This is a genomic window from Chlorobiota bacterium (assembly GCA_016700335.1).
Taxonomy (GTDB): Bacteria; Bacteroidota; Ignavibacteria; order OLB7; family OLB7.
Genome location: CP065014.1, coordinates 2418846 through 2534188, shown reverse-complemented (window position 1 = coordinate 2534188; position 115343 = coordinate 2418846). Strand labels below are relative to the sequence as shown.

The 115343-nt window shown below is 28.5% G+C and carries 89 protein-coding genes, 1 tRNA gene and 1 other RNA gene (2 of these 91 cut by a window edge); 54 read left to right on the top strand and 37 right to left on the bottom strand.

Annotated features, from left to right (window positions below):
* Positions 1-86 carry the start of a YicC family protein gene (locus tag IPP08_10300; protein ID QQS66146.1) on the bottom strand. The gene continues 784 nt to the left of window position 1, outside the view, so only the first 86 of its 870 coding nucleotides appear in the window; the start codon lies at positions 84-86; the stop codon falls past the left edge of the window.
* A gap of 357 nt (positions 87-443) precedes the next feature.
* Here IPP08_10300 and IPP08_10295 point away from each other — a divergent pair, with 357 nt between their 5' ends.
* A complete protein-coding gene (locus tag IPP08_10295; GenBank protein ID QQS66145.1) occupies positions 444-1493 on the top strand; it encodes a T9SS type A sorting domain-containing protein in 1050 nt (349 codons plus the stop codon).
* Positions 1494-1597: 104 nt separating this feature from the next.
* Here the strand turns inward: IPP08_10295 and IPP08_10290 are convergent, their stop codons facing one another.
* Positions 1598-2782 (bottom strand): pyridoxal phosphate-dependent aminotransferase, encoded by a 1185-nt coding sequence (locus IPP08_10290; GenBank protein QQS66144.1) that lies wholly within the window; start codon positions 2780-2782, stop codon positions 1598-1600.
* Positions 2783-3105: 323 nt separating this feature from the next.
* Between IPP08_10290 and IPP08_10285 the strand changes: the two genes are divergently transcribed.
* The 8 genes from IPP08_10285 to IPP08_10250 all read left to right on the top strand — a co-directional run bounded on the left by IPP08_10285 (position 3106) and on the right by IPP08_10250 (position 12939).
* A complete protein-coding gene (locus tag IPP08_10285; protein ID QQS66143.1) occupies positions 3106-4080 on the top strand; it encodes a glycosyltransferase family 9 protein in 975 nt (324 codons plus the stop codon).
* Between the two features lie 269 nt (positions 4081-4349).
* Complete coding sequence (locus IPP08_10280) at positions 4350-5057, top strand: response regulator transcription factor (GenBank protein QQS66142.1); 708 nt, start codon at positions 4350-4352, stop codon at positions 5055-5057.
* 120 nt (positions 5058-5177) lie between these two features.
* Positions 5178-6704, top strand: coding sequence for a HAMP domain-containing histidine kinase (locus IPP08_10275; protein QQS66141.1), 1527 nt, complete (start codon positions 5178-5180; stop codon positions 6702-6704).
* A 146-nt stretch (positions 6705-6850) separates the two neighbouring features.
* Positions 6851-8158, top strand: coding sequence for an SPOR domain-containing protein (locus IPP08_10270; protein QQS66140.1), 1308 nt, complete (start codon positions 6851-6853; stop codon positions 8156-8158).
* Between the two features lie 306 nt (positions 8159-8464).
* Positions 8465-9265 (top strand): hypothetical protein, encoded by an 801-nt coding sequence (locus IPP08_10265; GenBank protein QQS66139.1) that lies wholly within the window; start codon positions 8465-8467, stop codon positions 9263-9265.
* A gap of 138 nt (positions 9266-9403) precedes the next feature.
* Positions 9404-10723 carry a TolC family protein gene (locus tag IPP08_10260; GenBank protein ID QQS66138.1) on the top strand — a complete coding sequence of 440 codons (1320 nt, stop codon included), beginning with the start codon at positions 9404-9406 and terminating at the stop codon, positions 10721-10723.
* A gap of 124 nt (positions 10724-10847) precedes the next feature.
* On the top strand, positions 10848-12215 hold the full coding sequence (locus tag IPP08_10255) for an efflux RND transporter periplasmic adaptor subunit (GenBank protein QQS66137.1): 1368 nt from the start codon (positions 10848-10850) through the stop codon (positions 12213-12215).
* Positions 12216-12222: 7 nt separating this feature from the next.
* Positions 12223-12939: an ABC transporter ATP-binding protein gene (locus tag IPP08_10250; GenBank protein QQS66136.1), complete on the top strand. Its 717-nt coding sequence runs from the start codon at positions 12223-12225 to the stop codon at positions 12937-12939.
* On the opposite strand, the gene IPP08_10245 is transcribed toward IPP08_10250, so the two are convergent.
* The 3 genes from IPP08_10245 to IPP08_10235 all read right to left on the bottom strand — a co-directional run bounded on the left by IPP08_10245 (position 12932) and on the right by IPP08_10235 (position 18780).
* Positions 12932-14821, bottom strand: coding sequence for a T9SS type A sorting domain-containing protein (locus IPP08_10245; protein ID QQS66135.1), 1890 nt, complete (start codon positions 14819-14821; stop codon positions 12932-12934). The genes IPP08_10250 and IPP08_10245 overlap by 8 nt on opposite strands.
* Before the next feature lie 90 nt (positions 14822-14911).
* The gene (locus IPP08_10240; GenBank protein QQS66134.1) at positions 14912-15661 is read right to left on the bottom strand and encodes a response regulator transcription factor; all 750 of its coding nucleotides are present in this window, start codon (positions 15659-15661) and stop codon (positions 14912-14914) included.
* The gene (locus IPP08_10235; GenBank protein QQS66133.1) at positions 15658-18780 is read right to left on the bottom strand and encodes a histidine kinase; all 3123 of its coding nucleotides are present in this window, start codon (positions 18778-18780) and stop codon (positions 15658-15660) included. Before IPP08_10235 ends, IPP08_10240 begins: the two co-directional genes overlap by 4 nt.
* A 344-nt stretch (positions 18781-19124) precedes the next feature.
* Here IPP08_10235 and IPP08_10230 point away from each other — a divergent pair, with 344 nt between their 5' ends.
* The 4 genes from IPP08_10230 to IPP08_10215 all read left to right on the top strand — a co-directional run bounded on the left by IPP08_10230 (position 19125) and on the right by IPP08_10215 (position 24086).
* The gene (locus IPP08_10230) at positions 19125-19691 is read left to right on the top strand and encodes a hypothetical protein (GenBank protein QQS66132.1); all 567 of its coding nucleotides are present in this window, start codon (positions 19125-19127) and stop codon (positions 19689-19691) included.
* A gap of 60 nt (positions 19692-19751) precedes the next feature.
* The gene (locus tag IPP08_10225; GenBank protein ID QQS66131.1) at positions 19752-21329 is read left to right on the top strand and encodes a hypothetical protein; all 1578 of its coding nucleotides are present in this window, start codon (positions 19752-19754) and stop codon (positions 21327-21329) included.
* A gap of 83 nt (positions 21330-21412) precedes the next feature.
* Positions 21413-23023 (top strand): hypothetical protein, encoded by a 1611-nt coding sequence (locus IPP08_10220; GenBank protein QQS66130.1) that lies wholly within the window; start codon positions 21413-21415, stop codon positions 23021-23023.
* Between the two features lie 334 nt (positions 23024-23357).
* Positions 23358-24086 carry a DUF547 domain-containing protein gene (locus tag IPP08_10215; GenBank protein QQS66129.1) on the top strand — a complete coding sequence of 243 codons (729 nt, stop codon included), beginning with the start codon at positions 23358-23360 and terminating at the stop codon, positions 24084-24086.
* A 567-nt stretch (positions 24087-24653) separates the two neighbouring features.
* On the opposite strand, the gene IPP08_10210 is transcribed toward IPP08_10215, so the two are convergent.
* From IPP08_10210 to IPP08_10195, 4 genes are all read right to left on the bottom strand, one after another.
* Entirely contained in the window at positions 24654-25085 is a 432-nt protein-coding gene (locus tag IPP08_10210; protein ID QQS66128.1) for a hypothetical protein, read from the bottom strand.
* A gap of 14 nt (positions 25086-25099) precedes the next feature.
* Complete coding sequence (locus IPP08_10205; GenBank protein QQS66127.1) at positions 25100-26491, bottom strand: peptidoglycan DD-metalloendopeptidase family protein; 1392 nt, start codon at positions 26489-26491, stop codon at positions 25100-25102.
* Positions 26492-26772: 281 nt separating this feature from the next.
* Positions 26773-27165: an NAD(P)H-dependent oxidoreductase subunit E gene (locus IPP08_10200; GenBank protein ID QQS67875.1), complete on the bottom strand. Its 393-nt coding sequence runs from the start codon at positions 27163-27165 to the stop codon at positions 26773-26775.
* Between the two features lie 178 nt (positions 27166-27343).
* Entirely contained in the window at positions 27344-28471 is a 1128-nt protein-coding gene (locus IPP08_10195) for a citrate synthase (protein QQS66126.1), read from the bottom strand.
* Positions 28472-28797: 326 nt separating this feature from the next.
* Here IPP08_10195 and queA point away from each other — a divergent pair, with 326 nt between their 5' ends.
* The 3 genes from queA (at position 28798) to IPP08_10180 (ending at position 32053) form a co-directional block, all read left to right on the top strand.
* A complete protein-coding gene (gene queA, locus IPP08_10190) occupies positions 28798-29841 on the top strand; it encodes a tRNA preQ1(34) S-adenosylmethionine ribosyltransferase-isomerase QueA (GenBank protein QQS66125.1) in 1044 nt (347 codons plus the stop codon).
* Between the two features lie 472 nt (positions 29842-30313).
* Positions 30314-30484 (top strand): hypothetical protein, encoded by a 171-nt coding sequence (locus IPP08_10185; protein QQS66124.1) that lies wholly within the window; start codon positions 30314-30316, stop codon positions 30482-30484.
* 12 nt (positions 30485-30496) lie between these two features.
* The gene (locus IPP08_10180) at positions 30497-32053 is read left to right on the top strand and encodes a T9SS type A sorting domain-containing protein (protein ID QQS66123.1); all 1557 of its coding nucleotides are present in this window, start codon (positions 30497-30499) and stop codon (positions 32051-32053) included.
* Between the two features lie 101 nt (positions 32054-32154).
* Here the strand turns inward: IPP08_10180 and accC are convergent, their stop codons facing one another.
* The 4 genes from accC to IPP08_10160 form a co-directional block, all read right to left on the bottom strand.
* On the bottom strand, positions 32155-33516 hold the full coding sequence (gene accC, locus IPP08_10175) for an acetyl-CoA carboxylase biotin carboxylase subunit (protein ID QQS66122.1): 1362 nt from the start codon (positions 33514-33516) through the stop codon (positions 32155-32157).
* 39 nt (positions 33517-33555) lie between these two features.
* Positions 33556-34056: an acetyl-CoA carboxylase biotin carboxyl carrier protein gene (accB, locus tag IPP08_10170; protein QQS66121.1), complete on the bottom strand. Its 501-nt coding sequence runs from the start codon at positions 34054-34056 to the stop codon at positions 33556-33558.
* Between the two features lie 105 nt (positions 34057-34161).
* Positions 34162-34725, bottom strand: coding sequence for an elongation factor P (efp, locus tag IPP08_10165; GenBank protein QQS66120.1), 564 nt, complete (start codon positions 34723-34725; stop codon positions 34162-34164).
* A 192-nt stretch (positions 34726-34917) separates the two neighbouring features.
* Positions 34918-34988 (bottom strand) — tRNA-Cys (locus IPP08_10160).
* A 145-nt stretch (positions 34989-35133) separates the two neighbouring features.
* On the opposite strand from IPP08_10160, the gene IPP08_10155 reads away from it, so the two are divergent.
* From IPP08_10155 to ruvA, 3 genes are all read left to right on the top strand, one after another.
* Positions 35134-36564 (top strand): T9SS type A sorting domain-containing protein, encoded by a 1431-nt coding sequence (locus tag IPP08_10155; protein QQS66119.1) that lies wholly within the window; start codon positions 35134-35136, stop codon positions 36562-36564.
* Between the two features lie 81 nt (positions 36565-36645).
* Complete coding sequence (locus IPP08_10150) at positions 36646-37746, top strand: hypothetical protein (GenBank protein QQS66118.1); 1101 nt, start codon at positions 36646-36648, stop codon at positions 37744-37746.
* A 61-nt stretch (positions 37747-37807) separates the two neighbouring features.
* A complete protein-coding gene (gene ruvA, locus IPP08_10145) occupies positions 37808-38401 on the top strand; it encodes a Holliday junction branch migration protein RuvA (protein ID QQS66117.1) in 594 nt (197 codons plus the stop codon).
* 69 nt (positions 38402-38470) lie between these two features.
* Here the strand turns inward: ruvA and IPP08_10140 are convergent, their stop codons facing one another.
* From IPP08_10140 to IPP08_10115, 6 genes are all read right to left on the bottom strand, one after another.
* A complete protein-coding gene (locus tag IPP08_10140) occupies positions 38471-40411 on the bottom strand; it encodes a 1-deoxy-D-xylulose-5-phosphate synthase (protein QQS67874.1) in 1941 nt (646 codons plus the stop codon).
* A 234-nt stretch (positions 40412-40645) separates the two neighbouring features.
* The gene (locus tag IPP08_10135) at positions 40646-43750 is read right to left on the bottom strand and encodes a PD40 domain-containing protein (GenBank protein ID QQS66116.1); all 3105 of its coding nucleotides are present in this window, start codon (positions 43748-43750) and stop codon (positions 40646-40648) included.
* Between the two features lie 8 nt (positions 43751-43758).
* On the bottom strand, positions 43759-44499 hold the full coding sequence (locus IPP08_10130) for a TSUP family transporter (protein ID QQS66115.1): 741 nt from the start codon (positions 44497-44499) through the stop codon (positions 43759-43761).
* Between the two features lie 425 nt (positions 44500-44924).
* Complete coding sequence (locus IPP08_10125; GenBank protein ID QQS66114.1) at positions 44925-46154, bottom strand: ABC transporter permease; 1230 nt, start codon at positions 46152-46154, stop codon at positions 44925-44927.
* A gap of 135 nt (positions 46155-46289) precedes the next feature.
* On the bottom strand, positions 46290-47903 hold the full coding sequence (locus IPP08_10120; protein ID QQS66113.1) for a S41 family peptidase: 1614 nt from the start codon (positions 47901-47903) through the stop codon (positions 46290-46292).
* A gap of 140 nt (positions 47904-48043) precedes the next feature.
* A complete protein-coding gene (locus tag IPP08_10115; GenBank protein QQS66112.1) occupies positions 48044-49318 on the bottom strand; it encodes a glycosyltransferase family 1 protein in 1275 nt (424 codons plus the stop codon).
* A gap of 328 nt (positions 49319-49646) precedes the next feature.
* On the opposite strand from IPP08_10115, the gene IPP08_10110 reads away from it, so the two are divergent.
* Complete coding sequence (locus IPP08_10110; GenBank protein ID QQS66111.1) at positions 49647-50993, top strand: aspartate kinase; 1347 nt, start codon at positions 49647-49649, stop codon at positions 50991-50993.
* A 56-nt stretch (positions 50994-51049) separates the two neighbouring features.
* On the opposite strand, the gene IPP08_10105 is transcribed toward IPP08_10110, so the two are convergent.
* A complete protein-coding gene (locus tag IPP08_10105) occupies positions 51050-51478 on the bottom strand; it encodes an HNH endonuclease (protein QQS67873.1) in 429 nt (142 codons plus the stop codon).
* A 258-nt stretch (positions 51479-51736) separates the two neighbouring features.
* Positions 51737-52681, bottom strand: a complete 945-nt coding sequence (locus IPP08_10100) for a dihydroorotate dehydrogenase (GenBank protein QQS66110.1) — start codon at positions 52679-52681, stop codon at positions 51737-51739.
* 237 nt (positions 52682-52918) lie between these two features.
* Between IPP08_10100 and IPP08_10095 the strand changes: the two genes are divergently transcribed.
* The 6 genes from IPP08_10095 to IPP08_10070 all read left to right on the top strand — a co-directional run bounded on the left by IPP08_10095 (position 52919) and on the right by IPP08_10070 (position 57838).
* On the top strand, positions 52919-53449 hold the full coding sequence (locus IPP08_10095; GenBank protein ID QQS66109.1) for an SLBB domain-containing protein: 531 nt from the start codon (positions 52919-52921) through the stop codon (positions 53447-53449).
* 140 nt (positions 53450-53589) lie between these two features.
* Positions 53590-54834 carry an extracellular solute-binding protein gene (locus IPP08_10090; GenBank protein ID QQS66108.1) on the top strand — a complete coding sequence of 415 codons (1245 nt, stop codon included), beginning with the start codon at positions 53590-53592 and terminating at the stop codon, positions 54832-54834.
* A gap of 136 nt (positions 54835-54970) precedes the next feature.
* Positions 54971-55180 (top strand): hypothetical protein, encoded by a 210-nt coding sequence (locus IPP08_10085; GenBank protein QQS66107.1) that lies wholly within the window; start codon positions 54971-54973, stop codon positions 55178-55180.
* Entirely contained in the window at positions 55177-55812 is a 636-nt protein-coding gene (gene purN / locus IPP08_10080; protein QQS66106.1) for a phosphoribosylglycinamide formyltransferase, read from the top strand. Before IPP08_10085 ends, purN begins: the two co-directional genes overlap by 4 nt.
* On the top strand, positions 55813-56988 hold the full coding sequence (locus IPP08_10075) for a cysteine desulfurase (GenBank protein ID QQS66105.1): 1176 nt from the start codon (positions 55813-55815) through the stop codon (positions 56986-56988).
* Positions 56989-57304: 316 nt separating this feature from the next.
* Positions 57305-57838: a transposase gene (locus IPP08_10070; GenBank protein ID QQS66104.1), complete on the top strand. Its 534-nt coding sequence runs from the start codon at positions 57305-57307 to the stop codon at positions 57836-57838.
* 172 nt (positions 57839-58010) lie between these two features.
* Here IPP08_10070 and IPP08_10065 read toward each other — a convergent pair whose 3' ends face one another.
* The 9 genes from IPP08_10065 to IPP08_10025 all read right to left on the bottom strand — a co-directional run bounded on the left by IPP08_10065 (position 58011) and on the right by IPP08_10025 (position 71423).
* A complete protein-coding gene (locus tag IPP08_10065) occupies positions 58011-62018 on the bottom strand; it encodes a T9SS type A sorting domain-containing protein (protein QQS66103.1) in 4008 nt (1335 codons plus the stop codon).
* A 202-nt stretch (positions 62019-62220) separates the two neighbouring features.
* The gene (locus IPP08_10060; GenBank protein ID QQS66102.1) at positions 62221-63417 is read right to left on the bottom strand and encodes a tetratricopeptide repeat protein; all 1197 of its coding nucleotides are present in this window, start codon (positions 63415-63417) and stop codon (positions 62221-62223) included.
* Positions 63418-63479: 62 nt separating this feature from the next.
* The gene (locus IPP08_10055; protein QQS66101.1) at positions 63480-64013 is read right to left on the bottom strand and encodes an NAD(P)H-dependent oxidoreductase; all 534 of its coding nucleotides are present in this window, start codon (positions 64011-64013) and stop codon (positions 63480-63482) included.
* A gap of 87 nt (positions 64014-64100) precedes the next feature.
* Positions 64101-64841, bottom strand: coding sequence for a CPBP family intramembrane metalloprotease (locus IPP08_10050; GenBank protein ID QQS66100.1), 741 nt, complete (start codon positions 64839-64841; stop codon positions 64101-64103).
* Between the two features lie 205 nt (positions 64842-65046).
* Positions 65047-66321: a phosphoribosylamine--glycine ligase gene (purD, locus tag IPP08_10045; GenBank protein ID QQS67872.1), complete on the bottom strand. Its 1275-nt coding sequence runs from the start codon at positions 66319-66321 to the stop codon at positions 65047-65049.
* Positions 66322-66423: 102 nt separating this feature from the next.
* The gene (locus IPP08_10040; GenBank protein ID QQS66099.1) at positions 66424-66867 is read right to left on the bottom strand and encodes a D-tyrosyl-tRNA(Tyr) deacylase; all 444 of its coding nucleotides are present in this window, start codon (positions 66865-66867) and stop codon (positions 66424-66426) included.
* A gap of 2 nt (positions 66868-66869) precedes the next feature.
* Positions 66870-68624 (bottom strand): SLBB domain-containing protein, encoded by a 1755-nt coding sequence (locus IPP08_10035; GenBank protein ID QQS66098.1) that lies wholly within the window; start codon positions 68622-68624, stop codon positions 66870-66872.
* A 130-nt stretch (positions 68625-68754) separates the two neighbouring features.
* Complete coding sequence (locus tag IPP08_10030) at positions 68755-70929, bottom strand: ATP-binding protein (protein ID QQS66097.1); 2175 nt, start codon at positions 70927-70929, stop codon at positions 68755-68757.
* 17 nt (positions 70930-70946) lie between these two features.
* Positions 70947-71423, bottom strand: coding sequence for a 2-C-methyl-D-erythritol 2,4-cyclodiphosphate synthase (locus IPP08_10025; GenBank protein QQS66096.1), 477 nt, complete (start codon positions 71421-71423; stop codon positions 70947-70949).
* 338 nt (positions 71424-71761) lie between these two features.
* Here IPP08_10025 and IPP08_10020 point away from each other — a divergent pair, with 338 nt between their 5' ends.
* The 14 genes from IPP08_10020 to IPP08_09955 all read left to right on the top strand — a co-directional run bounded on the left by IPP08_10020 (position 71762) and on the right by IPP08_09955 (position 81717).
* Positions 71762-72157 carry an aspartate 1-decarboxylase gene (locus IPP08_10020; GenBank protein ID QQS66095.1) on the top strand — a complete coding sequence of 132 codons (396 nt, stop codon included), beginning with the start codon at positions 71762-71764 and terminating at the stop codon, positions 72155-72157.
* Positions 72147-72908 carry an NTP transferase domain-containing protein gene (locus IPP08_10015; protein QQS67871.1) on the top strand — a complete coding sequence of 254 codons (762 nt, stop codon included), beginning with the start codon at positions 72147-72149 and terminating at the stop codon, positions 72906-72908. Before IPP08_10020 ends, IPP08_10015 begins: the two co-directional genes overlap by 11 nt.
* Before the next feature lie 90 nt (positions 72909-72998).
* A complete protein-coding gene (locus tag IPP08_10010) occupies positions 72999-74078 on the top strand; it encodes an acyltransferase family protein (protein ID QQS66094.1) in 1080 nt (359 codons plus the stop codon).
* Positions 74079-74122: 44 nt separating this feature from the next.
* Positions 74123-74488, top strand: a complete 366-nt coding sequence (gene queF / locus IPP08_10005) for an NADPH-dependent 7-cyano-7-deazaguanine reductase QueF (GenBank protein ID QQS66093.1) — start codon at positions 74123-74125, stop codon at positions 74486-74488.
* Positions 74489-74917 (top strand): 6-carboxytetrahydropterin synthase, encoded by a 429-nt coding sequence (locus tag IPP08_10000; GenBank protein QQS66092.1) that lies wholly within the window; start codon positions 74489-74491, stop codon positions 74915-74917.
* Positions 74918-75035: 118 nt separating this feature from the next.
* Positions 75036-76157: an Mrp/NBP35 family ATP-binding protein gene (locus IPP08_09995; protein QQS66091.1), complete on the top strand. Its 1122-nt coding sequence runs from the start codon at positions 75036-75038 to the stop codon at positions 76155-76157.
* A gap of 5 nt (positions 76158-76162) precedes the next feature.
* Complete coding sequence (locus IPP08_09990) at positions 76163-76396, top strand: NifU family protein (protein QQS66090.1); 234 nt, start codon at positions 76163-76165, stop codon at positions 76394-76396.
* A 47-nt stretch (positions 76397-76443) separates the two neighbouring features.
* Entirely contained in the window at positions 76444-76818 is a 375-nt protein-coding gene (locus IPP08_09985) for a hypothetical protein (protein QQS66089.1), read from the top strand.
* Positions 76819-76863: 45 nt separating this feature from the next.
* Positions 76864-77493, top strand: a complete 630-nt coding sequence (locus IPP08_09980) for a 2,3-diphosphoglycerate-dependent phosphoglycerate mutase (GenBank protein QQS66088.1) — start codon at positions 76864-76866, stop codon at positions 77491-77493.
* Between the two features lie 86 nt (positions 77494-77579).
* Positions 77580-77987: a hypothetical protein gene (locus tag IPP08_09975; protein ID QQS66087.1), complete on the top strand. Its 408-nt coding sequence runs from the start codon at positions 77580-77582 to the stop codon at positions 77985-77987.
* Positions 77988-78073: 86 nt separating this feature from the next.
* On the top strand, positions 78074-79360 hold the full coding sequence (gene hemL / locus IPP08_09970) for a glutamate-1-semialdehyde 2,1-aminomutase (GenBank protein QQS67870.1): 1287 nt from the start codon (positions 78074-78076) through the stop codon (positions 79358-79360).
* 117 nt (positions 79361-79477) lie between these two features.
* Positions 79478-80155 (top strand): alpha/beta fold hydrolase, encoded by a 678-nt coding sequence (locus tag IPP08_09965; protein QQS66086.1) that lies wholly within the window; start codon positions 79478-79480, stop codon positions 80153-80155.
* Positions 80156-80165: 10 nt separating this feature from the next.
* Positions 80166-81221: a DNA polymerase III subunit delta gene (gene holA, locus IPP08_09960; protein QQS66085.1), complete on the top strand. Its 1056-nt coding sequence runs from the start codon at positions 80166-80168 to the stop codon at positions 81219-81221.
* Positions 81222-81279: 58 nt separating this feature from the next.
* Entirely contained in the window at positions 81280-81717 is a 438-nt protein-coding gene (locus IPP08_09955; protein ID QQS66084.1) for a hypothetical protein, read from the top strand.
* 36 nt (positions 81718-81753) lie between these two features.
* Here the strand turns inward: IPP08_09955 and thiD are convergent, their stop codons facing one another.
* The gene (gene thiD, locus IPP08_09950) at positions 81754-82560 is read right to left on the bottom strand and encodes a bifunctional hydroxymethylpyrimidine kinase/phosphomethylpyrimidine kinase (GenBank protein QQS66083.1); all 807 of its coding nucleotides are present in this window, start codon (positions 82558-82560) and stop codon (positions 81754-81756) included.
* Between the two features lie 141 nt (positions 82561-82701).
* Here thiD and acs point away from each other — a divergent pair, with 141 nt between their 5' ends.
* The 3 genes from acs (at position 82702) to nfo (ending at position 86946) form a co-directional block, all read left to right on the top strand.
* On the top strand, positions 82702-84693 hold the full coding sequence (gene acs / locus IPP08_09945; protein QQS66082.1) for an acetate--CoA ligase: 1992 nt from the start codon (positions 82702-82704) through the stop codon (positions 84691-84693).
* Between the two features lie 146 nt (positions 84694-84839).
* Positions 84840-86051, top strand: coding sequence for a glycosyltransferase (locus tag IPP08_09940; GenBank protein ID QQS66081.1), 1212 nt, complete (start codon positions 84840-84842; stop codon positions 86049-86051).
* Between the two features lie 19 nt (positions 86052-86070).
* Entirely contained in the window at positions 86071-86946 is an 876-nt protein-coding gene (gene nfo / locus IPP08_09935) for a deoxyribonuclease IV (GenBank protein ID QQS66080.1), read from the top strand.
* Between the two features lie 160 nt (positions 86947-87106).
* On the opposite strand, the gene IPP08_09930 is transcribed toward nfo, so the two are convergent.
* Entirely contained in the window at positions 87107-88207 is a 1101-nt protein-coding gene (locus tag IPP08_09930) for a VIT1/CCC1 transporter family protein (protein QQS66079.1), read from the bottom strand.
* A gap of 392 nt (positions 88208-88599) precedes the next feature.
* Between IPP08_09930 and IPP08_09925 the strand changes: the two genes are divergently transcribed.
* Together IPP08_09925 and IPP08_09920 are read left to right on the top strand one after the other, a co-directional pair.
* On the top strand, positions 88600-88794 hold the full coding sequence (locus IPP08_09925; GenBank protein QQS66078.1) for a hypothetical protein: 195 nt from the start codon (positions 88600-88602) through the stop codon (positions 88792-88794).
* Between the two features lie 141 nt (positions 88795-88935).
* Complete coding sequence (locus IPP08_09920) at positions 88936-89082, top strand: hypothetical protein (GenBank protein QQS66077.1); 147 nt, start codon at positions 88936-88938, stop codon at positions 89080-89082.
* Between the two features lie 131 nt (positions 89083-89213).
* Here the strand turns inward: IPP08_09920 and IPP08_09915 are convergent, their stop codons facing one another.
* The 3 genes from IPP08_09915 to IPP08_09905 form a co-directional block, all read right to left on the bottom strand.
* The gene (locus tag IPP08_09915) at positions 89214-90449 is read right to left on the bottom strand and encodes a hypothetical protein (protein ID QQS66076.1); all 1236 of its coding nucleotides are present in this window, start codon (positions 90447-90449) and stop codon (positions 89214-89216) included.
* A 440-nt stretch (positions 90450-90889) separates the two neighbouring features.
* Entirely contained in the window at positions 90890-91258 is a 369-nt protein-coding gene (locus tag IPP08_09910; protein QQS66075.1) for a DoxX family protein, read from the bottom strand.
* Positions 91259-91409: 151 nt separating this feature from the next.
* Complete coding sequence (locus IPP08_09905; protein ID QQS66074.1) at positions 91410-94967, bottom strand: hypothetical protein; 3558 nt, start codon at positions 94965-94967, stop codon at positions 91410-91412.
* A 330-nt stretch (positions 94968-95297) separates the two neighbouring features.
* Here IPP08_09905 and IPP08_09900 point away from each other — a divergent pair, with 330 nt between their 5' ends.
* From IPP08_09900 to typA, 7 genes are all read left to right on the top strand, one after another.
* The gene (locus IPP08_09900) at positions 95298-99821 is read left to right on the top strand and encodes a choice-of-anchor D domain-containing protein (protein QQS66073.1); all 4524 of its coding nucleotides are present in this window, start codon (positions 95298-95300) and stop codon (positions 99819-99821) included.
* A gap of 151 nt (positions 99822-99972) precedes the next feature.
* Positions 99973-104385 carry an IgGFc-binding protein gene (locus IPP08_09895; GenBank protein ID QQS66072.1) on the top strand — a complete coding sequence of 1471 codons (4413 nt, stop codon included), beginning with the start codon at positions 99973-99975 and terminating at the stop codon, positions 104383-104385.
* A 384-nt stretch (positions 104386-104769) separates the two neighbouring features.
* Entirely contained in the window at positions 104770-104919 is a 150-nt protein-coding gene (locus tag IPP08_09890; protein QQS66071.1) for a hypothetical protein, read from the top strand.
* Between the two features lie 123 nt (positions 104920-105042).
* Positions 105043-105142: signal recognition particle sRNA small type (gene ffs / locus IPP08_09885), an RNA gene on the top strand.
* Positions 105143-105223: 81 nt separating this feature from the next.
* Positions 105224-107860 carry an Rne/Rng family ribonuclease gene (locus IPP08_09880; protein ID QQS66070.1) on the top strand — a complete coding sequence of 879 codons (2637 nt, stop codon included), beginning with the start codon at positions 105224-105226 and terminating at the stop codon, positions 107858-107860.
* 83 nt (positions 107861-107943) lie between these two features.
* A complete protein-coding gene (gene guaB / locus IPP08_09875; protein ID QQS66069.1) occupies positions 107944-109407 on the top strand; it encodes an IMP dehydrogenase in 1464 nt (487 codons plus the stop codon).
* A gap of 193 nt (positions 109408-109600) precedes the next feature.
* Positions 109601-111436 carry a translational GTPase TypA gene (gene typA / locus IPP08_09870; protein ID QQS66068.1) on the top strand — a complete coding sequence of 612 codons (1836 nt, stop codon included), beginning with the start codon at positions 109601-109603 and terminating at the stop codon, positions 111434-111436.
* A gap of 76 nt (positions 111437-111512) precedes the next feature.
* Here the strand turns inward: typA and IPP08_09865 are convergent, their stop codons facing one another.
* Both IPP08_09865 and IPP08_09860 read right to left on the bottom strand, forming a co-directional pair.
* Entirely contained in the window at positions 111513-112946 is a 1434-nt protein-coding gene (locus IPP08_09865; GenBank protein ID QQS66067.1) for a GWxTD domain-containing protein, read from the bottom strand.
* The gene (locus IPP08_09860) at positions 112927-113658 is read right to left on the bottom strand and encodes a hypothetical protein (GenBank protein ID QQS66066.1); all 732 of its coding nucleotides are present in this window, start codon (positions 113656-113658) and stop codon (positions 112927-112929) included. Before IPP08_09860 ends, IPP08_09865 begins: the two co-directional genes overlap by 20 nt.
* A gap of 270 nt (positions 113659-113928) precedes the next feature.
* Between IPP08_09860 and clpX the strand changes: the two genes are divergently transcribed.
* Both clpX and IPP08_09850 read left to right on the top strand, forming a co-directional pair.
* On the top strand, positions 113929-115203 hold the full coding sequence (clpX, locus tag IPP08_09855) for an ATP-dependent Clp protease ATP-binding subunit ClpX (protein ID QQS66065.1): 1275 nt from the start codon (positions 113929-113931) through the stop codon (positions 115201-115203).
* 130 nt (positions 115204-115333) lie between these two features.
* On the top strand, positions 115334-115343 hold the 5' portion of the coding sequence (locus tag IPP08_09850) for a segregation/condensation protein A (protein ID QQS67869.1). It continues 722 nt past the right edge of the window; 10 of the gene's 732 nt are visible here — the first part of the coding sequence; it begins with the start codon at positions 115334-115336; its stop codon lies beyond the right edge, outside the window.

The window sequence follows — 115343 nt, the reverse complement described above, 5'->3', positions numbered from 1 at the left end:
CTACTATTCACACTTCTTAACTCTATTGAAATGGTCACACCTTTACCTGTTACGGAACTTTGCCCATAACCGGTCATACTTATCATCATAAAACTTGCTATTAAAAATTTATGTTAACGTCATTATATTTAATACCTAAATATTAAATATAATGACCATCATATTACTAAAGTAGTTAATTTACAAAAATAACTAATTAGATTTATTTATAAGAGAATATTATTTTTTAGAAAGAAATATGGGAATTATAAAATATGATATTATTCATTGTTATCTAGTCAATATCAAAACAGAATTGAAATAAATTTAAATATTGAACAATTTAAGTCAATTTTCAAAATTGTATTATTATTAATTAATTCCTTAATTTTGTAAAATATGTTTAAACAATATTAGTCAACAATTTTAAACACCAATAATATCAAATTAACTTAAAAAATACTATGTACAAAATTCTCATTTTGATTTCAATTTTTTGTTTGTATTGTAAAGTAACTGCACAAACTATAACTGCAGCTGACTTTATAAATATGAACAATACAACTCGCGGTAATGGAATGCAAACATCAGATATAACAGGTTTTAATTTAAATCCACCTGGAGGCAATAACACTTGGGATTTCTCAAAATTAAAGTATACTCCATTGGATGGAGAATCTTTCTCATCATCAGCTAAGTTAGGTTCTAATTGTGATAATTTACCTGAATTTAAAGATGCTAATATTTATACAAAATCTACAACAAATGTAAATGGAGTAAAATATATTAGTTTCAGTTATGGTAAATTAAGCCAAGAAGGTTATTGGATTTATGGAGCTTGTACGGATACTTTTAAAACTTTTTATAATCCTGGGAATCAAATATATAAATTCCCAATGAGTAAAGGTTCAAAATGGACTAGTACCTATAAAATTCCTAATGCTTATGGAGAATCTAATGTAACAGTTGAAAACGAAATTGATGCTTCTGGAACAGCAATATTACCTAATGGTAATAATACTGGAGTTATAACAAAAAATGTAATTAGATTAAAGTCTCATACAGTTTCAATTGCCAATTATAGTGGGTTTATGATTACTTCTAAAAGTTATTCCTATTCATGGCTAACTAATTATTCTGATGGAATGACTATTGTTGCTGGGGCTGGAGCTGATTCAAATAATGTTTTAAATTCAGTTTCTTTGCCAGGCAAATCTTCTGGTGGAAAAGGAGTTTATGAATCTGATAATAATGATTTTTCTTTAAAAGGAAATTTCCCTAATCCTTCAGTTAATTCTACTTCGATAAATTTTGAAATGAAAAATAATGCTAGAGCAATTATTTCTTTATATAACTTTGAAGGAAAATTAATAACAATATTAGCTGACAAAACTTTTAATAAAGGTGACCAAACATTAAAAGTAAATATTAGTGATTTATCATCAGGGTTATATTATTATACTTTAAACTGTAATAATTCAATAGCAAAAGGAGTTATGACATTTACTAAATAATAAGGATTTTTACTTAAAAAATTCCCAAAGATTTTAATTCTAATCATATTTATAACATGATTAATTTAAAATATCTTTGGGAATTTTTTTATAATATTAAAAGTTTATGCTTCAATAGGTTGAAGCTTTGAAACAGCAGTTCTAATTCTTTCAATTGCAAGTTGAATTTTGTCTAGAGAATTAGCATAACTAAATCTAATAAATCCTTCACCATAACCTCCGAAAGCAGTACCAGATAAGCAAGCAACCCCAGCTTCATTTAAAAGATAATCAGCCAATTTTTGGGATGCAATTCCAGTTCCAACAATATTTGGAAATACATAAAAGGCACCTTGAGGACGTAAACAACTGAAACCTGGAATTGAATTTAGTCCATCAACTATTGCATCTCGCCTAAGTTTGAATTCTGCTAACATAATGTCAACTGATTCCTGTGGACCGCTCAGAGCCTCAATTCCAGCCATTTGTGAAAAACTTGATGTGCAACTAGTACAATTTGTTTGAAGTTTTGCAACTAGCTTAGCAATATTCTCAGGCATAATTCCATAACCTAATCTCCAACCGGTCATTGCATATGTTTTACTAAACCCATCTAACATAATTGTTCTTTCTTTCATTTCTGGAATTTCTAGAAAAGAGAAATGCTTAAATCCATCATAAGTAATTCTAGAATAAATTTCATCACTAAAAACAATAAAATCATGTTTGATAGCTAATGCAGCAATTCCTTCAATATCTTCTTTAGTTAGAATGCCACCTGTAGGATTCTGAGGAGTATTTACAATAACCATTCTAGTTTTGGAAGTAATTCTTGACTCTAGATCTGATAAGTCAAATCTAAAATCTTTTTCTTCTCTTAATGGTAAAGGAACAGGTTTTGCATTAAGAAAATTTATTACCGATTCATAAATAGGAAATCCTGGATTAGGATAAATAACTTCATCACCTTCGTCAACTGTTGCCATTATTGCATAAAACATTATAGGTTTGGCACCAGGTGTAACAACTACTTCATCTGGAGTACATTTAAAACCATTTCTAGTTTTCATAACATACTCGGCTATTGCTTCGCGAGCTTGTAATAGACCAGAACTTGGACCATAATGAGTAAAACCATTATCTAATGCGTCTTTTGCAGCATTAATAATATTGCTTGGAGTATCAAAATCTGGCTCACCAATTTCTAAGTGTACAATATCTCTACCTTGAGCTTCTAAAGCTTTAGCCTTAACAAGCACTTCAAATGCTGTTTCAGTTCCCAAGCGAGACATTCTGTTTGCTATATGCATATTAATCTATAAAGTTTAAAAAATAGTTTGAATAAATAACTAATTTAAAGTCAAATGATAAAAATTTAGATGATAGAAAATCAACTAAACTTTTTTAACTGAAAAAAATTAAATATAATTAACAAATAATTCTAAAAAAAGAATCTAAATAATTCTTAATTGATAAATTTCTAAACTGAGAATTAAGTTATTATCAAAAATTCTCTACAAAAATATACAACCAGTTTAATATACAATTCTTTGATTTGTTAAAAAAAGATTTAAACCGTATTTTGGTGTGAAAGTCAATGCTCAAATTCGATAAATTTTTCTGTTAAATAATAATGACCTTAATACCACCTAAAATAAAATCCATTGCAGTATTACAATTAGGTAAGTTAGGTGATATGATTCTAACTACCCCATTGTTTAATTCTATTAAGGAGTTGTATCCCGAATCTAACTTAACAGTTATTGCAGATTATAATAGTGGTATAATTGCAAAAGTACATCCATCTGTAGATCACGTTATAAGCATTCAAAATGGGATAATGAGAATTCCTAATATTATATCTGCTTTAAGATATAAGAAATATGATTTGTATATAGACCATAAAAATCATTTTTCAAGAACATCACAAATGGCAGCATGGTTTATTAAATCACAATTGATAATAATACATCATTTAAATCAACCAAACAATAATGGTAATTATATTAATTTGCCTAAAACAATTCCACCTGGACATTATGTAGACATAGCAACAACACCACTCACAATTCTAAATAAAGAATATAAATTTAATAGACAACCACAGATATTTATAAGTAATGAAATTCAAAAAAGCATTGACTCTAGAATTAGTATTGACAAATTAGGATTGATTGTAATAAACATTTCAGCTGGCTCGAGTGATAGAATGTGGACCGAAGAAAATTGGAAAGCTTTAATCAAATCTTTATCAAAAAAGTATAGCATAGGAATCATATCTGATCCAAAAGATACTACACTTGCTAATCGGCTTTGTTCAGTACAAAAAAACTGTCGTATTATTAGAACTGAAAATATATTAGAAGCTGCAGCGGTTATAAAAAGATCATTAATTGTAATTTCTTCAGATACTTCAATAGTTCATATTTCATCTGCTTTTAATAAACCATGCTTAGCTTTATTTTCATATGATATTTCAAATGTTAATTGTTTCAAACCAATGTCATTAAAAAGCAAAGTGGTAATATCAAAAAAAGGTTATAAAATTTGTGATATCGAATTTGAAGAAGTTTTGGAAAAATTTTATGAAATAGAGAAACAATTATAGTTGTAGGTTTTACAATTAGAAAATGAAGATTAGAAAAATGAGTTGAAATTTTTTTTAACTATTAAGTAACATTTTGAAATTGTTATTTAAAGATTAAGAAATCTTTGTTACTAATTAATACAATTAAAAACTTGATAATAGATTTTAATAGAAAATAAATCTATTAAGTTGCACCTGTGGAAATATTATGTGGGCAAACACAGGTTGTAAAGTGAATTCAAAATAAATTAGAAAAAATTATTTTATACTTTTAACACTTGTAACACAAAATGAATCCAAGAATTTTAATTATTGACGATGACATAGAGCTAAATGAGCTTTTATGTGAATTTTTCGAATCAAACAATGCAGTAGTTGAACACGCAATTAAACCATCTTCAGGTTTAAAAAAACTACGCGAATTCTCACCTGACTTAGTTGTATTAGATGTTATGCTTCCAGAAATGAATGGTTTTGAAGTATTAACTAAAATCCGTGAATTTTCAAATGTACCTGTTGTAATGCTTACTGCACGTGGTGATGTAGATGATAGAATTATGGGCATTCAGTCAGGAGCAGATGATTATTTAGCAAAGCCTTTCGACGCACTTGAGTTATGGACTCGTATCCAAGCTATTCTTAAAAGATCTAAACCTACATTCGGTGTTTCTGGAATATTTAAATTTGAAGGTATGGATATAGATTGCCAAATGCAAATTGCTAAAGTTGATGGCGTGAAACTTGATTTAACTACAGCCGAATTTGAGATGCTTAGAATTTTCTGTGAAAATCCAAACAAGCCACTTGACCGCGATTTTATGATGGAGCAAACCAGAGGAATTCCTTGGGAGTCATTAAATCGTTCAGTTGATGTTGTAATTTCAAGATTACGTCAAAAATTAGAAGATGATCCTAAGAAACCACGCTTTGTAAAAACAATTTGGGGAAGAGGTTATATGTTTGTTGCAACTCCATGTTTAGAATTACAAGCAGCATAATATAACACTTTGATAAAATTTGTAATACTTTCTTATTCAATTTAATTGAATTGATTACGATTTAATTAAATAGCTTTTAGATCCCTTTATTTTTCAATATTATATCATTTAGATTTACAAATGGCTCCGGCTCAAAGTCAGAAAATAGCATCTTGGAATGAGTTAAGACCAAAAGTGTTAACAATGAAGTTGACTATTTTTAGGAAAATATTTCTTATAATAATATGTACATCATTGATTGCAATTATCAGTGTTTGGCTTTATGATAGGTATGCTTTACGTAATATCTATTCTGACTTTATAAAGGAACAATCTTATTCTTATACAAGATTAATTACTAGCACTGCACAGTTAAATAATGAAAATAGCTTATTCCCAAATGACATATTAATTGATACAACAGCATTAAGATCAATTACTTTAGCTCATCCTGTAGATATTAGAATTGAAAAGCCAGAAGGTAAAATGAGTAAAATAATTTGGACGAGTACTCAAACTTTACCATCTGCTGAAGAGGTAATTACTTCATCTGAAGATATTTTCAATACATTTTCTAATACAACATTTACAAATTCTGATTCAATTTCAGTAAGGAACGTAAAAGATAATTTGTATTCAATTCATTATAATAAAGGGAATATTTATTTAATTCATTTTAGAACTCAACTTTCTCATTTCCCTTTGTTACCAGTCACTTTTTTAATTGAAATGATTTTATTGCTTTTAATTGCAACAGTATATAAAATTGTTAAATTAATTTTGCGACCTTTAAATTCATTAATGACTGGTGTGCAAATGGTAGGTTCTGGAGAATTTGATTATCAAGTTCCACTACAATCTAATGATGAATTAGGGGAGTTAACTAAAGCATTTAATGCTATGTCTAATAGAGTTAATTTAATTATGCAATCTAAAAGAAGACTATTGTTTGATGTAAGCCATGAGCTCAGAACACCACTTACTAGAATGTCATTAACATTAACAATGATGCCTGAAAGTAAGCAAAGAGAGAGGCTTCAGAGGAATGTAAAAGAGCTAAACATAATGATTACAGAGCTTTTAGAAAATGAAAGATTAATGGTGTTAGGTGGCAAACTAATTTTAGAAGAAGTGAATTTAGTTAGTATGATTCATGAGATTTGCGAGGGTTTTAATGAAGTATCAAATAATGTACTTTTTGACTCTTTATCAAGTGAGTTGTTTGCTTCTGTTGATACACAGAGAGTTTCAATTGCAATCAAAAATATTATATCAAATGCAATTAAATATTCTGGGAAAGATCATAAAATTGATGTTAGGCTTTTCCCAGATGAAGAAGGTGTTAGAATAGTTGTAGCAGATAGAGGAATGGGGATTCCTATTGAGCTTCAAAAAGAAGTATTTGAACCTTTTTATAGAGTTGATGATTCTAGAACTCGCTCAACAGGGGGTTATGGACTTGGATTACCATTAGCAAAAGCTATCGTTGACGCTCATAATGGAACTATTGATTTAACAAGTACCCAAGGAGTTGGAACTACAGTTACAATATGGTTGCCAAATTCATCAGATAATGTTAAAGATATTATAGGGCTATCAAAACCTGATTTAAAGGTCGAAAATGTTAAGGCAAAATTTTCTGGAATTAAAATCAATTTAAAAAATTAAAGAAACTGTTATCTGTTATTTAAATTTAATTGAATTAATCAATCAAGTTTTAAATCAATTAACTTAACCTTGAGTATTTTATTAACTTATCTAAATAATAGTGAATATGTTTTGCTATCTTTGATATTGAAAATTTGAACATAATTATGAATGAAGATAATTTAAATATAACTGAAAATAACGAACCAACTTCCAACAGAGGGAATTTGAGGAGTAGAGATGCAGAGCGCATTAGATCAGTACTCAAACGTTCAACAAGTACTCCACAAAAAGAAGTTATAATTAATTCAAATGATAATTCATTAATTGCTCAGAATAATAAAATTGTAAATCAAAATATTAATTTAAACAATCCTATTTCCGATAGTGAAAATTTAAATGATAATTCATTAAGTTCAGAACCTAAAGAGATAATTATTGTTAAAATGATTGAAGGTTCAACATCTGCAAAATCATTTGAACCGACCGAAGAATCAATAAAAAAAGCAAATACTAAACCTGAGAATACAATTAAAAAAGAGATGCCCAAGAAACGAAATCCAGTTTTTACAATTGTGGTAATTTTAATTGGCTTAGTTACAGGGTTAGCACTTTATGTATTAGTAAGTGAACAGATTAGTAAGTACTTCCCTGTGTCAAATGAAAGCATTGATAGTGCAGGTAATTCAAATGTAGATAATTTTAATGATACTCTAAATAGTTTAGATAATTCTTCAATTGATATTGATGGGAACAAAGATACAAATACTGTTGTTCTCCCATCTGGTGATGATTATAAATTACCATACCCAAACAATAATAATAATGTGACTGAAAATGAAAAAAAAGAAATAGATAAAATTGAAGATCAAAAAACAGACTTTAAGAACAACACAAATTTAAATAATTCATCAAGTAACTCTAACAATAATGGAAACAATGGCTCTGTTCCTGATATCAGAGGCAATAGTGAGTTTAATTCTGCATTGAACGGTCATTCATGGAAAGCAAATAAAACTAAGATTCAAAAAGAGGAAGAAAATTTAAAAAATGCAGCTAAAACAGATTTAAAAGCAAGCGATAAACCAGTTCTCAAAAATAAAATTTCAGATAGTAAAACTAATCCTAAAAATACTGAAAAACTATCACCTTCTAATGAAAGAACTGTAAGTGATATTAACGAGAAAAAAGTACATTCAAAAGGGGTAATTGATAAAAGTAAACCAAATTTAAATACTCAGTTAAAAACTAAATATGTAGTTCAAGTTCACTCTACGCCAGATGAATCGGAGGCAAAAAAAGTTGCTCAGCAGTTAAAAGCTAAAGGAATTAAAGGTATATCAGTTATGCCAACTTTGGTAAATGGCAAGAAAATTTTTCGTGTAAGATTCGGCTCAACTGGTACTAAACAAGAGGCTGAAAAAGATGCAGGAAGAGCAGGTTATAAAAAGTCATGGATAATTCCAAGTAAGTAATCCACACATTACTACATTTCAATTATAGCATTTTATTATTTTAAAAGTTGTTCAACAATTGAGAATTTTTTTATTTATAAAATCTTTTATCCACAGTTATTTATTAAAACATTCTTATCTGATTTAAAGTTAAATTCTTGCTCAATTACAATCCTATCATACATTTCATTATTTAAAAAAAAAGTAAATTAAAATAATTGCAAATTACAATAAATAAATAACTTTAAACTTGATTCAAAAAAGAGATACTTTTTCATTACTTTTGATTTTCTAAAAATTATAAAAAATTCTAAATCAAAACTATTGATGTCAGATAATACTTCAAAGGTAACTTATTGGAATTACCTAAGGACGGATGAACTTTTATCTCTACAAAATCCTGCAACAAATGCCCATGATGAGATGCAGTTTATTATTGTACATCAAGCTTTTGAATTGTGGTTTAAGTTGGCTATATATGAACTCAAATTTGTAATTGAAAATCTAGAATTAGGAAACATTGTAAAAGCAACTCATTTTTTGAACAGGGTTAGTATTATTCTTACTGCTTCAAATAAAGGATTTGATACTTTAATCACAATGACCCAAGAAGGATATTTAGAATTCCGTGATTCATTAAGACCTGCAAGTGGATTCCAATCATCACAATTTAGAATAATAGAATTGTTAGCAGGAATTGAAACAAGCCAAGAAGAAGAAAAATTTTACTGGGAGAAAGCTGTACAAGCAGGTGAAACTATGACAAGTTTTATGGAAAAGTATCACACAGAGCTTAAAACTTTGGCAAAAGAATATCAACATAAAAATGTTAATTCACTTCTAAAAAACATAATTTTTAAATCAACTAATCTTGAAGGAAAAGATGGTGTTAAGCTAGTAAATTCCAATACTGAAAAGTACAATACTTTGGTCAGTCTGTTTAATTCAGCTTTAGGTTTTGAACAAGCAGTCATGGAGTTTAGAATTGCACATCATAAAGTTACAGTTTTTACAGTTGGCAACTCAGCAGGAACAAGTAGTTCTCATTCAGATAATTTCCCAAGTTGTGCTTCATATCTATCAGGAGTTATTAAAGATCGTTCTATTATTTTTGATGTATTACATTAATAGACAATAAAATTTAATATTATTGATTAATAATAATTTATTTTTGTTGCAACAACCAACAATACTTTAAAGTCAAAAGCAATTCAAACTGTTTTAGTATAATTACAAACAGTGATTGAATATTCAAATCAAATATTTATGAGATCTTCAATTTTAGTTATATTTTTCTTGTTATTTCCTAGATTGATATTTTCTCAAACTGCGGGAGATCAACCTCCACAAACACTTACATTAGAACAAGCAGTGAAGTTAGCTCTTGAGAGAAACTTAAATTTAACTAATTCTCAAATTAGAATTGAAAGTGCAATAGCAAGAACATATTCAAATTTTGGTACTTTTTTACCAACATTAAGCACTAATGCGGGCTATAACAGAAGGCTGACAGATGGTACTCAGTTTTTTCAAGGAGTACCAATAGGAACTTCTCCAGCTGATAATTACAGTTTAGGAGCAAATTTAAATTATACAATCTTTGATGGTTTTGCTAGAAGCGCAAACTATAATACAGCACAAATTGAAGAAAAAATTGCAGTTAAAGGATTAGAAAGAACTAAGCAAGAAATTGCTCATCAAGCAAGAATCGCATTTTTAAATGCTGTAAGAAATGAACAAATTATTGAAACATATAAAAATAATTTAGACTTAGCAAATGAGAGATTATCTCAAGTTAAAATTCTTGTTGAAGCCGGAGTATCAGAATCAACAACAATATTGCAACAAGAACTAGAAGTTGTAAATACTGAGCTTTCTATTGAACAGGCTCAAACAGATGCCGAAGTTTCAAAAGCTACTTTAGCTGTTATTTTAAATTATGAACCAAATATTAAATTTCAATTATTAACTCAAGATATTGCTAAAAATGTAGATTCAGTTGAATTATTTGAGAATAGAAAACAACTTGGAAGTTTATCAGAAATGATAAAAAAGCAATCTGAAAGACCAGATTTAGTTGGTACAAAACTTAAATTACAGACAAATGACTTGGCTGTTATTAGTGCAAAGTCAGCAAGATTTCCAACTCTTGGAGCTGGTGTTAACTGGTCTTGGAGTAAAAATGGAAGTAATGATGGTTCTCATTATGCTGCCTTAGCTATTAATGCTCAGTATAATATATTTGATGGATTTAGAAGAGACGAACAAGAACAAACTGCAAATTTTCAAAAAAAAATTAATGAGATCGATTTGAGAAACCTCGAGCTAAGATCTCGAAGCGAACTACAGCAAGCTGTTGTTAGGTTTGAAGGAGTTGAGAGACAATTATATGTTGCTAAGAAAGCTATAATGGTAGCTAAGGTTAACAGAGAAGCTGCCGATGAAAAGTATAAAGCTGGGGCAAGTAATTACACAGATTTTTTAATTGCTAACAACCAATTTCAAAATGCTCAAATTAATTTACTTAACACTGTATTTTCTTATCGATCTTCTTTAATTGAAGTTAAGTTTCAAATTGGAGAATAAATATTTGTAAATAACTTTTTATGAGAAAGTTTTTTAAAATTTGAGTTTGAGTTTTAAGATTTAAATAAAGATTTAGTTATAGAAATTGAGATTTTCATTCAAGAAATTAATATCAAATTAATATATGTCAGAAAATATTATTAAACCAGTGGTTGTAGCCAAACCAAAAATAATAATTAAATCTAAAAAGAAGAAAAGCAGAAAAGGACTAATATTCGGAATAATTTTTTTGTTAATTGCAGCAACTACTTCATATATTCTTTTAAAGCCAAAGAAAGATGAAGGCATATCAATTGAAACAGAAAAAATTTCTAAAAGAACAGTACTTCAAACTGTAACTGCAACAGGAATAATAGATCCTGATTTGCAACTTAAAGTAACTTCTGAAGTATCTGGTGAAATAATTTTTCTTGGTGTAAAAGAAGGTGATTTTGTACATAAAGGTCAGGTTATAATAAAAGTAAATCCTCAGTCATTCTCAGCTGAAAGAGACCAAGCAGAAGCACAAGTATCATCATCATTGGCAAGGGTAGCTCAATCAGAAGCAAGTTTGCTGAGAGCAATTCAAGAACAAACCAGAATTCAAGGATTGTATGAGAAAAAATTAGCAACTACTAGAGAATTAGAGATAACTCAATCTCAAGTGAAAATTGCTGAGGCTGAAAAGTTATCATCTAGATATAATGTAGATCAAGCTAGAGCAGGTGTAAGAAGAATAATGGAATCATTAAAAAAGACAACAATAACAGCTCCAATATCTGGAGTTGTAACAAAATTAATAACGAAATTAGGTGAAAAAGTTGTTGGAGCAATTCAAATGAGTGGTACTGAAATTATGACTATCGCTGATTTGTCTGTAATAGAGGCTGTTGTTGATGTTCCAGAAACTGATGTTGTACAAATATCATTAAATGACATTGCAGATATTGAAGTTGATGCAATTCCAAATAAGAAATTCAAAGCAGTTGTCTCAAGAATTGCAAATTCTCCAAAAAAATCTGGTTTAGGAACAAATGAACAAATGACTAACTTTGAAGTTAGACTTAGGTTTATTAATAAAGATGAAAGATTACGACCAGGTATGACTTCAACAGCTACAATTGGTACTGATAAAAAAGAAAATGTATTAACAGTTCCAATTCAATCTGTTACTACAAGGGATCCTAAAAAAGAGAGTAAAAAAGAAAATAGTTCTAAAGATGATAAAGAAAAAGAAAAAGAGAAGAATGAAGATGTTAAAAATGTTAAACTTGAACTAAATCAAAAAGATAAACCTAAGCCAATTGTATTTATAAAAATGGGTGATTCTGTTGTTATTAAATCAGTTGAAACTGGAATTAGAGATGATCAATATATTGAGATTTCAAGTGGATTAAAAGAAAATGATGAAGTTGTGATTGGAACTTACAAAGCTATTTCGCAAGAGCTTGAACAAGGATCAAAAGTAAAATTAGAAGAAAAGAAAAAAGACAAGAAAGAGAGTAAAAAATAATATTTGCATGACTACTGAAGATTTAATTCCAACAATTGATTTAAAGGATGTTACTCGATTATATAAAATGGGAGATGAAACTATTTATGCACTAAGAGGCGTAACTATGAAGATATTTCCTAATGAATATGTAGCTATTATGGGACCCTCAGGTTCTGGTAAATCTACATTAATGAATATGATTGGATGTTTAGATTCCCCAACTTCTGGGGAATATAATTTTGAGGATGAAGCAGTTTCAGATTTGTCAGATAAAGAACTAGCACATATTAGAAACAAAAAAATTGGTTTTGTATTTCAAACTTTTAATTTACTCAATAGGAGTACAGCCTTACAAAATGTGGAATTACCATTAGTATATTCTGGTATGAATAGATTTGATCGGCTTGAAAGAGCAGAACAAACGCTAATAGATGTTGGATTAGCAGAAAGGTTACTCCATAAGCCGAACGAGCTTTCAGGAGGACAAAGGCAAAGAGTTGCTATTGCGAGAGCACTTGTTACAGAACCTTCAATAATCCTTGCTGATGAACCTACTGGAAACTTAGATTCAAAAACTGGTGATGAAATTATGAAACTCTTTGGTGAATTATGGAAACAAGGTCATACTGTTATTTTAGTTACTCATGAAGAAGACATTGCACTTTATGCTGCAAGGATAATTAGAATGCGAGATGGTAAAATTGAGAGTGATTCTCAAAACTTAAATCAAAAATTTACTTAATAATTGAAATTTTTTCATACTCAATATTATTATTGAATTGAAAAACTAAAGTATAAATTCCAGATGAATAATTTTTGCAATCTACCTTGATTGAAGAATTATTTTGATATAATTTTTCATTCATAGTAATTAATAATTTGCCTGTAATATCTAATAAATCAATTGTAATATTTTCTCCATCTTTCAAATTTATTCCTTGTTTAAACTTAACAATAATATTATCTAAAACAGGATTAGGATAAATTGTTTCTATAAATTTATTTCTTTCAATTGAGTTTGTTTGTTGTTGATTTAGTTGAGTAGTTTTTCCATCAATTAGTTCACTAATAGCCTTCATTTTATAATTCCTATCAGGGTTATTAAAATCATCTGTAATTCCCCAGCAGCCATATCTATTATAAGATGAGAATAAAGTAAAATACATTGCTAATCCTCCACCTATTTTATTCCAACCCTGGATATAATTATTTTTTATAACATCACCCATTTTTTTTGTTCTATGAGAAAGAATTTGATTACCTAAATTAACTAATGATCCTCCTTCAGGCAAGCTAGGTCCACCTTCGTAGGATGTACATCCACCCTTAAATCCCCATGCTTTTGCTTTGTTGATGTGGTTTAGTCTGTACGTACCTATGTTAGTATTATTAATTTGATTGTTGATATCTTCAATCATACCATCATTAATAATTGATGGATCTATTGATGTAGCTTTTGTTGATCCAAAATAAAGTGATGTACTTGTGGCATAAATGAATTTATTAGGCTCTCCAAAAGTTTTTTTAATAAAATTTAAATGATTATCACTTCTTCCATTATAAGCTTGCTGAGCAGATAGAATAACTCGAATTTTGAAATTGATTTCCTGTTCACCAAAAACATTTGAAAACCATTTTGAAAGTTCAATTGTTCTTCTGGCATAAGATTCATCAAATGAGATTTTATATTTATTTGCGAGTGATTGTGTGTAAGGACCATGCGTAGCTTGAGTTGGACTCCAAACCTCATTGCTATTTTCTATGTAGATATTTATTGAAGGATTCAAGCTATCTTTTAATAGTTTTGCTAAATTATTTACGTAAGTGGAATCGCAAGACACATGTATACAAAACCAAACATCTTTGTTCAAAATATTTGCTAATTTAATCATGTTTTCCCAGCACCAGCCATCCAATTTACCATTCATATTCTTCATAGAAAGCTGAGATGCATCATATGGAGATTTCCGCATATTCCAAGTGGTAACATTAGGATAAACTGGCTCACCATCCCAAACATTTTGAAGGTTGTAAAATCTATAACAAGAAAAATTTGATGATTTACAAAGCTTTATAAATTCATTTGTGAATAATTTATCGGTGTTTAATGGATAACCTGGTCTGTTAATAATCAAATTAGTAATCCCTAAATTATTACCTCCATTCAGTACTCGTTTGGTATTTGTAAAATTTAAAATAACAAGTCCATGATTTGGGTTACCAGCACCTCCAATTATTAGATCAAAAAGTGTAGTATTAGTTTGTTGATTGTAATTTATATTTTCAATTGAAACACTAGTTCCACTTACAGAAACATTAGCAGATCCATTAAAACTACCTTTATATAAACCGCTATAATTTATTCTAAATTTTTCTGGATCATCTATATTGCCATTCCATTCTGTTGCAGGCCTGCCATCAAGTAGAACTAATTCAAAATCACTTTTGGGCCAACCTAAAGAATCATAGCTTGATACTTTATTATATCTATTAGTTTGATTAATAATATTTACAAATGCCCCATTCCCATCTAAATTAACACCTAAGTTAACTTGAGAAAAACTTGAATTTATAATAGATAGATTAAGTGTAAAAATTAATAATAAACAAGAAAATTTTAGCATATAAATAACAATTATTAGTTTTTTGAAAATCAATTAAAGGAACGCAAATTAAATGAAATTAAGATACCAAAAATATTATCAAATATAAATTCAGTTTGAAAGTTTTTTTAATACTTCTTCTTTTCTTCTTCTAGAAATAATTAGTTTACTTCCATCTTTGAGCCATAACATACCTTCAGAATCAAGTTTTTCAACGAATAATTTATTTACAATATTAGATTTGTGAACTCTAATAAAACCATAATCAGAAAGTAATTCTTCATATTCTTTAAGTGTTTTTGAAATAATGATATTTTTAAATCCAGAGAAAAAGAATCTAGTATAATTACCATCACCTTCTAACCTGATAATATCTTTAGGATTAAAAAAGTAGATACCATCAGAAGTAGATAAAGCTAATTTAAATGTTTGCGTATCATTTTTTTTTACATTATCTAATAAGTTATCAATTAAAGTATTCTCAAAATTTTTTATATTAAAATCATGTTTCACAATATGTCGGTTAATGGCATTTTGAAGTTCAATAAAATCAATTGGTTTGAGTAAATAATCTAATGCACTAAAGCGGATAGCCTTAATAGCATATTTATCGTAAGCAGTTGTAAAAATAATATCAAAGTCACGATACTCTGTCAAATTCAGCAAATCAAAGCCATTAATTAATGGCATTTCAACATCCAACAAAAGTAGAGTTGGTTTGAATTCTGATAAGATTTTAATTGCTTCTAAAGGATTATTAGATACCATAACTTCTAAATCAGTTACAACATATTTTTCAATAAATAACTTTAACAAATTTGTGGAAAATTGTTCGTCATCAACAATTAGAATCCTAATCATGATTTGTATAAAATTGGAAAGTTAAAAGTTACTCTTGTTCCTGAAGGATTATTGTTATTATCATATAGATCTGTAATCTTTAAATGATAATTATCTGAATTTGTTTGATTCAAAAGGTTAATTCTATGATAGCAAATATCCATACCTTTCGATTCATTTTTAGCACTATCAATTTTATTTTTTTTAATTTCCATGGCTTTAATTCTACCAATCCCATTGTCTTCAATTATGCAAATAAGTCTGTTATCTTCAATATAAAATTTCACAAATAGTTTTTTGTTTCCAATTTTATTCATCAAGCCATGCCAAATAGCATTTTCAATAAATGGTTGAAGTAAAAGTGTAGGGAATAAAATAATATCATCTTCAATTTCATAATCTACTAAAAATGAATAGTCAATTTCTTCTTTGAACCTTAAAAATTCAAGTTCAATATAAATTGTATTTACTGAAATTTCATCACAAAGTGGAATAAAATTATTTTCAGAATTTTCAAGAACGCTCCTTAAAAGCTTAGAAAATTTAGATAAGTAAATTATTGATGTATTATATTCTTTACTAACAATGCATGATTGAATTGTATTCATGCAGTTAAAAATAAAATGCGGATTCATTTGAGCTCTTAAAGATTTTGCCTCAAGCTCGTACATTTTTTTTATTAATGTAGTTTCTCTTTCAACCTTTTTGATTTTACTTTTATACAAAAGATAAGTTAAAAATAAAAAAACTAAAATCAAGAACGTTTTAAAATACCATGTATAGATAAATAAAGGATGAATCCTTATTTCTAAAACTCTTAATGAATTTATAATTTCCCCAATAGAGTTTTTAGATTTCAAATGAAGTTTATATAATCCAGGACTTAAATTAGAATATGAAATCTTTCTTGAGTTATCTGCAAGAATAAATGATGTATCAACTCCTTCAAGCATATAATAGAATTTAGCTTCCTCAATTAATTTATAATTTTTTGTAGAAAATTCTATATCAAAAAAATTCTCATTATAGTCTGTGTTAATAACAAAATTATTTTTTGTAAATGATTGTAACATCTCTTTATTCATCACTTTAAATGAAGTAACTTCAGGAATAAAACTTGGAATTTTATTATATAAACTATCAGGATTAAATCTATAATAACCATCCAAACCGCATAACAGTATATCTTCATTATTAGCTTTACTTATAAAAAATCTAGTGTCAGGAAGAATTACTCCAAATCTTTCATCAAAAATTCTTGAACTATTATTAACAGGATTAAAACAACAAAATTTATTACTAAAAGTCATCCACAATCTCCCTTTTTTATCTGATGTGATAGAATTGAAGATATTTGTAGGTAATCCATCTTGAACATAATAATTTTTTATAAAGTAGGATTTATTCAACTTACTAATACAGCTAATACCTCCTGGATCGGTTATAACCCATATTTTATTATCTGGAGTAACAGTTACTCCTTCAGGCAAACTTGATGCTAAAGTGTTTTTAAAATTATTGTTATATTCAAATGATGTATAGTTATTAATTTTTAAATTATAAACTATAAATAATGGAGGATTCCTTGAACAAATAAATATATTTTCAAAAGTTCTATCAAATTTAATTTGCCATATTTCATTCAAATCTAGTTTGGTGAAATTCCTTTTTATAAAACAATTATTGATTTTATTAAAATTAAATAATCCAACGTTTGTTGCTAACCATAACTCACCATTATCTTGCTTTACCATATCTATTATATAATAACCTCTATTTTTTCTAGAACTCAATGATGGGTTAAATATACTATCTGGAATTTCATAAATTTTATTTTTACCATTTAATAAATTAAAACAAATCAATTTATTGTGGGTAGCAATCCAAATCAAGTTTGTATCATCAATAATTTTTACTACATCATATAAGTTTTTATCTTTTAAGATTGTAATTGATTTATTGTCTTGATTTAACTCAGATAATGCATAATCACTTTCTTTTGAATAATAGATGCTGTTATTATTTTGATTGAAACAGAGGGCATTAATTTTCAAACCATTTTCACTATTCGTTTTAACAAAATTTATTCCTTGAAGTATATCATCAATTCTCGAAATAGAGTTGTAACCACAAAGCCAAACAGATTTTTCTACATCTTTAAATAAGTACATTACTGAACCATTTAATATGCTGAAAGGCATGTCAATTTTTATTTGATTAATCTTATAAACACCTGTTCTTAAATTCAGAATCATAAGCCCCTTGTAAGTTGCTGCTAATAAAATACTATCTGAAAAAGGGATTAAATTCCAAAAATAATAATCATTAGTTTCAGGTTCAGGACCATGCCTTAATTCATATTCTGATAATGTGTTAGAATGAGTATCCCATTTTCTTATACCATTTCCACCTGTATTCAAATAGATATTCCCTTTATTATCATCCCATAAATCAGTATATTCCCAGAACCTGCCTATAGAATCCTTATAAGAATATATGCTGAATTTCTTGTTTGCACTGTTATAACTATATAGCCCAACATTTGTACATAACCATGTTTCAAATTTGTTTTTTTTTACAAATTTGTTTACAGTTAAATAAGTTTTAGTTGAATATTTATGGCTATAAACCCACTCTTTCCATGGTATAGAAACCATAGTATTATTATTTGTATTGAAAACAACTGGGTTCCTGTTATCTGGTGCAATCCAAAGAAATTTATTCTCATCAAAAAATAGATTGTGAATTAAATCATACTTAAAATTTAGATTTCTATATTTTGATAAATCTGAAAATGAATCTGTAATAGAGTTATATCTTTCAATAGAAGTTCTTGATGCTAGCCAAATTCCACCTGAGTTATCTGAAGTAATAGACTGAATAAATGGATCTTTTAGGTGGGTTAAATTATTTTTTATAAATAAGTTTTCAAATGAATAACCATTAAATTTATAAAATCCTTCTGATGTACCAACAAAAATATTTTTATTAATAGACTGACTTACACAAGTAATAAGACCGTTGGGTAAACCATTAGTAGTTGTGAAATTTTTGAAAATAAAATCTTGACCATTAACTATAAAATAGTTAGTAGTAATTAATAAAACCCAATTTAGATATGTTACGAAATATCTTTTCAAAAAGTAATGGTAAACTTAGAATTAAATTTTCAGAATATAAATGAACATGCAAATTTAGAAAGGAAATAGCAAAGCAGTTATACCATTGAATAATTTCCAATTTTGATAAAACCATTAAATAGTCAAAACTAACCGTTAAGTAATTCAAAAGTAATTTAAGATTGATATCAATTTTTTTTGATATGATTTGAATCTAATTTTGAATTGTAAATATTAAAGAAGTAAGAATGATATTTTTAATAATTGAAAAAATATTTAATTAAAATCTAAATTATACAAAACACGAGGATGCCGAAAAGCGTAATTATTAGAGTAGGCAAAAAAACTTATCAACAAAAAAACAAATGAAAAATCTTAATTCAAAAATCGTCAAATTGTTATTATGCTTCTCTTTATTTTTAATCTCACAAAATTGTTTTTCACAAATTGACTGGGAAATTATAACAACAACAGCTGGTCAGAACTTGAAATCTGGAGCAGCTTGTAATTTAAAGAACTTGACTGCCGCAACTAAACACACAAAATTTATTTATTATGAAAAAAGGGGAATGCTTGGAGGTATAAATTTAGGTTGGACTGATAATCAGAACAATGATATTACTATTGAAGGACCAAAAGCAGGGGCAGATATATTAATAGGAGATAAAATTGCAATTAAAGTAAAAGGTGGAGGGTATTTAAAATATCAAAAAAGGGATCTTGGAATTAACTTAACTTGGTCAAGCACACCAGTATATGAATGGATTTTTAAAGGTAAAACAACAAGTGAAACTGGAAATGTAAAAACTGGAAATGGATATGGTTTATTTAATACAGTTGAAAATGACTACATTGTTTATTGTAAAAGATCAGCTGGAATAAATCTTGGTTGGGATAAAGATTGTCATTTAGGTTATAGAATTGCAAAATAAATTCAAATAGATTATTAGAATTAAAAATATATATTTGTAGATAACCAAATCTAAAACAATATGAAATATTTAAAACAAATTATTTTAATTTCATTCATCACAATTTCTATTCCAACAATTATTTTTTCACAAGGAAAAAAACCTGTTGACGGTATATTTAAAAAACCAATTGATAGTAAAAAATTAGATGATCAAATAGAATTAAAAAGTGCTTCAGTTAAAAGTAAATTCATAAAAAAAAGTAATAATGGAGACGATATAAGTATAATAAAAAATAAGAGATCAGCAGTTTCATTTAATGCTTATACAATTGAAGAGTTAAGTAAACAGGAGGGCAGAGCACTCAAGGATGATGATACACTAACAATAGAATATAATGATGATAACAACAAATTGGTAAAAAGAACAGTTGATGTTTCAGATTATATTGCAGAGCTTAATGAAATTGAGAAAAGAATGAATTCTTATGGAAGATCAACTCGAACTGATGATTCTGTAGTAACTGGAATTGATAACGATGAATCGAAGTTAAATCAACAGAAAAGTGCAATTCCAATTGGAGGTAAATTTAAAACCATTGATGAAATTAATACTGATTTTTCTAAAAGTAATATTGTAAATGGGAAAACAGCAAAATCAATTGACGACGTAACCAATGATGAATTTAATGCAATAACTGATAGACAAAGAACTTTAAAAGGAATCAAATCAAAAACTACAGGTATTCAAGCAATCAAGCCTGGTTCCTTGTCGATAGGAATTGCAAAACCACCATTATTAGTAAGTACTTTTCAACATACAGCTCAAAAGAAATGGGAGTTTGGATCTAAAGATAAGGTCTATTTAGGTTTATCTGCTGATGCAACTTTAAGTGGTCAATTATTTAAAACAGCAGATACATTATCATTATTACCAATTGAACAAGCAAGAGAAATCTATAAAAAATCTGCAACAAGGTTAACGCTCAGAGCAAATGCTAAAGCTGAAGGTTCAATTTTTAATAACGGCTTCACAATGTTAAGTGCTAACGCAAATCTAGATTATCCTGTTCATAAAGATAGTAATGCAAGATTAAAGTTAAATGCTGAGGTTGCTGGGTTTTCAATTTTTGGAATAGATAAGAGTTTTAAATCCTATACAAAGGATGAAGAAAAAAGTTATATTTTCAATAAGAAATTTAGCAAAACTTTTACCCTAGTTGTTCCTGTTACAGTTTCAGTTGGGGCTGAAGGAAATTTGGGTGTTAAATACCATGTACTTGTTGATAAAAGTACACTTGATGCAAAAATTACCCCATATGCAAAAGTTATTGGCAAAGCTACTTGTGATGTAGATTTATTTATTATTAGGGCTGGGGTAGAAGCAAAGCTTACAGTAATTGATGGTAGCATTAATTTAGCTGGCAGATCCGATATTTTCTTTACAGATCAAGGATTCCTTTTTAGAAGAAATTTTCAATGTGGTTATAATTTAAAACTTCTTAGTGGGGCAATTACTGCAAGAGTTCAAAGAAGGAATTGGAGGTGGCAATGGAAAACAATTTGGTCGCATGATTTATTCACTTGGAATGGATTTAATTACTCTGGATCATTCGATTCTGGAAATGTTACAAATGAAGATACTTACATAAACTGGTAATATAAATTCAAAATTCTTAACGTTGTTACAACAATTGTTTTCCATTTGAAAGACAACTGAAAGTAACAACGTTTTTATTTTATATGAAAAATTTAAATAAAATATTATTTATAATATTAATTCAAGCTAATGTATTTCATTGTTTTTCAAAAACAAATATTTATTCTTTTGAATTTAACTCCGAAAGTAATTACAATCCCTCTGTATTATCCCAAAATTCAAAAGTTGAAATAAATGAAAAGTTAAATATTATAATTAAACTATCTGGCAATCTAAGCCGTAACTCAATTAAGAATGAAGATTCAACTAACTTAGAGATTATAAATTTTTCCGATCTTAATTTAATAATAATAAATAACAACCAAAATTTATCACGGTTTCAAACTGCTGAATTTCTAGAACAATTTTCTAAGCCAATACTTTTAAAAAAGAGTTTAGACAATAAAATTATATCAATCTCAATGGATACAGTTGTAACTTCTACAACTAATTCTATAATGTTAAATATAATTTCTAATATCCAATTTAGAATTGGTGATTCTATAAATAAAAAATATTCAAAAATTGAAAAAGAACCAACAGGTGAATATGTTTCCGAATATATAATTAAGCCAACTAAGATTCCTGGTGTAATAAATGTTAAGAAATACAAATTAAAGTTTACGAAATTATATGGGGATATAGAAACTTTAGGGTATACTAAAATAAATGTAAAATTTAATGGTGAATTTTTTATTGATACCAATAATTTGATTTCAAAGAATATTAATATTTCAGAAAGAAAAACTGTTTTTGTAAATAAGAAAATTATAGGAGATGGAACTATGACACTTAAAGTAAATTATTTAAATTCAATAGAAAATAATGAATCAAATATTGATAAAAGTAGTTATACAAATTGGTTTGAAATTGATGAAGACATTTACAAACAAAAACGTTTTATTAACAGAAATATTAATATTTTAGGTGATGACAATACTAACTCAATTTTATTAAAGATTGATTCTATAGAGCAAACTGGTGAAAAATGGGATGGGAAAATATTCGATAAACTTCTAGCATTGTTAATTGTAAAACCAAATTCAAACAATGAACTTTTAAATATAATATCGTTAGATACTATAACAGATTTTAAATTAAAAATTATATTAGCAGCACTTGTAAATACTAACTTAGAATCGGCTCAATCTACATTTATAAATTATATTAAATTAAAAAGGAATGATTTAAAGAAGATGGATAATGCATTACCAAACTTAATTAACCTGAAAAAACCTAATCAAGAAATAGTAGATTTAATTGACTCCATGGCTTTCAATTCAAGCATTCCAGAGATTAGTAAAATGGCTAAGTTATGCCTTGGAATTATTGCTAACAATTTATATAATTACGATTTGAAAAGGGGTGATGAGCTTACAAAACAGTTGATAAAAAAAGTAGGTGATTCAGATGATGATGATAATTTATATTTACAAGTTTTAGGAAACACGGGGAGCTCATTAGTATATGATTTTATAATTCCATACATTGATATTGATTACTATAGAGTGGTAGCAATTAGATCTTTAAGATTTATAAAGCTTAAAGTAGTTGATGATTTACTTAAAAAGTTATTGAAAAATAATAGGAATAAAATAGATATTGAAAATATTAAAAGTGTAATCAAATTTAGAAAAGAATTAAAAAATTATTAACAAAAATCAATTAAATCTAATTTATTAAAATTTGAACTCCACAATAAATAATTTAATTTATGATTTTGTTATTTTAAAAATCAAACAAATTGTATTTGATAGATTAAGTTAAAAAGATTGATTTTAATTTAAAATAATTAATAGATTTTATGGAACAATAAGATTAAAAATGCACTAATATAATTTAATACCTAATACAATGAATTTGAATTGAGTCTTATGAGTACTTTACATAAAAAAACAATCTAATTATTATAGTTCTATTATTGTAATTTTGTAAATTCAATAAATATCAAATAGAAAAAACAGATCAAAAATTATAACTAAAATACAAATGAACAAATTTACTTTCAATTTTATAACTTTTTTTATTAGCACATCAATTCTAATTGCTGGAAATGGAATTTATGATCATTCAGCATTTAATAAATTATTAAGTAAAACTGTTTCAAATGGTAAAATCAAATATTCTGTTTTCAAATCTGATACAAATTTCACAAATTATCTTACTTCATTGGAAAAAGCAAAACCTGAAGATTTATCCAAGAATGAACAACTTGCATTTTGGATTAATGCTTATAATGCATGCGTTATAAAAAATGTATTAGATAATTTTGGAATTAAAAAACCGACTGATGTAAAGGGATTTTTTGATGTTAAAAAATTTAAAATTGCCAACAAGAATTTGACATTGAATGAAATTGAAAATGATATAGTAAGAGCAAAATTCAAAGAACCATTAGTTCATTTTGGTTTGGTTTGTGGAGCTGTAAGTTGTCCTCCAATTGTAAATAAAGTATATACAGGTAAAACTGTAATGGCTATGTTATCAACTAATGCAAAAAACTATTTAGCTAGTTCTCAAAACAAACTCGATGAAGCAAAAAAGACAATTTATCTTTCAAAAATATTTGAATGGTATTCAAAAGATTTTAGTGATAAAAAAGGTGAAATAGAATTTCTTAAAAAGTATGGTACAAAAGGTATGCAAGATTTTATAAAAGTTAACACAGATGTTATCATAGATTATATGGAATATAATTGGTCATTGAATGGTAAATAATTTTTTTCAAATTTCATAGTAATATTATGAGCCACAATTGAAATTCAATTATGGCTTTTTTATTTTGAAAAACTACATTAAACAATTTGAAATTAAAATTTAGTATTGAAATTGTAATCGAATGATATTGAATTTAATACGCTTACATCATTAGATTAATCATGTGATAATCCTTAATTGCAAATTATGATATGATGAGGTAATTTTGTGGTATAAGTTAATTGAAATAAGATAGTTTAGTTATATAAACTTAGTTGACTTCCTTAGGGCGGTCTGTCGGATTTTCACTTGTGTTGCCCACAATTTGAAATTATTTGCTTTCTCGCATAAGCAACAATTCCTGTAAGAATAAAAAAATATATGCGTTCTCCGCCAGGCTTGCCTAAGGAAGTACACCATAGTTTAACCAACTATTGTTTTAGTGTTAGTAAAAAAGTTGTTTGTTCAAAATTAGTTTATCGGTTCGGACTGCAAATCCTTTGATGAGGGGATTTGCAGTTTTTTTATGTAAAAAAAGATCAATTAATAATAGTTTATTAATTGATCTTTTAAAAATTAAGTAATTTATTACTCCTTTACTTTTTCTTCTGAATCTGATTCACCATCACTTGATTCATCATCGCTAGATTCATCATCGCTTGATTCATCGTCACTAGATTCATCATCGCTAGATTCATCATCGCTAGATTCATCATCGCTTGATTCATCATCGCTTGATTCATCATCACTTGATTCATCATCGCTTGATTCATCATCGCTTGATTGATCATCACTAGATTCATCATCTTTCTTATCACCACCAAATAATCCGCTAAACATATCACCAGCTTTATCCAACAATCCACCTTCTGAATCATCATTCATAACTTTGTCAAGTTGGTCACCCAGACCGAAAGGGAGTTTATCTTTAAAAAATTCTAAGACTGAGTCAATTGCCCCTTGAGCTTGTTCAGAACTTATTCCAGTTTTTTCAGTTATTAGACTTATTAATTTTTCCATAATGTTATAAAAAATTATTGTTTAAGTAATTTATATTCTTCAATATTGTTTTTTGAATTTGTAATCAACATATAATAGTATCCTATTGGTAAGCCTGAAACATCAATTGAATTATTTTCAATTTGATAGTAAATATTATTACTTTTACCATTTTCACTAAATGTCCTTTTACTTTGAAATACAACTTTACCATTAACATCAATAAGTGCCCAATTTTTAATATTGTTTAAGCCTTCAATTGTAATAATATTTTTAACAGGGTTTGGAAAAATTTTAAAAGAACCATTTCTTTCTTCAAAAGAAGTTACATTACAATTATAATAAAAATCATGATTGACAGTATTACTATTATAAGTTGCAGAGAATATCCACAAACCTTCTTCAGGATTCATAGGCATATCAAACTTCCAATACCAATAAGAGCTAAGGTAAATATCTGGTGAAGAATGAGTCCAATTTTTAAATATGCTCCCATCTGGTCTGATAATTTTATAAGAAATTAATTCACCTTTTTGTTGGTCATGAAAATAGGCAGCAAAAATTATTGATTTTGTAGAACAATTAAAAGTATCTTGAGCATTTATATCATCTAATTGTGGACAAGGATTAAATTTCATTTCTTTAGAATGAGTTAGCAGAGTATTAATAGTAGGCTCGTAATAAGGCTTTTGATTTTGCCAAAGTGAAGCTGATTTATTACAAGGTCCTTCCCATGGATCAAGAATTTTCCCTTTACTATCATGAACTTCAAAATGTAAATGAGGACCTGAAGAAAATCCTGAGCTTCCAACATAACCTATAAATTCACCTTCAGCGACTGAGTCCCCAATTTGTTTATTAGTTAAGGAAAATTTTTTCATGTGACCATACCAAGTAACATTACCATCAGAGTGCCTCAAGTATAGAGCATTCCAATCTGTTTTATTATTCTCAAACCCACAACTTTTATCTTGATTACCATCAAATTTACCAACTATAATTCCAGGAGCGGCAGCTATAACAATTACTTGTTCATTATAAACCATATTCCAATAAAAGGGAAATAGAAAAATATCTGTACCAGAATGATTATATCCATTATCCAAATCATAGGATCTTGAACCACAATTATAATCAAGAACTTTTTTTGGATATTCAGAATTATTATCTATATAATTTGAAATTCCATAATAACTATTGTACTTAAAATTTGAATTTTGTTTTAGGGGCCATGAAAATTGAACTGCATTTACTTTTTGAAGTTGAGATATAGGTTTTATTAATCCAGATTTTATTAGTTGATTAATATTATCATTTATTAAAATCTCAGATTTAATCCTTAATTCTTTTGGTACACATTCTTTATCCTCAAACTTAAATTCACCCCCTCCACTAGGCTCAATCAAAGCTTGTGACAATACATTCATAACTATTAGAATTTGAAAAATTAAAATAACAATTAATTTAATATGAAGCCTCATGATCTTTATAAATTAAAAATTAAATGAAAAATAATTACTAATTATAGAAATTGCAATCTAAAAAAATTAATATTAAGAATTTGTATCATTTAGCTATTGTATTGAAAAGAAATGTAATCAATTAAATTATAATAACAATATAGTAACCATTTATAAAAAAAACGGAAAAGAAATTTATTTCTCATCCGTTTTAAAATTGTTTTGGAATTAATTAATATTATGTTAAATTACATCAAAGAATCAAGTAGAGAATTTAACTGTATTGAATCTATATTTTCATGATAATCTTCATTGATGGCAACCATTGGAGCACCTCCACAAGCACCCATACATTCTACTTCCTCAATAGAAATCAAGTTATCATTAGTTCTATCTAAATGTCCAATACCATATCTATCACAAACTTGTTTATATAAATCGTCTCCGCCTCTAAGCATACAACTTACATTAGTACAAACTTGAACATGAAATTTGCCCATTGGTTTTTTGAAATACATTGTATAAAATGTAGCAACACCATATAAATGAGAATATTCTAGTTCCATAATTTGAGAAATATATTCAATTACTCTCTTAGATAACCAACCCCATTTCTTTTGAGCAATCCACATAACAGGCATAATAGCTGCTTTTGAGTCTGGATATTTGTTTTTTAAATTTTCAATGTACTCTAACTCTTCAGGAGAAAAAACTATTTCTCCATCAATCTCATAAGAAAAATCTACTGTGACTGCGTTTGACAAAATAATTAGAAATTGAAATTAAATTAAAAAAATAATTAGAAAAAGAAAACTTAAATTATCTGTTAGCAATATCGACATAAGTTTCATTAGTTTTACCAATATAATCACCAGCCGGACGTATAAGTCTGTTATCATCATGTTGTTCAATAACATGAGCACACCAACCAGCAATTCTACTTGCAGCAAAAATAGGAGTATAAAGATCGAAAGGAATTCCCATTACATAATAAGTTGAAGCAGAGTAAAAATCTACATTTGGATAAAGACCTTTTTGTTCTAAAATAAACTGTTCAATAATTTCAGAAATTTGATACCACTGAGTCTGACCTTCTTCAATACCAATATCTTTACTCATTTTACGTAAGTGTGTTGCTCTTGGATCTTCAGTTTTATAAACACGATGACCAAATCCCATAATTTTCTTTTTGTTGATAAGGGCATCAGTAATCCAAGCTTTAGCATTATCTACAGTGCCAACTTCAAGTAACATCTTCATAACTTGTTCGTTTGCACCACCATGTAATGGTCCTTTCAGAGCACCTATTGCACCAGTAACAGCAGAATACATATCAGATAAAGTTGCGGCAATAACACGAGCAGTAAAAGTTGAAGCATTAAACTCATGGTCTGCATGAAGTATTAATGCAGTATCCATAATGTTTACATCACGATCATTAGGCTCAGAACCATAAACCATCCATAAGAAATTTTTTGCAAAAGAAAAATCTGGATTAGGAGCAGTAAACTCACCTCCATTTCTAGAAGAATTTATATAAGCAACAATCATAGAAGTTTTAGCAATCAAGCTAATTGACTTTCTAATATTTGAAGGATGAGAATTATCTTCTGAAGCAGAATCAAAATGACCTAAAAAACTAACAGCACTTCTTAAAGAAGCCATTGGGTGCTCATCTTTAGGTAAAGTTTTTATAAAATTAATTACTTCAATTGGAAGTGTTAGTTCTTTCTTTAAACCAATTGTAAAATCTTTTAATTGAGATTCAGTTGGTAAAACGCCATATAAAAGAAGATAACTAGTTTCTTCAAAACTTCCTTTAACAAGATCATGAATGTTATAACCCCTGTAAACAAGACGACCTTCAGTTCCGTCAATAAAACAAATTGAAGTTTGCCCAGCAATAATATCTTCTAAGCCTTTTTTTGGTGTTGCTGTAACTGCCATTAGTGTAATTATATAAAATATTAATTTGAAAAATCTTGTTTAAGTAAAAAATAGTTTGCAAAAATAACAAATTGATTCCTAAATGATATTTTAAAAGTTAAGTATTTGACGAAATAGTTAAATAATTAGTAAATAGGAAAAAATTATTTTAAAACATTTTATTTTCTTTAAAAAACAATATCATTTTGAATTGTTAAAAATTCTTTATAAAATATATCTTGCTTTTCGCTATATCAAAGATGTATTTTTGCGACCCAAAATTTTTTGTAAGTAATTTATTTATAAATAACTGCAAAAAATATTTTTTTTAACAAATAATTTAGACAATGAAATTATCAGATTTTAAATATACTGCAGGTAAAAATGCAATTGCTCAAGAGCCTCTTGAGCCTCGTGACAGCTCTAAACTTTTAGTTGTAAATAGAAAAACACAAGAAATTGAAAATTCTAAATTTACAGACATATCCGATTATTTCAGTAAAGGTGATTGTTTGGTTGTAAACGATTCAAGAGTATTTCCTGCAAGGTTAATTGGTAGAAAAGAAAAAACTGGTGCTAGAATTGAAGTTATGATTCTTCGCAAACTCAAGCCAAATGAAAATGATGCTCTTTGGGATGCAGTTGTTGACCCAGCTAGAAAGGTTAGAATTGGTAATAAAATTTATTTTGATGAAGGTCAACTTTATTGTGAAATTATTGATAACACAACTTCAAGAGGTAGAACTGTAAGATTTAATTATCAAGGAGATTTATTTAAACTTGTTGAACGTATTGGTCAAATGCCTCTTCCTCCTTATATTCATCGAGAAGCAGATGATGATGACCGCGATTGGTATCAGTCAATGTTTGCAAAAAATAATGGATCTGTTGCTGCCCCTACTGCCTGCTTACATTTTACAAAAAAAGTGATTCAAAAACTTGAAAGAAAAGGTGTGAAAATTGTTCCTATAACTGTTCATATTAATAGATCAACTTTTGAGCCTATTGAAGTTGAAGATTTAACAAAACATAAGATGCATTCTGAACCTTATGAAATTTCAACTGAAACGGCTGAGATAATTAATAAAACAATTAAGCAAAAGGGAAAAGTTTTTGCAGCTGGCTCTTCAGTTGCTAGAGCTCTTGAAAGCTCTGTGCTTGCTTCAAGAACAATTAAAGCCCAAAGAAATTGGACTGATAAATTTATTTATCCTCCTTATGATTTTAGAGTAGTTGACCACATGCTAACAAATTTCCATCCTTCTGAAAGTGCTACTCTTATGATGGTGTGTGCATTCGGTGGACGTGATTTGGTTATGAAATCTTACAAAACTGCAGTTAAAGATGGTTATAGATTATTAAGTTATGGAGATGCAATGTTGATATTGTAGTTTTTAATTATTAAAAAAATATAATTAGTTTAAAGAGTAGGTAATTTATTATCTACTCTTTTTTTTACTTCTAATCATCAACAAATATGAAGTAGTTTATTTAAATTTATTAAAAAAATAACTTGAAAAATTAATATTTGAAATAAAATAAAAAAGAAAAAAAACATTTCATAATGTTGTAATAATAATTAAAGGTTATAATTGTAAAACCCAAATAAAAAAATGAAACGTCCTAACCCGCAACAATAGAGAAGTTTAGAAAATACTAGTTGATAAACAAATCTCAAAAAAAGAGTTATAACTTTTTGGAAATAGAAAAGGAACTAAACTTAAATTTCAAAACAATTAAAAGAAGATGAAAAAATCAAAACGGAACCGCAGCACAGCACAGCACAAAGCCTAACTATGGCTTGTTTAAATGTAATAACGGTAATTAAATTACTTAAAAACAGTAACTTTTATTGCTATAACATTGTCATCTTTTCTTTGGGTTAATAGAACTTATGCTCAAATTCCATTAGATACAATTTGGGTCGATGTTGGTTCTGTAGTAGAGCCATTTTTAACATATTGGTGTTCAGACTCAATTTCAGGTTGTAGTGGCGTTGTAACAATAACAACTATAATCAATCTGCATTTTTAAATAAAAATAATCATGAAATATTACATAATAATAATTGTTTTGATAATTACTTCAATAAAAGCTAATTCTCAAAATTTAATATGGGAGAAAATAATGAAACAACCAACAATATCCTCACCTGATTATGGTTTTACATTTAGAGGATATAATGTTTTAACAGATGATAAAAATAATATCTATATTAATGGAGGATTTTCACCTAACAACTGGCAAACTGAGCTAAGCATATTATCAAAATATAATACAAATGGAAACATACTTTGGGAGTTTAAATACCCTTTTCATTTTTATCCTTACGATGAATTTACAAGATATGCTTTGTTTATTATAGGTAAGTATTTATTTTTCGATAGAAATGGAGGATTAAATTACATAGGTTGCCGGACACCTTCTGGAGGAACTTTAATAAATAATAAATTATCTGTAGGACCTCGAGGAGATGATGGAAGAACAAGTGTCAATATACATGATCAAGCAACTGGATCAATATTAAAAGAGTACTTGGCTTTTCCAAAAAATTATTCAGATGAGACTCTTTTCAATTATGGATATACAGATGTCTATTGCAAAGTAAAAAATTTGAGAAATGGAGATATAGCAATTTCAGATCAAATCAATTTGATTATAACAAATGATAGCGGAGTACTAAAACATTCATTAAGAATACCAAATTTAGGTTTCGAGAAATCAGTTCATTCAATTGATCAATTAAGTGATGGGGGAATTCTAATGTTATATACATTACAAACAAAAGGAGAATATAATAAGGGATTTAATTATATGATAAAAACTGATTCGACAGCTAAATTGTTATGGACAAAAGTTTTTCAAATGGAGGTACTTAGAAGTTCATCAGCAGCGAGAGAAATGCCAAATGGGGATATAGCAATGATGGGATATTACAGTGGTAAAAGTTCTGGCAAATACTTTCAGAAAGCAGAGTTAACAATGTTAAATAGGGAAGGAGATTCGTTATGGAGTAAAAGTTATTCATCAAAGAATAAAGAAGCATTATCACCGGAACAAATGAAAGTAACAAAAGAATGGAACCTAATAATATGTGGAGCAGAAGTAAATTTCAATCCAACAGGAACAGGAAGTAATTATGAGAATGATTGGGATATATGGTTAATGAAGTTAGATAAAAATGGGAATGAAATATGGCAAACATCAAGGAAGAATATAGATAGTTTTGATTATGCAAACGATGTAACAATAGATAAAAACGGAGATTATATAGTAACAGGATATATAAATTGGACATCAATGTATTTAGGGAAGTTTCAAGATAGTATGCAAAGTAGTGTAAAAGAAATAAAGGAGAAAGAAAGTAAAATTGGAATAAAACAAGAACAGAACAAATTGAAATTTACAAGCGAAAACGGAGAAAATATAGGGTTGATAAACATTGAAATAAATGATGAAATAGGAAAGCGAATAGATATAAATTTTATAAATAATAATGAAAATAAAGTATATGACATAAGCAATTTAAGAACAGGTATATACTTTGCAACATGGCAAGAAAAAGGAGCAACTAAAACAAAAAAGATAATGATACAGAGGTAAAAAAAAGAACAACAAATTTGAACTAGTTTATTTTTAATTATTAAAAAAAACCTCGCAGATATATTAAAATAAGGTCTGCGAGGTTTTAAAAAAATATTTATTTAATGATTTTCAGGTGGAAGCAAATGTCTCCATTCATGTGTATCAATAAATTTTGTATCAAAATCACCTCTTAAAAACTTAGGATGCTCCATCATCATTTTATGAAAAGGGATAGTAGTTTTTACGCCTTCGATAACAATTTCATCAAGGGCTCTTCTCATTCTAATAATAGCATCTAAACGTGTTCTACCAAAAGTAATAAGTTTAGCTAACATAGAATCATAATTTGGTGGTACAATATATCCTTGATAAATATGAGTATCAACTCTAACTCCACGACCGCCTGGTAAATAAAGAGTTTCTATTTTACCTGGGCTTGGTCTGAAATCATTATAAGGATCTTCAGCATTTATACGAACTTCCATAGCAAATCTTTTAGGAGGGGACATAGTAAAGCTTAATTTTTCACCTGCTGCAATTGAAATTTGCTCTTTAATCAAATCAAAATCTAATGCTTCTTCGGTAACTGGGTGTTCAACTTGAATACGAGTATTCATTTCCATGAAATAAAAATTCTTATGCTTATCAACAAGAAATTCAACAGTACCAGCACCTTCATATTTAACAAAAGCACAGCCTTTAATTGAAGCATCACCCATTTTCTTCCTAAGTTCATCATCAACAATTGGAGAAGGTGCTTCTTCAATCAATTTTTGATGTCTTCTTTGAATAGAGCATTCACGTTCATTCATATGAGAGTAATTCCCATATTTATCGCACATAACTTGAATCTCAACATGACGAGGTTCTTCAACAAATTTTTCTATATAAAGTCTTCCATCATTAAAAGCAGCTTGGGATTCATTTTGAGCATTGTTAAAAGCTTTTTCAATTTCTGATTCATTATTCACAATCCTCATACCTTTGCCACCACCACCTGCAGCTGCTTTAATCATAACAGGATAACCAACTTCAGCAGCAGTAATTTTAGCTTGCTCAAATGTTTCAATTACACCATCACTTCCAGGTACAACAGGAACTCCAGCTTTTCTCATAGTATCTTTAGCAACAGATTTATCTCCCATCATTCTAATTGAATCTGGACTAGGCCCAATAAATGTAAATCCACTCTCTTCACATATTTCAGCAAACCTAGCACTTTCGGCAAGAAAGCCATAACCAGGATGAATTGCATCAGAATTTGTTATCACAGCAGCAGCAATTACTCTTGGAATATTTAGGTAACTATCACGAGAAGGAGGAGGACCAATGCAAACAGCTTCATCTGCAAATTTTACATGGAGAGAATTTTTATCAGCAGTAGAATATACTGCAACAGTACGAATACCAAGTTCACGGCAGGCTCTAATAACACGAAGTGCAATTTCACCACGATTTGCAATCAATACTTTATTGAACATAAATAATTGGTTTACTTCGAAAAAATTATTCTACTTTGTTTAAGATGTTGGTTCAATTAAAAACAAAACCTGATTATATTCTACTGGCTTTCCATTCTCAACTAAAATCTTAGCAATTTTGCCATAAGATTCTGATTCTATTTCATTCATCAATTTCATAGCCTCAACTATACATAAAGTTGAACCAGGTGATACCATAGAACCTATTTCAACAAAAGAGGCTGAGTCAGGTGAAGCAGATCTGTAAAAAGTTCCAACAATTGGAGATAAAACTTCATGATACTTTTTATCGTCGGTAACAACTGCTTTTGGTAATTCTGAAACTATCTGAGTTAATGGAACTTGAGTTATAGGAGTAGCTGATAGTTGTTGATTTGTATTATTAAGTTCTCCAAAATTTGAAGAAGAACTAAGCAAACTTACCTTTTTGTTCTCCTTTGATAATTTAATTTTTTCACCTTCAGTTTCAAGGCTAATAGAATGAACAGAACTTTTATCTAAAGCATCAAGCAATTGCTTGATATATTTAATATCAATCATTGGTTTATTTTAATATAATTATTTTGTTAAATATTACTCCTATTAATACAAAATTAAAATTCAATAACTAAATTACATAATTAAAAAAATTAATAATATGTGAAATTAAACTTTTGCTCTATCTAGATATTCTCCTGTTCTCGTATCAACTCTTATAGAATCACCTTCATTTACAAATAAAGGAACGTTTACGGTAGCACCAGATTCAACAACTGCTGGTTTAGTAGCACCTGTTGCAGTGTTCCCCTTTTCACCTGGTTCAGTTCTTTCAATTACCAAAGTTACATGTGGTGGAATTTCCACTCCAACAACATCTGTTCCATTAAACATTATTTGTGCCTCGCCCGATTCTTTTAGAAAACCTGCTTGAACTCCAACTGTAACTTTAGGTATATTCACTTGCTCATAAGTTTCAGTGTCCATAAATACCATATCATCACCATCTTTATACAAGTATTGCATTTGCTTTTTATCTATACGAATCAACTCAACTTCTTCACCTGAACGGAATCTATTTTCAAGTAGTTTACCATTTTTCATATTTCTCATTTTAACTTGATAAAATGCTCTTAAATTTCCTGGGGTTCTATGTTGAGATTCGAGTATTACACATAACTCATTGTTATATTTTATTACTACACCTGGTCCTAAATCTGAAGTATTTGCCATAAAGTTTTAAATAAAAATTTTACGAAGTTAAAAATAAATTTTAAATGAAATTTATTTCTTTGAAGTAATTAATCCACTCCTTAAATTTGTTTTATTGAATAGAGAAAATATTGGGAAAAGAGGGAAGATTGCCTTTATTAAAAAATAAGATTGATATTAAATTATTAAAATCTTATAAAATTAGTTATCTTGAGGCGTCGAACGGATTCGAACCGTTGTAGAAGGTTTTGCAGACCTCTGCCTAGCCACTCGGCCACGACGCCATTGAATACTTCTATTGAACTAAAAAAGACAAATTAGTTATTTTATTTTTAGAATTAACTTTTAAAAAAAATTAGGCACAAATTTAAGGATTAATACTTTACAGACAAAAATAGATTTTAGAACTTATAATCATCTTTACTCATAATGAACAATTTTAGATTACTTATTTTCTTTTGCTTGATTCTTATCCAAGTTTCACTACAAGGACAAACTCAGTTCGATAACAATGAAATTCCACCTGCAATAACTGGGAATAATGGAAAAGTTTTCATTGGGCAGCAACGAGGAACTATTTTGATTAACAATAATTCTTTATTAAGTGGAACCCCAATAGACTCAATTACTGCTGGTAAAGAACTTCCAGCTGAATTGGCTACAACGCTTCTGTTAACAATGCCAAATGTAAAAACTTCTCCTAAACTTATTGTGGGATTAGTATCATATAAAATCCCAAATGCCAAAGATAAATATGGAGTACTTAGATCTGTAGATTTTGGCTTAACATGGGAAATCATAAAGCCTGCTGCATTTGAAGATTCATTGTTGAATTACAAAGCAAACTATTTTCAATTACCATTTAAAAAATTTAATTGGATAAATGATAAAGTTGGATTTTTGTATGGTTTAAAAGGTATCTTTAAAACAACTGATGCAGGATTAAATTGGGTTAAAGTTTATACACCAAAAGCTATTGATGAAGAGATTAGAGCAATTAGCTTCAAAGACGAAAAAAATGGTATGGCATTGCTTGGAATTTTGTATAATAATTTTTTCTATAAAACAATTGATGGAGGTTTTACATGGGAATTTATTTCAGATTATCCAAATAATAGAACAGGATTAGATTTAAGTTATATAGAGAATGAATACAGATGTTTAACCTTTTATAGAGCACAAGTTGATTTTAATGCATTTGTATATTATTATGACAATTCAACTGAAAAATGGATTGAGAAAAAAGCGAGAAATATTGAAAAAGGGTTAACTTTTATGACTGAGATTTTATGGAGGGGAAGGAAACAAGGTTGGCTAATTGGAAGGGCAGGCGAAATATGGTATACTCCAGATGGTGGTAGAACATTTGAGCTTGCTCAATCTCCTGATACATCGAAATATAAAGGGTTATGGGGTGATGATGATAAGTTGCCAATACTAGGCCAAAGCTCAATGATTCTTGATGATAGTCTGATTGTTCAAGCTGCTAGCTTAAGAGTAACTGTTAATAAAAAACCTGTTACATCTCAATTATATTACACAGCTCGATGGCCAATTTCTTCTTTTAATAAACAATCTTCAGATGTTAAAGAATTTGAAAATAGATTGAATAAAAAGTATATAATTTATCCAAATCCATCATCAAATGGAAACTTTAATTTATCTATAATTAATCTTAAAAAATCTTGTACAAAATTTTCTGTTTTTAATCTAATTGGAAAAGAAGTTTATCATAAAGATTTAGGTGAAATTATAGAATCATCCAATGAAATTGATTTGAGCTTATTATCTAAGGGGAATTATATTTTTGTTTTGAACTGTGGTGATGAAGTTTCTCAAAAATTGATTACAATATATTAATTTATATTTTAAAGTGAATTATTGAATTAATGTTATTTTATTTTATTTAATTTTTAAATGATATTTTCTAAATAATAATTTATGATTGAGATTAATGAATGTGATGTTATTTCGTTCTTAATTAAAGAAAATAAATTTGGGATAGCTCATGTGGTTGTTACTGAAAACTTAATTTCTACACAGTATCACTTATCAATTTATGATATAGTTTTTGATAGTGAATATGAAATAGATTATGAAGGTAATATCATATTACACAACCAACCTTATTTTGATTTTAATAACAGCAAACTTATCATTGATCATGTTCTTATTACTCAAGAAGCCTTAGAAAATAGCTTGGTCAATGTACTTGAAAAAATTGAACCAAATGAAGAGGAACTTGATGGTTATAGAATCTGGTTGACTCTAAAAAGAGAAGAGGCTTTCGAAAAAGGTTTGATATCAAATGTTCATGGTGAAGATTTTTCAAATAATGATGATGAGTTATCTGAACTAGATGAAGATGTTGATGAATTAGATAATGAAAATGAAAGTATCGAAGATATAAAAAGTAAAGTTGTAAATGTAGAACTTTGGCATACTCAACTTTGTGATGTACCACTAGGTCAAAGACTATTTGAATGGAATATACATTATGATAAAGATGAATTTAAAAATAGTGTTCTATGTGGATACATACTTTCAAAAGCAAATAATGTCGAAGAAATAAATGAATTGGTTCAAAGATTTATTGATGGTGATTATTCTGCTGGTCATGAACTTTTAGATTATGGTAATTTGGCTGGCGAAATTCTAGGTAATCACTTAAAAGATAATTTATCGATTGAAATGTCAACTGATATACTACAAGTATTAGGGGATTTAGGCACAGATTCATCTTATCAACATATCACTAATTTTTTTATAGAAAATTACAATAAAGATTCTAAATTTAGAATACCAGCTATTAAGGGTTTTGCTTATGCAGTAATGATAACTTCAGGTGATAACCCAATAATTAAGCCACATTTAGGAAAATTGTTTACATTAGATAATGAAGAAGAAGTCTCTGAAGATATTAAAATTGCATTCGATTCAGTTGAGAATTATTTATCTAAACAAAAAGATAAAGAAACAATAGATGATAAAATTGAATCCGATGTTGTTACTATCAATCCATTTGGAACTTTAGGAGTTTAATTCTAAAATGATTAATTATTTTAAAGGGTAAAGTCTAATTCGAAATTTATGTTAAACTTAAATGATTGAATATCTGAAAGGGGAGTTGATAGAAAAAAAATTTTCTAAAGCTATTATTCTTTGTAGTGGTGTAGGATACTCAACAATGATTTCAACTGCTACCTACGAGCAATTGCCAGACATTGGACAAGAAATATCTTTGTACATTCATTTAGTAATCAGAGAAGATTCGTTATCATTATTTGGATTTTCTGATAAAAGAGAAAAAGAAATGTTCTTGTTATTAATTGAAGTAAATGGTGTTGGAGCAAAAACTGCTATAGGAATTTTAAGTGCTTCAAGTGTTGATGTATTAAGACAAAATATTATGTGTGGAAATTCTGGTGCTTTAACTAAACTACCAGGAATTGGAAAAAAAACTGCTGATAGAATAACATTAGAATTAAGAGATAAAATAGCATCAGTTTCTCAAGGTGATGTATTAAATTATGAAGGATCTAAAGCCAGTGTTCGCTCAGATACTTTGGCTGGATTAATGGTTTTAGGTTACTCCAGACAGTTAGCAGAAAATATGATTCGTTCTGCTTTGAAAATAGATCCAAATTGTGAAAACTCATCCGATCTATTATTAAAAGCATCTTTAAAATACTTGTAATAGTTTATACTTTTTTTCAAAAAAAATCACTTAATTCTATTAATTTCTAGATATAAAACATAAATAATTTTATACCAAACTATCTTGATTTAAAAATAACTTTATTTTACTTGCAATCCCTTCTGGATTTAATTGTAAATCAGATAATAGTTCTTCAGTGTCACCATGTTCTACAAAAGTATTTGAAGGTAATCCATGAAGGTAAACTCTAACATTATTGGAATAAGATTTTGTAGAGATATATTCTAAAATTCCACTTCCAAACCCTCCCGCAGTAACATTATTTTCTAAAGTTATGATTTTATTAAATCTTGTGCAGATATCATCAATTAAATCTGTGTCTAATGGTTTAGCAAATCTAGCATTAACAACTTCAGCCGAAATACCATCTTGAGATAACAATTCAGCAGCCTGCATACTTCTCCAAACCATATCACCAAAAGCTAAGATTGCTATATCTTTTCCACTTCTTAAAGTTTCAGATTTACCAATTTCGATTAAGTCGAAATTAGTTTTCATATTTACACCAAAGCCTTCACCTCTTGGGTATCTAATTGCAATAGGACCACTTTCATATTTAACTGCGGTATATAACATATCACGAAGTTCTGACTCATCTTTAGGAGCCATAACAACAATATCTTGAATAATTCTAAGGTAGCTAATATCTAAAACACCATGATGAGTTGGGCCATCATTTCCAGCAATTCCAGCTCTATCAAGAACAAAAACTACATGAAGATGTTGAATAGAACAGTCATGAACAATTTGATCAAATCCCCTTTGCAGAAAAGTACTATAAATTGCAACTACTGGAATAGCACCTTCAGTAGCCATACCAGCAGCAAAAGTAACAGCATGTTCTTCAGCTATCCCAACATCAAAAAATTGTTCAGGACATTCTTGTTGTAATAAATCTAAGCTTGTACCATCTGGCATTGCAGCAGTAATACCTACAATTCTTTTATCAATTTTAGCAAGTTCAACCATTGCTTTTCCAAATACAACTTGCCATTTAGGTGCTGACTTTACTATAGGTTCTTCATTTAATGCAAATTTTTTTATTGCCTTACCTGTTCCTTTATCAGTTTTACCACCAAGGGCGTGTAAACGTTGAAATGAATCCGCTTCAGCAGGAGCGAAGCCTTTACCTTTTTCTGTTGTTACATGCAATAAAACAGGTCCGTCAATGCCTTTAGCAAAGTTAAATAAATCTACTAACTTGTTTACATTATGTCCATTTTCTGGACCAAAATATTTAAATCCTAATGCTTCAAACAAAATTCCAGGAGTAATTACAGCCCTCATTCCACCTTCAATTCTAGAAGCTATATGTTTAAATCTATCACCCCAATCGCCCATTTCACCAGCTATATTCCAAACTTTAGTCCTTACTTTTTGTATTGCATCGTACTGAGCTATTTGAGTAAAATAATTACTTATTGCCCAAACATTTGGAGCAATTGACATTTTATTATCGTTTAAAACTACTATTATTTTCCTTTTTTGCAACCCACAATTATTCATCGCTTCATAAGCCATACCACCAGTCATGGCACCATCTCCAATCATTGCAATAACATTAAAATCTTTTCCAGCCAAGTCTCTTGCAGCAGCAATTCCTAATGCAGCACTAATTGATGTGGTTGCATGTCCTGCTCCAAATGCATCATATTCACTTTCATTTCTTTTAAGAAAAGGACTTAAACCATTTTTTTGCCTTATAGTATGTAATTGTTCTTTTCTTCCAGTTAAAATTTTATGTGGATAACCTTGATGACCTGTATCAATAACAATTTTATCTATTGGAGTATTGAAAGAATAATGAGCTGCAACAGTCAAATCAACCATTCCAAGCCCAGCTCCAAAATGACCACCAACTTCACATATAACATCTACCATATATTTTCGAACCTCACTGCAAACTTGTCTTAGTTGGTTAATTCTAAGTTTTCTTAAATCTGATGGCTGATTGATATCTCGTAAAAGTGGAAACTCATTTAAGTCAATAAATCCATTACAGATTATGTTACTATTAGTTTGATTGTTCAAGTTAAAAATATAAAATTGGAAAACTTAAATTAAAAAATACTTAAAGGTACTTTTAGTGACAATTAATACTATCAAATATTATTGATACAAAATTAATTGTTTGCAAAGTAATAAATTTAAAATTACTTTATTAAAATATTATATAGACAGAAAAAGTAACTCTTTTTTGGTTGTAAATTTTATTGAAATAAATTAAAAATCTAAGCCAAGGGATAAATTATAATTAGGATCGCTCCAATCTGGAAATCTATAATGCCAAGAAACATCAAATTTCAACGGGAAACCAAAAACAGCTGCTCTAGCACCAATTCCAATACTATTTCTAAGTTTAGATTCATCAAGTGCTCCATCATTAAGTGAGAATACTGTATTCCATGCAGTTCCTGCATCAGCAAAAATTACACCACTCATATATTGAAACAATATAGGTAACGGACCTGTAATTAAAGCTCTAAATAAAGGGAATCTAAATTCAGCATTTCCAAGTAAAAATTTTGATCCTTGCATGGAACCATAAGAATACCCTCTTAATGGATAAAATGGAGTAAGTAATGCAAAGTCTTCAGCATTTTGAATTCTCAAATTAGTAGCGTTATTTGAAAAATAAATCAATTCATTTTCAACACTACCAATCACAAATTTTTGTGTTCCAGAATTAGTCAAACCAAAACTAGCACCACCTGATAATCTAATTCCAATACTATAATCACCCTGTTTTGATAGTTTATAGTATTTTCTTAAATCACCCATTAGAGTATAAAACCCTACTCCTTGATCGCCGAGCTTAGGGCTTCCAAGTAATGTTAAAAATAACCTGCCTCCACTAATTGGGTTAAATAAAAATGATTCTGAATTATCAAAAACATAACTCATGCTAGGCATTATTAAAAACTTGGTTTGATCTTCTAAAGATTCATCCTCTTGAAGTTTCTCTCTGGATACTCCTAAAAAAGAGAATCCTAAATCAAATCTTGAAAATCTATTAAATGGATTCGATGCTCTTCCTGAAAAACCAAATTGTCTAAATCTAGAGTAAGTATAATTATATAAAGGTGAAGATACATATACAAATCTTGCTGTATGAAATGCATCAAAACCAAGGTCAATGCGTTCTGGAAGATAATTATAACTTAACAAGAAATCACTATTTTTTGTATCCAGTAAAATATTAGTTGCTAAAAATAATTGATGATCCCCTAAAATATCACTAAACATTAATTGAGCAGTCCCTTGAACACCATAAAATGAACTATAGCCACCCATAGCTTGTACATAATCTGTTGTAAATCTTACTTTATAATCTTTAGGAACAAATTCATCTTTATTGTTTTTTGAGTTAACAGGTGGTGGAATTTTGTTTAATTGGGTATTATTTTTATTTTCATTAGTTTCTACTTGATCAGTAATTTCACTTGGATCAACTTTCACATTTCCATACTTGTTAAATCCAGTTAATAACTCAACAGGCTTAGTTTCATTTGAATCTTTAATATTTGTAATCACTGTTTTACTCTCAATCAAATACTTTGTAAAATCTAATGTGTCCTTTTCATTCTTTATTTCAAGTGGTGTTCTTAACAAAAAAACATCTTGTCCATCTGTATTCCATGAAGTAAATAATAATGAAGTTGCATCATGAGTAATTGATAATTGTTGAATACCACTAATTGAGTTTGTAATCGGCTTTAAATTGCCTGTTTTTAAATCTAATAAATATATATTGTTGATTCCATTTGCATCTGAAATATATAATAGTTTATCATTAACTGTTGCAATTGGAGAATCCTCATTTACACCTTCTGAATTGGTGATTCTTTTTAAAGTTCCCAATTTAACATCTATTGAAAAAATATCTTTTGAGTTATAATCAAAATCCCAAATTTTGAAATTTGTACCACTAAATTTTTTTATAGGATTGTCTCGCCTATCAGATGTAAAATAAATTGTATTATTATCAGGTGACCAAGAAGGTTCTGAATCACTAAAAATATCTTGAGTTAAATTAACCATATTTTTCCCTGTAGTATCGCAAATATATATATCAGATCTATCTCCCCTAATTCCTTGGAATGCTAATTTTGAGCCATCTGGCGACCAATCAACAGAGTAAATTGCTTCCAAAAGTAAATCCAATTTTCTTTGATATCCAGATTTTAAATCAATAACATAAATAGCATCTTTACCTCCACTTTTAACAGCTAAAGCAATTTTTTTACTATCTGAAGACCAAGCAATGGCAGGAGTAAGAAGATGTAATTCTTCAAAATCAACATTTGATTCACCTTCAATAATTTGTTCGGCATCTTCAGGTTTGTTAATGTTTCCTACATAAACAGATCTATTGCCATCTTTATCGGATATAAAAGCAAATTTTTGACCATCTGGAGAAATAGAAGGTGATGTATTAAAAAATGATTCTTCTTTTTTATGATTAGTTAAATTTTTTGCAAAATCCCTTGGTCTTTTCTTATCTGCAATATCAGGCCAATAATATTTTTTTAAATCAAATACAAATTGTTCAGAAAAATCTTCTATATTTTTATTGAAAGTTGCTTTAAAAGCATTATCAAGATTACCTGAAGTTTTAATTTTATTAATCAGTTCAGCTATTTTTTCACGTCCATAATTACGTTCAATGTACCAGTAAAATGCTTGTCCACCACGATAAGCAAAATATCCTCCAAGTCTTTCTAAAGGGGGCAGGTATTCTCCAATAGCTGCATCACGAATAAACATATCAGTCTCTAAATTATAGCCATCTAATGATTCATATTCTGCCAAACCTTCATTCATCCAAATAGGAAGTTCAATTTTTGCTCCACCTGAAATTAATGATTGTATTGTACCACCATAAAATTTGTCATTTAAAAAAGCATGTACTAATTCATGATGTATTACATGACGGAACTTTTCCCATTCACCTTCAAATGGGAGAACCATCCTATTTTTAAAGAGTTCTGTAACTCCTCCAACTCCTTCTGGCATATACTCTGAAACAACGTTTGTTTGTTGGAAATCATTTTTTGAATGATAAGTAATTATTGAAATTCGATTTGTGATTCTGTATCTGAAATCTGTTTGAAGTTTTGTAAGCGCGTCTTCGGCTACAAAGGATGTGAATTTTGCTAAGTTTAACCCAGATGAATCGTAATAATAGATATCAAAATGATCACTTTGAATATACTTCCAATTAAAGGTTCTGTATTGAACTTTGTTCTTACCAAATTGAGAATAAATGGTAGGAACTTGGAATAAAAATAGTAGAACTATAAACGTTGTGAAATATTTCAGTCTCATAAAGTTTCTCAAAATAATAATAATTTAAGCCCTGCAATAATGACGATTACAGACAGAATCAATTTCATATTTTGATTGCTGTAAATATTTCGTTCATATCTTTTTCCTAATATAGAACCTAAAATTCCTGCACAAATTCCAATTACACTAAACGGTACTAAAGCACTATAAATTAGATTACCAGATAAATAAATACAAGATTTGAAAATTGCAGTTAAGTAACACGAAAATATAATTATATATCTTATAAGTAATTGTTCTTCTTTAGTTCGATCATAAACTAATTCTAATATAGGTTGGTCAAATGAACCAGTAATTGAAGACACTACAGATGAGACAAATGAAACAATTGAATAAATAAAAACATTGCCTTTAAATTTAGGTTTTGGTTCGAAATAAGAATAAAAAATATAATGAGATCCAAATAATATAAAGGTAATAGCTAAAATAATTTTTAAAAAGTAAGTATTTTCTGATATAGTTGTTAAGATGAAAAAGCCTAATACCCCACCTAATAACGAACTTACAGATATTATTAACAAGAATTTTTTATCATTTATGTAATTAATCGAGTTAGAAATATATTGCCAACCAATTCCTAAATAAATAACTGGTGCAATCAATATAGCATCATAAATTCCAAGTATTGAAACAAGTGAAACTAATATAAGAATGCTTCCAAAACTTCCGGTTACACCATTAAGAGAGCCAGCGAGAAAAGCAGCTAAAACTATTTTGAAAATTGTCATTTAACGAAGAATAAAAGGGATAACAAAAATCACTTTGAATGTCATTATTTTTCAACTTAATTAATGAAAAATATGAACAAATATTTTATTAAAAACTAAAATGATTGAAAAATATTAAAGTACATTTAATATTTTAATTGACTCTAAATTAGAATTTTATTATAAATAGATTCTTAAGTTTTATAAGTAAAAATTTTTTATAATACTTATAAAAATTAGTTACAAATTTAATTGTGTTTTTTGAAAAAAGACCTAAACTGATTCAAAAATAGGTTTAACTTAATTTATTAAAAAATTTATTAAAAAATGAATTACTATTATTAATTTTGAGTTTAAATAGGGAAGTTTATATATGGAAAAATAAAGATAGAAGATAATTTGTCAATTTAATTTTTCTTAAAAGAACAATTAAAAAATTCATCAAACTATTCATAGCGTAATGCCTCAATAGGGTCTAATTTAGATGCTTTCCAAGCAGGATAGCCACCAAAAATAACACCAATCAAAGTACATACTAAAATAGAAACAAAAATTTGTGTCCAAGGTAATGATATATCCACTTTCAAAAACAGAGAGATTCCAATACCAGCAATTAAGCCAGGTATAATACCCATAATAGCTCCAAGCTGACAGAGAGTGATTGCTTCAATCAAAAATTGTGTTAATATATTTGTACTTGTTGCACCCAATGCTTTTCTTATTCCAATTTCACGAGTTCTTTCTTTTGCATTTACAAGCATAATATTCATTATGCCAATTCCAGCAGCTAATAAAGCAATTCCACCGCAAGCAAGCCCAAATTGTTGGATGTAATTAGTCATATTACTAAAGGTTTCAGAAATATTTTCATTTGTAATTATCTCAAAGTCATTGGGTTCACCAATTGGAACATTTCTTAAAACTCTCATGAGCATAACAGATTGATCAATTACATTATTTAAATCTTCCATTGAGTAAGATCTAATTGATAAATTAACTGAATTATTCCATTCATCAAAAAAATCAATTGCTGCAGAAGTTATAGGAGTTATTAGAATGTTGTCTTGACTCTGACCAAATGTTGTTCCTTTGCTTTCAAGAACACCAATTACAAGGTAACGAATATTGTTTAACGAAATGGTTTTTCCTAATGGATTTGTATTTGGAAAAATCTTTTTTACAATGTCAGTTCCCAAAACAACAACCTTACTTTTAATGTCAACATCTGCTTCAGAAATTCCTCTTCCACTAGTAAGTTTATAGTCTAATGAAGGAATGTAATACTCATTTGTACCAATTAAATTTACATTAGGGTTTGTTTCAATTTCTCCATATTTTGCAGTTACACCAAACGTGGTTTTAGAAAAAACAATACTTTTAGCAGTTGTCAACTTTTTCTTTAAATTAAAGGCTTGCCTTAAAGTAATGTCTTTTCTATTTCTAAATCTTCTCCAATCATCTCCAAAACTTATAGCAGGTCTTTTTTGAATTTGGAAAGCATTTTGGCCAAATTGAGATAATGTTGTATTAATTTGACCGTCCAATGATGAAACAGCAGCAGCAATACCAACAATAGCAAATACACCAATTGAAATTGACAATAGGGTAAGCCCAGCTCTAAGTTTATTAGAACTAATAGAAACAAAAGCCATATTTATTGATTCTCTATAATTCATAAATATATGCTTATAAATGTTGGATTAAAAACTAGTTTGATTTTAAATTAGACTTATTTTAAATAATAAAGGTTACACCAAAAATAGGTATAACCTTATTAATAAGTCAAATCAAATCAATATATTTGAAAACTATTATTTTTGTGCAAGTTTTGCTATTTTTATAGATTCAGGAAATAATGATAATGCTTTTTCATATTGCTTATCTCCTAATAATGCAACTTGATAAAATGCTGTATTACCCCAAATACTTCTAGCAATTCTTGATTTTATTCTTCCTTTAATATCATCTTCATCAGCCTTTATTTCATTTGGCTTAATTTCTATCTTTTTGGATTTAGCTATTTCTAGAAATCTATTCATCATAACTTCAGAAATATTAAAGTTAGTAAGAAATTCATTGAAGTTAGATTGATATTTACTTTTAATATCCTTTCCTGTTGATGAATTAATAAGGTCTTCAGTATACTCCCAAATCACATTCTTACGAATTATATCAATAGCAGTTGGAGTTAATGTGTCTAACTTTACAACATAATCTGGAGTAACTCCTCCACCACCTAATACTTTTCTTCCGCTTGTTGTTTTAAATATTGGTCTTGATGAGTCACTTAAATCATGAGTATGTTCAATATTATCTCCTTCTTCATCTGTTTGCCTATTCTTCATTGAGTAATAATCTTCTTTACCTTCTTTATAAGATCTTTGAATTAATCTACCAGAAGGTGTATAATATCTGGCTGTTGTAACTCTAAACGCAGAACCGTCAGATAATGGGAATTGCCTTTGAACTAGACCTTTCCCAAAAGAGGTTTCACCAACAACTAATCCACGATCTAAATCTTGGATAGCACCAGATACAATTTCTGAAGCAGATGCAGAACCAGCATTTATTAGAACTATCAATGGTAATTTTTCATAAGATTGCCCATTAGTTGATTTGTATGATTCCTGTGCATCACGCCTTACACTTTTTGTGAAAAGTATTTGTTTTTCTCCTCCAATAAATTCATCAACAATCATTAATGCACGATCCATATATCCTCCTGGATTACTCCTTAAATCTAAAATCAACCTCTTCATACCTAAACTTGAAAGCTTATCCATATTCCTCATAAACTCTTCATAGGTAGGTTCAGCAAAACGATTAATTGTTAAGTAAGCTGTTCCATCTGGGTTTACAAAAGCAGCATCAACTGTAACTAATGGAATATCAGCTCTTGTAATGTCGTATAAAAGTGGTTCTTTATTTCCAGATCTTACTATACCAACAGAAACATGTGTTCCTTTAACTCCACGGAGTTTCTTAGGTACATCATCTCGTTTTAATCCTACTGCATTTTTCCCATCAATCTTAACAATTTTATCTCCAGATTGAATTCCTAAAGCTTCTGAAGGACCACCACTAATAGGAGAAATTATAGTAATTGTATCTCTAACTATATCAAATTCAACTCCAATTCCTTGAAAACTACCTTTAAAGTCCTCTTCGACCTTTTTTTGTTGTTCAGCAGGTATATAAACCGAATGAGGATCAAGGTCGTTAAGCATTCCAGTAATTGCACTTTCAACTAGTTTTGATGTTTGAACTTCCTCTACATAATTTTTTTCAACTGTTAGAAGTACATCACGGAACTTACCTAATTGTTCATAAACATTATCTCCCGAAATTAAGGGTTGAATATAAACTCCGATAAATATACCGATTGCAAGACCGATTATACCAAACCACACTTTAAATTTATTCATTATATGTTAAAGATTCAATTTTTATAAAAATTAAGATAAGACTTTCTAGACTATATTATTAGAATATGCATCAAATTACTTTACAACAATATATTAAATATTTTGAATATCAATTTTAATTTAATTCTTAAAATATAAATCTAATTCTTTTTGTTTTTTTCAGCGAAATTATTTATTAAATTTACTGCTTCGAGAATACCATTTTCTTGCTCTAAAAGTTTAGAAAAATGTAATGCATTAAACTTAAAATAATTTTTTTCAAGCACAAATTTAATTGCTTTAAATAAATTTTCCTTATTTAATTTTGACTTGTAAATTGATTTTGGTGCAACCTTTAAATTATTCATAATTCTACCCCAAAATGGTTGATCTCCTAAATGTGGAATTATAACCATTGGAGTTCCTGCCTTCAAACATGCAGCTGTAGTTCCCGCACCTCCATGATGAACAATTAAAGATACTTTTGGAAATAAAAAATTATGTGAAACAGAATCAGTTACAAAGATATTTTCATCAATAGGAAAATTTTTCATCCCAGACCAACCAGAAAGAATTATTGCCCTAACACCTAATTTTTTTATTGTTGCGGTAATTATCTCCATTATTTTTTTATTCTCACCACCAGTCATACTCCCAAAACCAAAACAAATTGGAGTTGTTCCATTACTTAAAAAATTCGCTAAATCTTTTTCAATTAGTCTGTTTTTTTCATCTTCTAAAAACCAATATCCTACAGTATGATAATTCATTGGGTAATCTAAAGGATGAGGAATAATAGAAGAACTGTATCCATGAATTACAAGCCTTTTATTTAGATTGTTATAACATTCTTTTTTAGTCTGATTCTTTAACTTCAAAACATTTTTTCTGAAAAAATTATTTGACTTTCCAAACCAGAACCATGGAGAAGGCATTAAGAATAGTTTGCCAAATATATAATTTATTATTGAATATTTGTTTTGAACAGGTGCATTCATTGTTGCGAAGCCTGATCTTGTTGGTGTGAAAGATGGTTGAAGTGGGATTGAAACGTGAGGGATATTTAATTTTTCTGCAATAGATTGAACAAATATATCTGATGTAAAACTGCTTATAACCAAATCAGAATTTTTACAACACTCGTAAATGTCTGCACCTGATTCAATTGAGTTACTTAAAATATTCTTCATTATAAACAATTGATGAATAGATTTAGTCCCATTATTTACCCATTTATTCCCAATTTTTGAATTCATTAAATCCTGGATGTTAAATTTTGTTGGGTAAGAAATCAAATTATAACTTCTAATTAATTTATCAAAATTGTTAGAAGCAAAAATTATAACTTCATGACCATTTTTCATTAAACCAATTCCAAGTGCTATTGCAGGCTGTACATCACCCCGAGTACCTATTGCTATTATTGAGATTTTCATATTTGTATTAATTCATTTCTGTTACACAGTGTCACCATTTCGTATTTATTTAAATCATATTTTTGATAAGTTATTATGGAATTGCAATTGCAATCGAATAATAACTAAGTGGGCAATACAAAACATAGGGGAAAGTGGTGTTCGCATACAGTTTAACTGTTAAATGACGAGCACCATTTTTTATATTTTATTACTTCAAAAAATAAATTTTATCAATCAATAAAATCAGTTTAATTTTAGGTTCGAATTAATGTTGCTAATTCTGAAGTTCAGATTTTATCTTTGTATTTTTTATTTAATTATATTTAATTCTTCAAATCTAAAATTATTGGAAAGTAGTGATTTAAAATATATTGTTTTGAAATTTGGTGGAACTTCTGTAAAGGATGCGGAGGCAATGTTACGTGTTGTAAAAATTTCAACTTTAGAGGTAGGGAATAAAGTAGTTGTAACTTCTGCTTGTTCAGGTATAACTGATAAACTAATATCAATTGCAAATTTTTGTTCTAATGGAAATTCAATAAGTGCTAAAAAAGTATTTTCTGAAATTCATGATCATCATTATAATCTAATGAATGATCTTAACCCAAATGAATTAATCTCACCTAAAAGTGATTTAGTAAATTTATTAGATGAACTTTCTAATCTTATTGATGGTGTAATTTTACTAGGTGAACTAACTGATAGAACTAGAGATTATTTTGCATCTTTTGGTGAAAGGTTGTCATCTTTGTTACTTAAAACTGCCTTTGAAATTAATGGAATTAGAGCTGCTCTTCTTGATAGTAGAAAAGTAATTGTTACAGATCATAATTTTACTAATGCAAAACCATTGTTCAATAAAATTATTGAATCCACTAAAAAAGAATTAACTCCATTGCTTAGAGATTATGAAATTGTTGTAACCCAAGGATTTATTGGAATGACTGAAGATGGGGTTACTACAACTATTGGTCGTGGTGGCTCAGATCATACTGGAGCTTTATTAGGTGCTGCAATTTCTGCTAAAGAAATACAAATCTGGACAGATGTAAGTGGAATTTTAACATCAGATCCGAGAATAATTCCAAATGCTAAAGTTGTACCAGAAGTTACTTTTAGTGAAGCAAGGCAATTATCATATTTTGGAGCAAAGGTAATTCATCCCGAGACTATTGTGCCTGCTGTTGAAATGAATATACCAGTAATAGTTAAAAACTCATTGCATCCTGAAGATCCTGGAACGAGAATTCTACCTGATAATTCTATTATTAAAGCTGGGGTTCATGCAATTTCTATAAAGAAAGATTTAGTATTAATTAAGATTCTAAATAATGAAAATTTCAATAACTTCAATTCAATTTTCATTGAGAATAATGTAAATATTGAATGTTCAGTTAATGCTGAAAATAGATCTATTATTGCAATTAACTCCTCCTCTTTTTCAGATGTTTTGTATTCATCTTTAAAAGATAAGTATAAAATTGAGATTATCAAAGATGTAGCCTTAATATGCCTATGCGGGGCAGATTTATCGGAACATCATGGTTCAATTGCAGAAGCTATAAGCTCAATTAAAGATAGTAAAATTTATTTAATTGCTTCAGGATTTAGCAATAATGCAGTCCTAATTGGGGTCAAACAAATTGAAGTCAATTCTATTTTAACATTGATTCATTCTCAATTATTTGAATAAATATTTTGTTTTTCTTATAAATTATTATGTTATAATCTAATATTATCTTTAAAATTTCAAACAGTGAGATACAGTTCCCACTCATCTTCAACCCTTCCAACAACATTCCTTAAAAAGGTAATATAATTTGGTTTTGATGGTTTTATGTTAAGTTTCAACCCAAATTCTTCTAGAGTTCTATCACCCTTTTTATTGTTGCATTTGATACAAGCACAAACTAAATTTTCCCAAGTTGTACCTCCATTCCTTGACTTTGGAATTACGTGATCTAATGTTAATGGTTGAGTTGTTTTCCCACAATAAACACATTTGAAATTATCTCTTCTGAAAATATTCTTTCTGGAAAGTTCAACTTTCTTGTAAGGTAATCTAACGTAACGATCTAACTTAATAACACTTGGAAAAGGATAAGTATTGGAAGTTGAATGAATGAATCTATTTGGTCTAACTTCAATTAAAGTAGCCTTGTTAAGCCATAATAAAATAATGGCTTTGTGTAGTCCACAAATACTCAAAGGTTCAAAGTTTTGATTTAAAATTAAAACTTTTGAGCTAAATGAATTTGGTGTTTCAATAATACTATTTGCCACACCATTTGATATTGGTAAAAACTTAGAGAAGTCTTTGTTTATTTAAAAATAATTTATTAATTGAAATCTTTTATTATTGAAAAATAAAATCTAAACAAAAAATGTGAAACAATCAAAACCTATTTAATAAATATTGTCAATTCATTTAATAATTTAACTCCAACCTGAAGCAACTAATGAAGGTTGCATTGTTGTGTCTAATGATCCGATTAAATCATTTACAGATTCAAAACTATTTGCAATTAAATAATCTTCAATTCCTATTATTATTTTTGAACCTAAATTCGGGTCAACAAAAAGTGCAGTTCCAAGTTCAATTAAACTTGCTCCAACAATTAAAAACTCAAGAGCATCTTCAACACACATAATTCCACCTGAACCAATAATTGGAATTTTAGTTGCTTTACGAACTTCATAAACTTTAGCTAATGCCATTGGTTTAATTGCTGGTCCGCTATATCCGCCAGTTATTGTTGCAAGCTTAGGTTTGCGTGATTTGGAATCTATAGCCATTCCTAAGAAAGTATTGCAACAAGTTACTGCATCTGCCCCTTCAGATTCACAAACTATTGCAAACTCTGAAACTGAGGTTACATTAGGTGTTAACTTTATTGAAATAAACTTATCAGTTAATTTTCTAACAGATTTTGTAATCTCTCCAACTGAATTACAATTTGTGCCAAAATTGAGTCCTCCATCCTTCACATTAGGACAGCTAACATTAATCTCATATCCAGCAACTCCATCATTAAGTTCTTCACATCTTTCAATTAAATAACAATACTCTTCAATTGAGCTTGCAGCAATATTTACTAACACAGTTGCATTTGCAACTTTAAGAGCGGGGATTTTTTCATTCAAAAAAATATCTATACCAACATTAGCTAACCCTATAGAATTTAACATCCCACCAGTGCTTTCTGCAATTCTTTGAAACGGATTCCCATGCCTTAGTTTTCTTGAAACACTTTTAGTAACAACTGCCCCTAACTTAGAAACATCGGTTAGTTCAGGGCATTCTAACCCATATCCAAATGTACCTGATGCAGTTAAAATTGGATTCTTAAAAACAATATTTCTTATTTTTACCTCAAGCATAATTTTAAATAAAATTTATTCAAACTTAATTGTTTACAAAGATAATCAACTAGTAGTTAAAATTACTTTACAACAAAAATGAAGTACTAAAAAGTTAAAAAATTACGATTAGAAATTTCTCATTTTAGACATTTCTAAAAAATGATAGTTAGAAAACATTATTTTTGCAACTGAATATTTTATATTGTTTTGCATATTTCCTTTTTTAATCCATCAAATAATTTCTAAGTTTTTTAAATGAAAAGAATATACTTATCAATATTTTTTCTGGTGTCTACTTTATTATTAACTTTTGCTCAAGATAATAATAGTAAACCTTCAATAACAAGCAATGGATCACCTCCTTCAGGAAATACTGGTAGTGGTGCTTTCTATGATTATGGTGCTGGAGGTTATACAATAGATGTTAATATATGGGGTTTTGTTAACAGACCAGGTAAGTATAGAGTTCCAAGCTCTACTTCACTTATTCAACTTATTTCTTATGCTGGTGGACCCACTGAAAGGGCTAGACTTGAGGATATTAGGATATTACATGATATTACCACAGATAGTACTATTAAAGAACCTGTAGTTATATACAATATTGATGAATATAAAAAAACAGGTAATCCAAAGCTTAACCCTTTGCTTTACTATGCAGACACAATTATTGTTCAAGGAGATGCAATCAATTTATTGGAGAAAACATTGCAAATAGCTGGAAGTATTGCTACTACTATTCTTGCAGTTCTTGCTTTAGTCTCTTATTTTACAAGTAAAAATTAATTCAGATAATTTTAGTTGTAAATTCCTAGAATTAAATATTACTTGTTTATAAAAAATATTGCAAAAAATTATTAACTTGTAATTGTTTTAACCAGATATTTTTTCAAAAAGACTAAATTTATATTAAATATATTCTAAAAATGAATAAGAATTCCAGAAGATTTATAACGTTATTATCCTGTTTTATTGTTTCAATATTGTTTGCTAATTGTACAAAAGAAAAACCAAATTCAAACGGAGATGGTGGTACAATTAAATTTTGGCATTTTTTTAGTGAACCATCTCAAAAAGATGCTTTAATGATTCAATTAAATCAATTTGAAAAGGAATCTGGAATTAAAGTTGAAGTTTCTGAATTAAGTTGGAACGATGGGAAAACAAAATTATTAGCTGCTTTCAATTCAAATACTGCTCCTGATGTTTTAGAATTAGGTAGTGACTGGGTAGCTCAGTTTTCATCAAGTGGCGTACTATCAGAACAAATTGATTCAGCTAAAAGATTTTCACCTGAAATTTCAGCTCCAGGAATTTGGAGTAATAAATGTTTTGCATTGCCATGGGTTGTTGATACAAGAGTTTTGTTCTTTAATAAAGAGCTGTTATTTAATTCGGGGATTGATACTTCAGTAGCTGTAACTTCTTGGGATAATGTTTTAAAAAATTCTGAAATTGTTAAATCAAAAAATCCTGATGCTTATGGTTTTGGTTCTAATGGACCAGATAAGCATAGATTGTATAAAAAAATTGTCCCATTTTTTTGGTCAAACGGAGGGAATATCTTTTCTGAAAATGGAGTACCAGTTGTTAATTCTGAAGCGAATATTGGAGCTCTTCAAAAGTATATCGAATTATCCAGAGCTGGATTGATAGAAACTCAAAAAAGTCTTGATCAAACTTTCTTACAAGGTAAAATTGCTTACTGGATTTCTGGTTCTTGGCTAGTTGAAAAGATAAAAAAAGATAATCCAAAATTACAATTTGGAGTATCAGTTTTACCTTCATTAAAGGAAGGTTCTCCAGGTGTTTCTTTTGCTGGAGGTGAATACTTGGCAATAAATGCAAAATCGAATGAACAAGTTAAAGCAAAAAAATTAATTGATTTTCTTACTAGTGGGAAAAATGCATTGGCATTTGGTAAAGCTCTCCCAGGCGGTATGACTCCGGCTGAACTGTCTGTTAGTGATCCATTTCTAACTACTGGAACAAGGGCAGTGTTTACTGAACAGTTAAAAAATTCAAAGATGACTCCGGTACATCCTAAATGGTTGGATATTGAAGAGATAATTGAAGATGAAGTATCTGAATGTTTACTTGCCCAGAAAGAATCCAAACAGGCTTTAGATGATGCTCAAACTAGGATTGTGGAATTATTAAATAGTAAATAATAATTTCAATTATTTAACTTTATCAATTATCATAGGTTGTTTTTAAAACTATAAAAAAGTATTATTAATACTCAATATCTAATTTTACTTTTAGATTAATTTTAAAAAAAAAGTTCTCAATATTTTATTTAATACCATGAAATATATTTTTTCAAGAAAGGGAATGTTAATAATTTCTTGTATAATAACATTATTAGGTTTTATACAAATATATCGTTTTTACATTGCAGAAAGTAATGTAACTTCTACTATTGGTAAACTTTCAGGAGTAGATGTTTTGGTAACTGGATTAGGTATGTTAATATTTACAATCACTCGAAAAGATGAATTTTTTAATACTAAATGAATTTATATATTAATGAACAATATAGATATTTAAATATAGCTGTTTTTGCTTCCGGAAGAGGTAGTAACTTAATTGCAATTGATAATTATATCCAATCAAAAGAAAAACCTTTTGGAAAAATATCTTTATTAGTTACTAACAAAACTAAATGTGATGCACTAAATTATGCTAGTGAAAACAACATCCCAAGTTTATGTATTTCACAAACACAATTCACAGATTTAAATGGATATTCAGAAAAAATGATGTTTGAATTGTTATCCTATAAAATAGATTTTATTGTGCTAGCTGGTTATCTTAAAAAAATCCCTATTGAAGTAATCAAAAAATTTAAAAATAGAATTATTAATATTCACCCTGCTTTATTACCAAAATTTGGTGGTGAAGGTATGTATGGAATAAATATTCATATTGCTGTAATTAATGCAAAAGAAAAGATCTCAGGAGTTACTATTCATTATGTTTCAGAAAATTATGATGAAGGAGAAATAATTTCACAAAGTAATATTAATATAGAAGAGAACGAAACACCAGAATCGCTAAACCAAAAAATTCTAATTTTAGAGCATCAAATATATCCAAAGGTCATTGAAAAGTTGTGTGAAGAAATATTAAATTTTCCAACCAAATAATTGAATCAAATCACAACATATTTAGATAACAGTTCAACTACTTTTTTAACAGAAGAAGTTTCATCAGCTATGAATGATTTCCGAAAAATATCTTTCGGTAATCCAAGCTCTGTGCATAGATTAGGTCAATATGCTAAATCTATAATTGAAGAATCAAGGGAAAAATTTGCAAAAGGAATAAATTGTGAACCTAAAGAATTTATTTTTACTTCTGGTGGAACTGAATCTAACAATTTTGCATTAAAGGGGTATTTATTTAAAAAATATTTCAACGAAAATAAAATCCCTGAAATTATAACAACTAAAACTGAACATCATGCAGTATTACATACATTAGAATTTTTAAAAAAATTCGGAGCAAAAGTTATTTTCATTGAAGTAGATAAGTTTGGCTTGGTTCAAGAAGATGTATTGGATGAAGCTCTTAAAGGATGCAACAAAGAAATTGCCCCAATTGTAAGTATAATGCATGCCAACAATGAAACTGGAAATATAAATAATATCCAAAATTTATCTAAGATTGTTCACGCTCATAGAGCATATTTACATACTGATGCAGTTCAAACTTTTGGTAAATTAAACATTGATGTAAAAGAATTTGGTGCGGATGTAATATCATTTTCATCTCATAAAATTCATGGTCCTAAAGGGATTGGTGGAATTTACTTAAGCAAGGAATTAGAACTCGAACCTATTATACATGGAGGTTCTCAAGAAAGACAAAGAAGAGGTGGAACTGAGTCCACCGAACTTATAGTTGGTTTTGATAAGGCATTTGAGTTAGCTAATTCCAATATTGATTCATCATTAATTCATTTTAAAAAATTGAATGGGATTCTGAAAAAAGGGTTAAGTTCAATTGATAATATTAAATTTGTTAGTGACGAGGAAAACTCATTAATGAATATAATAAATGTAACTTTTTTTGACTCAGATAAACTTGATGGTGAAGGATTAATTGTTGGTATGGACTTGGAAGGAGTTGCAGTTTCAAATGGTTCAGCTTGTACCTCAGGAAGCATGCAACCAAGTCATGTTCTATTAGCAATGGGGTTTCCTGAAAATCAAGCTAAATGTGCTGTAAGGTTTTCAATGAGTAGATTTACTTCAATTGAAGATGTAAATATTTGTGTTGAAGCATTAAAGAAAGTATTAAAAATTCAAAGAAATTATTGATTTAATTTCCTCTTGATTTAGGTTTATTAACAGAAAAAGATATTCAGAAAAAACGCCATTATTTTATACCCATTTGTTAGGCCATATTATCAATACAATATTCATGATTCAAGAACAATAATCAAAACATAAAATTTATGGAGGAACTATTATAAAAAAATATTATAAAAAAACTTCTATTATTGTAAACCCTATTCAGGATTAAAAATATATAGTAATCTTATATCATGAGTAATAAACTAATTGTAAACTTCATTTAGGACGAGCCGCCCCATCTGTTCGCCAATACGGTTCAACCCTAGAATAAAAAAATAAAATGAACGACAAACCAAAATTCAATCCAAATATCCACCACCGCAGGTCTATCCGATTAAAGGAATACGAATATTCGCAGGCGGGATTGAATTTTATTACAATATGTTGCCAGAATAGGGCGTGTTTGTTTTGTGAAATTACCATAGGGGCAGACCTACGTGTCTGCCCAAATAACGAACAAAGAATGATATTAAGCGACGCAGGGAAATTGATAGAAAAATGGTATTACGAATTGGAAAATAAATTTCCAGATATAAAATATCACGAAATGATTGTAATGCCCAACCATTTTCATTGCATCGTGGAAAACGTAGGTTCGCCCCTACATCGGGTTGTGCAATGGTTTAAAACGATGACAACCAACGAATATATTCGTGGTGTTAAAAATTTGGGTTGGATACCGTTCAATGGTAAATTATGGCAGCGCAATTATTACGAAATCATTATCCGAAATGAACAATCATATCAAACGATTTCGGAATACATAATCAACAATCCTGCAAAATGGACGCTGGATAAATTTTATGATAAATGAACAACAACGGAATCATTATCTACCAAAACCCCGATGGCGAGATTAAAATAGTTAAATTTTATTTTAATAACCTTGATATAATATTTCAGTTAATATAATTACATTTAGATAAAACCATTCTAGAATGTAAGATATATGAGTTATATAACTGTTTTAATTAATGATATTAATTCTAATTTTTAACAATCATGATTCTTTCATTAGCTGCATCAAGATAATAAACTCCTTTAGTTAAAAATTCAATATCAATTACCAATTCATCAGAATTTGTTATCAATTTTTCGAATACAATTTTACCAGTTACATCATAAATTTTTAATTGATTAAACTTAGCAATTCCTGAGTACTTAACCAGACATGTGTTGGATGAAGGGTTTGGAAGAACAGATAAAAATTTAGAATTGATTTTCTCATTGTCAATACTTAACACAGAATTTCCTAAAGTTTCAATTATATATTGACCTACAATATTTGAATCTCCAGAAAATTTAACTGATCTTAGTAAAGAATCAGCATTAACGCCACTTGAAATTAACTTCCAAGTACTTAAATGTTCATTTGCAACATCTCTTTTATAAAGTTTAAAAGTGTTAGGGTTAAGTACATCATCATTAATAATTTCACCTAAATCTTTAAACTCAATCGAGCTGTAAGGAATTGATGATTTATTACCCCAAGATTTAATTATCCAATAATTATTTGAATGACTTTTAATATTTTTTGGTAATGAATCAGGTTGAGAAAAAAGACGATAAGCAATAATTTCACTACCAGTTTGTGATGGTTGGTTTGAATACAAATTAATTCCTGTACTATCGAAAATATTTTTTCCTTGAGATATGTTTGAAGCTTTATAACTTTTTCCTGTAGCAACTGGAGCAGTAGAAATAATCCTTAATGCTCCTCCGTTAGTTCCATGTAATGATCCAACTCTATTATAATAAATGTTTGCAGGGGATTCGTTGAATTGATAATATGCAACAAGTCCTGGCTCACTTTCTGGATGTATTAAGTGCATATTGGCTCTAACTTCATTTTGAGATATGGAGCGATTATATATTTTTAACTCATCTAACTGACCTTGAAAATTTCCACATTGACCTGGAACACCCTGACCTAATTCCCATGGAGTAGATGATAAATCAAAGTCTTTAAAATTACCTTTATAAGTCCAGCTATCACCATCACGGTAAAGCCTGACTGAGTCTGGATAAACAACCATGGCAACATGTATCCATTTTGAAGTATCAAGATTAAAGGCTGAGGTTAATTGGTAAGCAACCCCTTTCCACGAGAAAGTTAAGTTAGTTGTTGTACGGTATCCTTGGAAAGCAAATCCAAAACCCATACTTACATTACTGCTCCAATTTGATAGAATTTGCGTAAAGCAATCTTGAGGGGAATTTAATTTTATCCAAGCAGAACAGCTAAAGCCTTTTGCATTTTTTAAATCAGGAATTGCTTCAAGTTTACCATAATCATTTTTATTTGATAAATCCAGTGCTTTTCCAGCAAAAGAATCAATTTCACATTGACTTGGCAAAACCTCTATTATATTATCAACAAGTTTAGAATTTGATCCTTTCGAATTAGTTACAGTAAGCTTTACAGAGTATTTGCCTGGCTTGCCAAAAATAACTTTAGGGTTACGAATATTATAATTACTAACAAATTGAGCACCTTTAAATTCCCATTTCCAACTTGTAAGTGAATCTAATTTCAAAACAGAATAATTGTCAAAATAAAACGTATCTCTTGGGCAGTCAGTTGTTAATTTATCGGCAGTAGGTTGAGCAAGAACCTCTGACTCTTCATATAAAGGTCTTTCCCAAACACCAGTATTTGAGCCACTTCTAATCTTACCATCTCTGTAGAAAATCTTTAAGCCTCGAGTGAAATGGGAAACACCTAAACCACTACCAAAATCTACCCAATCTTTCATAATATTATTTTTATAAAAAATTCTACCTCCATCACAAGAGATGTAAACTCCACCATCAGTTCCAATTTGATGAGTAATATCAGAAATAGTAAAATTACGAATAGTAGCAGTTGTAATATTAGTCCAAGATTTTCCTCCATCAATTGAATGAAAAACTTTGTTTGATGAACTACCAGATCTGAAAGCACGCCAAATTTCATTTTCACTATTTCCACTTAATGCAATTGCACAAAGTCTTCTTTCACCATTCGAGGTACCTATAGGTTGTGGTAGAAGTGTAAATGATTTTCCACTATTTATTGATTTCCATAAGAAACCATCATTTACAGAATTTGATTTTTCAGTAATGTAAATAACATTAGGGTCATTTCTAGAAATTTCTATTGCTTCAACAACATCATTATTTTCTTTATGAGGAGTAGCAAAAACTGAATCAAAACTAACACCATTGTTTGTACTTTTCCATAATACATTTTTATTCCCTAAGTAAACGGTTGAATAACAAATTGGTGACCAAACCATGTCGCTATGCTCCATTGGGTAGTAAGTTTCATTTGGCCATTTAGCACAAGGAATTCTAATCCATTGCCATGAAGTATCATATTTTTCTGGCATTGTATATCCTCCAATATCCGAAAAGTAAACATCTCGGTTTCTAATTGGATTAACATAACCAGTAGCAGATTCAGCACCACCCATTCTAATAAATTTGTTCAAATAATTTTCATGCCAAACAGTATTTCCATTATGATATCTACCACCAACAAAAATATCTTCATTCCAACCGGCATCAAATCCCCAAAAATCACTTCCATTGACACCTTTCATTCTTGCTTCTGAATTTTTCGTATCAGTAAAAAAATCACTTGAATAAGTAATCCCTCCATCAGTAGCTATCCATGTATCTTTGCCAATAGAAATTGCTTCTTGTAAATCAGGATGTACCGAAAATGATCCGCCGTAACCACCCATTACAACAAAAGTTTTCCCACCATCTATTGATTTATAAGTACTACCGGTCCCAGTTATAATTTGATCAGGATTAGTATGAGAAACAACTAAAGATAAATCATAATAACCCTGCCAATTATCCATTGGAAAATCTTTAGATTTATAAACTGAATCATCTACCCCATTATAACTTTTGATAGGTTTTTTGTTGTCATCAAGTAAATTATAAGATCCAGTTGAAATAATTTTCCAAGTATCACCCTCATCATTACTTCTCATTAAATGAGGACCTTTACTTGTGAGTGAAATAGCGTAAACTCGTTTTGGATCTGCTGGAGTTACACTCATACGAACTCCTGCATCAGTTAAATTATACCAACCTGAATTTTTAAGTGAAAAAGTTGCACCACCATCAATTGATTTCCATGGTTCATATCCAGATTTACTAGCTTGCATAATATATATTACATTAGGATTTGATGGGTTTGATTCAATTTCACAAACGCTTAAGTTTGAAATTCCCTTCCAAGTTTCTCCTCCATCAGTAGATCTAAATAAACCTCTATCAGTACCAGTAACAATTATATTAGGATTTGAAGAATTTATTTCAATGTCATAAAAATATATATCAGTAACTGAATGAATTGTCTTCCATGTTAATCCTGCATCTAAACTTTTGCGAAGAGATCCATTTGTTCCTATATAGATAATATCAGGATTAGATGGATGAATACAAATTGCTTCTGTAGATAGTGAAAAATCCGTTCCAATTTGATTCCAGTTTAATCCTTTATCTGTTGTTCTATAAATTGACCCTGTTTCGGCAGCACAGACAAGAATATTTGGATTGCTTTTTGACACATCAATTGCATATACATTGGTTTGCCAAGGGCAAGCTACTCTATTCTTTTCTAGAAAAAAAGTTTCCATTATAAATGGTTTCCAAACTAACTCTCCAAGTAATGATTTAGATTGTTTGTGATCTTCTTTTTGAAACATTTTTTCAATAACATCACTAGAATAACTATTAAAAGTTCCATCATTATTCATGAAATTTCTGTTGTTCATAATTAGCCTTTTATAGTACCTAGTATAATTACTCTTTACAAAATTATTAAATTTATAAAATGCTCTGTAAGCACTATCTAACTTGATCAAATTAATATTAGATTCATACATTAATTTTGCCCAAGAAGGCATACCAGAAGTCATTTGAGGGATGTTTAAATTTTGTTGCGAATAGGCATCTGAACTAAAAAAAAGAATTAAAATGAATAAATATTTCATGTTATGTTAAAAAAATCAAAATGAAAAAGTAAATGTTTTTTTAATAGCTCGAAATTAAGTAAGAAGTTTATTTTACAGTTAACAATAGTATCTTTTAAAACAATGTCATTTTATAGATTAGTATATTTAAAAATAAACCTCCTTCATAAATAATTTTTGAAGGAGGTTTATTTTTTAAGATTCTCTTATAATTTATATTTAATTACTGTTTGTATGCTGTTTTTAGATACTTAGCAGCATTTTCATGAGCTTTGCTAAAATCATTCATATCTAAAACATCTTTATACATATTTATAGCTTCTTTACGTTTCCCCAACATATCATAAGAATAACCTATTTTCAAATTTGCCAATATTGCCCAGCCAGATTCTTCTTCAACTCCCATTCTCTTGCAAACTTTAACACATTCTTTGTATAGCAAAATTGCTGACTCATATTTATTCTGCCTTAACCTGATGTCTCCTAAATAATATAGCCCTTGTTTTGCTAATGAAAGTTCATATCCAGATTTACGAGCTTTAACATTTTGAAGGATATTAATCCATTCTGTTTCAGCATTTTGTAAATCTAATGTCAATGAATAACTTTTAGCAAGGAATTTATGAAAAACTGGATTGTTTGGATACTTTGAAAACAAATCTTTAGCAACTTCTAAAGATTTTGTGTGATTCCCTTCAAGATTTGATAAAATTTCTAATTGAGAATATTTTGCTTCAACACCAGAGTATAAAGCTTTTCTTCCAGAAATTTCCAACATTTGCAAACCTAAAGTTTTATCACCAGGAGGAAGAAATCCAAAAGCAGATTTAAATTGAGGATATGTTTTTGGTAGATAATCCGAAAAATAATAAAACAAACCAGACCCTAATAATACATCACTATTAGATGGCATCATTGTCTTACATTTTTGTAATATTTGAAAGGCCTGTTGACCTTCAATTGCAGCTGAAATAACATCAGTTAAGCTTTTGCTTGAACCAAAATTTGAGACCTTTAGTCGTGCTTTATACCCTAATGCTGCACCTTTAAAAAATAATCCAACAATATCTCGTGGGTTATTACTTAACTTAGAATCAGCTAAAGAAATCGATTTATTTAGTTTATCATAATATGTATCAGAATAACGCTGTACTTTTGATGAAACATCAAAGTTAGTAGCAATACGCCACCAATCAACTAACCCTAAAAGGAAATTACCAACAGGGTTATCTGGATATTGAACTATTATTTTATTGAACAGACTATCTGCCTCATTATATCTTAAATTATACATTGCATCAAGACCTTTTCTAACACTCAATTCTGACTCTTTTGTTAGCAATACCCATTGAGCATTTAATCTAATTTCAGATAAAATTAAAATTGGAAATAATATTATAAATAATTTTATTAGTTTCATTTTTATGATAAATTTTCTTTTAAAATAAATAGTTTGAATTATTTGCTGAACAGAAAATTGATTTATTTTGGTGATACTAATAAAGGTGTAAACTTCAGTAAGCAATCAATAAGCTCTTTCATACGAAGGTTTATTTTATCATTTACTATTTCTTGATTCTCATTAATATCATCTTCAACGGCATAAACAAATCTAGGTATAATAACACATCTAAAATCGAGCATCAAACTATTTGCAAATGGCATTACTGACATGTAACTTCCAAAACCACCTGCAGCACATATAAAGCCAACTACTTTTTCTGAAAGAGTTCTACCAACTAATTCAACTAAATTCTTTGCTGCAGCGTTAACATCATAAGTGTAAATTGGTACTGCGAACAATATTCCACTAGCCTGCATTACTTTTTCTTTTATTAATTTCACATTTGCATTTGAATAACATTTATTACCATCACAAATAGGTAAATCAATTTTTGATATATCCAAAAATTCGACTTCAGTTCCTTGTTCAGTTAAAATCTTATATGCATTGTGAGCTAAAGCTCTGCTATTACTCGATGAATTAAGACTACAGGAAACAATTAGATATTTCAATAATGTTGTTAAATAAAATGAATATTATAAATTGTAAAATAAAGAATAAAACAATTGAATTAGATATCAAAATGTATTTTAAGAAAATCAATTAATACCATTTTTAAAAATCTTAGCATATACATAAGGTGAAACAAAAATAGAGTTTGATTTTACAATAAAATAAATACCAATTAAGATACCAATTGTACAAACCAAACTTGCTTCAGGTCCATAATAACCTCCTGTAAGAAGTAGATATTTGTTTGTTAAATTAGTAACTAAAAGATTGTTACCAAAATAACTATTCAAACCGCTAACTGGTAATCCTAAAAAATCTCCCAAAACAATATTCCAAGTTACATGAGCTGCTATTGGAGCCCATAATGAACCAGTTTTTATATATAGTAATGAGAAAAATATACCAGCAAAAAAAGTATTTATTACACTTAAAAAAGTTGATTCAGGATTAAAATAATGAGTAGATGCAAAAATAATTGACAAGATTACAACTGCGAAGCTAACACCTGAAATTTCAATAATTCTTTGGAATAAATACCCTCTGTAAAATAGTTCTTCCAGTAATGAATATGAAAGCCTCATTATTATTGTTTGAACTAACAAGTTTGGTGAACTAAAAAAAGTAGGGTTGATAAAAGGTGCTCTTGATGATAATAATAGTGAAGGAATTGAAATTATTATTACTAAGACAACAGACAATATAATACCAATTAATATTTCTCTAATTAATAATTTATGAATTCCTAATCCTATCCACTCTAAAGGTTTTTTATCAAAAAAAATTACTATACAAATACTTGTAAAAATAATTGCAATTAAGTCAATCATTTTTTGTTCTATGTTTGGAAATAATAAACATAAAATTTTACTGATTATCAAAAATGACAATAAGAAAATTAATATCCCAAAAATATTAACTGATAGTTTTCTTCTTCCCCAAAATTCTGTGACCAAAATTAAAATAATTGGTTTATAAAATTAACTCCAAAAAATCTAATTATCAAAATCAAGAAAAAATAAATAAACAATTAGCTTACAAACCTTTAGATCCAATATCTTTTCTATAAAATCCACCTTCAAAATTAATTTCACTAATTGCATTATAAACAGTTTCTAATACTATATTTAGATCTGAATTTTTATTAAAAGCGGTAACATTCAAAACTCTGCCACCATTTGAAAGAAGCAAACCTTTCTCGTTTTTTGTTCCTGCTTGAAAAACAATTGCACCTAATTTTTCTGCTTTCTCAATTCCAGTAATTACAATCCCCTTTGTATATTCACCTGGGTAACCTATAGATGCTATAACCACTGATGCTGCAACTCCAGTTGAAGTTACATTGATATTTGGATTCAAAGAACAATTTGCTGCATGAAAGAATAGCTCTAACAAATCATTATCTAATATCGGTAATACAACTTGTGTTTCAGGATCTCCAAATCTGCAATTAAATTCAACTACTCTTGGAATTTCATCTTCTATCATTAAACCTACATACAAACAACCAACATAAATATTTCCTTCATTTCTCATTCCTTTTATAACTGGTTCAATGATGTCCAATTTAATTTTTTCTAAAACAGACTGTGTAACAATAGGAGCAGGAGCATAAGCACCCATTCCACCAGTGTTAAGACCAGTATCGCCATCACCAACTCTTTTATGATCTTGTGCTGAAGCTAAGGTAACATAATTGTCCCCATCAGTTATAACAAATATAGAAGCTTCTTCACCAGTCATAAATTCTTCAATAACAACAACTTCACCAGCTTCACCAAATACTGAACCAGTAAGCATATCTTTAACGGTGTATATTGCTTCAAGAGTAGATTGTGCAATTACAACCCCTTTTCCTGCTGCTAAACCACTTGCTTTAATCACTACTGGCAACTTATGATTTTGTAAATAAATAATAGCATCATCAATATCAGCACTTGAAAAAGTTTTACTTTTAGCTGTTGGTATTGAATTTCTAAACATAAAATCCTTTGAAAAAGATTTATCCCATTCTAATCTGGCAGCTGATTTGTTTGGACCAAACACCAAGATTCCTTCTTTCCTCAATTCATCAGCAACTCCTAAGGAAAGTGGTGTTTCTGGACCTATAACAACCAGGTCAATTCCTAATTTTTTAGATAGTTCAACAACTTCTTGAGGGTTCTCAATATTAATAGATATTAGTTCTGCATATTTAGAGATTCCAGGATTACCTGGTGAACAATAAAGTTTTTTAAGTTTATTAGACTGAGAAATTTTCCAAGCAAGAGCATGTTCTCGTCCACCAGAACCTAAAATGAGTACAGATATATTAGTATCAAAATCTTTCATAATGTTAGTTATTGAATTTATAATAGGTTATAAATTTTCTTTGAATAATATTTTTTTATCAAGATAGATTTTAAGAATAAATTACTTTTCAATAATCAATGTAAATGGTCCTTCATTTGTTAATGAAATTTTCATAATCGATTTAAATTTACCTGTAAAAATTTTGTCAGATCCTAAAATACTTATTAAAGTATTATTAAAAAGGTTGTAAAGGAATTCTGCTTTAGCAGGTTCAGAAGCACTAATAAAGCTTGGTCTGTTGCCTTTTGTGGTATTAGCACAAATTGTAAATTGACTTACTACTAAAACTTCAAATTTTGTATCAATTAAAGATAGATTTGGAATATTTTTATCATCATCAAAAAATCTGAGTGAAGCTACTTTTTTTGCAAGAGCTAAAGCATTAGTTTCATTGTCATTTGTATAAACACCTAAAAAAATTAAAGCACCTTCATCTATTTGTGAATAAATTTTGTTATCGATAGAAACTGAAGCACAAGAAACTCTTTGAATGATAGCTTTCAATCTTATTTTTTAAGTGCAATATAAATATTTACAATTGAACCAATAATTCCAGCAATACCACTAATGAAGCCAACAGTTGTACTAATTTGTTCAAAAGCAGTTCTAGCAGGTATATCAGATTCACCTGGAACATAAACTTCATCACCTGGATTAATTTTAGATTTCTCAAAACTTTCCCAAGCTCCAGTACCATATTTTTGAATTATAGTCCTACCAATTTCAGAAGCAACTGTAAGTCCTCCTGCTGCATTTATATAGTATTGGTAGTCAGCTCCTTCCTTGAACTGTACCCATCCTGGCCTAATAACCCGACCTCTAACATAAACATTTTTGGGGTTAGCAGGGATAAATATCTCATCACCACTAAATAAAATTACATCTTTATTTAAATTATTATTTATAAATAAATCTATAAAATCTACAGAAACTCTATTACGTTGTAATTTACGATCATATTTGAACCTAGTAGAATCTTCAAATTTTAAATTACTATTTGAAAGTTCAGAAACCTTTGAATCACTTGTTCTATCAGCATCAAACCCAAATTTGTTTTTTTCTCTTATAATGTAAGATCCTTCTAAAGATGCCGATAATGTAAAACCTTCTGCTTCTTTAATTAACTGTGATAATTTTGTTCCTTTATCTATAATGGAATAAGTTGAAGGCTTATTTACTTCACCATAAATATTTACAACACCAGTATTTTTTGAATTAGAATTCAGAGTTGAAGGAACTACTATTTGTTCACCTCCAGTAAGTGGTATAATTGTATAATTCGAATCTTGATAATTTAGATCAATATGATTTGATGAAATTCCTATTTCAGATACTTTAGAAATTGTACTTTTAGATAAGTCTGCATCATCTCGAAATCCGCCAGATAATCGTAACATCAAATCAGCATTGTCACCTTTTGAGTAAGGAATTAAAACGTTGTTATTCACTGCACCAGATATAGAAATAACTGGTTTTGATTGATCAACTTTAGCTATTATAATTTCATCTCCTTCTCTTAATAAAGGATTATTTATTGTGTTCCCATAAGCTTTATATTTAGCTAAATCAGCAGTTTCAATAGTACCATCATTTCTTCTTATAATAATTTTTCTTGGTGCAATTTCATTTATATAAAAATCTAAGTTTTGATTAGTTTCATATTTATCTTGCAATGAATATTTATCTTGTTCAATAATTGGAATAGATTTCGCTTTGTCCTCTTTTTGTATTTGGTTAGCAAAAGCTATTGCAGTAGTAACTCTATCTGTTGCGGTCATTACAAATCTTCCAGGATTCCTAACAAACCCAGTTACAGTTACATAAATAGATCTTGGTTTTAGTAACGAAACTGAAATATTTGAATAAGCTTTTGATCTAAGAACAAATAAGGAATCTACAGTTTTTCTTAATGCTTTTAACGACTTTCCTTTTAATGAGATAATACCAAAACCTCTTGGTAATACAATTGAGTTATCTGATGAAACTATAAGAGGAACATTTGCATCATCCAAAACTGGAATTGAAAGAATTAGTTGGTCATTTGGACCGAGCATATATTCTTCTGGATCAATAACACGCTCAATTGGGTTGATAAGTGATGAGGAAATATCTTTAAATGGATTAGAAGTTTGAGACTTGCTTGAGGTGAAAATACTTTCATTACTTGCACCACCTAATTGCTTAACTCCTGAATCCTGAGCTAAACCAATATTTAATACTAATATAAAAAGTAAACTATATTTAGAAAAATAATTTATCAAAAAAATAATGAGTTAAAATTATAATTACAAAATCACTGTTCTATTAAAAATATTATTGAAAATTTTTATTCTTAAAAATAATTAAAATAATATGTTATGGAAAAAACTAAAGAAACAAATATTAAACAATCTATTCAAATAAATTTATGATAAACTTTGAGCCAAACCCTAATTTGCTTTGAACCTCAATAGTACCTTTATGGCTTTCAACAACTCTTTTCACTATAACCATACCAATTCCTGAACCTCCTTCTCGTTCAGTATAAAATGGTTGGAATATATTTTTTAATGTAAAATCATTCATTCCCTTGCCATTATCTTCAATAACTATGTTTAATACTGATTCATATTTACTTAATTGAATGTTGATTTTCCCACTTTGCCTTTCACCAATAGCTTGAATACAATTATCAATTAAATTATTAATAGCAATTGAAAATTGTTCAACATCTAAATTGAAATATAAATCATAATCTGGATAAGTTAATTGAATATTAATATTATCATTTAAAATTTCATCATACTCACTAACAATTGAAGCAAATAGCAATTTCAAATTAGCTACATTTAGTTTTAACTCATCAGTTTTTGCAACTGAAATCAAATCATAAACAATAGATTTCAACTTTTCAGATTGAGTTATAATTCTTTGAATTGGTGAATTAAAATTTGAATTAGAATTCTGAAGTTTCAATAATGTTTCAGCACTGTTTTTTATTGCACCTAATGGTGTTTTCATTCCATGAGCAATATGATGAGCAACACTTACCCAATTTATTAATCTTTCATTTTCTATAGTTTTAGAAATATCTTCAACAATTACAACATACCCAATTGAAAACCCTAACTTATTTATTATATTCCTACCTCTAAATACAAGTGTTTGAGTATCTGTGTTTTTAGCTAGAATAACCTTTGATTCAAATGGAATACCCTCTAAGAATAATGATTTCAATGACTTATTAATAATTGATAAATCTGAGTTTGAAAAATATGTATAAACGTGTTTATTTAATGGTGTATTTTCTGACAACATCAAACGTTTTAAACCAGATGAATTAATACTTTTAAGTTTTTGTGATTTCGACAATATGAGAATCCCACCTGATTCTGGTACATTTACTAGGTTTTCATATATAATTTTAATCTTTCTAAATTGAATATAACCAGACAATAAAACAAAAAACAAAACAATCAATAATGAATAACTAATAATCTTCCTCCAATATTTTGAAAACCAATTTTGTGGTTTAAAAATTGAACTAAAAACTATAGAGCCTTTATTAGAAGCTAGAATTATTCTATTTGAATCAATTTCATAGAATTCACAATTATCTGAAAGTATTAAATTGTACTCGCCTAATAAATCTAAGTTAGTATTATAAACTAAAGTAGAATCTGAAGTTGATAATGTTAAATAATTATTATTAGTTGAACCAGATGTCACTGTTCCTTGCAAAACATAATCAAAATCTAAATTTCTAATTGAATTATCTTCAATAAATTTGATTAATGGTTTTGGGTAAGATGAACTTAAAAAACTTGGAACAAGTTTTTCTTTAATGTTTAGTAAAAATGTTGAAATGTAATCAAAATCAATTTTAATATTATCAGTCAGAACTAATTTTTTTGAATCTAAAATATTAATTGTATTTGGGTATTTAGTTACTACAATTATTTTATCACTGTTAAAATCTGGAATGAGTTTGGCATGTCTTGAACCAACTAATTCAGATTCATCTAATAACTTTCCATCCACAGAACTAAGTTTCTTAATTAATATACTATTTTTTAAATTTGATATTGAGTAAATACATTTTTCTTTCAGGCTAAAAATAGCCTCGTTTAAAAAAAACTTGTTACTCCAAACTTCATTACCAGATGTGTCAAAACAAAATATACCAGAATCGCCACAAATGGTTATTAAGCCAGAATTATAATCTAATATATTATTACAAACATTTATTTCTAAATGTTTTATAGGTTTAATACTAATTTCTGGTTTGATTTGAATCTTAAAAATTTGACATTTCCCTCCAATATCAGATAAAATAATATCCTTTGAGTAAACTAAAGGAAAAAGTTTTTGATATTGAACTGAATTTAAAAATTTAAAATTTTTATCATAAACTCTAATTTGAGAAAAACTTGATTGAGAAAAAAGACCAATATATTTGTCACCATTTGGAATCAATTTTTCATTAGGAAAAATTTGACTTAAAAGTGAATTAACAGAAAAGAAATTGAAAATAATAAAAGTAAATATTAAAATGCATTTTATTTGAGAATCCAATATTTTTCTCATTTGGTTATACATTTCAATTACAATTCGGTTAAAGAAGCAATAGCATGAGCAGCAATGGCTAATTTGCTTCCAATTGAATCTAGAGTTTCATTCGTAGTTGCTTTTACTGAAACTCTATTTTCATTTAATCTTAATACTTCAGCGATCGCCTTACACATAGAATCTTTGTACTTAGATATTTTAGGAGTTTCAAGAATTAGCATAGTGTCAACATTGTAAACTTTCAAATTGTTTTCCAATAAAAGATTATTTACTCTATTTAATAATTCAATTGATTTAATATTTTTAAAAGCAGAATCTGTATCTGGAAAATGTTTACCAATATCTCCTAACCCTGCTGCACCTAAAAGTGCATCACAAATTGCATGTAGTAAAACATCTCCATCAGAATGTGCTACAGGTCCGTACTCAGATTCTGGAATATCTATTCCACCTAATCTCATCGGTAAGCCCTTTTCAAGGCGATGTATATCGTAACCAATTCCTACTAACAATGTTTAAAGTGGATTTTGTTTAAAAAATAGTTTGAAAAATTTATTTGATTTTTTTGAATTTGATTTATTTAAATCTATCATTTGAGATCAATATAAAATATTAATTGTGGATTAAAAAAGCAAATTCGTTGTTCTACAAAGATAATTAACTTACACCCTTAAATGATAGTAAAGAAAAAGATGAGAATGTAATTCTTTGTGAATAAAATAAAAAATGTAATACTGAAAATTAATTAGTACCAAAACTGAGTTACAATAAAAAATTACTTTAAAACTTTTTTTCTATATTATCGTCACTTATTTCCGAAATTTGAATCTAAATTAAATTATTTTATATAATGACAAGATTTCTTTTTAAATCAAAAATACATAGAGCAACAATTACAGAAGCTGACTTGTATTATGAGGGGAGTTTAACAATCGATATGGAACTTATGGAAGCTGCAGATATTATTGAATATGAAAAAGTTTCAGTTGTAAACGTAAATAATGGAGAGCGTTTTGAAACTTATGTTATTTCTGGTAAAAGAGGATCTGGGGTTGTTTGTTTGAACGGGGCTGCAGCAAGGAAAGGAGCTACTGGAGATGAAATTATAATTATGACATATTCTAGTATGTCAAATGAAGAAGCAAAAACTCACAAACCAACTATTGTTCATGTGAATAAACAAAATAAAATCTCTTCAATTTCAAATGAACAACTCTCAGGACGTAAATATGAATATGTTGGATAAACAGAATAATGATTTAGCTGCAATTTTAATGGCAGCTGGAAAAGGGACAAGAATGAGAAACTCAGAAAAAGCGAAAGTTATGTTTGAAGTTGGTGGCTTACCAATGATTCACCATGTGGTAAACCAAGCAATGAATAGTGGTGCTAATAAAGTTATAGTTATTGTGGGTCATAATAAAGAAGATGTTAAAGATTATCTTAAAAATGTATTTGAGGACAAAGTTGAATTTGCTGAACAATTACAACAATTAGGTACTGGTCATGCAGTTATTCAAGCAATTCCAAATTTAGAAAATTTTAATGGCGATGTTTTAATTCTCTCTGGTGATGTACCTTTACTTTCATCAGAAACAATAAAACTACTCTTTCAAGAACATTCAATTACTAATTCATCGGCAACAATATTAACAGTAATTGCAGAAAACCCAACTGGATATGGTAGAGTAATAAGAAATCAGAATAATGTTGTTGAAAAAATTGTTGAACAAAAAGATGCAAATCAGACTGAGTTATTAGTTAAAGAAATCAATTCTGGTATCTATGTATTTAAATGTAAAGAATTAAAAGAATCACTTTCAAAAATTACAAATGACAACTCTCAAGGTGAATATTATTTAACTGATGTAATTGGAAAACTAGTTGAAAAAGGTAAAAAGATTACAGCTTTTTTATCAAATAATTTTAATGAGGTTCAAGGTGTTAATACTCCTGAACATTTAGCAGAAGTAGAGAAATTTATGAGTATAATATAAGTACATTTCCAATAGAATTTCATTCTACTATTATTTATAATTACTTTTTTATTTTGTAGCTTACAATAATTAATTTAAATAATTAGTATAGTGGACTTAAAACCAAAACGTTCGGAATTCTCAGATTTATTACGGGCTTTGGGTACTATAGCTGTTATTTTCGTACATGCAAGCGGTGACGTATTGTACAATATCTCAAAAGGAGAAACATTTATCAATTCCAATCTACTATTTAACTGGTTATCCTGCAATTTCTTTAATTCTGTAACAAGGTGGGCAGTTCCAGTATTTGTAATGATTAGTGGTTCAATGTTATTAAACCCAGATAAAGATGAGTCTGTAACCCTATTTTTTAAGAAAAGATTTTCTAAAATATTCATCCCCTTTTTATTTTGGTCAGCAGTTTATGCTTTATACAGTCATGGAACCTTAATAGCTCAAGGAAAGCCTTTACCTATTGTAGATATCATCAAATCATTTTTATTTGGAGAGACTTTTCATCATTTGTGGTTTGTACCAATGATTATTGGATTGTACTTTTTAACACCAACATTCAAGGTCTTTATTAAATATGCAACAAAAAATGAAATTGAGTATTTCTTAGTTTTATGGTTTTTTGTAACTATTGTTTCAACTTATTACCCTACTTTTTTCTTAATAAAATATATTGGTTGGTTAGGATATATTGGATTGTTTGTTACAGGTTATTATTTATCTAGATACGAACTTCCATTTAAAAAAGTAATTTATGTATTTTCTTTTGTATCAATTTTAATCACATTTTTTGGAACTTGGTATTATTCAAATATAGATTACAAATTATACGAGAATTTTTTTATTTACTTAACACCAACTTGTATTTTAATATCTGTTGGGTTTTATGAATATATTAAAACAACTCAAAAATTTAACAACATAAATAATATTTATATTAACAAGCTAATACTTATTATTTCAAAAAATAGTTATGGTATTTATCTTTCACATCTCTTTATTTTAGAATATCTAAAACATGGTTACTTAGGAATTAAAATGTATAATGACAATTTTTTAAATGTAAAATTGGATTCAATAATAGCTGTTCCATTATTAGTTACATTTACTTTAATAATAGCTTTAGTTTTAGTAAATACATTGAAAAAAATCCCTTACATTAGAAGAATTGTTTAGAAATTGTAAAAATATTTTATGATATAAATTAATAATAAATTTAAATGAAATTAGAATTATTTCCAAATCCAAATCCCAAACGAGATTACACTATTATACATTCAAATCCTGAATTTACATCTGTATGCCCAATGACTGGTTTGCCAGACTTTGGTACAATTACAATTGAATATATTCCCGATAAAAATTGTGTTGAATTAAAATCTCTTAAGTATTATTTCCTAGAGTTCAGAAATAAAGGTATCTTTTATGAAGCTGCAACAAATCAAATTGCTGATGATATGATAGATTTATTAAAACCAAGATATATTAAAGTTACTGGTGAGTTTACAACTAGAGGTGGTTTGAATTCAGATATAATTATTGAACATAAATTTAATTCTAAAGGAAAATTATCAAAGAATAAATAGATGAAAAATAAAGCGATTATAACAAAAGAATTTCGATGGGAAATGGGTCATCGATTACCATTTCATAATGGATTATGTAAAAACTTACATGGTCATTCATATAGAATGATTGTATCCCTTGAAGGTGAACTAGATCTTAATGGATTTTTATTAGATTATTTTGAGTTAAAACAAATAGTCCAACCATTAGTTGATACATTAGATCATGCATTTATGTGTAGTAGTGATGATGCTACTGTATTGCATTTTCTTGAAGAACATGACATGAAAAAGTTAATAGTTGACTTTAATACAACTGCTGAAAATATTTCTTTATGGTTTGCTGAAAGTATAAAAGATGAGATTAAATCTTATAAAAATATAGATGCAATTGATGTAACAATTTTTGAAACATCCACAGCATCAGCAACTAGAAGAATAGAATTATAAATAAAAATTATTAACTTTCAAATCTTAATAATTTATATAAGAATAAATTGAAATAGGTGTAGAATTTAATAAGGATAATAAACAAATATTTCGTTCATTAAATTAGAAAATAAAATAAATGGGGCTTTTTGGAAATAAAAATATAGCAACAGAAGATCAAATTCTAAAGGAACTGTCGGTTATTCAAGACCCAGATCTTCATAGAAACATTGTTGAATTAGGTTTTGTAAAGGAAGTGAAGATTGATGGAAAAAATGTTAAAGTAGAAATACAGTTAACAACACCTGCATGCCCAGTAAAAGATCAAATGCAAGCTCAAGCAGTTTCAATATTGAATAATATTGGCTTCGAAAAAGCAGAAGTTAACATGACCGCACAAGTAATTGGTAGTAATAGAAAAGCATCTGGTGGAATATTATCTGGTGTAAAGAATACAATAGCAATTGCTTCTGGTAAAGGTGGGGTTGGCAAATCTACTGTGGCTGTTAACCTGGCTGTATCACTTGCTTTAGAAGGTAGCAAGGTCGGCTTTATTGATGCAGATATATACGGTCCATCTGCACCAATAATGTTCGGATTAAATGGAGAGCAACCAAGAATCTATCAGAATGAAAAAGGGGAAAGAAGACTTGAAGCATTAGAAAAATATGGTGTTAAAATTATGTCTATTGGGTTTATGGTAGATCCTGATCAAGCTGTAATTTGGAGAGGACCTATGGCGGCAGGTGCATTAAAACAATTTATTGGTGATGTTGAGTGGGGAGACTTAGATTACTTAATTTTTGATATGCCACCTGGTACTGGAGATATTCAATTAACACTTACTCAAACTTTACCTTTAACTGGTGCTGTAATTGTTACAACTCCACAGGATGTTGCTTTAGCAGATGCTAGAAAAGGGTTAAGAATGTTTGAAAGAGTGCAAGTGCCAGTGTTAGGGATAATTGAAAATATGTGTTATTTTATTGCTCCCGATACTGGAAAAAGATATGAAATATTCTCAAATGGTGGTGGTAAAAGAACAGCAGAAGAAATGAAAGTCCCTTTTTTAGGTGAGTTACCAATTGTACAAAATATAAGAGAAGGTGGTGATGAAGGGATTCCTGCTGTTATTAGAAATCCCGAATCTGAACAGACGCTTGTAATAAGATCAATTGCAAGGGCTTTAGCTCAACAAATATCGATTCAGAACATGAATCAATCAGCTCCAATTCAAATATTACTTGGATCAGACGATTAATTAAATTGAATATAGAAGATAAAATATTATCTGCAATCCAAATAATAAGACCATATCTGCAACAAGATGGTGGAGATATTGAATTTGTGAATTTTGAAGAATCAACTAGAACTTGTGAAATTAGGTTTATAGGTAATTGTGAAAATTGCGCTCTTGCAATTTTAACTTTAAGAGCTGGTGTTGAAAAAACTTTGATTTATTATGTTCCTGAAATTCGTAGGGTTGAAAGAGTGAAGTAGATAATTTTAAACTTTTAAAGTTATTTTTAAATTTTTATCTTAAAAAAATGAACTTGATAATTATATATTCTGTATTACTTTTACTTGGTTCATTTCTATATATTAATTTTTTCCCAATTGCTGTTGGGGTTACAAAGGAAGAAAGAAAACTTAAGACAAGAGATCAATACAAAGTGCTAAAATTAACCCATGCCCTTTTTATTGGTTTAGGGTTAGCAATTATAATATTATCTTCACATGATTTATCTTTAAGGTTAGGTAAATACTTAGGTATTCACAAGTGGTTTTGGGAAAAATTTCCAAGATCAATGTCTAGTTTAACAGATAACATAATTGATATATTGTTTGCAGGGCTTTTAGCTGCAATTAGTTTTGTAATTATTGACACATTTTCTCCAAAAAAATGGAGAAAACTATTTTAACTTTTTTATTTTACCTAAAATTTAAAATTCTTTAAAAATTCTATAATGTCAAATTTAATTTTACTTCGTCACGGTCAATCAAGTTGGAATTTAGAGAACAGATTTACAGGTTGGGTAGATGTTGATCTCTCATTAAAAGGAGAAGAGGAGGCATTGTTAGCTGGAAAAAAAATTAAAAATTTTAAAATCGATGTATTATTTACTTCATGTTTAAAGAGAGCTATTAACACAGCTGAAATTGCATTAAATGAAGCTGGAATAATTAACCTTCCAACATTTAGAGATATTGCCTTAAATGAAAGACATTACGGTGATTTACAGGGTTTAAATAAAGATGAAACAAGATTAAAATATGGTGCAGATCAAGTTCATATTTGGCGCAGAAGTTTTGATATTCCCCCTCCTGGTAAAGAAGCAGAAAGCTTAGCAATGACAATTAACAGAGTTATGCCATATTATGAAAAATACATTGAACCAAAACTTTTGGAAAATAAAAATGTGTTAGTTGTTGCTCATGGTAATTCTTTAAGAGCAATGATGTATAGGTTAGAAAACCATACACATGAAAGTATTTTAAATCTTGAAATTCCTACAGGCACTCCAATTGTTTTTGAAATGGGTGTTAATATTGAAGGCAATTTAATACCTCTTTCAAAAACTATTTTATCTATTTAATAAAAGAAATTATTTCTAAAAAATTTGAATTACTTAAATTTTAATCTTATTGTTTTTGGAATTGCCAATTAACAAAAAACTATTTTATGGAGAAAATACCAATTCACAAAAAAATACTTACAACAGCAGATGAATATCATATTATTGCCGAAGAACAATGGAGATTGTTAACTGAGTTAGATCCAATAAACGAAGAATTAGTTTTTGAATTTAAAAGGTTATCAAGAGCTTCTTTAATGTTTTATTGTAGGGCTTATTTGATACTTGATTTAATTGAAACAGATGAAGAACAAACTCTTGAAGAACTTCTAGAAATTTCATCTGAGAATATGCCTGAATTAGAAGATTATATAACTCATAATAAGGTTTTAGAAATATTAAATGTAGATTCGAATGAAAATATTTCCAAAGTTTTTGCTTGTACTGAAGTGGCAAGAACATTATTATTAGAAAGATCTAACAATGCCGCAGGTACTCTATTTGAAAGGTTTTAAGGAAAGGTAACTTGAGTTTAAAATATGTTATTTTGTTTTAATGTTGGGTATGAAATTATCCTACATTATGTAAATTTTACTCAATAATAATGATTATAAATAAAAGCAATAATTTATTTGAGAGAGCTAAAAAAGTTATTCCTGGAGGTGTAAATTCACCAGCTAGAGCTTTTAAATCTGTTGGTGGAAAACCTATATTTTTTGAATCAGCTTTTGGTTCAAATTTGACAGATGTTGATGGGAATAATTATATTGATTATGTTGGATCTTGGGGACCATTTATTTTAGGTCATAATCATCCAATTGTAATTGAAGCATTATCCAAACAAATTCTAAAAGCTGTAAGTTTTGGAGCTCCTTGCGAAGCTGAAGTTGAGCTTGCTGAATTCCTTTGTAAAAATATCCCAACTCTTGAAATGGTTAGAATGGTTTCAAGTGGTACTGAAGCAACTATGTCTGCAATTATAGTTGCAAGAGGATATACTGGTTTTGATAAGATTATAAAATTTGAAGGTTGCTATCATGGACATGGTGATTCATTTTTAATAAAAGCTGGAAGTGGACTTATGACTCTAGGAGAACCAAACTCACCAGGAGTTACTAAAGGGACAGCACAAGATACATTAGTAGCCAATTTTAATGATATTGAATCTGTAAAAAATTTGTTCAAGTTAAATGATGATAAAATAGCTGCAGTAATAATTGAGCCTATTTGTGGAAATATGGGAGTTATTAAATCTAATCCAGTATTCTTGAAAAATCTTCGAGAACTTTGTACAGAGAAAGGGACTGTATTAATTTTTGATGAAGTGATGACAGGCTTCAGAGTTGCTTTTGGTGGTGCATCAGAAGTATATGGTATTATTCCTGATATGGTTACATATGGTAAAATTATTGGCGGTGGTTTACCTGTTGGTGCATATGGTGGGAAAAGTTATTTAATGGAGAAAGTTTCTCCTTTAGGAGCTGTTTATCAAGCAGGTACTTTATCTGGGAATCCTTTAGCAGTAACTGCTGGTCTTGCAACATTGCAAACATTGATTAATGAAAACCCATATCCTAAATTAGAAGTTATTACAAATGAAATTGAAAGTCAATTAAAATATTTTGGGAATAAATATTCCATCGATAATTGTATTAATAGATCTGGCTCGATGATTACTTTATTTTTTACTAAAAGTGAAGTAGTAGATTTTAACTCTGCATCAAGTTCAGATACTAAATTGTTCGCAAAGTTCTTTAATGGTATGCTTAGTAAAGGAATTTATCTTCCCCCTTCTCAGTTTGAAGCATGGTTTGTTTCTAGTACCCATGATACTATTGCTATTGAAAAAACACTAGATGCTGCTGAAAATGTTTTTGCAACTTTGTAAAGTTTTTCAAAACCTTTTCAAATTGAGTTAATAATGTTCAATGCAAATTTAAAGTTTGATTAGATTTGTTTTTGTTTGATCTATTTTAATATTCAATCAGTTTTTAAAATTTTTAATATGTCAATTATACTTTTTATTCATGGTGCTCTAGGGAGTAAAAATCAATTTGAAAAAATAGAAAATTCTTTGGATAATAAGTTTGAAACTTATTCTATCAATTTGTCTGGCCACGGTGGAAATACTTTTAAAAATGAATTCAATATTGAAAATTTCAGTTTAGAAATAATAGAATGGATGGACAAATCTTCATTAGATAAGATAAATATTTTTGGGTATAGCATGGGTGGTTACATTGGTTTATGGTTAATGAGGTATTTCCCAGAAAGAATTGACAAATTGTTTACTTATGGAACTAAATTAAAGTGGAATAAAGAAGAGGTTCTTCTTCAAACAAAATTTCTTAATCCTGAGATCACAGAGTTAAAAGTTCCGGAATATTCAATGCAATTAAAGAACGTACACGGAAAAGAGAATTGGAAAAATGTAATGTTGAATACAGAAAAATTGATGTGGAGTTTGGCAACTAATCACCTAGAAATAGAAGATTTTCAAATGATAAAAAATGATGTTCTCTTAACTCTTGGAAGTCTGGATAAAATGGTGACATTTGAAGAAACTAAATATGTTCAAAATACTTTGATTAATTCTAAGGTCAAAGTTTTTGAAAATCAACCACATCAATTTGAGAACGTTAATTTTGAGTTATTAAAATCTGAAATTGAATTATTTTTTTAACCCCAATTAAATGCCGTTAATTAGTCAAGATAGTTTAGAAACTCAAATTAATAAAAACAAACTTTCACCAATGTATTTTTTATTTGGTGAAGAAGAATTGCTTATTGAAGATAGTCTTGAGAGCCTTGTTAGTGTTGCTGTTGAGGAAACTAACAAATCATTTAATTATGATGTTTTGAATAGCAACGATAATAATATTAACGATATTTTGGAGAGAGTAAACTCTTATCCAATTATGGCAAATAAAAGAGTTGTTGTAATCAAAGATATTGATAAATTTTACCCTACTAAATCAAAACAGGATATAAGTAATTCAATAATTAAATACTTAAAAAATCCATTAGAATTTACAACTTTAATAATGATTTCTAACAATTCTGATTTTCTTGGGAAAGGAAAATCAATTGCAAGGAATCCGTTTAATATAATAATAGAATGTTCACAATCTGTTCACTTTAAAAAAATATATGAAAGAGAATTACCTTCTTGGATTTCATTAAGGGTAAAAAAAAGAAGTAGGGAAATAGCACCAGAAGCAATTGAAGCTTTAATAAGTTATGCAGGAACATCTTTGAGAATTATTGATAATGAAATTGAGAAGTTGTTAACTTTTACTGGTTTAAGAAAAAAAATAACTTTTGAAGATATTGAGAAAATTGTAGGCTCTTCGAAAGAAAATAATATTTTTGAATTACAAAAAGCAATAGGTGAAAGAAAAATTGTCTCTTCTTCTTCTATACTTGCAAATATGCTTAGACTAGGAGAATCTGAGCAGTTAATTATTTCTATGTTAACAAGGTATTTTTCTGTTCTATGGAGGTTAACTGAACTTAAAATTAAAACACGAGATACTTTGGAATTAGGACGATCATTAGGAATTTCAAGTTTTTTTATAAATGAGTATTTAGCTGCTTGTAACAAGTTTAGTTATTCAGAAATAAAAGATACATTTAATATATTACAAAAAACTGATTTCAAACTAAAATCAACTTCGATAGATTCTGATGCTATAATGCAACTTATGCTAATTTCAATAATTGATGGAAAGGATTATATGATTTCTTAATGTAAGTAATGATAAAATATATTACATTCAAATTGAAGACTTACAAACATCCAACTTTATGAATTTAACTTTTTTTAATGCTAAGCCATATTATGATACTGATACAATTAGAGAGACTATGATGGAAGCTCTTCCAGCAAAGAATGAAGAAGTTTTAGACAGAATTCTTCAACGATATTATGAAGATGAAAACATGCACTTAATGGGAGTTTTAGATGAGGATGAAAATATGTTAGGAATAATTGGATTGAAATTAGATGAGTTGGGGATTGGAACAATTCTGCATTTAAGATCTAACAATGATAGCAATAAAAATTTAGTATATAAAGAACTTATAAACAAAATAATTTTTAAATTTAAACTAAATAAATTGAAGGGAAGAGCATCTGAACCACTTCTAATTTTTTACAAATCATTAGGCTTTTCTTCTAGGCTTATAGGTGAAAAACCACCTGGAGTAAATTGGTATGGAGTTGAATTAGAAATCAATCAATAAAATATCTTTAAGAAATTATTTTTAGATAAATTTAAGTTAAGTTAAATTATCACTTTTAAAATTCATCCATTCATGATATAATGGATTGTTACCATTACCAACCATTCGGGAATGTTTAATAGCTCCATGAACATAATCTTTAGCCTTTTTTATTGAACTTATCAAATTATATCCTTTTGCTAAATTCCCAGCAATAGCAGATGAAAGCGTACATCCAGTACCATGAACATCTTGAGCTGCAATATGTGGTAAGCAAAACTCATAATAATTTTCACCATCAAATAATATATCAATACAATTTCCATTAAATATTAAATGACCTCCTTTAATAAGTACATTTTTAACTCCTATTTTGTGAATAATTTTTATAGACTCTTTCATATCATCTAAAGTTAAAATTTTCATATTAGAAATTATAGAAGCCTCAATTATATTTGGTGTTAAAATAGTTATTATTGGAAAAAGTAGATTCTTTTGAGCAATTATTGAGGTATCTTTTACTAAAGAATCACCACTAGTAGAAACTAATACAGGATCAAGTACAATAGGAATTTTATATTCTAATTTAGAAATTTCAGAAACAATTTGTTTTACAATATCAGAACTAGAAAGCATTCCAATTTTTATTACATCAATTTTAAAATCATCAATTATTGATTTGAATTGTGAGGCAATAACATTTAATGGCAAATCAAAAACGTCGTCAACTCTTAAAGTATTTTGAGAAGTAACAGAAGTTATAACAGAAACACCATAAACATTTAAGGCTGAAAAAGTTTTTAAATCCGCTTGTATCCCTGCACCTGCTCCACTATCAGAACCTGCAATAGTCAATGCTATCATATATCTAATTGTACTTTATAATTTATTGAAAATAGTGTATTAAATAATTTAAAAAATAATATAAGGAAATAAAGAAATTAAGTTATTTATTTTTGGGAGAATAATTTTTAAATTATTGAAATTCAACTAATATAAAACTATATGAAATCATCTATCCAAAAGAAAAAGAATTTAACTTCAAAATTACATGAAGAGTCAATTTTATCTGTCCAGAAAGTTGGTGAAGTAGTTTCAAAGCCAGTAGAATTTAAAACAAATGGTGATTTAAACTCTTTTGAAGAATATAAAAAAATATACCATAAGGCTAAGAAAAATCCTAATAAATTTTGGGGTGAAATTGCAAATAAATTGTACTGGAAAAAACCTTGGACTAATGTTTTAAAATGGAAACCACCATTTGCAAAATGGTTTATAGACGGAAAAACTAATTTATCTTACAATTGTTTAGATGTCCATTTAGCAACATCAAGAAGAAACAAAGCTGCAATAATATTTGAGAATGAAATTGGTGGAACCCGCACTTTAACTTATTCTCAGCTCCATACTGAAGTATGTAAATTTGCAAATGTATTATTATTATTAGGGATAAAAAAAAATGATACAGTAGGGATTTATATGGGTATGGTTCCAGAAGCAGTGATTGCAATGTTGGCTTGTGCTAGAATTGGAGTAATTCATAACGTAGTGTTTGGAGGGTTTAGTGCAGAAGCTCTAAAAGAAAGAATGATAGATTCTAATGCCAAGTTAATTGTAACAACTGATGGCACATACAGAAAAGGTGAGTTAGTTAATTTAAGAAAAACTGTAGATAAAGCAACTAAAGAATTAGTTGAAATTCAAAGTATAATAGTACTCAATAGAAATTCTTTGAAAATTAAATTGGATAAGAATAGAGAATATGATTGGGATGATTTAATGAAAAATGTAAACGAAAAAAATGAAGCTAAATGGTTAGATAGTGAACACCCTTTATTTGTGTTATACACTTCTGGATCAACTGGTAAACCAAAAGGGATATTCCATACTTTAGGAGGCTACATGACTTGGGTTTATTATACTTGTAAAAATGTTTTTGATTTATCTGATAACGATATTTATTGGTGTACAGCAGATATAGGTTGGATAACTGGACACTCCTACGTTACTTACGGACCATTGTTAAATGGAGCAACAATTTTTATGTATGAAGGTGCTTTGAATTATCCTTCTGCTGATAGGATATGGGATATTATTGAAAGGAATAAAATCAATATTTTGTATACTGCACCAACTGCAATCAGATCATTTATGCGACTAGGAGATGAAAATCCAAATAAACATAATTTATCATCATTAAGGTTATTAGGTACAGTTGGAGAACCAATAAATCCAGAAGCATGGTTATGGTATTTTAATGTTATAGGAAAAAAAAGATGTCCTATTGTTGATACTTGGTGGCAGACTGAAACAGGTGGAATAATGATTTCATCATTACCTGGAGCAACTCCAATGAAACCAGGCTCTGCATCATTGCCATTACCTGGAATACAAGCAGATGTTGTAAGGCGTGATGGAAGTTCTTGTAAACCAGATGAAGGTGGATTATTAGTAATCAAATCTCCATGGAGCTCAATGTTAAGGAATATTTGGGGTGATAAAGAAAGATATAAAAAAACTTATTTTGGAGACTTCAAAGATTGGTATTTTACTGGTGATGGAGCAAGAAAAGATAAAGATGGCTACTTTTGGATCATGGGTAGGGTTGATGATGTTGTAAATGTTTCAGGTCATAGGCTCGGTACAGCAGAAGTTGAATCTGCTTTAGTTTCTCATAAGTCTGTTGCTGAGAGTGCAGTAATTGCAAAACCCGATGAGATTAAAGGTAATTCTCTTGTTGCTTTTGTTACTCTTAAGGTTGGAACAAAAGCAACTACTGAACTTAAAGAAATATTGAAAAATCATGTTAGTTCTGAAATAGGATCTATTGCAAAACCAGATGAGATTAGATTTACAGATTCTCTACCAAAAACTAGATCTGGTAAAATAATGAGAAGGCTTTTAAGAGAAATTGCAACTAATGGTCATATTATTGGAGATACAACTACACTTGAAGATTATTCTTCGTTGGAAAAACTTAGAGATGATGAAGACTAATTTACAATTGGATCAACATTAAATAAGTACCTTTATAGTTTCTACCAATATTAATTTTTATTTCAAAAAAAATCTAATTTACATTTAAAGAATTTATTTAGAAATAATTTAAATCTAAAAAAAAAAATCATATTTAATTTTTATAAATGCACTTACTTGGAATAACTTCAAGACTCCCTTATCCTTTAACTGATGGTGCAAAAATTTGCATGTACAGAATTATTAAAGGTTTGTCTGAACTTGGTCATACAGTTGATATTGTTGCAATTGATGAAATTGATATTGATGTAAAATATATGGATTCATATTGCAAAATATATAAAGTATTAGAAAAACCTATTTCAAGAGATATTGGAGCTTTGTTAACTTTATTTAGTAAAAATCCATACACACAAATTAAAAAAAATCACAAATCAGCTTATACTTTAATAGACTCACTTGTAAAAAAAAATAATTATTCTGCTGTATATTCAGATCAATCACATGTAGCTCAATATGGATCTTATGTCAAAAAAAAATATAATATTCCATTTGTATTAAGGTTTCATAACATGGAACACGAAATATATGAAAGGGTAGCAAAGAATGAAAAAAATATACTATTTAAAAATTATTTAATTCAACAATCAAAAAAATGGAAAAGGTTTGAAATCGAACAAGCTACACTTGCAGATGCTTCTGCAACTATAACAGAAAGGGATAAGATTACATTGCAAAATTATGTTCCCAATGCTGTTGTTAATACGGTAACGGCATCTATTGATTTAAATGATTTCCCTTATTCAAGTATTGAGAATAGAAAACAAAATACATTATTAATGATTGGGAGTGATATGAATTGGGCTCCAAATAAAGATTCTGTTGTTTGGTTTGTGAACAAGATATTACCCTTAATTTTAAAAGATAGCCCTGATACAATTTTCTATTTGGTTGGTGATAATCCTCCATTGGATGAATTACCTTTGCCTAATAAAAACTTTGTGATGCTTGGTAAAAATTCGAATATTAAAGAATTGTATTCTACAATTTCTGTTGGTATAGTTCCACTTAGATTAGGTGGAGGAATGAGAATAAAAATACTTGAAATGATGTCAGCAGGTATGCCGTTTGTAAGCACTTCGATTGGTGCTGAAGGTAATTTTGCAGCTCCTAATGAACATTATTTATTAGGAAATACTGAAATCGAATTTGCAAAATCTACTATCCAGTTATTAAAAAGTAAGGAATTACAGAATATACTATCAATAAATTCAAATGAATTTGTTCATAAGAATTATTCAGATAAAAGTACTATCAAGGTATTTGAGGAATTGCTCACAAATGCAGTTTTAAATTTTAATAAAAACGTCAAAAATTGAATCCATTGATTTAGAAAATATGACAATAAAAAATAGAGTTCAAGCTTTAGGTGCGCATACTTCAATAGCTGGAGGGTTGCATTTAGCAATTGAAAATTCAAGGATTTTTAATGGAACTGCATTGCAAATATTTTCAAAGAATAATAATCAATGGCAAGGTAAGGTAATAACACATGAAATGATAGATTTGTGGAATGAAGCATTATCTAAATCTCCTATTAGAGAAATTGCAATTCACGATTCTTATCTCATTAATTTATGTTCACCTGATGATTCTACTTTAGAGAAATCGAAAGAAGCATTTTTAGATGAACATTTAAGAGCAGAAATGCTTGGCATCAGATTGTTAAATTTTCACCCAGGTGCCGCTGTAACAAGGTCTTTAGCAGAATCAATTTCTTTAGTAGCTGAAAATATTAACATTATTCATGATAAAACTAAAAATCAGAGAACAATTTCTGTAATAGAATTAACTGCTGGACAAGGTACCACCTTAGGATCAAAATTTGAAGAGGTTGCAGAAATTATTAATTTGATTGAAGATAAAAATAGAGTTGGAGTTTGTATAGACACTTGTCACATCTTTGCTGCTGGATATGATATTAGAACTAAACTATCTTATGAGAAAACGATTGAAGAATTTGATAAAATTATTGGGTTAAACAATCTAAAATTAATTCATTTAAATGATTCTAAACAAGGGCTTGGATCTAGAAAAGATAGACATGAACATATTGGTAAAGGAAATATTGGTATCGATGGGTTTAAGTTTATTATGCAGGACAATAGGTTAATAGATGTTCCAATGGTTATTGAAACACCAAAGGAAAAAGAGTTATTAGAAGATATTGATAATATAAAATTATTGAGAAGTTTGGCTTTACATCTGGATTAGATTAACATTTTAATCCTTAAAAAAGTATTCAATTATATTGGATTTGTAAAATAAAATATAAAAAAAGTAATAATTAATAAGAAAGTATAGCTTAAAATAACTAAATAGCTTTATAATTTTTGATTGGTTGATAATTTTAAGTTGTTTAATGGATGATACATTAACCACCTAAAGATACACCAATAATTTTACCAATTCCATATGTGATAGAAGCTGCAATCAAACCAAATATCACTTGTCTGAACCCTGAGTACCAAATACTTTTCCCAGTAAATAGAGTAATAGATGAACCAATTAAAAAAAGACCAATAGCACTTGAAACTGAACTAATTAAAACGGCTTTTAATCCACCTGTAAAGAAAAATGGGATTACTGGAATTATTGCACCAATTGCAAATAATACAAAAGATGTTATTGCAGCTTCCATTGCTGAACCTTGTAAATCTTCTTTATTAATACCAAGTTCTTCTCTAATTAAAACTTCATGAGCAAGTTCTTTATTCCCAATAATATCTCTTGCCATTTGTTTTGCTTGATTTTCTGGAATTCCTTTAGTCATATATATTAATGCTAATTCTTGTTCTTCACCTTTTGGATTATTTTCTAATTCTTCAAGTTCTAATTGCATTTGATTTTCAAATAATTCTTGAGAACTCTTAACTGAAATCCATTCACCTAAAGCCATTGATAAGGCACCTGCTAAAAGCCCTGCTAGTCCTGTTAATAAAACTTCACTACTTCCATTTGTAGCACCAGCAATTCCCATAACTAAACTAAAATTTGATACTAAACCATCGTTACCTCCTAACACTGCAGCCCTTAAAGCATTTCCACCAACAGATCTATGACGCTTTTCAAAACGAGCGAAGTTCGATCCTGGGATTATATCTTTCCCTTCTAAAATGTTTGTTAGAATTTTCACATGAGCTGTATCTGAAATAGAACTAACCGAGTTATTTTTATTTCTTGCATTTTGAATTGAAGAACTAATATTTTTTTCAGTATCAAGAAGAACACCTAATATGTAATCATAACCAAACATTTTTCCAATCAATTTCAATAATCTTGCTCTTATAGATGGTAAAATTTCTTGAGTTAAATCTAAATTATTTTTTTTCATAAAGGCATGAGCATGCCCAAGTTCTATTTCACTCATCTGAGTAAATATATTTGATATATTTAAATCCTTTTCATTTTCAGCTAACACTTTATAAAGAAAACTAGCATCTATTTCTGTTTGAATGTTTTTTAGATTAATCATTTTTTAAAGTTGTAAATTATAAACATAGTTTATTGAAAATATAATTTTAGTAACTTAAAATTATGGAAACTAATTACATAATTCTAAAATTTAAATGTGAATAGAAATTATAGTATTTAACAAATTTAGATGTAATCAAAAGTTAACTAATTTGAGAATTAATTTCGTTGAAAAATTGATGATTTTAAGAAGAATTAACTGATTTATTGTGTCAAAATACTTGTAAAAAAGCCAAAATATCTCTGGCACATTTGTATAAAATTTTGTATATTATTGATGTTGGAAATCCCAATAACAAAGTGATATTTTTAACAATTTAAATTTAATTTGGTAGAAAAATGAAGTAGAAATTCAGTTCTCAGGCAATTCTTCCAGTTATTGTTTTATCAACATTGGTTTTAAGTAGTTGCGATACTATTACACAGCTTACTCAAATAAACGTACCAATGACAATTATTATTCCAATTAATGCAAAGCTTTCATTATTACCTTTTATCGGAGTAAATAATGTAGATATAAATAGTAACTCATCATTTAATGACAATAAAGCAAGGATTAAAGGTGTAGATCTGACTAAAATTGGTTAGCAGTTAGTTTCATATGTTGGAACCCCAGATAAATCAATTGCAATTTATAGTAAAATTGATTATACTCTTCAATTTGATTCTCAATATGGAGATAATACAGAATACACAATAGGGTTTTTTGAGAATGTAAAACCTACAGATTTGAAGGGGATTGAGAAAATTTTTGATGTTACAAATGCTGCTTTAAAATCAGCATTAGATTTTCTTGCAGATAAACCAAAAATTACTATAAAATCGAAGTATACTCTTCAAAATGGAATAGATAAAATTGAAACCATGACCTGGTAGTCTGAAGATTACTTTTAATATGGTTGCAGGATTATAGAATTGTAATATTTATAAATTAAAAACTAGAGTCATTATTTCACTACCGACTCTGGTTTTTTTATGATTATTTAACAAACTTGTTAAAATTAGAATTATTGATTCAGATACAAATTCTTAATGTATTCTTTAAGTTCTGGAGAATTGTATGGATATAAGTTTTCAGGCAAAAAATTAATTAACTTATTATATACATCCTTTGCTAACACAGTATTTTTATCAATAAGTAATCTCCTGATTGTTTCACAATAATCATATCTCAAAATGTCAATTAATAAAAGTTCATCAGTACTATTGATAATAGATTTGGAATCTAATTTATTTAAATCAAAACCATTTATCCCTTTAATTAGGTTATTAGCATTTTGAGTAATTTTAGATAATGAAATTTTATCTATAAGAAAAAACCTTTCTAAATGATTGTTTAAATTTAATTGATCAATTGGATTAAAGCTAGTTGTGAAAAATATATCCCTTTTAAATTTGTTTGTTTGTAAAAAATTTAAAAATATTAAACCACTCCTTAATAGATATTCATTATTAATATTTGGCTTTACAATCCACTTAAACTTGTTTGTAAAACTTTTAACTGATTTATCCAAGTTTATTGTAATAGTTGTGTCTTTCCAATTTCGAATTTCGATTAAATCTAATTTAGAAATTGGTATATTTAAATCTATAATCTTATTGTTATACAAATACCTTGGATACCACAAAGTATTCAACAAACTAATATTAATTAAATTTACATCTGTTCTAAAACCATTTATTAATTGAAGATATAAAATTGGGAAAGTAAGATTGTCTCCTGAAGAAATTATATAAGAGTTTTGACTACAATTAGATAAAATTTGTTTGTTAAATTCCAAAAGAAAATCTCTGAAACCACCTCTTTTTTTACCTTCAGATAAAGCCCATTTTGCTGAATCAATTTTATTAGAATTTAAATAAGCAAAAGCTTGTGAACCCCATATTGATGTTATTTTGGAATATGGATCTAACATTAGCAACTCACCAGTATATTTTGGAGTTAGCTTGACTACCGTTTCAAATTCATAGCTAGATTTAATTGCAAGTTCAAGTTTAGTCAAGTCCATACTAAATCCATCTTCTGAATTAGATCTGTCATAAGCATAACCTAAAAAATAGTGTGCTTCAGAGTTATTTGGTTCTTTAGCAACTGCAGATTCTAAATACTTTATGGCAACTTTAAAATCACCTTTACCAAATTCTTTTTTTAGCTCTTGTTTCCCTAGATTTAGATCATCAGTTTCAGAGTATGAACTCAATGGCAAAAAATAAGCTACAATTAGTAGTAAAAAATATTTCATAATCGAATTATATTTATAATTGAATTTTATTAATGTAAACAAATGATTTGATGAAAAGCAAATATCAAAACTTGTATTCTAATTAACAAGTCATCTTTAAAAAAACATATTATTAAAAAAATTTAGTTAAACATGAGTTTAATTATTATAGCTCAATTACTGAACATTCAATTTATACTTAAAAAATACAATTCTAGTTGTATTGATCCAAAATTAGTTTATATAAGATTCTTTCAGATGGGTTTATAAAATTATTTATTCAAAATTGACAAAATTAAATTAAAAATAAAAAACACTTGATTATTAGAAAAGTAGAATTGTTCAATTTTGGTATGAAATTAAATTAAAATATAAATTAAAAATGATATATAAAAACTGTAATTAAAAGTAAAAATAATGTAAGATAATTTAGTTTAAATATCATTAAAGAAAAATAAATTTCAAGAAATTTTATAATGCTCATTGTTAAAATAATAAGATAAAATCCCTATTGTAAGAGGTAAAATCATAAACATCATTTGGAATTGAAATCCGTTTGTACAAATTTGTGAGTAGCATGCAGCAATTAAATCATAGAATAAACCTGCATAAGCCCATTCTTTGATCCTTGGATAATTTGGTATTAAAATTGCTATAGATCCTAGGATTTTAGCAACTCCAATAAATGGGATGAAATATGTAGGATATCCTAATTTATTAATAAAGTCGACAGCTTCTTTTGACATTAAAACATCAGGGATGGCTGTGAAAGCCATAAATGCGGCAAAAAGAATCGAAAAGGTCCAATACAATTTTTTAGTATTTTTCATATTGAAAATAGTTTATTTGTTTTTAGCATTATCGAAATGAAATGGTGTTAAAAATAATAATAATTTTAATACAATCTTAAACAAAAGAATGTTAGATTATTAACAATATCAATTACAAATTTAAAGTAAAATGTAAAATGCAAAATAGGATTCATTTTAAAGAACTTCTTGAGTACTCTAAATATTTTCGTATCATGTCTTCATAGTTTCTGGAATAACCTTGAAATTTGTAATTGATTTCATTTTTTCTAAGATTTGGATCAATATCTATTTTCTTTAATTCATTCGGGCTGAGTTTAGATAAATCAACTCCTGGCTTTGATTCTCTTTTATTGTCTAAGTCACGTTCTCTTTCAGACTTTATAGCTTCCAATAAACGACTTAATATCTTCTCTTGTCTTAATAATGTTTCTGGAGTAATATTCCCAGATTCAATATCTGAAATAACTTCATCTATATCTTTTTCAACCTTTTCAAATTTAGGTTTATTATTAGTGTTATCGCCAGAAATAGATTTTTGTTCATTTTTCAAATCCTGAATTGTCTTTTTAATTTCCTTTTGTTCTTTAGCTAATCTTTTAGAGGATTGGTAGCCATTACTTCCTTCTTTATCTATTCCACCTTCTCCTTCTCCATCTTTTCCATTCCCTCCTTCTTTACCATTCTTACCTTCTTTTTTCTCACCACTCTGACCATCTTTACCGCTGTTGCCAGATTGTTGTTGCATTGCAGAGTTTAGCATTTGTTGTTGTGCTGCAGCTTGTTGTAGCCTTTGTTGTGAACTTGATCCTAAACCGCCAGGGTTTGAACAGCTCCCACCACCTTGTTTGATTTGTTGAATTGCTTGTTTAAGAATTTGTGATCCTTGATTCATTCTACTCATTGCTTGTGATTGATTTTCCTTTGCATCAAATCCATTCCTACTTTCTAATGATTTAGTTGCTTCTTTCATATTTCTTAAAGCCTGACCCATTTCACTTGACATTTCTGGGGTAATAGCAAATGATTTTTTAGAAATCTCTGAAACTAGATCAGAAATATTTTCCATACTTTTTTGAATGTCTGATTGATCTTTTGCTTGATTTCTAAATTGTTGACTATTTGGAGGTGTAGCCTCAACTTGCTTTTTTAACTGCTCTTGTTCTTTAGACAACGTAATCATATCCTCTAAAGATTTTTTCATTTTATCAAGAACTTGACGCTTAGAATTTTCTTGCATTTTTTGCTTCATATTTTTCATCTTGTCTCTAAATTTCTGTGCAGATTTTTGAGATTTATCCATTTTTTCTATCGCAGATTTTTCATTGTTATTTTTTATATCTTCAGAAGCTGATTCCATTTGTTCATCAGGTTTTTCATTTTGTAAATCTTTATTTGCTTCTTTCATTTCTTCCTTTGGGGAATCTTCTAATTCATTCATTTTATCTGATAATTTTTGAGATTCTTCTTTTAAAATTTTAGCTTGATCAGATAAATTGGTCTGTTTATCATATAACTTATTATTTTTAAAAGTATCTTCTCTAGGGTTTAAAAGTTCTTTTTTTAAGTCTTCTTGTTGCTTAGCAATGTCTTCTGATCTTTTTGCAAGTTCATCAACTTTCTGTTCAGTAATCATTTTATCTAACAACTTCATAGTTCTTTCAATTGAATTTCTAAATTGTTCTTCATTAAATTTAAAATTTTTCATTGCTTCAGAAATTTGCTCAGGAGACATTTGTTTTATCGATTGTTGCATATCCTGAAGTTGTTTAATGATTTCAGGATCTTTTATTTGTTGGAATAAACTTTGTAAATCTAAATATTTTTGTAAAGTCTCTGGGCTGATTGCTCTTGCCTCTTGTAATCTTTGAGCAGTCTCTTTTAATTGATTAGAAATATCATTTATTTTCTTCTCCATTGATTCATGTTCATTGATTATATCTTTGAGTTTGTTCTGTTGTTCCCAACTAGCTTCAGTTTTATTCTGAGCAAGTTGTTTTATTAATTCATGGTTCAATTCTTGCATTTTCTTTTGTGAATTTTGAGCTTGATTCATTAAATTTTTTAAATCATTTGTAACCTGAGTTTGATTTGTTTGAGCAATTTGCATTACATCTTCAAATGATGGAAATCTTACTTTAATTAAAGAAGTTCTAGCTTTTTTGAAGTTGTAATAGTCATTGTCAGTTACTTCAATATAAAACTCTAATTCATCTTCAGGAACCAATTTTAATTTTGTTAAATCCCATAAATAATTTAAGTCAATTCCAATTTTAGAATCACCATCAAATATTTTTATTGGAATAAAAGAATAATCATTGTCTGGTTTTCCATACTTACTTGAAATTACTTTGAAATACAATTTTAAATTAGAAAAACCAAAGTCATCTTTAATTCTAAATTGAGTAGGAATAATCATAGAATTATTAACATTAACTGTTGAATTAGGACTAAATAATTCAATACTAGGTGGTTGATCATTATTTACATTTAAGTTGTATTTAATAGGATTTGTATTCATTACATCATCGTATGAAATTAATTTTATATAATATTCTCCAGAATATGTTAAAACAAATTTTCCACTTACATTCTCATCATCAACATTTAATTTAAATTTTAAAGTATCTTTTAATTGTTTAATATTCGGGTCATTTAAACCAGATTCTTTATTTAAAACTTCGTAAATGTAAGCTTGTTTGATTTTTGTATTAGATTTTGCGTTTATAGTTATTATTGAGCCTTTCAATCCATTTATATCACCAGAATTTTCAGGTAGTTGTAAAACATCAATTTTGGAATAAACAGGACTGAAGACTTTTATATTTAAATTTAAAACTTCAGGTTTTTCAATGACTTTTAATATATATTTTTCAGTAAAACATCCTCCAAATGATGCAAAATATTCAATACTATTTTTTATTGAAGGAATTCGAAATTTAAATTGATTTGAAGTATCAGGTTTGAGTTGAATAACTTTAGATGACACCTCTCCAATAGATTTTAAGGAAAGCATAATATTCCTAGGAATAGCCCCTTTTGCTTCAATTACTATTTCTACAGGGTCTCCTTTATTTACATTCATATTTTTAGTAATAACGTCTAAAGTGAAACTAGGTGTTTTGTTGAATTCAGGTTCTAAGTTTATTATTCTATTCAGAGCAGATTTATACTTTGTTGGGGATGAAATTACTAATGAAAATATCAAAAAAAGAATAGAAACAAAAAAGAAAAAAGCATATTTTCTCTTTTTTGTATCAATTATTACATCAAAATTTAATTTAGAAATGGGTTTAAATTCTGAACTAATATAAGCTTCAGCAAGCTCTGATGAAGAACCTACTGTTGAATAATTTTTATTAACATTGAAATCTTTATAAAGTTGTATTAATGTTATTAATTTGTCGCCAATTAACTTAATTCTTTTACCAACCCTTAAAGCTAAATATTCATCATCTTGATAATTAATTAATTGGAGGAAATTTAATATCGGTTTTGATAAAATTGAAAAAAATATTATTACTGTTGATAAAATTAAAGACCAAAATATAAACTTACGGTTTGAAGCAGAAAAATTTAAGTTACATTCTAAAAAAATAGCAAATGACCAAATAGCCAAACAAATAGTAAAAGTGCATAAAATAGACTTTTGGAAATCAATGTTAAGTTCTCTTGATCTTACTTTTAATAATTTGTTAACTATGAATTTATATTTTAAATGATTATCCAATAATTTTTAATTTGTCTATAGTTAGGAATAAATTAAAAAAAAACAATAAATTAATAAATAAATTCAATTATGAGCAAGATAAAAAAGATAATTTTAAATTTATTTTTCTCTTTCTAAAATTTTATTTTTGTATTCAGTTAAATTTGATCAAAAATCAAGTTTTTTTATATTAAAATTAAATAAATTGAAAAATTTTTTATAAAAATAAATATTTATTTATTTTTGATGTGTCTTTTCCGTAAGTTTAAGTGTCATGTCTAGTGAATTGTTAGATTTTGCCAAGTATTATAATTAATTTTAAAATATATTTTTTCTTTTTGTTGAAAATTTATGAAAAAACAACAGACTTTTTACAGAGGAATTTTATTTCTTATAGGGGTATTACTTCTTATAGGACTAACTTCAAAATCCTATTCTCAAAAATCCAGGTATGGTGTTGAGGAAGGTCAATCAGGTACTATTTATGCCATTGCAATCCCAGATACATCCGGTAATACTGAGGATGCTAGACATCCAACAATTTATCCAGATAATGTTTATTTTATGATTTATTCTGGAGTTGATCAAACATTAGAAATGTTAAAACCAAATGGTGGACTTGAGAAGGTTATATTAAAAGCTAAAAAAATTAGTAAGTACGAAGTTATAACAGCTGGAAAAGTTAAAGGTGGAAATCCTCAGATAACAATCCCAAATCTCCCTCAAGCAAATAAATTGTTTGTTCTAAGATCTGAACAACCAATTGTTGTTTATGTTATGTTCGATACTAGATTTGGAACAGAAGCATGGACTCCTCTACCGGCTGAAAGTTGGGGTACAGATTATTATTCTGTAGGTGTTCCTGGACAACCAATTAACAATTTATATACCGCAGGAGAATTTACATATTCAACCGCTCCAAAATTAGCAGTTGGTCAGTTTGTAGTTGCTGCATTAGATTCAGATACACATGTATCTTTAACAGATCCTACTTATTCAAGTAATGTAGTTATTCATAGATATTTCCCACCTGACACTAAAATAAGTTTTACTTTAGAAGAGAATTTTGCTAGCTTGATTGAATCTGATGTTGATACCCTACAAAGGAATTTAGGAGTTAACCAACCAGATGCAGGTGGGATTAGAGTTACTACTGATAAACCCGTTGGAATGATTTCAGGTAATACAAGAACAATGGGTGGAATTGCATCAGGATCAATGTATGGCTGTGGAAAAACAACAATGCTTAATATGTTAATGGAAGCTGTTGCACCAATTGAAACTCATGGGAAAGAATTTGTATATATGCCAACTTGGGATTCAAGAAGACCAACTGACATCCCTCCCGCTAAAGGTAAAGGGGGTGTAAGATTAAGGGAGTATGGTCGCTTTTATGGAACAAGTAAAAATGATACATCTGGAGACGATGTTACTAATATAGAGTTAACTAATCCAGGACCAATTGGTTTGCCAATGAGAAAAAGAAATGTAAAATTGGGTCAAGGGACTTTGGTTGAAACTATTACTGGTATTAATGGAGAAGGAATTGAGTTTGATCCTCGAGCTGCATATTATATGAAGGCAGATAAACCAACTCAAGCTACAAAAATTTCAACTTCAGTTTCTTTCGTTGTAGCAAATTCAACAGATGGTTCAGGAACATATAATACTTGGGCACCTTTTATGGTTGAAATGGTTCCAGTAGAACAGTGGGTAACTTTTGCACCAGGTTTTACTCCTGTTACAGGAACTTATGACAATAACTTAAACATTTGTACAGATTCATTAAATAAAGATGATATTGAACTTGTAAATGAAGGAGGAAGTGTAACAAAAATAAATTTCAATAGAAAAATTCCAGGTAGTCCTTACGTTTGGACAAATGTAGGATTAAATTCTGCAATGAAATTTATAGTGCAATCAAAGAGTGGTAAAGGTAAGTTCTTTGGTGATGTTTCTGGTACTGGAAATGGTTCAGAACAATATCAACCAGGTACAACAAAGAAAAAAGATGATGATAAAAATGGTAATGAAACTCAAGGTGGAGGTAAAGATAAAGTGTTACATCCATCAGATTATTATACAACAAATTCGCACTCTTATGGTTATCCATTAGCACCGAATCGTATTACATTAGGTCAAATAGATTCATTAGAATTAAAGATAAAGAAAGATTGCAACATCTTTGAGGTACAAGCAAACTTAATTGGGATGAAATCTCCTAAGCCTGCTGGATTTAGAACAGTTAGACTTGTTGACCCAAAAAATGCTAAGTTATTATGGATAACACCTTCAAAAGTAACAGGAATTATAGGTGCATCTACTATTACTTTTCAGGTTGTTCCAATCGACCCAAGTAAAAATGCAGAAGCAACAGTTGAAGTTATAAGCAAAACAGGGCAATCTTGGACAATACCTTATTTTTATGAAGCTGAAAGATTAGAAATAACTCCTGATAAAATTGATTTTGGGTCAGTAAGTGTTGGAGCACCATCAGATATTAAAGATGTTGTTGCTACAAATACACTTAAGAAAACAATTACAATTACTCAAATTAAACTTGAAAAAGGAACAAATGATTTTGAGATTGTTTCATTTAATCCAAGTCCATTACCAGTCCAAATTAAAGAAGGACAAAGTATAACTATTAAAGTTAGAATTAATCCTACAAAAGAGTTAGGAATTTATCAAGATGTATTGGTAGTTAAAACTGAATGTGGTCAAATGAATGTTCCTTTACATGCAACTGGTGAAGTACCTTGTATATATGTGGGAGATTTAGATTTCGGTACTTTGAAACAGAATACTTCAAAACAACTACCTTTAAAAATTGAGAATAATGGTAAGGGTTTGTTAACCTTTGAACATCCAAGCGGTCAAGCTGCTGAAGTTTTAGATTGGTTATCAAGATTCTTTACAGTAACTCCATTTGATATGGCTAAGCTAAAAGCTTCTAAATTGAAAGCAAATGAATTTGTTATGATAAATGTAACTTTTACTTCTACAGATTCACTTGGATTATTTACTACACTTGGAAAATTCTATACAAATGCTAATTGTAATAGAGATACTTCTGTTTGGATTGCTAAAGTTACTGTTCCTGGTCCTCAAATAACAGGATATGATTGGGGTAAACGATGGGTAGTTGTACCTTTAAATAATTGTACTAAAAATACAGAACAACAATATCCATTCGATTCAATAGCAATTTCAAATACTGGAACAGCCGATTTCACAGTAGAAAAAATTGAATTAGTTGGAAAAGATGCTGATGATGGATTTTTTACCTTAGGAAATAATCCAATTATATCTCCAGGAGATGTTATGTCAGGTAAAGATCCTGATGCTAGAAGATATCAACAAGTATTTTTCAAACCAAAGGATGAAAGAGACTATACATGTATTGTTAAGTTAACAACAACCGAAGGTGGAACAGCAGAGGGAATTTTAAAAGGAGTAGGAATTGAATCGCATGTATCCATTACAGGTCATGATTTTGATACAACTGAATTCTTAGGTGCTGGATTAACAGCAGTAAAAGGAGCAGTTAAACTTACAGCAAAACCAACTCGTGATTTAACAGTAACTGGTTTGCAAATTATTGGAGCAGACAAAGCTGATTATGATTTTGATTTAAGTGGTGGTTTCTCACTTCCAAGCCAATCTTCTCCATGGATTATGACTCCTGGTGAAGAAAGAATTATACCAATGTTGTTCAAACCAAATAAACCTGGCGTTAAAAATGCTATAATTGAGGTTTTAGGTGATCATGCAAGATGTGATGATTCAACAAATAAATTAATTGGTTATTCATATACTTTAGGCGCTAAACCAACTGGATTTGTATTTGGAGATTTGTTAAGTTGTGATGAACAAAATGGAACAACTACTCTAACAAATGTAGGATCAGCTGACATTATTGTAACAAATATAGATTTAATTGGAGATGGTGGTATTTTCATTCTAACTTATCCAACAGTTCCTTTTAAATTGACTCCTGGTCAAACTGTTACTATACCAGTTAGATTTTTACCTAAAGTTGTTGGAGATTATAAAGCTACTGTAGTGTATTCAATGACAGATGAAATTGGTAAAGTTTTACCAGATCAAACTGCTGACTTAACTGGAAAATCTCATATTCTTATTGCACATGGACATATTAATCGTGATCATCATTGTGCACCTGGTCAGGAATTGATTATACCAGTAATTTTAGATTCACCATTAGATGAGGCAAAATCAAAAGATGTAGTTATTTCATTCAGATATAGTAAAGGAATGATGCAATTAGTAAATAATTCAAAATCAGATGTAGAATCTGATATGATAAAAGGGACTATTTTAGATGGTTGGGATGCAACTGTTATAGATAATGAACCAGGTATATTTACTGTTGGATTAAAAAATATTAAGGGAGATTTCTTAAAAGGTTTTGGTACTATGTTAAACTTAAGGTTTGCAACTTATGTTGGAGATGTATCAGAATCTGAATTACCTTGGTATATGTTGATTCAAGATAAATTGAATTGTACAGATGTTACTACTGATCCTGGGTTTGCTAGACTTGATTCTATTTGTGGATTAAATTTGAGATTGATTGAATTGATTTCTGGAAACTATGCTTTAAAGCAAAACTCTCCAAACCCATTTAATCCTTCTACAGATATTGATTTTGAAGTTGCCTTAGATGCACCTACTTCTTTGGTTGTTTATAATGAAGGAGGACAAAAAGTTGCAACTTTAGTTAATCAGCTTATGACTCCAGGTAAGTATAGAGTAACTTGGGATGCTTCTGCCTCATCATCTGGTTTGTATTATTATAGATTAACTAGTGGGCATTGGACTAAAACTAATTCAATGACTTTACAAAAATAGTTTACTTTAAGTTGAGAGTTAAAATGCAAGAAGGACGGTCTATTTTCATAAAGATCGTCCTTCTTTTGTATAAAATAATTTTTATTTTATAATTTTTCATAATTTCACATTTTAGTTTTAAGTGTAAATAATATATTTTTAAATTAACTTAATGTTCTCAAAAATTAGGTTTCGGATAAATAAATGCTTTTTAATTTTTATTGTTCTATTCATTATAAAAGAACGATATATATATTCTCAAACTGAAAGTTTTAATGATAAAGCTGCAGGGAATTTATACTATATAACCCTTCCTCAAATAGTATTTAATGCACCAGATTATAGATTTATTGATAATAGGTTTAATGAGATATCTTTTGTTATTTATTCTTCAGAATATCAACAAGCTACTGTAACTGACCCTAAAGGAGGAGTAACTTTTCTGAAATTAGATGCTGATAATATTTACACACATAGAATAGTTCAAAAGAGAGGTCTTTACATTTCAAATATTTTCCCACTAACTTCTGGTGTTGTTAGTTCAAACTCTTCATTTAAAATTGAAGCTGAATACCCTATAATTGTTTATTGTTATATGAACACTTCTTCTGGATCCGAAGCTTGGACGCCAATTCCAGCTGATGCTTGGGGAAAAGATTATTTTGCGGCTGCATTAAAAGGTGATTTAACATACCATGTTGGTGGTGATGGTGAGTTTAACTATTTTCGGAATTCTGTATTAGCACCTTCTCAAGTAATTATTACAGCATTAGAAAACAATACTAAAGTAAAAATTAATAACCCATTTAGGTATTCAAATTTAGGAAAAAGTATTTTCTTTAATCCAAATATGAATACATCAAATATTAATATGAATGTTGGTCAATCATTATTGATTAATAGTAGAGTAGATTCCCAATCTGTTAAAAAAAATAATGGTAATGATTTTGAAATAGATTTGTCTGGACTAGAAATTGTTTCTAACAAACCGATTGGAGTTTTATCGGGGAATACAAGAAGTTCAGGAGGTGAAATTCCTAGAAATCTTGCTGGTTTTGCAAAAAATACTCTTAAAAATTTGTTAATTGAAGATATGCCTCCAGTAGATTATCATGGTACAAATTTTGTTTATTTACCTGCAATGGATTATTCTCATAAATATGACTTTGTTAGAGCTTATGGAACCTATAACGGATATACTATATTAGGTAATATATTTGGATTTGATTCATTAAATAATGGTGAAGTTACAGAAGTTGACACTATAAAATCTTTTCATAATTTGGTCTTTGGCAAATCAGATGGAGCTAATTTTATGGTAACAAATAAGCCATCTCAAGTATTTATGAATACAAGCGCATTTTCATTTACATCTCGAAAAGATCAAGTTGGCAATATTTCAGAATACAATACAGTTTCAACATTTATGGTTGAATTGGTGCCAAAAGAAAATTGGATTAATAAAGCTCCATTTTTTACAGGTAATGATTTAATGCAACATTTTTTGGTTGTTGTTACAGATACTGTAAATAGGTATAACATCAAGTATAGAAAATTTTTAAATGGAGGGAAATTTAATATAATATGTGAGAGTAATGTTCCAAACACTTCTTATTGCTGGACTTCAGTAAAATTTGAGCCAAATACTAATGCTATGTTATTTTCAGAAAATGATGGTAAATTTTATGCTTATGTTTATGGTGTTGGGAATGGAATTGAAGCTTTTACACCAGGCTCAAATTTACTAGATGATGGGAAAGATAAAATACAAACATTTGATGGAAAATCAACACCTCAACATCCTGCAGAGTATAAAGAAATTAATTCAAGAAGTTATGCTTATCCTCTCGCTCCAGTTAGAGCAATAAACAAAGTTCCAGATTCTTTAGTAATTACTTCAAGTTACAATTGCACCTCAATGAATGTAACTGTTAAATGTGTTAATCAAAATCCATCTGGTATTCGTTTGATTAAATTAATTAATTCGAATAATTCTAAAATTTCTTTTAGTAAGCCACAAACAAATAATGGAGTTATTAATGCAAATGATGCAACATTCAGTGTTTCTCCAATTAATCCGATTTTTGATGCAAGTGCAATTGTAGTGATTAGGGATCGCACAGGAAGATCTAAAACAATAAATTATAGTTGGGTTAGTGATGCCCCACAAATTAATCCAAAGAGTCTAGATTTTGGAGAGGTGACTGTTAATTCCCAATCAAAAAGTTTAACGATTAAAATTGTAAACACAAAACCAAATAGTTTAAATGTACAATCAGTAGATTTAATTTTTAAAAATGCTGGTTATGTAATTGAAAAAATTGATCCAAAACTTCCAGTACAACTTAAAAAATGGGATACAATAACAATCACTTTATTTAATAATTTTCCAAATAATACTAAAAGAGCAATAGATACATTAAGAGTAAAATATGGTTGCTCAGAGGCAAAGATACCATTAACTGCAATTTTAGGAATCCCATGTGTTTATGTAGGAGATTTAGATTTTGGTACTTTGATTGTTGGAGAGGAAGAAACTTTACCATTAAAAATATGCAATACATTAGGTGGAACTTTAACGTTTAATTCTAAGGATAAATCAGGAACAGATATTGTTAAATGGTTATTAAAGAAATTTTCAATTACAGTAGATGATCAGAAATTGTTATATAATACTATACTCAAAAAAGATGAATGCATTTATATAAATGTTAAATTTATAGCCGATACAGTTGGTTTTTTCGAAACCACAGGGTATTTTTCTACAAATGCAAAATGCCAAAGGGACAGTTCAATTTGGATAGCTAAAGTTAGAAAACCTAGTCCTAAAATAACAAGTTATGATTGGGGTGAAAAATGGGTTAGTAATACATTCTCAAAGTGTACTAAAAATGTAAATGGTGTTTATGTATTTGATTCTATTAGAGTTGCTAATTTTGGAAGTGCACCATTTATAGTAAAATCATTAGAACTAATTGGAGCAGATGCAGATAGTGGATATTTCTCTCTTGGATATAATCCTCAAGTAAACATAGGGATGGCCTTTGTTGGTGATGATACAACTGAGGATAATAAAAGGTATCAACAAGTTCTATTCAAACCAGGGAATGAAAGACAATACTCTTGTAAAATAGTACTAACCACTGAAGCTAATGAAGTAGCAATAGGCACTTTAAAGGGTGTGGGAATTGAGTCTGGAGTATCTATAACAGGTTTTAATTTTGATACATTAGAATTCGTTGGTGAAGGTATTACTATTAGAAAAGGGAGTATTTATATTTCAGCATCTAGATCTAAACAATTAGAAGTAACGGATTTAGAAATTTATAATGATAATTTCTTAGAATTCAGTTTTGAATCAAAGGATAGTTTTCCATCAACTATTAACCCTTTAATATTAATGCCAAATGAATCTAAAAAATATAATATAGTCTTTAAACCAAAAAGGCCAGGATTAAGAACTGCTAATGTAAGAGTCACTTCAAATCATCCTTATTGTGATGATTCAGTTAATGTTTTAAAAGGTTTTTCGTATTCAAAATCAGCTTATTCCTTAGGCTTTAATTTACAGCCTATTGATTTATGCAGTAGTGGTTTTGGATATTTAAGTGTATATAATTCAGGTGATGTTGATATTTTTATTAAAGATATTGAGATTATAGATACTAATTCAGTATTCAACTTAGACCCAATTTCATTACCAAAAAAAGTAATTAAGGGTGATAGTTTATTTATAAAAGTGAATTTTAATCCAATGCAAGTAGGTAACTACAGTGCTAAAATAATTGTAAAATATTTGAGTGATTCTTTAAAGAATTTTCCAGAAAATGAGTTAGAAATATCTGGCTCAGCATTTACACTTTCAGGAGAACTTAGAACACAAACTGGTTTAAAAATGAGTCAATTAGATTCATTTTCTTTAATGGTGAAATTAGATAAATCTCTAAAAATAATTAAATCTAAAGAGGTGAAATTTGAGCTAGAATATACTAAAGAAAATTTAGATTTAGAGTTTAATGGAACTATAAATAATTTTTTTAAAGGTACTATTTTTAATGATTGGAATGTTGATATTTTAGAAAATATTCCAGGAAAATTAACTCTAAAATTAATTGCTCCAACTAATGAATACTTAAATGATTTTGGAAATATATTCAACCCAAAATTTATTTGCTTTGCAAGTGACATTACTAATTTTAAATATAGTATTAACATGGAGTTATCTGATAAGCTTCAATGTGTAAGTATAAAAGGAACTTCAGGATTTGGTGAGATCGATTCTATTTGCGGAATCAAGAACAGATTAATAGAAATTACAAATGAAAATTATTCACTTTCACAAAACAGTCCAAATCCATTTAACCCATCAACTAATTTTAATTTTAGTGTAGGTTTAAATGGACAAACAACTATAACATTATACAATTCGTATTCACAAAAAATAGGAGTTTTATTAAACAAATATCTAGAACCAGGTAAGTATAAATATACATTTGATGCAACTGAATACCCAAGTGGAGTCTATTTCTACAAATTATCTAGTGGAACTTATTCATGCGTTAAAAGCATGATTATTCAAAAATAAATTTAGTTATTTAACTTAATAGTTAATTTAAAATTAAGAGGTAATAATATCATACAAATAAACTTTAATCTATTAAAATAGAACCTTAAAATAGTATTGTAAAAACTCATTTGTTATTTAAAACTTGTAGGTTGAGTAATTTTTTCTATATTTGCCACTGTCTGTAAGTATGAGGACATTTGCAGATTCATAGTACCTTAGTGAGGCCCTCCCGGTTTTGGTGAATTTCCGGGAGGTTTTTTTTTAACTAAAATTGTAGATAGTTTTTTAATTTCTAATTTTCAACATAACTATTTTACATCTGTTTTATATTTAGATTAAATGTTTAAGTCATGTAGTATAAACTTGAAACAAACATATTTAAATTTGTTATAAATGCAAAAGGTGCCAAAGTTAATACAGTTCATAGGTATGGGGATTACAGGAGTTGGTTTATTATACGGAATTATTGAGAATGATATGAAGTATGAGTTTATGTATTTAGGTACAGGAATAGTAATTTTTTTAATTGGATTTATAATTGAGAAAAGATAATATTGAATAAGAATTTAAAAAAATTTCAGTACTAGAAATAATTCTGTTATTTTTGCCAAACTTTTTAGAATATTAGTATTAAGTTTTTAGATACAGATAATATCTTACATATTATGGAAGTTGGACCAAGTCCCGAGCAACGTCATCGAGCCCAATCCTGTCAGATCCGGAAGGAAGCAGCAGTCAGCATAGGTGGCGTGTGAATCGGTAAAGCTTGGTCCTTTTTTTATATCCTTTAAGTTAGAAATAAATTAGTTTATCAAAATAAAGTAGATTAAATATTTGAAATACGATGATTGAAAAGATGAAAAAAGAGATAGTAATAAATGCTACAGGAAAAGAAATTAGAGTTGCTTTACTGGAAGAAAATCGATTAGTTGAGATTTTTATCGAAACACCAGAAACAGAAAATCCAGTAGGTGCAATTTATTTGGGAAAAGTAAAGAGAGTTGCTCAAGGAATGAATGCTGCTTTTGTTGATATTGGGGATTCTCAAGATGCTTTCTTGCATTTTTCTGATGCCGCTAATGCTTCAGAGCTTGATACAGGTGATGATGATGATGATGAATTGCCAACTCCAAAGATTGGTAATAAAAGTAATATTAACCCAAATAATAAAAAAGAAAATCCTCATAAAGAGGAAATCTCAATTGATCCTAATTCAAAGAAATTAAAAAATAATAATAAATCAAATTCCAATAAGAACAAGAAAAAAAGTAAAGTGAAGAGTTCATCTAATCCTAAAGTTGAGCTTAAAGAATCTTTAACCGAAGAAAAAAGAGCTATTATTTTAACCCGTCCTAAAGTAAGTCATACTCAAGGGAACATAATTAGTAAATTAGATTTATTGACTAAAGTAAATGACTTAAAAATCAAGAACGAAGTTAATTTTACAAAAGAGAGCCAAGTAAAACTACATAAAAATAAACTTAATAAAATTGATTATATTAAACAAGTAAATCCCAAATCAACAGATTTGGATCTTGTTTCTAAGGGGTTACATAAAGGGAATAAAAAATTAGTTTTAAAAAAAGGTTTAAATAATAATTCATTAAATCAGAAGCAAAATTCAAGGGAATTAATTGCTTCAAATAAGGTTACTCAAGTTAAAGTTAATTCAAATCTAATTGTAAAACAACAAAAGAGTAATAATTTATCCCAAAAAAATAGTGAGATTCAACCTTCAAATAGTTTTAATGATGGAAATAAAAATGATGTAATAAGTAAAGAAAAAAAACTTATATCTAAAAAACAGAATAATGACATAAGTTCTAATATTAAAAGTGTTTTAACTTCTAAAAAACAAACAAAAGTTACTGAAGGAAAACAAGATAATATAAAAACAAAACAGAGTATCTCAGTTAATGACAATAAAAGTAAATCTATAGAAACTGTTTTAAGTATAAGCAATGTTGTCCATGAAAAAAATAAAATTGAACCAAATAAAAAAATAAAGGACTCTACAAAAATCTCTGATAAAAATAGATCAATTAATAACTCTGTATCAAAGAAAAGAAATGATAATATAATTAAACTTGAGAATAATAACCCAATTTTAAAAAATAACTCAAATACTTTAGTTAAAGAAATTGACGAAATAAAAAGTGATAAAAAAAATGAATTAAAGAAAAAAGTCAAATCAATTAAGAGTAAAACAATTGATAATAAACTCCCTACATTTCAAACAAAAAGGTCTGGCTCAGTAATTATTGATTTAGTAAAGGGACAGGAAATATTAGTACAAGTAACCCGTGAAAGATATGCTCAGAAAGGAATGAGAGTATCAACAAAAATATCTTTACCTGGAAGATTTCTTGTGCTTTTACCACTAGAACCAATGGTTGGAGTTTCAAAAAAAATAGAATCATACATTGAAAGAAAAAGATTAAGAAGAATAGCAAAAGAAATGTTGCCAACGGGATATGGTTGTATAATAAGAACAGTTGCTAAAGAAAAAGATGAAGATATAATTCGTGAGGAGTTATCTCATTTAATAGCAAGATGGAAAGTTATTGATGAGAAAATTAAAGTTGCTAATAATCCATCTCTTATTTATTCTGAATCATCACTAGTATCAAGTATTATGCGTGATTTATTTACAGAAAATATTAATAAGGTAATTATTGATGATAAAAAAGTGTTTGAAGAAATAAGGGAATATGTATCTTGGGCTGCGCCAGATATGTTAAAAAATATTGAACATTATAAGGAGAAGAATCCAATTTATGAGTCATTTGGAATAGAGAAAGAATTAGCTAAAATGTTTCATAGAAAAATATATTTAAAGAGTGGAGGTTATATTATTTTAGAACAAACAGAAGCAATGATGGTTGTTGATGTTAATTCGGGAAGATATAAAGGGAGCAATGAACAAGAGATAAATGCGTTGCATACAAATATTGAATCTGCACGTGAAATTGCAAGACAGTTAAAATTGCGAGATGTTGGTGGATTAGTTGCTATTGATTTTATTGATATGCAAGATGATAGAAATAAGAGAAAAATTTATGATGAAATGAGAAGATTATTATTGACAGATAAAGCTAAAACTGTTGTTTTACCAATGTCACAATTTTGCATTTTACAAATAACTAGGCAAAGAATTCGTAATCAAGTTGTTAACTCAATGTCTGAAACATGCAGGACTTGTGATGGTAGAGGATTTGTTCATTCAAAACCATTAATAATGAAAAGAATAGAACAATGGCTTCATGATTTTAAGCAAAATACTAAAGACTTTAGGTTATCTTTATCAGTAAATCCTTCAATGATGGACTATATAACAGAGGGAAACATTAGCCGATTAACTAAGTTAATGATGAAAAATTTTGTAAGAATAAAATTGATTCCAGATGAGACATTACCAATTGAAAATTTTAGATTTTTTTCTCATAGACTTGGATTAGATGTCACTGATAAGTTGCAAATTTCAAATACATAATTTATTTAAAATTTGAATATTTAAAAACTAATTGATTCAAACAGATTAGAGTTACCATTTCAATTAAAATAATTTTAAGACAAATGAATTTAAACAAGATACTTGGTGAAGCACTTACTTACGATGATGTGCTATTGGTGCCAAGATACAGCGAGTTTTTACCTAGAGAGACAAGTTTGATAACAAATTTTTCTAAGGGTATAAAATTAAATATACCACTTGTTTCTGCAGCAATGGATACTGTAACTGAATCTAGTTTTGCAATTGCTATAGCCCGAGAAGGTGGGATAGGTATAATACACAAGAATATGTCAATAGATCAACAAGCTGCGAATGTTTTAAAAGTTAAGAGGAGTGAAAGTGGAATGATATTAGATCCGATAACAGTAAAACGTGAAAGTAAAGTATATGATGCCACAAAGTTAATGACAACATATTCTATAAGTGGAGTACCTGTTGTTGATGATGAAGGCAAGTTAGTTGGAATTGTAACTAATCGTGATTTAAGATTTCAGCATAATCCTGATACACCAATTTCTGAAGTCATGACTCATGAAAATCTTGTAACTGCACCTGAAGGAACAACATTAGAGCAAGCAGAAGATATTTTACAAAAAAACAGAATCGAAAAATTGCCAGTAGTAGATAAGAATGGATTTTTAAAAGGGTTAATTACAGTTAAAGACATTAGAAAAAAAAGGGAGCATCCAAATTCTGCAAAGGATATGTTGGGTAGATTAAGAGTAGGAGCAGCTTTAGGAGTAAGTGGAGAAACATTAGAAAGAGCAGATGCACTTGTAAGAGCTGGAGTTGATGCAGTTATAATTGATACAGCACACGGGCATTCAAAAGGCGTTATCGAAGCAGTTAGAATGGTCAAATCTAAATTTATTAATCTTCAGGTAGTAGCTGGCAATATAGCAACTTCGGAAGCATGTAGTGCTTTGATAGATGCAGGAGCTGATGGAATAAAAATTGGTATTGGTCCTGGAAGTATATGTACAACTAGAATAATAGCTGGTGTTGGTGTGCCACAACTATCAGCTATAATGAATGTTGCTGATATAGCAAATCGTGAAGGGGTTCCAATTATTGCAGATGGTGGAATAAAACAAACTGGTGATATGGCGAAGGCTATTGCTGCAGGAGCAGATACTGTTATGATTGGAAATTTGTTTGCAGGAGTTGATGAATCGCCAGGTGAAAAAATTATTTTAGATGGTAGATCTTATAAAACTTACAGAGGAATGGGTTCTTTAGGTGCAATGGTAAAAGGTTCAGCTGATAGATACTTTCAAGATGTGGAAGATGAAATATCAAAATTAGTCCCAGAAGGAATTGAAGGAAGAGTTCCTTCTAAAGGTCCTCTTGCTGATGTTATTAGGCAAATGGTTGGTGGATTGAGAGCAGCAATGGGCTATTGCGGTTGTAGAACAATAGATGATTTAAAGCGAGATGCTAGGTTTGTAAAAATGAGTGGAGCAGGATTAAGGGAATCTCATCCACATGATGTATCAATAACAAAAGAATCACCAAACTATTTTTAAAAGATATTATTATATCTGGAGGTCAGGTAATTATTACTTGACCTTTTTTTTATTTCAAAAATATCTTCAAATTAAGTGAGTTACCGTATCTTCGCGACTTCAAAAAATTTAATCGGTGAATTATATCTTATTTAATATCTCTGAATTAAATTTTTTGAATTTTAAATTTTAAAAAAGCAATTATTAAATTATTATGAAAAATATAGTATTCAACAATAAAGTCCGCAACATAGCTATTATAGCACACGTTGATCACGGTAAAACTACACTAGTAGATCATCTTTTCAAACAGAGTGGTATCTTTAGGGAAAATCAACATGTTGATAATAGAATTATGGATTCTATGGATTTAGAAAGGGAAAGAGGGATTACAATTTCTGCTAAAAACTGTTCAGTCCATTGGGGTGATGTTAAAATTAATATTCTAGATACTCCTGGTCACTCAGATTTTGGAGGGGAAGTTGAAAGAGCTTTAATGATGGTTGATGGTGCTATCCTTCTTGTTGATGCTAGTGAAGGACCATTACCTCAAACTAGGTTTGTTCTCAAAAAAGCACTTGAGGGAAAAAAGAAAATTATTGTTGTTGTAAATAAAATTGATCGTCAGGATGCAAGACCTCAAGAAGTTCTAAATGAAATTTATGATCTGTTTATTGATCTAGAAGCTAATGATGAACAAATTGAGTTCCCAGTTTTATATGCTATTGGAAGAGACGGAATTGCTCAAAATAGTTTAGATGAAATTGGAATAGATTTAAAGCCTTTATATGAAGCAATTGTAAATGAATTACCACCACCATCTTACAATCCTGATGAACCATTCCAGATGTTAGTTGCAGATTTAAATTACAGTGAATATCTTGGTAGATTAGCAATTGGAAGAGTAATCAATGGTAATGTTCATAATAGTGAATCTTTGGTTTGTATTGGTGAAGATAACAAACCAGTTCCGTTAAAAGTTTCTAAATTACAAACGTATCAAGGAGTTAGTATTGGTGATACTGAACAAGTAGATGCTGGAGATATTGCAATTCTTGCAGGTATTGAAGATGTAAAAATTGGTGATACTATTTGCAATAGAAATAATCCAAAACCTTTAAAAAGAATTTCTGTAGATGAGCCAACTATATCTATGATGTTTACAATTAATACTTCTCCATTATCTGGCCGTGAAGGTAAGCATGTACAATCTAATAAAATTAGAGAAAGATTATTAAAAGAGACGTTAAGTAATGTAGCTTTAAAAGTTGAGACAACTCAGGAATCAGATTCATTTACTGTAAAAGGTAGAGGTGAATTTCAAATGGCAATTTTGATTGAGACAATGAGAAGGGAAGGTTATGAACTAACTGTTGGCAGACCACAAGTTATTTTCAAGAAAAAAGATGGGAAAGTTGTGGAACCAATTGAACATTTGTTTATTGATTGTGATGAAAATTTTATGGGTGTTGTTACTGAAAAGTTATCTAGAAGAAAAGGTAGAATGATTAATATGGTTAATCATGGAACTGGAAGAGTAAGATTAGAATTTTCAATTCCATCAAGATCTTTGATTGGTTACAGAAATGAATTTTTAACAGATACTAAAGGAACAGGTTTGATGAATTCATATTTAATGGGTTATGAGGAGCATCGTGGAGATTTCCCTACAAGGCTTACTGGATCATTAGTTGCTGATAGATCAGGAAATGCAGTTCCTTACGCATTGTTTAATCTAGAGCCAAGAGGAACAATGTTTGTTGAGCCAACAAATCCAGTTTATGAAGGGATGATTATTGGTGAACATAATCGAGATAATGATTTAAATGTTAATGCTGTAAAAGAGAAAAAGCTTTCAAACATGAGGGCTTCTGGTAAAGATGAAGCTGTTCAACTAACACCTGTAACTCCTTTAACATTAGAAAAAGCAATTGAATTTTTAAAAGAAGATGAACTAGTTGAAGTTACTCCAAAATCTATTAGATTAAGAAAGGTAATTCTTGAAGCTAGCAAAAGACACACTTTAAAAGCACAAACTTTAACTGATTAATAAATTCTTCTATTTGAAAAATTTATCTTAATAAAATATCTTACCACGATTATTTATTTAATCGTGGTATTTTTTTTTATTTTAAATCAACAACTCCTATCAACTTAAAGTTACCCTTTGTTGTTTTGTCAGTGAATATAAATTCTTTAGAAACTCTGTTTTTATAAATCCAAACTTCCTTTGGTGTTTCACCTCGTAAATCTCTTTGAAGTTCTGTTGGTGGTCCGTTTAATATATATATTTTACCTCTATCTGTAAAAGTACCATCGTTTTGATCTAATGATCTAAAATTAAAAAAAGAATAATCAACTCTTGTGTAATATTCAGCCATTGCTTCATTAAATTTTGTATCCTTAGTAGGATCTAATATCCTCCAAAACTCATTAAATTTTTTTACTTTTTCTTCTGTACTTCCACTTCTTAGTTCTTTTATCTCATCTGGAGTTGCTATTGGATATAAAGACCTAATGTTATAATCATTTTTTGTTGCTGCAATTGATAAAGGCATAGTTAACCATCGCAGTTTAAATAAAAAACTATCTGATAAATTTTCCTTAGTACTTTTACAATTAACCTTTAAAATATAATCACCAACATCTAAAAAATTAATTGGTGTTTCAAGAATTGCTAAATATATACTTTGTTTAGATGAATCTTTAAAATCAACTATTTCAAATTTGATATCATTATTACAAATTATAGCTTTAGATAAAGTTTTGTTTTCTAATATCTTACAAGGATAGGACTTAATTTCAATTGATGTTTCATTGGGGTTAGTTGTAACTTTTGAAATGGTACAAATTGACGAAATTGGGACTTGTTGTAAAGTAAATGGAATACAAACTTTTAAACTATTTCCAAACAATACCGAAGCATCAATTTCAGACGCAATTAAAGTATCATTTGATACATCATTATAAAATTTAGGAGTACCAATTCCACTACTATTAGTAAAAGAAGGAACTTTAAAAAACTCAGTAACCTTTGAAATAGAGTTCACTTGAGAACCATCATCTATTACATATTTTAATTTATAAGAATCTGATCTTAATGATAATTCAAAAGAACCACAAACTAAAATATTTTTGGAATTAGTATTTTCATAGGAATTAGTTACAATAGTATCTTTCCAAAAAGCTCTTTCACAAATTACACCTTCATAATTTGTAGCTTCGAGAAATATACTCGGAGTAGCAATATATCTAGTGCTTTTATCATTCAAAATACTTTTTTTAAAATTTAGTAAATCATGTGTTAATCTAAAAGTTACAATAACTCTTTCTTTGCCAATCACTTTAGAGCCCGGCAAAGTATTTATCTCAAAAAAGTAATCATCTCCATATGAATAAAACTCACTTACATTGAAATTTTGAGAACAACATTTATTGTATGCAATTAAATTTATTAAAAAAAATAATACAATTAAAAAAGAAATGTAGTAAATATTAAATTTTTTAAAAACAATTTTAAAGTTACCAAATCCGAAATATTTATTTATTAATTTTACCATAACCAAAGTTTAAAGTTATTGTTGCTCCACAGTTACACGGGGAATTACCTCCATTTTTAACAAGCGAATTATTCTGTTCCCATTGAGCAGAGCTTAACATTTTACCAAAAGTTATTCTTGATCCAATAATTAATCCTATTTCTGAATTACTTAAAACTTTATCAAAAGCTAAGCCAATAGATGCTCTCGGACCATTTGCAGTATAATTAGCAATTTCACCAGGTAACACATTATCACCTTCAAAAAATGGTATAGGTAATAAATTATTGTTATTGAAAGATAAATTATATCTTGTTAAACTTCCTTGAATAAATGGAAATAAAATAAATCCAGAATTACGAACAATAGGATATCCAAATGCAATTCCTAATTCAAAGTTTGATAATTTATATTCACTTCTATTAGAGTTATATTCATTTATAGAAAATACTTTAGGGAAGTAAACATTAGATAAAGTTGCATTTAAAATTAAATTTCCAAAACTTACTGTAGAAGTTGCTTGTAAAGATAAACCAGTATTTGAAAATGCTGCAGACCTATATAGAATTGGTTTGTTGTTTAAATCCCTAGGTTGGAATGATGATAATCTGTTAGAAAAAACGGAATTGTCACTACCATTAAACCCAGCTCCAATTTCAACAAATAAATCATCTTGTGAAAATAAATAGTTAAAAGAAGAAAGGAAAATGATTGTAAATATAATAAATTTCATATGTACCAAAATAGAATACATTTTTGTTTAAGCAAAGTCTAAAAATAATAATTTTATAATTTTATCTCTTGTTATCTTCTAAAGATCGAAAGTAATTACATTTGAATTCTAACTAAAAATTATTAACTAATAAAAAATAATAGTATTTAGTTAAATTATAAAATCATAAAACTAAATAATATTTTTTTACAAATCAATTACTAAATAACAGTTTGTCGCATTAAAAACTATTCTTAGTTTCACGCCCTTAAAAAAATTAATAAAAATAGTATGTCAGTTGATAATTTTCAGTCAGATTTTGTAAGATGTTCATTTTGTAGCAGACTGCCAGATGAGGTTGGTTCTATATTAGCAGGACCAAATGTGTATATTTGTGATATTTGCGTTCAAAACTCAGTAGATATGTTACGCAAAAATTCAAGGGATCTTATACAGAAGCAACTTACAAAAAGACCAACTCCAAAAGCAATCAGATCAGCATTAGATGAATATGTAATTGGTCAAGACAAAGCAAAAAAATCTTTATCTGTTGCTGTTTACAATCATTATAAAAGGATTGAATCTCAAGGAACAATTTCAGGATTTGATGATGTTGAAATTGATAAATCGAATATATTATTAATGGGACCTACAGGAGTTGGTAAAACATTATTAGCTCAAACAATGGCAAGGCTTTTAGACGTACCATTTGCAATAGCTGATGCCACAACACTTACAGAGGCTGGATATGTTGGTGATGATGTTGAGTCAATAATAGTTGCATTACTTCAAAATGCAGATTACGATGTAGAGAAAGCTGAAAAAGGAATTATTTATATTGACGAGATAGATAAAATTACACGTAGATCAGATTCTCCTTCAATTACTAGGGATGTATCTGGTGAAGGAGTTCAGCAAGGGTTGCTTAAAATACTTGAGGGTACAAAAGCAAAAGTACCTCCAAAGGGTGGTCGCAAACATCCAGAACAACCTTTAGTAACAGTTGATACAAAAAATATTTTGTTTGTATGTGGTGGAGCATTTTCTGGATTAGATAGAATAATAGCATCAAGAATGACAAAAACAAAAATGGGGTTTGGTGATGACAAAGGAGAGCAAAGAGTAAAAGAATCTGAAGAACTATTTCAGTTTGTTGAACCTTCTGATTTATTGAAGTTTGGTCTAATTCCAGAATTCGTTGGAAGGCTTCCTGTTATTGCAGCACTTGAACCATTAACAGATATTGCAATGAAACAAATTTTAACTCAACCAAAAAATGCAATTGTAAAACAGTTTAAAAAAATATTTGCAATGGAAGGTGTTGAATTAGAATTTAATGAGAATGCTATTGATGCTATTATAAAAAAATCTGTAGAAAGAAAAACTGGAGCAAGAGCTTTAAGAGGTGTTGTTGAAGATGTGATGCTTGATATTATGTATAATTTATCTGATAAAAAAAATCTATTAAAAGTTATTATAACTGGTGAAACAATTGAAGATAAACATGAACCAACTTATGTTTATAATGAACCAGAGAAAAATGAGTTTAAAGATTATGTTGGTTAATTTTAATATTTATTATTTTAATAACATTTTAACAATAGATATTCAACTTCCTTAAAAACAGAAGTAATTTATTAACAAAATTTTGAAAGAAACAACAGTTCCAATTGTAGAATTCATACCCCCATTTAAAATGGATAATG

Excerpts from the sequence above, each read along its gene's own strand:
- IPP08_10295 (QQS66145.1), top strand. The coding sequence starts at position 444 with ATGTACAAAATTCTCATTTTGATTTCAATTTTTTGTTTGTATTGTAAA.
- IPP08_10290 (QQS66144.1), bottom strand. The coding sequence starts at position 2,782 with ATGCATATAGCAAACAGAATGTCTCGCTTGGGAACTGAAACAGCATTT.
- IPP08_10285 (QQS66143.1), top strand. The coding sequence starts at position 3,106 with ATGACCTTAATACCACCTAAAATAAAATCCATTGCAGTATTACAATTA.
- IPP08_10280 (QQS66142.1), top strand. The coding sequence starts at position 4,350 with ATGAATCCAAGAATTTTAATTATTGACGATGACATAGAGCTAAATGAG.
- IPP08_10275 (QQS66141.1), top strand. The coding sequence starts at position 5,178 with ATGGCTCCGGCTCAAAGTCAGAAAATAGCATCTTGGAATGAGTTAAGA.
- IPP08_10270 (QQS66140.1), top strand. The coding sequence starts at position 6,851 with ATGAATGAAGATAATTTAAATATAACTGAAAATAACGAACCAACTTCC.
- IPP08_10265 (QQS66139.1), top strand. The coding sequence starts at position 8,465 with ATGTCAGATAATACTTCAAAGGTAACTTATTGGAATTACCTAAGGACG.
- IPP08_10260 (QQS66138.1), top strand. The coding sequence starts at position 9,404 with ATGAGATCTTCAATTTTAGTTATATTTTTCTTGTTATTTCCTAGATTG.
- IPP08_10255 (QQS66137.1), top strand. The coding sequence starts at position 10,848 with ATGTCAGAAAATATTATTAAACCAGTGGTTGTAGCCAAACCAAAAATA.
- IPP08_10250 (QQS66136.1), top strand. The coding sequence starts at position 12,223 with ATGACTACTGAAGATTTAATTCCAACAATTGATTTAAAGGATGTTACT.
- IPP08_10245 (QQS66135.1), bottom strand. The coding sequence starts at position 14,821 with ATGCTAAAATTTTCTTGTTTATTATTAATTTTTACACTTAATCTATCT.
- IPP08_10240 (QQS66134.1), bottom strand. The coding sequence starts at position 15,661 with ATGATTAGGATTCTAATTGTTGATGACGAACAATTTTCCACAAATTTG.
- IPP08_10230 (QQS66132.1), top strand. The coding sequence starts at position 19,125 with ATGAAAAATCTTAATTCAAAAATCGTCAAATTGTTATTATGCTTCTCT.
- IPP08_10225 (QQS66131.1), top strand. The coding sequence starts at position 19,752 with ATGAAATATTTAAAACAAATTATTTTAATTTCATTCATCACAATTTCT.
- IPP08_10220 (QQS66130.1), top strand. The coding sequence starts at position 21,413 with ATGAAAAATTTAAATAAAATATTATTTATAATATTAATTCAAGCTAAT.
- IPP08_10215 (QQS66129.1), top strand. The coding sequence starts at position 23,358 with ATGAACAAATTTACTTTCAATTTTATAACTTTTTTTATTAGCACATCA.
- IPP08_10210 (QQS66128.1), bottom strand. The coding sequence starts at position 25,085 with ATGGAAAAATTAATAAGTCTAATAACTGAAAAAACTGGAATAAGTTCT.
- IPP08_10205 (QQS66127.1), bottom strand. The coding sequence starts at position 26,491 with ATGAATGTATTGTCACAAGCTTTGATTGAGCCTAGTGGAGGGGGTGAA.
- IPP08_10200 (QQS67875.1), bottom strand. The coding sequence starts at position 27,165 with ATGCCTGTTATGTGGATTGCTCAAAAGAAATGGGGTTGGTTATCTAAG.
- IPP08_10195 (QQS66126.1), bottom strand. The coding sequence starts at position 28,471 with ATGGCAGTTACAGCAACACCAAAAAAAGGCTTAGAAGATATTATTGCT.
- queA (QQS66125.1), top strand. The coding sequence starts at position 28,798 with ATGAAATTATCAGATTTTAAATATACTGCAGGTAAAAATGCAATTGCT.
- IPP08_10180 (QQS66123.1), top strand. The coding sequence starts at position 30,497 with ATGAAATATTACATAATAATAATTGTTTTGATAATTACTTCAATAAAA.
- accC (QQS66122.1), bottom strand. The coding sequence starts at position 33,516 with ATGTTCAATAAAGTATTGATTGCAAATCGTGGTGAAATTGCACTTCGT.
- accB (QQS66121.1), bottom strand. The coding sequence starts at position 34,056 with ATGATTGATATTAAATATATCAAGCAATTGCTTGATGCTTTAGATAAA.
- efp (QQS66120.1), bottom strand. The coding sequence starts at position 34,725 with ATGGCAAATACTTCAGATTTAGGACCAGGTGTAGTAATAAAATATAAC.
- IPP08_10155 (QQS66119.1), top strand. The coding sequence starts at position 35,134 with ATGAACAATTTTAGATTACTTATTTTCTTTTGCTTGATTCTTATCCAA.
- IPP08_10150 (QQS66118.1), top strand. The coding sequence starts at position 36,646 with ATGATTGAGATTAATGAATGTGATGTTATTTCGTTCTTAATTAAAGAA.
- ruvA (QQS66117.1), top strand. The coding sequence starts at position 37,808 with ATGATTGAATATCTGAAAGGGGAGTTGATAGAAAAAAAATTTTCTAAA.
- IPP08_10135 (QQS66116.1), bottom strand. The coding sequence starts at position 43,750 with ATGAGACTGAAATATTTCACAACGTTTATAGTTCTACTATTTTTATTC.
- IPP08_10130 (QQS66115.1), bottom strand. The coding sequence starts at position 44,499 with ATGACAATTTTCAAAATAGTTTTAGCTGCTTTTCTCGCTGGCTCTCTT.
- IPP08_10125 (QQS66114.1), bottom strand. The coding sequence starts at position 46,154 with ATGAATTATAGAGAATCAATAAATATGGCTTTTGTTTCTATTAGTTCT.
- IPP08_10120 (QQS66113.1), bottom strand. The coding sequence starts at position 47,903 with ATGAATAAATTTAAAGTGTGGTTTGGTATAATCGGTCTTGCAATCGGT.
- IPP08_10115 (QQS66112.1), bottom strand. The coding sequence starts at position 49,318 with ATGAAAATCTCAATAATAGCAATAGGTACTCGGGGTGATGTACAGCCT.
- IPP08_10100 (QQS66110.1), bottom strand. The coding sequence starts at position 52,681 with ATGCTTGAGGTAAAAATAAGAAATATTGTTTTTAAGAATCCAATTTTA.
- IPP08_10095 (QQS66109.1), top strand. The coding sequence starts at position 52,919 with ATGAAAAGAATATACTTATCAATATTTTTTCTGGTGTCTACTTTATTA.
- IPP08_10090 (QQS66108.1), top strand. The coding sequence starts at position 53,590 with ATGAATAAGAATTCCAGAAGATTTATAACGTTATTATCCTGTTTTATT.
- IPP08_10085 (QQS66107.1), top strand. The coding sequence starts at position 54,971 with ATGAAATATATTTTTTCAAGAAAGGGAATGTTAATAATTTCTTGTATA.
- purN (QQS66106.1), top strand. The coding sequence starts at position 55,177 with ATGAATTTATATATTAATGAACAATATAGATATTTAAATATAGCTGTT.
- IPP08_10070 (QQS66104.1), top strand. The coding sequence starts at position 57,305 with ATGAACGACAAACCAAAATTCAATCCAAATATCCACCACCGCAGGTCT.
- IPP08_10065 (QQS66103.1), bottom strand. The coding sequence starts at position 62,018 with ATGAAATATTTATTCATTTTAATTCTTTTTTTTAGTTCAGATGCCTAT.
- IPP08_10060 (QQS66102.1), bottom strand. The coding sequence starts at position 63,417 with ATGAAACTAATAAAATTATTTATAATATTATTTCCAATTTTAATTTTA.
- IPP08_10050 (QQS66100.1), bottom strand. The coding sequence starts at position 64,841 with ATGATTGACTTAATTGCAATTATTTTTACAAGTATTTGTATAGTAATT.
- IPP08_10030 (QQS66097.1), bottom strand. The coding sequence starts at position 70,929 with ATGAGAAAAATATTGGATTCTCAAATAAAATGCATTTTAATATTTACT.
- IPP08_10020 (QQS66095.1), top strand. The coding sequence starts at position 71,762 with ATGACAAGATTTCTTTTTAAATCAAAAATACATAGAGCAACAATTACA.
- IPP08_10015 (QQS67871.1), top strand. The coding sequence starts at position 72,147 with ATGTTGGATAAACAGAATAATGATTTAGCTGCAATTTTAATGGCAGCT.
- queF (QQS66093.1), top strand. The coding sequence starts at position 74,123 with ATGAAATTAGAATTATTTCCAAATCCAAATCCCAAACGAGATTACACT.
- IPP08_10000 (QQS66092.1), top strand. The coding sequence starts at position 74,489 with ATGAAAAATAAAGCGATTATAACAAAAGAATTTCGATGGGAAATGGGT.
- IPP08_09995 (QQS66091.1), top strand. The coding sequence starts at position 75,036 with ATGGGGCTTTTTGGAAATAAAAATATAGCAACAGAAGATCAAATTCTA.
- IPP08_09985 (QQS66089.1), top strand. The coding sequence starts at position 76,444 with ATGAACTTGATAATTATATATTCTGTATTACTTTTACTTGGTTCATTT.
- IPP08_09980 (QQS66088.1), top strand. The coding sequence starts at position 76,864 with ATGTCAAATTTAATTTTACTTCGTCACGGTCAATCAAGTTGGAATTTA.
- IPP08_09975 (QQS66087.1), top strand. The coding sequence starts at position 77,580 with ATGGAGAAAATACCAATTCACAAAAAAATACTTACAACAGCAGATGAA.
- IPP08_09965 (QQS66086.1), top strand. The coding sequence starts at position 79,478 with ATGTCAATTATACTTTTTATTCATGGTGCTCTAGGGAGTAAAAATCAA.
- holA (QQS66085.1), top strand. The coding sequence starts at position 80,166 with ATGCCGTTAATTAGTCAAGATAGTTTAGAAACTCAAATTAATAAAAAC.
- IPP08_09955 (QQS66084.1), top strand. The coding sequence starts at position 81,280 with ATGAATTTAACTTTTTTTAATGCTAAGCCATATTATGATACTGATACA.
- thiD (QQS66083.1), bottom strand. The coding sequence starts at position 82,560 with ATGATAGCATTGACTATTGCAGGTTCTGATAGTGGAGCAGGTGCAGGG.
- acs (QQS66082.1), top strand. The coding sequence starts at position 82,702 with ATGAAATCATCTATCCAAAAGAAAAAGAATTTAACTTCAAAATTACAT.
- IPP08_09940 (QQS66081.1), top strand. The coding sequence starts at position 84,840 with ATGCACTTACTTGGAATAACTTCAAGACTCCCTTATCCTTTAACTGAT.
- nfo (QQS66080.1), top strand. The coding sequence starts at position 86,071 with ATGACAATAAAAAATAGAGTTCAAGCTTTAGGTGCGCATACTTCAATA.
- IPP08_09930 (QQS66079.1), bottom strand. The coding sequence starts at position 88,207 with ATGATTAATCTAAAAAACATTCAAACAGAAATAGATGCTAGTTTTCTT.
- IPP08_09915 (QQS66076.1), bottom strand. The coding sequence starts at position 90,449 with ATGAAATATTTTTTACTACTAATTGTAGCTTATTTTTTGCCATTGAGT.
- IPP08_09910 (QQS66075.1), bottom strand. The coding sequence starts at position 91,258 with ATGAAAAATACTAAAAAATTGTATTGGACCTTTTCGATTCTTTTTGCC.
- IPP08_09900 (QQS66073.1), top strand. The coding sequence starts at position 95,298 with ATGAAAAAACAACAGACTTTTTACAGAGGAATTTTATTTCTTATAGGG.
- IPP08_09895 (QQS66072.1), top strand. The coding sequence starts at position 99,973 with ATGTTCTCAAAAATTAGGTTTCGGATAAATAAATGCTTTTTAATTTTT.
- IPP08_09880 (QQS66070.1), top strand. The coding sequence starts at position 105,224 with ATGAAAAAAGAGATAGTAATAAATGCTACAGGAAAAGAAATTAGAGTT.
- guaB (QQS66069.1), top strand. The coding sequence starts at position 107,944 with ATGAATTTAAACAAGATACTTGGTGAAGCACTTACTTACGATGATGTG.
- typA (QQS66068.1), top strand. The coding sequence starts at position 109,601 with ATGAAAAATATAGTATTCAACAATAAAGTCCGCAACATAGCTATTATA.
- IPP08_09865 (QQS66067.1), bottom strand. The coding sequence starts at position 112,946 with ATGGTAAAATTAATAAATAAATATTTCGGATTTGGTAACTTTAAAATT.
- IPP08_09860 (QQS66066.1), bottom strand. The coding sequence starts at position 113,658 with ATGAAATTTATTATATTTACAATCATTTTCCTTTCTTCTTTTAACTAT.
- clpX (QQS66065.1), top strand. The coding sequence starts at position 113,929 with ATGTCAGTTGATAATTTTCAGTCAGATTTTGTAAGATGTTCATTTTGT.